The sequence below is a fragment of the Actinoalloteichus caeruleus DSM 43889 genome, from assembly GCF_000429185.2.
Taxonomy (GTDB): domain Bacteria; phylum Actinomycetota; class Actinomycetes; order Mycobacteriales; family Pseudonocardiaceae; genus Actinoalloteichus_B; species Actinoalloteichus_B caeruleus.
Genome location: NZ_AUBJ02000001.1, coordinates 2,306,014 through 2,421,090, shown reverse-complemented (window position 1 = coordinate 2,421,090; position 115,077 = coordinate 2,306,014). Strand labels below are relative to the sequence as shown.

Annotated in this window: 107 protein-coding genes, 1 pseudogene, 1 CRISPR repeat array and 1 riboswitch (2 of these 110 cut by a window edge); of the genes and pseudogenes, 59 read left to right on the top strand and 49 right to left on the bottom strand. The window is 72.5% G+C overall.

What is annotated here, in order from left to right:
* Positions 1–705: the 5' portion of a PTS transporter subunit EIIC gene (locus G443_RS08680; protein WP_081715438.1), read on the bottom strand. Its footprint begins 663 nt before the window's first position; the window shows 705 of its 1,368 coding nt (coding positions 1–705); the start codon lies at positions 703–705; the stop codon falls past the left edge of the window.
* 282 nt (positions 706–987) lie between these two features.
* Here G443_RS08680 and G443_RS08675 point away from each other — a divergent pair, with 282 nt between their 5' ends.
* From G443_RS08675 to G443_RS08655, 5 genes are all read left to right on the top strand, one after another.
* Positions 988–1,224, top strand: coding sequence for a PTS sugar transporter subunit IIB (locus G443_RS08675; protein WP_026418888.1), 237 nt, complete (start codon positions 988–990; stop codon positions 1,222–1,224).
* Positions 1,221–1,676 (top strand): PTS sugar transporter subunit IIA, encoded by a 456-nt coding sequence (locus G443_RS08670; protein WP_026418887.1) that lies wholly within the window; start codon positions 1,221–1,223, stop codon positions 1,674–1,676. Before G443_RS08675 ends, G443_RS08670 begins: the two co-directional genes overlap by 4 nt.
* Positions 1,677–1,732: 56 nt before the next feature.
* Positions 1,733–2,374 carry a prepilin peptidase gene (locus G443_RS08665; protein WP_035292120.1) on the top strand — a complete coding sequence of 214 codons (642 nt, stop codon included), beginning with the start codon at positions 1,733–1,735 and terminating at the stop codon, positions 2,372–2,374.
* A gap of 63 nt (positions 2,375–2,437) precedes the next feature.
* Positions 2,438–3,622: a chorismate synthase gene (aroC, locus tag G443_RS08660; protein ID WP_026418885.1), complete on the top strand. Its 1,185-nt coding sequence runs from the start codon at positions 2,438–2,440 to the stop codon at positions 3,620–3,622.
* A 1-nt stretch (position 3,623) separates the two neighbouring features.
* A complete protein-coding gene (locus G443_RS08655) occupies positions 3,624–4,145 on the top strand; it encodes a shikimate kinase (protein WP_030106317.1) in 522 nt (173 codons plus the stop codon).
* Positions 4,146–4,163: 18 nt separating this feature from the next.
* Here G443_RS08655 and G443_RS08650 read toward each other — a convergent pair whose 3' ends face one another.
* Positions 4,164–5,108 carry an N-acetylmuramoyl-L-alanine amidase gene (locus G443_RS08650; RefSeq protein ID WP_051313962.1) on the bottom strand — a complete coding sequence of 315 codons (945 nt, stop codon included), beginning with the start codon at positions 5,106–5,108 and terminating at the stop codon, positions 4,164–4,166.
* Positions 5,109–5,612: 504 nt separating this feature from the next.
* Here G443_RS08650 and aroB point away from each other — a divergent pair.
* On the top strand, positions 5,613–6,719 hold the full coding sequence (gene aroB / locus G443_RS08645; protein WP_026418883.1) for a 3-dehydroquinate synthase: 1,107 nt from the start codon (positions 5,613–5,615) through the stop codon (positions 6,717–6,719).
* Positions 6,716–7,156, top strand: coding sequence for a type II 3-dehydroquinate dehydratase (gene aroQ, locus G443_RS08640; protein WP_026418882.1), 441 nt, complete (start codon positions 6,716–6,718; stop codon positions 7,154–7,156). Before aroB ends, aroQ begins: the two co-directional genes overlap by 4 nt.
* Positions 7,157–7,218: 62 nt before the next feature.
* On the opposite strand, the gene G443_RS08635 is transcribed toward aroQ, so the two are convergent.
* Together G443_RS08635 and G443_RS08630 are read right to left on the bottom strand one after the other, a co-directional pair.
* Positions 7,219–7,590: a GntR family transcriptional regulator gene (locus G443_RS08635; protein WP_026418881.1), complete on the bottom strand. Its 372-nt coding sequence runs from the start codon at positions 7,588–7,590 to the stop codon at positions 7,219–7,221.
* The gene (locus tag G443_RS08630) at positions 7,587–8,414 is read right to left on the bottom strand and encodes a hypothetical protein (protein WP_026418880.1); all 828 of its coding nucleotides are present in this window, start codon (positions 8,412–8,414) and stop codon (positions 7,587–7,589) included. Before G443_RS08630 ends, G443_RS08635 begins: the two co-directional genes overlap by 4 nt.
* A 74-nt stretch (positions 8,415–8,488) precedes the next feature.
* Here G443_RS08630 and G443_RS08625 point away from each other — a divergent pair, with 74 nt between their 5' ends.
* From G443_RS08625 to nusB, 8 genes are all read left to right on the top strand, one after another.
* Positions 8,489–8,935: a hypothetical protein gene (locus tag G443_RS08625; RefSeq protein ID WP_026418879.1), complete on the top strand. Its 447-nt coding sequence runs from the start codon at positions 8,489–8,491 to the stop codon at positions 8,933–8,935.
* 200 nt (positions 8,936–9,135) lie between these two features.
* Positions 9,136–10,695: a glycoside hydrolase family protein gene (locus G443_RS08620; protein ID WP_245588802.1), complete on the top strand. Its 1,560-nt coding sequence runs from the start codon at positions 9,136–9,138 to the stop codon at positions 10,693–10,695.
* 266 nt (positions 10,696–10,961) lie between these two features.
* Positions 10,962–11,045: riboswitch (ZMP/ZTP riboswitch) on the top strand.
* A gap of 28 nt (positions 11,046–11,073) precedes the next feature.
* Positions 11,074–12,342 (top strand): serine hydroxymethyltransferase, encoded by a 1,269-nt coding sequence (gene glyA, locus G443_RS08615; RefSeq protein ID WP_211237534.1) that lies wholly within the window; start codon positions 11,074–11,076, stop codon positions 12,340–12,342.
* Positions 12,343–13,011: 669 nt separating this feature from the next.
* Positions 13,012–14,058 carry a cytochrome P450 gene (locus G443_RS25420; RefSeq protein ID WP_051313961.1) on the top strand — a complete coding sequence of 349 codons (1,047 nt, stop codon included), beginning with the start codon at positions 13,012–13,014 and terminating at the stop codon, positions 14,056–14,058.
* Positions 14,055–14,417 carry a ferredoxin gene (locus tag G443_RS25415; RefSeq protein ID WP_081715435.1) on the top strand — a complete coding sequence of 121 codons (363 nt, stop codon included), beginning with the start codon at positions 14,055–14,057 and terminating at the stop codon, positions 14,415–14,417. The genes G443_RS25420 and G443_RS25415 overlap by 4 nt, the downstream gene beginning before the upstream one ends.
* 10 nt (positions 14,418–14,427) lie before the next feature.
* Positions 14,428–15,537, top strand: a complete 1,110-nt coding sequence (locus G443_RS08600) for a M24 family metallopeptidase (RefSeq protein ID WP_026418875.1) — start codon at positions 14,428–14,430, stop codon at positions 15,535–15,537.
* 108 nt (positions 15,538–15,645) lie between these two features.
* Positions 15,646–16,209 carry an elongation factor P gene (gene efp, locus G443_RS08595; RefSeq protein ID WP_026418874.1) on the top strand — a complete coding sequence of 188 codons (564 nt, stop codon included), beginning with the start codon at positions 15,646–15,648 and terminating at the stop codon, positions 16,207–16,209.
* Positions 16,209–16,628, top strand: coding sequence for a transcription antitermination factor NusB (nusB, locus tag G443_RS08590; RefSeq protein WP_026418873.1), 420 nt, complete (start codon positions 16,209–16,211; stop codon positions 16,626–16,628). The genes efp and nusB overlap by 1 nt, the downstream gene beginning before the upstream one ends.
* A 45-nt stretch (positions 16,629–16,673) precedes the next feature.
* Here nusB and bldD read toward each other — a convergent pair whose 3' ends face one another.
* Positions 16,674–17,162, bottom strand: coding sequence for a transcriptional regulator BldD (bldD, locus tag G443_RS08585; RefSeq protein WP_016698573.1), 489 nt, complete (start codon positions 17,160–17,162; stop codon positions 16,674–16,676).
* Between the two features lie 257 nt (positions 17,163–17,419).
* Between bldD and pyrR the strand changes: the two genes are divergently transcribed.
* The 12 genes from pyrR (at position 17,420) to metK (ending at position 31,003) form a co-directional block, all read left to right on the top strand.
* Complete coding sequence (gene pyrR, locus G443_RS08580; RefSeq protein WP_026418872.1) at positions 17,420–18,019, top strand: bifunctional pyr operon transcriptional regulator/uracil phosphoribosyltransferase PyrR; 600 nt, start codon at positions 17,420–17,422, stop codon at positions 18,017–18,019.
* A complete protein-coding gene (locus G443_RS08575) occupies positions 18,016–18,948 on the top strand; it encodes an aspartate carbamoyltransferase catalytic subunit (protein WP_026418871.1) in 933 nt (310 codons plus the stop codon). Before pyrR ends, G443_RS08575 begins: the two co-directional genes overlap by 4 nt.
* Positions 18,945–20,252 (top strand): dihydroorotase, encoded by a 1,308-nt coding sequence (locus G443_RS08570; RefSeq protein ID WP_026418870.1) that lies wholly within the window; start codon positions 18,945–18,947, stop codon positions 20,250–20,252. Before G443_RS08575 ends, G443_RS08570 begins: the two co-directional genes overlap by 4 nt.
* Complete coding sequence (locus G443_RS08565; RefSeq protein ID WP_026418869.1) at positions 20,249–20,773, top strand: PH-like domain-containing protein; 525 nt, start codon at positions 20,249–20,251, stop codon at positions 20,771–20,773. The genes G443_RS08570 and G443_RS08565 overlap by 4 nt, the downstream gene beginning before the upstream one ends.
* Positions 20,774–20,837: 64 nt before the next feature.
* A complete protein-coding gene (carA, locus tag G443_RS08560) occupies positions 20,838–21,962 on the top strand; it encodes a glutamine-hydrolyzing carbamoyl-phosphate synthase small subunit (protein WP_026418868.1) in 1,125 nt (374 codons plus the stop codon).
* 86 nt (positions 21,963–22,048) lie between these two features.
* The gene (carB, locus tag G443_RS08555) at positions 22,049–25,354 is read left to right on the top strand and encodes a carbamoyl-phosphate synthase large subunit (protein ID WP_026418867.1); all 3,306 of its coding nucleotides are present in this window, start codon (positions 22,049–22,051) and stop codon (positions 25,352–25,354) included.
* Positions 25,351–26,202, top strand: a complete 852-nt coding sequence (gene pyrF / locus G443_RS08550) for an orotidine-5'-phosphate decarboxylase (protein ID WP_026418866.1) — start codon at positions 25,351–25,353, stop codon at positions 26,200–26,202. Before carB ends, pyrF begins: the two co-directional genes overlap by 4 nt.
* Before the next feature lie 904 nt (positions 26,203–27,106).
* Entirely contained in the window at positions 27,107–27,424 is a 318-nt protein-coding gene (gene mihF, locus G443_RS08545) for an integration host factor, actinobacterial type (protein WP_026418865.1), read from the top strand.
* The gene (gmk, locus tag G443_RS08540) at positions 27,421–28,044 is read left to right on the top strand and encodes a guanylate kinase (RefSeq protein ID WP_081715434.1); all 624 of its coding nucleotides are present in this window, start codon (positions 27,421–27,423) and stop codon (positions 28,042–28,044) included. Before mihF ends, gmk begins: the two co-directional genes overlap by 4 nt.
* Before the next feature lie 118 nt (positions 28,045–28,162).
* Positions 28,163–28,453, top strand: coding sequence for a DNA-directed RNA polymerase subunit omega (rpoZ, locus tag G443_RS08535; protein ID WP_051313960.1), 291 nt, complete (start codon positions 28,163–28,165; stop codon positions 28,451–28,453).
* Positions 28,450–29,712: a bifunctional phosphopantothenoylcysteine decarboxylase/phosphopantothenate--cysteine ligase CoaBC gene (gene coaBC / locus G443_RS08530; protein WP_026418862.1), complete on the top strand. Its 1,263-nt coding sequence runs from the start codon at positions 28,450–28,452 to the stop codon at positions 29,710–29,712. The genes rpoZ and coaBC overlap by 4 nt, the downstream gene beginning before the upstream one ends.
* 88 nt (positions 29,713–29,800) lie before the next feature.
* Positions 29,801–31,003, top strand: a complete 1,203-nt coding sequence (gene metK / locus G443_RS08525) for a methionine adenosyltransferase (RefSeq protein WP_026418861.1) — start codon at positions 29,801–29,803, stop codon at positions 31,001–31,003.
* Positions 31,004–31,144: 141 nt separating this feature from the next.
* Here metK and ctaD read toward each other — a convergent pair whose 3' ends face one another.
* On the bottom strand, positions 31,145–32,923 hold the full coding sequence (ctaD, locus tag G443_RS08520; protein ID WP_081715433.1) for an aa3-type cytochrome oxidase subunit I: 1,779 nt from the start codon (positions 32,921–32,923) through the stop codon (positions 31,145–31,147).
* Positions 32,924–33,260: 337 nt separating this feature from the next.
* On the opposite strand from ctaD, the gene G443_RS08515 reads away from it, so the two are divergent.
* Positions 33,261–35,300 (top strand): primosomal protein N', encoded by a 2,040-nt coding sequence (locus G443_RS08515; RefSeq protein ID WP_026418860.1) that lies wholly within the window; start codon positions 33,261–33,263, stop codon positions 35,298–35,300.
* 230 nt (positions 35,301–35,530) lie between these two features.
* Here G443_RS08515 and G443_RS08510 read toward each other — a convergent pair whose 3' ends face one another.
* From G443_RS08510 to G443_RS08495, 4 genes are all read right to left on the bottom strand, one after another.
* A complete protein-coding gene (locus tag G443_RS08510; RefSeq protein WP_026418859.1) occupies positions 35,531–36,967 on the bottom strand; it encodes an RsmB/NOP family class I SAM-dependent RNA methyltransferase in 1,437 nt (478 codons plus the stop codon).
* The gene (gene fmt / locus G443_RS08505) at positions 36,964–37,893 is read right to left on the bottom strand and encodes a methionyl-tRNA formyltransferase (protein WP_026418858.1); all 930 of its coding nucleotides are present in this window, start codon (positions 37,891–37,893) and stop codon (positions 36,964–36,966) included. Before fmt ends, G443_RS08510 begins: the two co-directional genes overlap by 4 nt.
* 3 nt (positions 37,894–37,896) lie before the next feature.
* Positions 37,897–38,445, bottom strand: coding sequence for a peptide deformylase (gene def / locus G443_RS08500; protein WP_026418857.1), 549 nt, complete (start codon positions 38,443–38,445; stop codon positions 37,897–37,899).
* A 135-nt stretch (positions 38,446–38,580) separates the two neighbouring features.
* Positions 38,581–39,447: a siderophore-interacting protein gene (locus tag G443_RS08495; RefSeq protein WP_245588801.1), complete on the bottom strand. Its 867-nt coding sequence runs from the start codon at positions 39,445–39,447 to the stop codon at positions 38,581–38,583.
* A 650-nt stretch (positions 39,448–40,097) separates the two neighbouring features.
* Between G443_RS08495 and mmuM the strand changes: the two genes are divergently transcribed.
* The 6 genes from mmuM to G443_RS08460 all read left to right on the top strand — a co-directional run bounded on the left by mmuM (position 40,098) and on the right by G443_RS08460 (position 45,074).
* The gene (mmuM, locus tag G443_RS08485) at positions 40,098–41,024 is read left to right on the top strand and encodes a homocysteine S-methyltransferase (protein WP_035292117.1); all 927 of its coding nucleotides are present in this window, start codon (positions 40,098–40,100) and stop codon (positions 41,022–41,024) included.
* A gap of 186 nt (positions 41,025–41,210) precedes the next feature.
* Positions 41,211–41,891, top strand: a complete 681-nt coding sequence (rpe, locus tag G443_RS08480; protein WP_081715453.1) for a ribulose-phosphate 3-epimerase — start codon at positions 41,211–41,213, stop codon at positions 41,889–41,891.
* Between the two features lie 207 nt (positions 41,892–42,098).
* On the top strand, positions 42,099–42,731 hold the full coding sequence (locus G443_RS08475; protein WP_026418854.1) for a riboflavin synthase: 633 nt from the start codon (positions 42,099–42,101) through the stop codon (positions 42,729–42,731).
* Positions 42,728–44,011 carry a bifunctional 3,4-dihydroxy-2-butanone-4-phosphate synthase/GTP cyclohydrolase II gene (locus tag G443_RS08470; protein ID WP_026418853.1) on the top strand — a complete coding sequence of 428 codons (1,284 nt, stop codon included), beginning with the start codon at positions 42,728–42,730 and terminating at the stop codon, positions 44,009–44,011. The genes G443_RS08475 and G443_RS08470 overlap by 4 nt, the downstream gene beginning before the upstream one ends.
* Positions 44,008–44,496 carry a 6,7-dimethyl-8-ribityllumazine synthase gene (ribH, locus tag G443_RS08465; RefSeq protein ID WP_026418852.1) on the top strand — a complete coding sequence of 163 codons (489 nt, stop codon included), beginning with the start codon at positions 44,008–44,010 and terminating at the stop codon, positions 44,494–44,496. The genes G443_RS08470 and ribH overlap by 4 nt, the downstream gene beginning before the upstream one ends.
* A gap of 56 nt (positions 44,497–44,552) precedes the next feature.
* Positions 44,553–45,074 carry a PH domain-containing protein gene (locus G443_RS08460; RefSeq protein ID WP_211237529.1) on the top strand — a complete coding sequence of 174 codons (522 nt, stop codon included), beginning with the start codon at positions 44,553–44,555 and terminating at the stop codon, positions 45,072–45,074.
* A 107-nt stretch (positions 45,075–45,181) separates the two neighbouring features.
* Here G443_RS08460 and G443_RS08455 read toward each other — a convergent pair whose 3' ends face one another.
* Positions 45,182–45,979, bottom strand: a complete 798-nt coding sequence (locus tag G443_RS08455; RefSeq protein ID WP_026418851.1) for an alpha/beta fold hydrolase — start codon at positions 45,977–45,979, stop codon at positions 45,182–45,184.
* A 383-nt stretch (positions 45,980–46,362) separates the two neighbouring features.
* Between G443_RS08455 and G443_RS08450 the strand changes: the two genes are divergently transcribed.
* A complete protein-coding gene (locus G443_RS08450) occupies positions 46,363–48,198 on the top strand; it encodes a glycoside hydrolase family 15 protein (RefSeq protein ID WP_026418850.1) in 1,836 nt (611 codons plus the stop codon).
* 37 nt (positions 48,199–48,235) lie between these two features.
* Here G443_RS08450 and G443_RS08445 read toward each other — a convergent pair whose 3' ends face one another.
* Both G443_RS08445 and G443_RS08440 read right to left on the bottom strand, forming a co-directional pair.
* Positions 48,236–49,105 carry a metallophosphoesterase family protein gene (locus tag G443_RS08445; RefSeq protein ID WP_016701587.1) on the bottom strand — a complete coding sequence of 290 codons (870 nt, stop codon included), beginning with the start codon at positions 49,103–49,105 and terminating at the stop codon, positions 48,236–48,238.
* A gap of 128 nt (positions 49,106–49,233) precedes the next feature.
* Positions 49,234–49,836 (bottom strand): AAA family ATPase, encoded by a 603-nt coding sequence (locus tag G443_RS08440; protein WP_016701586.1) that lies wholly within the window; start codon positions 49,834–49,836, stop codon positions 49,234–49,236.
* A 1,075-nt stretch (positions 49,837–50,911) separates the two neighbouring features.
* Between G443_RS08440 and G443_RS08435 the strand changes: the two genes are divergently transcribed.
* Together G443_RS08435 and G443_RS08430 are read left to right on the top strand one after the other, a co-directional pair.
* Positions 50,912–51,583, top strand: a complete 672-nt coding sequence (locus G443_RS08435) for an O-methyltransferase (protein ID WP_026418848.1) — start codon at positions 50,912–50,914, stop codon at positions 51,581–51,583.
* A gap of 769 nt (positions 51,584–52,352) precedes the next feature.
* Positions 52,353–53,513 (top strand): acyl-CoA dehydrogenase family protein, encoded by a 1,161-nt coding sequence (locus G443_RS08430; protein WP_026418847.1) that lies wholly within the window; start codon positions 52,353–52,355, stop codon positions 53,511–53,513.
* 13 nt (positions 53,514–53,526) lie between these two features.
* On the opposite strand, the gene G443_RS08425 is transcribed toward G443_RS08430, so the two are convergent.
* The 8 genes from G443_RS08425 to G443_RS08390 form a co-directional block, all read right to left on the bottom strand.
* Positions 53,527–53,667 (bottom strand): hypothetical protein, encoded by a 141-nt coding sequence (locus G443_RS08425; RefSeq protein ID WP_253860194.1) that lies wholly within the window; start codon positions 53,665–53,667, stop codon positions 53,527–53,529.
* Entirely contained in the window at positions 53,654–55,102 is a 1,449-nt protein-coding gene (locus G443_RS08420) for a serine/threonine-protein kinase (RefSeq protein WP_253860193.1), read from the bottom strand. The genes G443_RS08425 and G443_RS08420 overlap by 14 nt, the downstream gene beginning before the upstream one ends.
* Positions 55,103–55,483: 381 nt before the next feature.
* Positions 55,484–56,479, bottom strand: coding sequence for a pectate lyase family protein (locus G443_RS08415; RefSeq protein ID WP_026418846.1), 996 nt, complete (start codon positions 56,477–56,479; stop codon positions 55,484–55,486).
* A gap of 551 nt (positions 56,480–57,030) precedes the next feature.
* Entirely contained in the window at positions 57,031–57,666 is a 636-nt protein-coding gene (locus tag G443_RS08410) for a hypothetical protein (RefSeq protein ID WP_245588800.1), read from the bottom strand.
* Between the two features lie 5 nt (positions 57,667–57,671).
* Positions 57,672–58,001, bottom strand: a complete 330-nt coding sequence (locus G443_RS08405; protein WP_253860192.1) for a hypothetical protein — start codon at positions 57,999–58,001, stop codon at positions 57,672–57,674.
* Positions 58,002–58,074: 73 nt separating this feature from the next.
* Positions 58,075–58,428 carry a hypothetical protein gene (locus G443_RS08400; protein WP_253860191.1) on the bottom strand — a complete coding sequence of 118 codons (354 nt, stop codon included), beginning with the start codon at positions 58,426–58,428 and terminating at the stop codon, positions 58,075–58,077.
* A gap of 84 nt (positions 58,429–58,512) precedes the next feature.
* Positions 58,513–58,671: a hypothetical protein gene (locus tag G443_RS08395; protein ID WP_155886131.1), complete on the bottom strand. Its 159-nt coding sequence runs from the start codon at positions 58,669–58,671 to the stop codon at positions 58,513–58,515.
* A gap of 486 nt (positions 58,672–59,157) precedes the next feature.
* Positions 59,158–59,613, bottom strand: coding sequence for a hypothetical protein (locus G443_RS08390; protein WP_026418842.1), 456 nt, complete (start codon positions 59,611–59,613; stop codon positions 59,158–59,160).
* Between the two features lie 279 nt (positions 59,614–59,892).
* Between G443_RS08390 and G443_RS08385 the strand changes: the two genes are divergently transcribed.
* The 3 genes from G443_RS08385 to G443_RS08375 all read left to right on the top strand — a co-directional run bounded on the left by G443_RS08385 (position 59,893) and on the right by G443_RS08375 (position 61,405).
* On the top strand, positions 59,893–60,738 hold the full coding sequence (locus G443_RS08385) for a helix-turn-helix domain-containing protein (protein WP_026418841.1): 846 nt from the start codon (positions 59,893–59,895) through the stop codon (positions 60,736–60,738).
* Positions 60,739–60,741: 3 nt separating this feature from the next.
* Positions 60,742–60,942 carry a DUF397 domain-containing protein gene (locus G443_RS08380; protein ID WP_081715432.1) on the top strand — a complete coding sequence of 67 codons (201 nt, stop codon included), beginning with the start codon at positions 60,742–60,744 and terminating at the stop codon, positions 60,940–60,942.
* 265 nt (positions 60,943–61,207) lie between these two features.
* A complete protein-coding gene (locus tag G443_RS08375) occupies positions 61,208–61,405 on the top strand; it encodes a DUF397 domain-containing protein (protein ID WP_026418840.1) in 198 nt (65 codons plus the stop codon).
* Between the two features lie 882 nt (positions 61,406–62,287).
* Here the strand turns inward: G443_RS08375 and G443_RS08370 are convergent.
* The 3 genes from G443_RS08370 to G443_RS08360 form a co-directional block, all read right to left on the bottom strand.
* Positions 62,288–62,419, bottom strand: a complete 132-nt coding sequence (locus tag G443_RS08370) for a SapB/AmfS family lanthipeptide (RefSeq protein ID WP_026418839.1) — start codon at positions 62,417–62,419, stop codon at positions 62,288–62,290.
* Positions 62,420–62,465: 46 nt separating this feature from the next.
* Positions 62,466–65,105 (bottom strand): class III lanthionine synthetase LanKC, encoded by a 2,640-nt coding sequence (gene lanKC, locus G443_RS08365; protein ID WP_035292115.1) that lies wholly within the window; start codon positions 65,103–65,105, stop codon positions 62,466–62,468.
* 441 nt (positions 65,106–65,546) lie between these two features.
* Complete coding sequence (locus G443_RS08360) at positions 65,547–66,386, bottom strand: M23 family metallopeptidase (RefSeq protein WP_016697701.1); 840 nt, start codon at positions 66,384–66,386, stop codon at positions 65,547–65,549.
* A gap of 380 nt (positions 66,387–66,766) precedes the next feature.
* On the opposite strand from G443_RS08360, the gene G443_RS08355 reads away from it, so the two are divergent.
* The 3 genes from G443_RS08355 to yczE all read left to right on the top strand — a co-directional run bounded on the left by G443_RS08355 (position 66,767) and on the right by yczE (position 69,196).
* Positions 66,767–67,072: a hypothetical protein gene (locus G443_RS08355; protein WP_026418838.1), complete on the top strand. Its 306-nt coding sequence runs from the start codon at positions 66,767–66,769 to the stop codon at positions 67,070–67,072.
* Between the two features lies 1 nt (position 67,073).
* On the top strand, positions 67,074–68,261 hold the full coding sequence (locus tag G443_RS08350) for an LVIVD repeat-containing protein (protein WP_026418837.1): 1,188 nt from the start codon (positions 67,074–67,076) through the stop codon (positions 68,259–68,261).
* A 218-nt stretch (positions 68,262–68,479) separates the two neighbouring features.
* On the top strand, positions 68,480–69,196 hold the full coding sequence (gene yczE / locus G443_RS08345) for a membrane protein YczE (protein WP_035292110.1): 717 nt from the start codon (positions 68,480–68,482) through the stop codon (positions 69,194–69,196).
* Here yczE and G443_RS08340 read toward each other — a convergent pair.
* From G443_RS08340 to G443_RS08300, 9 genes are all read right to left on the bottom strand, one after another.
* On the bottom strand, positions 69,169–69,837 hold the full coding sequence (locus G443_RS08340) for a TetR/AcrR family transcriptional regulator (RefSeq protein WP_026418835.1): 669 nt from the start codon (positions 69,835–69,837) through the stop codon (positions 69,169–69,171). The genes yczE and G443_RS08340 overlap by 28 nt on opposite strands.
* Before the next feature lie 13 nt (positions 69,838–69,850).
* Positions 69,851–71,188, bottom strand: coding sequence for a phenylacetate--CoA ligase family protein (locus G443_RS08335; RefSeq protein ID WP_026418834.1), 1,338 nt, complete (start codon positions 71,186–71,188; stop codon positions 69,851–69,853).
* 962 nt (positions 71,189–72,150) lie between these two features.
* Positions 72,151–72,705 carry a DUF3558 domain-containing protein gene (locus G443_RS08330; protein WP_245588799.1) on the bottom strand — a complete coding sequence of 185 codons (555 nt, stop codon included), beginning with the start codon at positions 72,703–72,705 and terminating at the stop codon, positions 72,151–72,153.
* 383 nt (positions 72,706–73,088) lie between these two features.
* Complete coding sequence (locus G443_RS08325; protein WP_253860190.1) at positions 73,089–73,643, bottom strand: DUF3558 domain-containing protein; 555 nt, start codon at positions 73,641–73,643, stop codon at positions 73,089–73,091.
* A 383-nt stretch (positions 73,644–74,026) separates the two neighbouring features.
* Positions 74,027–74,581 carry a DUF3558 domain-containing protein gene (locus G443_RS08320; RefSeq protein ID WP_253860189.1) on the bottom strand — a complete coding sequence of 185 codons (555 nt, stop codon included), beginning with the start codon at positions 74,579–74,581 and terminating at the stop codon, positions 74,027–74,029.
* 41 nt (positions 74,582–74,622) lie between these two features.
* Entirely contained in the window at positions 74,623–75,051 is a 429-nt protein-coding gene (locus G443_RS08315; protein ID WP_026420702.1) for a hypothetical protein, read from the bottom strand.
* A gap of 381 nt (positions 75,052–75,432) precedes the next feature.
* Positions 75,433–76,683 (bottom strand): hypothetical protein, encoded by a 1,251-nt coding sequence (locus G443_RS08310; RefSeq protein ID WP_026420703.1) that lies wholly within the window; start codon positions 76,681–76,683, stop codon positions 75,433–75,435.
* Positions 76,684–77,402: 719 nt separating this feature from the next.
* Entirely contained in the window at positions 77,403–78,236 is an 834-nt protein-coding gene (locus G443_RS08305) for a helix-turn-helix domain-containing protein (RefSeq protein ID WP_030228442.1), read from the bottom strand.
* Positions 78,237–78,570: 334 nt separating this feature from the next.
* A complete protein-coding gene (locus tag G443_RS08300) occupies positions 78,571–79,368 on the bottom strand; it encodes an enoyl-CoA hydratase/isomerase family protein (protein WP_016701606.1) in 798 nt (265 codons plus the stop codon).
* 65 nt (positions 79,369–79,433) lie between these two features.
* Between G443_RS08300 and paaZ the strand changes: the two genes are divergently transcribed.
* From paaZ to paaE, 6 genes and pseudogenes are all read left to right on the top strand, one after another.
* On the top strand, positions 79,434–81,476 hold the full coding sequence (paaZ, locus tag G443_RS08295) for a phenylacetic acid degradation bifunctional protein PaaZ (protein WP_026420705.1): 2,043 nt from the start codon (positions 79,434–79,436) through the stop codon (positions 81,474–81,476).
* 25 nt (positions 81,477–81,501) lie between these two features.
* Positions 81,502–82,548, top strand: coding sequence for a 1,2-phenylacetyl-CoA epoxidase subunit PaaA (paaA, locus tag G443_RS08290; protein WP_245588989.1), 1,047 nt, complete (start codon positions 81,502–81,504; stop codon positions 82,546–82,548).
* Between the two features lie 146 nt (positions 82,549–82,694).
* Positions 82,695–82,973 (top strand): annotated as a pseudogene (gene paaB / locus G443_RS08285) (1,2-phenylacetyl-CoA epoxidase subunit PaaB); the annotation flags it as partial.
* A 7-nt stretch (positions 82,974–82,980) separates the two neighbouring features.
* On the top strand, positions 82,981–83,907 hold the full coding sequence (gene paaC / locus G443_RS08280) for a 1,2-phenylacetyl-CoA epoxidase subunit PaaC (protein ID WP_026420708.1): 927 nt from the start codon (positions 82,981–82,983) through the stop codon (positions 83,905–83,907).
* Positions 83,901–84,416, top strand: a complete 516-nt coding sequence (gene paaD / locus G443_RS08275) for a 1,2-phenylacetyl-CoA epoxidase subunit PaaD (RefSeq protein ID WP_026420709.1) — start codon at positions 83,901–83,903, stop codon at positions 84,414–84,416. The genes paaC and paaD overlap by 7 nt, the downstream gene beginning before the upstream one ends.
* A gap of 55 nt (positions 84,417–84,471) precedes the next feature.
* Positions 84,472–85,611, top strand: coding sequence for a 1,2-phenylacetyl-CoA epoxidase subunit PaaE (gene paaE / locus G443_RS08270; protein WP_026420710.1), 1,140 nt, complete (start codon positions 84,472–84,474; stop codon positions 85,609–85,611).
* A 549-nt stretch (positions 85,612–86,160) separates the two neighbouring features.
* Here paaE and G443_RS08265 read toward each other — a convergent pair.
* Positions 86,161–86,772, bottom strand: a complete 612-nt coding sequence (locus tag G443_RS08265; RefSeq protein ID WP_026420711.1) for a TetR/AcrR family transcriptional regulator — start codon at positions 86,770–86,772, stop codon at positions 86,161–86,163.
* 52 nt (positions 86,773–86,824) lie between these two features.
* On the opposite strand from G443_RS08265, the gene G443_RS08260 reads away from it, so the two are divergent.
* The gene (locus tag G443_RS08260; RefSeq protein ID WP_026420712.1) at positions 86,825–87,820 is read left to right on the top strand and encodes an alpha/beta fold hydrolase; all 996 of its coding nucleotides are present in this window, start codon (positions 86,825–86,827) and stop codon (positions 87,818–87,820) included.
* A gap of 1,158 nt (positions 87,821–88,978) precedes the next feature.
* On the opposite strand, the gene G443_RS08255 is transcribed toward G443_RS08260, so the two are convergent.
* From G443_RS08255 to G443_RS08240, 4 genes are all read right to left on the bottom strand, one after another.
* Entirely contained in the window at positions 88,979–89,425 is a 447-nt protein-coding gene (locus G443_RS08255; protein ID WP_026420714.1) for a hypothetical protein, read from the bottom strand.
* A 113-nt stretch (positions 89,426–89,538) separates the two neighbouring features.
* Positions 89,539–90,456, bottom strand: coding sequence for a hypothetical protein (locus G443_RS08250; protein ID WP_026420715.1), 918 nt, complete (start codon positions 90,454–90,456; stop codon positions 89,539–89,541).
* A gap of 416 nt (positions 90,457–90,872) precedes the next feature.
* Positions 90,873–92,939 (bottom strand): heparinase II/III domain-containing protein, encoded by a 2,067-nt coding sequence (locus tag G443_RS08245; RefSeq protein ID WP_253860188.1) that lies wholly within the window; start codon positions 92,937–92,939, stop codon positions 90,873–90,875.
* Positions 92,940–93,133: 194 nt separating this feature from the next.
* Positions 93,134–93,925 (bottom strand): family 43 glycosylhydrolase, encoded by a 792-nt coding sequence (locus G443_RS08240; protein WP_081715757.1) that lies wholly within the window; start codon positions 93,923–93,925, stop codon positions 93,134–93,136.
* A 240-nt stretch (positions 93,926–94,165) separates the two neighbouring features.
* On the opposite strand from G443_RS08240, the gene G443_RS08235 reads away from it, so the two are divergent.
* Both G443_RS08235 and G443_RS08230 read left to right on the top strand, forming a co-directional pair.
* Positions 94,166–95,482, top strand: coding sequence for an ROK family protein (locus tag G443_RS08235; RefSeq protein WP_211237631.1), 1,317 nt, complete (start codon positions 94,166–94,168; stop codon positions 95,480–95,482).
* A 1-nt stretch (position 95,483) separates the two neighbouring features.
* Positions 95,484–97,241 (top strand): glycoside hydrolase family 35 protein, encoded by a 1,758-nt coding sequence (locus G443_RS08230; protein ID WP_026420716.1) that lies wholly within the window; start codon positions 95,484–95,486, stop codon positions 97,239–97,241.
* 255 nt (positions 97,242–97,496) lie between these two features.
* Here the strand turns inward: G443_RS08230 and G443_RS08225 are convergent, their stop codons facing one another.
* Positions 97,497–98,117, bottom strand: a complete 621-nt coding sequence (locus G443_RS08225) for a TetR/AcrR family transcriptional regulator (RefSeq protein ID WP_026420717.1) — start codon at positions 98,115–98,117, stop codon at positions 97,497–97,499.
* Positions 98,118–98,237: 120 nt separating this feature from the next.
* Between G443_RS08225 and G443_RS08220 the strand changes: the two genes are divergently transcribed.
* The gene (locus G443_RS08220; RefSeq protein WP_026420718.1) at positions 98,238–99,023 is read left to right on the top strand and encodes an SDR family oxidoreductase; all 786 of its coding nucleotides are present in this window, start codon (positions 98,238–98,240) and stop codon (positions 99,021–99,023) included.
* Positions 99,024–99,067: 44 nt separating this feature from the next.
* Here the strand turns inward: G443_RS08220 and G443_RS08215 are convergent, their stop codons facing one another.
* The 6 genes from G443_RS08215 to G443_RS25405 all read right to left on the bottom strand — a co-directional run bounded on the left by G443_RS08215 (position 99,068) and on the right by G443_RS25405 (position 103,527).
* Positions 99,068–99,790: a DsbA family oxidoreductase gene (locus tag G443_RS08215; RefSeq protein ID WP_026420719.1), complete on the bottom strand. Its 723-nt coding sequence runs from the start codon at positions 99,788–99,790 to the stop codon at positions 99,068–99,070.
* Positions 99,791–99,903: 113 nt separating this feature from the next.
* The gene (locus G443_RS08210; RefSeq protein ID WP_026420720.1) at positions 99,904–100,677 is read right to left on the bottom strand and encodes a GNAT family N-acetyltransferase; all 774 of its coding nucleotides are present in this window, start codon (positions 100,675–100,677) and stop codon (positions 99,904–99,906) included.
* Between the two features lie 98 nt (positions 100,678–100,775).
* Positions 100,776–101,609 carry a nucleotidyltransferase domain-containing protein gene (locus tag G443_RS08205; protein WP_245588990.1) on the bottom strand — a complete coding sequence of 278 codons (834 nt, stop codon included), beginning with the start codon at positions 101,607–101,609 and terminating at the stop codon, positions 100,776–100,778.
* Positions 101,610–101,857: 248 nt separating this feature from the next.
* Positions 101,858–102,601 carry a class I SAM-dependent DNA methyltransferase gene (locus G443_RS08200; RefSeq protein WP_026420722.1) on the bottom strand — a complete coding sequence of 248 codons (744 nt, stop codon included), beginning with the start codon at positions 102,599–102,601 and terminating at the stop codon, positions 101,858–101,860.
* A 360-nt stretch (positions 102,602–102,961) separates the two neighbouring features.
* On the bottom strand, positions 102,962–103,159 hold the full coding sequence (locus G443_RS25410) for a hypothetical protein (RefSeq protein ID WP_308208841.1): 198 nt from the start codon (positions 103,157–103,159) through the stop codon (positions 102,962–102,964).
* A 71-nt stretch (positions 103,160–103,230) separates the two neighbouring features.
* Positions 103,231–103,527 carry a TetR/AcrR family transcriptional regulator gene (locus G443_RS25405; protein WP_308208840.1) on the bottom strand — a complete coding sequence of 99 codons (297 nt, stop codon included), beginning with the start codon at positions 103,525–103,527 and terminating at the stop codon, positions 103,231–103,233.
* Between the two features lie 93 nt (positions 103,528–103,620).
* Here G443_RS25405 and G443_RS08190 point away from each other — a divergent pair, with 93 nt between their 5' ends.
* Entirely contained in the window at positions 103,621–104,082 is a 462-nt protein-coding gene (locus G443_RS08190; RefSeq protein WP_026420723.1) for a nuclear transport factor 2 family protein, read from the top strand.
* Between the two features lie 114 nt (positions 104,083–104,196).
* On the opposite strand, the gene G443_RS08185 is transcribed toward G443_RS08190, so the two are convergent.
* Positions 104,197–105,195, bottom strand: a complete 999-nt coding sequence (locus tag G443_RS08185; protein ID WP_026420724.1) for a helix-turn-helix transcriptional regulator — start codon at positions 105,193–105,195, stop codon at positions 104,197–104,199.
* A gap of 63 nt (positions 105,196–105,258) precedes the next feature.
* Here G443_RS08185 and G443_RS08180 point away from each other — a divergent pair, with 63 nt between their 5' ends.
* A complete protein-coding gene (locus tag G443_RS08180; RefSeq protein ID WP_026420725.1) occupies positions 105,259–106,677 on the top strand; it encodes an FAD-binding oxidoreductase in 1,419 nt (472 codons plus the stop codon).
* 190 nt (positions 106,678–106,867) lie between these two features.
* On the opposite strand, the gene G443_RS08175 is transcribed toward G443_RS08180, so the two are convergent.
* Positions 106,868–108,325 carry an RICIN domain-containing protein gene (locus G443_RS08175; RefSeq protein WP_035293263.1) on the bottom strand — a complete coding sequence of 486 codons (1,458 nt, stop codon included), beginning with the start codon at positions 108,323–108,325 and terminating at the stop codon, positions 106,868–106,870.
* Between the two features lie 410 nt (positions 108,326–108,735).
* On the opposite strand from G443_RS08175, the gene G443_RS08170 reads away from it, so the two are divergent.
* Both G443_RS08170 and G443_RS08165 read left to right on the top strand, forming a co-directional pair.
* Complete coding sequence (locus tag G443_RS08170) at positions 108,736–109,032, top strand: MarR family transcriptional regulator (RefSeq protein WP_253860187.1); 297 nt, start codon at positions 108,736–108,738, stop codon at positions 109,030–109,032.
* Positions 109,017–109,940, top strand: coding sequence for an ROK family protein (locus tag G443_RS08165; RefSeq protein ID WP_253860186.1), 924 nt, complete (start codon positions 109,017–109,019; stop codon positions 109,938–109,940). The genes G443_RS08170 and G443_RS08165 overlap by 16 nt, the downstream gene beginning before the upstream one ends.
* 610 nt (positions 109,941–110,550) lie before the next feature.
* Here the strand turns inward: G443_RS08165 and G443_RS08160 are convergent.
* The gene (locus G443_RS08160) at positions 110,551–111,066 is read right to left on the bottom strand and encodes a pyridoxamine 5'-phosphate oxidase family protein (protein WP_026420728.1); all 516 of its coding nucleotides are present in this window, start codon (positions 111,064–111,066) and stop codon (positions 110,551–110,553) included.
* 398 nt (positions 111,067–111,464) lie between these two features.
* On the opposite strand from G443_RS08160, the gene G443_RS08155 reads away from it, so the two are divergent.
* The gene (locus G443_RS08155) at positions 111,465–112,208 is read left to right on the top strand and encodes a Type 1 glutamine amidotransferase-like domain-containing protein (protein ID WP_026420729.1); all 744 of its coding nucleotides are present in this window, start codon (positions 111,465–111,467) and stop codon (positions 112,206–112,208) included.
* A gap of 15 nt (positions 112,209–112,223) precedes the next feature.
* Here G443_RS08155 and G443_RS08150 read toward each other — a convergent pair whose 3' ends face one another.
* The gene (locus G443_RS08150) at positions 112,224–112,688 is read right to left on the bottom strand and encodes a hypothetical protein (protein ID WP_026420730.1); all 465 of its coding nucleotides are present in this window, start codon (positions 112,686–112,688) and stop codon (positions 112,224–112,226) included.
* Between the two features lie 90 nt (positions 112,689–112,778).
* A CRISPR array of direct repeats spans positions 112,779–113,920; the repeat unit is 37 nt; unit sequence GTTGCGATCCTCACCGGCCCCGGAGGGCCGGTGCAAC.
* Positions 113,921–114,515: 595 nt separating this feature from the next.
* Here G443_RS08150 and G443_RS08145 point away from each other — a divergent pair.
* Positions 114,516–115,077, top strand: the 5' portion of a protein-coding gene (locus tag G443_RS08145) for an HSP90 family protein (RefSeq protein WP_026420731.1). 1,211 nt of this gene lie beyond the right edge of the window; only the first 562 of its 1,773 coding nucleotides appear in the window; it begins with the start codon at positions 114,516–114,518; the stop codon falls past the right edge of the window.

Here is a 115,077-nt window from a genome sequence, read left to right as displayed (position 1 = left end):
GTTGCCGATGTGGTGTAGGCCGAACGGGAGCAGGAACCGGTTCAGCACACCGTAGGCGCCCGCACCCACCACCGTGGACCCGGCGACCGCCTCGCCCACCCAGGTCAGACCCGCGTTGAACCCGGTGAAGATCAGCGCCATCAGCACGCCGACCAGCACCATGGTGAAGGCCGTGATGATGGGTACGAACCGGCGGCCGCCGAAGAAGGCCAGGTAGGTCGGCAGCTTGATGCGGTGGAAGCGTTGCCAGAGCCCGGCCGCGATCAGCCCGGAGACGATGCCGCCGAGCACGCCGTACGGCCCGTTGTTGAAACTCTTGCCGTCGGTGAGCTCGGGGTCCAGCAGGGCCCAGAGCACGTTGTGCAGGACCAGGTAGCCCACGACGGCCGAGAGCGCGGTGGAGCCGTCCGACTTCTTCGCGAAGCCGATGGCCACCCCCAGCGCGAACAGCAGGGGCAGGTAGTCGAACAGCGAGTTCCCGGCCGCCCCCATGACAGCCGCCACCCGGTCGAAGAACTCCCCGGGTATCGCGGCGACCAGTTCACCCTGGCCCTGCCCCGAGCCGTCCTGGTAACCCAGCCGCGCCAGCAGTGCCGCCGCCGGCAGCACCGCGATCGGCAGCATCAGGCTGCGCCCCAGCCGCTGGGCGACCCCGAACGCCTTCGTTCGGAAGTCAGCGGTCCTGGTGTCGGACGTGGTGCTCATCCCCTACCTCCCACAGTCCCTACCTTCCACACGGTCGTCACTGACCTTGCGCCGAGCCTTGACCCTCGCGGGGCACCCGGCCACCGACTCACCCGTGTGAGTGAGGGTTGTCCGCCCGCGCCAGCTTGCTACCGTCTGGTCCAGACCACTCGGTGGAGTGAGAATCCTCTCACCGTGATCGGGTGTCAACCATCAAAGTGATCGGTCCGTCACGGGTCGTCATGGCGTTCACGCGGCACGCGTGATCTCCTGACGGCAGGCACTGGCACGAGGAGGCAACAGGTGTCCCAGGACAAGGCGAGCGCGATCCTCACGGCGATCGGCGGCGCGGACAACGTGGTTGAGATCGAACCCTGCATCACCCGGTTGCGGTGCGAGGTGCGGGACGCGGCCCTGATCGACGAGCCCGCGTTGCGCGCGCTCGGCGTGCACGGCGTGCTCCGCGCTGGTGGCGCGGTGCAGATCGTCGTCGGCCCGGACGCCGACACCATCGCCAGCGACATCGAGGACCTGCTGTGACCCTCCAGGTGGCCGCCCCCCTCGCCGGGGAGGTCGTGCCGCTCTCCGCCGTCCCGGACCCGGTCTTCGCCGGAGCGATGGTGGGCCCGGGGGTGGCCATCGAGCCCCACCCCGAGTCCACCGAGGTGCGCGCCCCGATCGGCGGCACCGTCGCCACCCTGCACCCCCACGCCTTCGTCATCGCCGGTGACGACGGCCTGGGCGTGTTGGTGCACCTCGGGATCGACACGGTGAAACTTCGAGGTGAGGGCTTCACCCTGCGCGTCGTCAAGGGGGAGAAGGTGCGAGCCGGTCAGCCGATCGTCGAGTGGGAACCGGACGCGGTCCGGGAGGCCGGTTACTCCTCGACCTGCCCGGTGATCGCGTTGGACGCGACGGCGGAGGACCTGTCCGACCTCGTCGTGCCCCGCACCGTCGAGAGCGGTGCGGCCCTGTTCACCTGGAATCGCTGAGGAATCACCCCTCCGTGGGATAGCCCCGGGACGCCGGGACCGGCGAGGCTGCGCCGGTGCTCCTCGCCGTCCACCTCGCGCTGGGGGCGGCCCTGGGCGGGGGAGCCGCCACCCTCGGCCGGCGGCTCCTCCGCCGGCCACCCCGGGGGATCCGGGTGCCAGCGCCGTGGTGCGAGCTCGCGCTCGCCGCGTTGTGGGCGGCGGCCCTGCTCCGGTCGGCCACTGGCGACCTGCCCTGGTGGTGGTTGCCCGTCCCACTCGCCCTCGGCTGGCTCGCCGTGCTCCTCGCCGCCACCGACCTCACCGACCGGCGGCTGCCCGACGCGCTGACCCTGCCCGCGGTGCCCGCCGCCCTGGTCGTCGTCTGGTTCGCCGGTGCCCTCGCCCCGGATCCCGACATGCTCGCCCGCGCGGCGCTGGGGGGAATCCTGCTCACCGGTCTCTACCTGGTGGCGCACCGGTGCGCACCCGGGGCACTGGGCCTTGGGGACGTCAAGCTCGCAGCCAGCACCGGCACCGTGCTGGCTGCGGTGTCCTGGCCGGCGTTGCTGCTCGGGGCGCTCGGCGCGGTGCTGGTGACCGGGCTGGCGGGGGTGCTGGCCCTGCTCGTCGGGTGCGGCCCGCGAGCCACCCTGCCGCACGGGCTGCCGATGCTCGGGTGCGCGTGGCTGGTGACGGCCTGGCCGGTGTTCGGTTGAGCCCGTACCGCCCACCCGCCGCCCGGAAGGGGTGAGCGAGGCCGGACATGGCAGGATCGGCGCGTGTTGCGCTGGATGACCGCTGGTGAGTCGCATGGTCCCGCCCTGGTCGGGGTGCTCGAGGGCATGGTGGCGGGGGTGGGCGTCACCACCACCGACCTGAACGAGCAGCTCGCCCGACGTCGGCTCGGCTTCGGCCGCAGTCCGAGGATGTCCTTCGAGGCCGACGACATCGAGATCATCGGCGGGGTGCGGCACGGTCTGACCCAGGGCGGCCCGGTCGCGGTGCGCATCGGCAACACCGAGTGGCCGAAGTGGGAACAGGTGATGTCCCCCGACCCGGTCGACGAGGACGTGTTGGCCGGGCTCGCCCGCAACAAGCCGCTGACCCGGCCCCGCCCCGGTCACGCCGACCTGGCCGGGATGCAGAAGTACGGCTTCGACGAGGCCCGTCCCGTCCTGGAACGGGCGAGCGCACGGGAGACCGCCGCCAGGACCGTGCTCGGCACGGTGTGCCGGCAGTTCCTCCGCCAGGCGCTGGGCGTCGAGATCGTCAGCCACGTGCTGTCCATCGGCCCCGCCGAGTCCACCAGCGATCTGCTGCCCGGCCCGGAGGACCTCGCCGCCATCGACGAGAACCCGGTGCGTTGCTTCGACGCCGACGCGACCGAGGCGATGATGGCCGAGGTGGAGGCCGCGAAGAAGGACGGGGACACCCTCGGTGGCGTCATCGAGGTCATCGCCTACGGCCTGCCGGCCGGTCTCGGGTCCCATGTGCACGCCGACCGGCGGCTCGACGCCAGGCTCGCCGGCGCGTTGATGGGGATCCAGGCGATGAAGGGCGTGGAGATCGGTGACGGCTTCGCCACGGCCCGCCGCCGGGGCAGCCAGGCCCACGACGAGATCGACCCGGTGCCCACCGGGACCGGCGTGCGTCGCCGCAGCAACCGGGCCGGCGGCGTCGAGGGGGGCATCAGCAACGGGGAACCGCTGCGGGCGAGGGTGGCGATGAAACCCATCTCCTCGGTCCCCCGGCCCCTGGCCACCCTGGACGTGACCACGGGCGAGCCGGCGCAGGCGATCCACCAACGGTCGGACATCTGCGCGGTGCCGAGGGCGGGTGTCGTCGCCGAGTCGATGGTGGCGCTGGTGTTGGCCGACGCGGCGCTCGAGAAGTTCGGCGGCGACTCGCTGGCCGAGACGACCCGCAACGCGCGCGCCTACCTCGTCGAACTGGAGCGTGGCTGAGATGACCGGCGTCCAACCCGTCCTGGTGGTCGTCGGCCCTCCCGGCGCGGGGAAGACCACCGTCGGTCGACTCGCCGCCGAGCGGCTGGGGGTGCCCTTCCGTGATGTCGACGAGGACATCGTCGCGGCCACCGGCAAGGCCATCGGCGACATCTTCACCGAGGACGGCGAACCCGCCTTCCGGAAGTTGGAGGAGGAGGCCGTCCGCCGGGCCCTCGTCGAGCACGACGGGGTGCTGGCGCTCGGCGGCGGTGCGGTGCTCGCTCCCGGCACGAGGGCGCTGCTCGCCGACCACCGCGTCGTGTTCCTCAACGTCGGCCTCGCCGAGGGAGCCCGGCGCACCGGGCTGTCCACCGCCCGCCCGCTGCTGGCCGGTCTGAACCCCCGGGCCACCTTCCGCGCGCTGCTGGAAGCGCGGCTGCCGCTGTACCGGGAGGTCGCCACCATCGAGATCAGCACGGACGGGATCGAGCCGACGCGGGTCGTCGACCTCGTCGTGGCGGAGCTGACGGGCACCGGCTGAGGAGCCGGTCCACTCCGGTTACTCGGCCAGTCTCCTGGCGAGCGCTTCGACGATCGCGTTGGCCTGTTCCTCGTTGTCCTGGCCGAGCGCGTCGGTGACGGCCGAGGTGATCAGCGGTGCGAGGGCGTTCGCGATGGCCTCCGGGGTGGCCGGCTCGGTCTGCTGGCCGTCCAACAGGCTGGCCACCGACCGCACCACGCCGTTGATGATGCGCTGTTCCGCGTAACCGATGGCGGTCCGCGCCTTCTCGGTGGTGTTCACCACGGGGTTGCTCACCGTCGAGTCGAGACCGGCGTTGGCGATCGCGCCGCTCAGCCTTTTGACGATGCGGTCCTCCATGTACCGGAGGGTCACCGACGCCGGTTCGGTGGTTCCGGTGACGGGATTGGTCCAGGTCTGCGACCAGTTCACGGTGTCTCCTTCGAGAATGCGGGCTACCGAGTCCCGGAAACCGGGAATGTCCCCTGGCCAGTGCGCGGGGTCGATCTTCCGCGTCGGCGCCCATTCCTTGTGGGCGACGACCCGGTCGGCGCCCATCCGCAGGTGCGCCAGCAGCGCGGCCACCCCGCGGGGGTAGGAGTCCAGCTGGGCCTCGGTCCAGTCGTTCCTGGTGCCCACGCTCTCCGCCTCGATCCCCAACAGGTGCTGGTTGCCCGCGTTGGCGGCGACATCGCGCCAGGGACCACCCGCGCCCGCGTGGTAGGCGAGTCCGGCGGCGATGACGAACCAGGTGCCGTCGCGGGCGAGGCCCAGGTTGGCCAGCGGACCGGCCAGGGAGCCGGTGCCGTCGCGCACCACCCCGAGCGAGGGGAAGTTGCCGGTCGCGGCGCCGGCGGTGTGGTGCAGCATGACGCCTCTGATCGCGCTGAGCTGCCCGTGTCCTCGGCTGGTCCAGCCGCCCTCCTCGTGCACCCGCAGTCCCTGGGCGCGCAGGGCGTCGGCCAGCCAGGTCGCGTACGCCATCGGATCACCTCGAGTCGGGGACGGGGGCTGGACGGACGTGGCACGTCGTGGCCCTGAGGCAGCGCTGGCGCGCCCGATCGCCCTGATTGGTGGGACCCGTGCGGAAATGCGGGAACGGCGGCGACGCCCTCCCCCGTCCGGTTGGTTGTCGGTGTCGACGTTCCCGGTTGACCGGCTGCGGATGGTTGCCGTTGTCAGTCTGCCAAAAATCGATCACGGTGTCCTCTCCCTTTCAGGTCAATTTCCTCCCCTTTCCTCTGACTCTGTGCAGCGGCTGTCCGAAAATGACGTACGGGTTGCGATGAACGCGCGAATTGTTGTCCCCCGATGGGCGGTATCCGCCCGGTCGGGAGACCGAGTCTGGTCCGCCGTGCGGGTGCCGGCAGGGGCCCGGGCGGCGCGGGGCCGGCCGGCGGGCGCCCCGCACCGGGTGAAATGCTGGTTCGGGAGAGACGGGTGGCGCGCACGGGGGCCCGGCCGCGCCCCGGACCACGAGGGAGCGTGATGACGGAACCGGTACGGGTGCGGGTGGCCACGGCCGCCCCCTACGACGTGGTGATCGGTCGTGGACTGTTGGGTGAGCTGGTCGAGGCCGTGCGCGACGCGCCCGTCGCGGCGATCGTGCACCAGCCGAGCCTGGCCGCGACCGCCGAGGCCGTTCGGGAGGACCTCGTCGCCGCTGGCGTCGACGCGCACCGGGTGGAGACCCCCGACGCCGAGGACGGCAAGAGCCTCGCGGTGGCGGGGTTCTGCTGGGACGTGCTCGGCAGGATCGGCCTGCCCCGGGACGGCGTGGTCGTGAGCCTGGGTGGCGGCGCGGCGACCGACCTCGCCGGGTTCGTCGCCGCGACCTGGATGCGGGGCGTTCGCGTCGTGCACGTGCCGACCACGCTGCTCGGCATGGTGGACGCCGCCGTGGGCGGCAAGACGGGCATCAACACCGACGCGGGCAAGAACCTGGTGGGCGCGATCCACGAACCCGGTGAGGTGCTCGTCGACCTGACCACGCTGGACAGCCTGCCGAGGAACGAACTGTTGGCGGGCATGGCCGAGGTGGTCAAGGCCGGCTTCATCGCCGATCCCGAGATCCTGCGCCTCATCGAGGCGGACCCGGCCGCCGCCACCGACCCCCAGGGGGACGTGCTCGGTGAGCTGGTGCGCCGGTCGGTCCAGGTGAAGGCCGACGTGGTCGCCGCCGACCTCCGGGAGTCCCACCACCGGGAGGTCCTGAACTACGGGCACACCCTCGGCCACGCCATCGAGCGCCGTGAGCGCTACCGCTGGCGGCACGGCGCCGCCGTCAGCGTCGGCCTGGTCTTCGCCGCCGAACTGGCCAGGCTCGCCGGCCGGCTGGACGACGAGACAGTGGAGCGGCACCGGTCGGTGCTCACCGCGCTGGGCCTGCCCATCTCCTACGACCCGGACGCCTTCCCCCAGCTGCTGGAGTCGATGCGGGGCGACAAGAAGGCCCGGTCGCGGGTGCTGCGCTTCGTGGTGCTCGACGGCCTGGCCCGTCCCGGTCGGCTGGAGGGGCCGGACCCGACGTTGCTGGCCGCCGCCTACGCCGAGATCAGCGGTGGCGGGAAGAGGGGCGGGGGGATCCTGCTGTGAGGGTCCTCGTGCTCAACGGCCCCAACCTCGGCAGGCTGGGACGCCGCGAACCCGCCGTGTACGGCAGCACCACCCATGCCGAGCTGGTCGAGCGGTGTCGCGGCCGTGGCGCCGAGCGCGGCCTGGAGGTGGAGGTCCGGCAGACAGACCACGAGGGCGAACTCCTCGGTTGGCTGCACGAGGCCGCCGACGCGGGGACGCCGGTGGTGCTCAACGCGGGGGCGTGGACGCACACCTCCGTCGCGGTCCGGGACGCCTGCGCCCAGCTCACTGCCCCCCTGATCGAGCTGCACATCTCCAACACGCACCGCAGGGAGTCGTTCCGGCACCACAGCTACCTCTCGGCGGTCGCCACCGGGGTGATCGCCGGCCTCGGCGTGCGCGGGTACCTGCTCGCCCTGGACTGGTTGGCCGAGGAGCTCACCGCCGGCGCGTAGCCGGCCACGGCCCTCGACCGAGGGCGGGTGCCCGGGGCTCGGGCACCCGCCGCCCGGCGTTCTCAGTGCCGGTCCAGTTCCTCGTCGAGCACGGCGCGCACCCGGTCGGGGGGAACGCCCCACCGCCGGGCGGCGGCGACCAGGTCCCGCGCCGCCGCCCGCACCAGCTCCTCGCGTTCCTCCTCACCGAGCTGGAGGCGGTCGAGGACGACGGTGCCCCTCCCGACCCGGCTGGACAGGTAGCCCGCCCCCTCCAGTTCGCGGTAGGCGCGCGCCACGGTCCCGGTCGCGATCCCCAGGTCCTGGGCCAGTTGCCGGATGCTCGGCAGACGCGAACCGGCGGGCAGCGCGCCGGTGTCGATCACCGTGGCGAGCTGTGCCCTGACCTGTTCGTACGGGGGAACCGGCGCCTTCGGGTCGATCTCGAGGATCACGCCGCCATCCTGCCCCGCACCGGCGGTGCCTCGCGGCCGTGCAGCCAGCAGGCCAGCGCGAGCCCGGCCAGCGCGGTGCCCGTCGCGAGCAGCGTCCACCCGGCCCAGGGTGGGAGCGCCGCCGCCGGCGGCATCGCCGCGCCCGCCAGCAGGCACAGCAGGGCTCCGGCGGTCGCGGTGAGGCGCTGCGCGTCGTGGGACCGGATCGACTCCCCCACGGCGCGGTCCTCGTCCTCGCCGTCGAGAGCGGGGCTTTCCAGCAGCCGGCGTCGGGCGAGCAGGCTGGCCAGGCCCACGGTCATGGTGAGGCAGGCGATCGCGAACGAGGCCCAGGGTGAGTACCCCTCGGGCGTCGGCAGCGCCACGGCGAGGACGAGGAACACCGCCGTGCAGCTCAGGGCGATCACGGGCACGGCCCGAACCCACGAGCTGACGTAGTGCTCCGCCAGGCGGGGGGCCAGCAGGGCGGCCCGGGGCTGGTCGTCGGGTGGGCGTCGGGCGAGGCGCCGCTGCCGCAGCGCGCTGGCCAGCACGATCCCGCCGAGGGAGCCCGCCAGCCCCAACAGGACGGCCCGGGTGCCCGGCGCCTGGGTCAGGGGAGCGGTCAGCCAGCCCAGGCCACCGCCGACCAGTGCGTACCTACGGCTCCGACCGAGGGCGCTGACCAGCGCGGGGGCCTCCGCCGCCGTCGCGGGCAGGTTGTGCCACGCGGCGAACGTGCGCAGGGAGCGGCGGGCGATGGGCTGGGTGGCGGCGACGAAGGTCCACAGCGGCACCAGCAGGGTGAGGCCCAGCAGGAGCGCGATCGAGTTGGCGTCGGGCACGGTGTTCCTCCCTCGGTGTATCATCGAGTTGATACATTAGCTCACATGGGCGGTGGACGGTGAGGAGCTCCGAGGTGGAGACGAACTGGGGCGCGCGGCGCAGGGTGCTCGGCGCGCTGGGCGCGGTGCTGGGAACCGGGGCCGTGGGCGTGCTGTTCTGGTGGGCCGGCGTGTTCTGGCCCCACCTGTCGGTGGAGGTGGTGGGAGTCAGCGGCACGGACGCCCCAGCCCTCGAACTCGAGGTCGCCAACGGTGGACCCCTGGAGACCGTCGTACGCCGGGTGACGTGGGCGGGGGCGGAACCGAGGGCCGAGGAACCCCCATCCGAGGTCGGGGTGATCGCCGCCGGGGGAGCCGCGCGCGTCGCACTGCCGCTGACGGGCTGCCCGCCCTCGGAGGGGGGAGGGGTGGAGGTCCTCGCCAGCGCGCCCGCGCTCGGCATGAACGTGCTGGAGTTCCCCCTCGTGGTGCCCGAGGCGGTGCTGGCCGAGGTCGACCCCGCCGGTCCCTGCGCAGAGTGAGCCACGGCCGGTCGTCCTGGGCCGCGCCGGCTCCCTGCGAACCGGGCCTGGTCAGGTCGAACGGATCGGACTCGCCCACAAGTCGGTGAAGGTGTCCCGGCGCGCCTCGGGCCCTCTCTAGACTGACGCTGCCCGGGTCGTCCGTTCCGGGGGCCCGGTCTGGTTCCTCCGGGTCGCGGCGAGCGCGAAGGGGTTTGGCGTTGCCCGGTTGGTTGACCGAGAAGCGCGGGCCGTCGGTGGGACGCCGGACGGGGGCCGTCCACCTGGGCCGGCTGTGCGCCGGGTTCGCCGCCGTCACGCTGCTCGTCGGGTGCACCGGTGCCGAGGGCTCCCCATCGGTCCACGTCGACGCCGTCGAACCCCTCGTGGTGCCCGCCGAGGGGGACGAGCCGCCGGCCGAACCGGTGCCGCTGGCCACCGACGCCCACCGGTCGAGCCCCGGCGTCGTCGCCTCGGGAGGGGCCAGCGCCCCCTACAACTACGGCCCCACCGTGTTGCGCGACGGCGGGCGGTACCGGGCCTGGTGGTGCAGCCAGGTGCCGTACTCCCCGCCGCCGGGGGACGACATCCTCCACGCGGAGGCCACCGAACCGGGCGGTCAGTACCGCGCCGCCGACGGGAGCCCGGCGGTCGCCGTCTTCTCGGGCAACCCCGGCGGTTTCGACGGGATGCACACCTGCGATCCGTCCGTCATCAAGGTCGACGGCGTCTACTACCTCTACTACACGGGCGCGCCGGGTGACCACGCCGACGGCAACGCGATCGGGGTGGCCAGCAGCCACGACGGTCTGAGCTGGACGCGGCTCGCCGAGGGGCAGCCGGTGGTGACCGCGGCCGAGGACGAGATCCGGGACAACGCCTACGGCGCGGGCCAGCCCGCCGTCCTCCACCTCGACGGCTGGTTCCACGTGATGTTCACCGACACCACGGCCGCCGCCGCCGGCTGGAACGGGGCCGGCCAGTTCGTCCTCCGGGCGCGCGACCCCGAGTTCCGCACCGATCTCCAGGCCCTGACCGAGGACGGTTTCCGCCCGGTGGCCTCCGCCGCCGAGCCCCGCACCTTCTCCGTGGTGGACGCCTTCAGCGCCGACTGGATGTGGGTGGAGGCGTTGGACGCCTTCGCCATCGCCCACCAGACCGAGACCGGCACCTCGATCACCTTCTGGGACCGGGAGTTCCGGTACCACCCCTACCAACGCATCCTCGTCGAGGGGCCCTGGCGGGAGGGACCGGGCCTGGTGCGCGACCCGCTCGGCCACGCTCCCACCAGCGTCACCGATCCCTGCGGTCGGGTTCCGATCGACCTGCTCCGGGCGACGACGGAGGAGACCGCGCCCACCGGCATCGCCCACTTCGGCCTCGACATCCACGGCATCGACGGGTGTCGCGATCAGGACCGCGCCGCCGCCGTCCTCGACGGGTTCGCCGTGCCCTCCCCCGAACGGACCGTCGACCTGGTGGTCGACGGGGCGCTCGTCCGGGTCGAACGCCGGTCGGTGGCCGAGCGGCTGGCGGTGCGGGTGCTGGACGAGCGGGTGCCGGCGCTGGAAGGGCTCCCCGTGATCGCGCGGGTGAACCCCGGTGCGACGGTGGTCAACGCGCCCGACCGCCCGCTGGCCCTGCTGCTCGAGGACGACCGGCTGTGGCCGGTGGTCGATCCGGAGGTGGCGGAGCTGAACGACTCCACCATCGTCGACACCTCCGTCGAGCGTTGGGAACGGCACGAGCTGGGAGCGGTGCTGCACGCCGGTAGCCGCTGAGGCGGCGGGTTCCGCCGCCGTCGACCCCTCCCGGTCGAGCGGCCGCCCCGGCCGGGATCCCGGTCGGGGCTCCTCGCGCGGCCGGGTGCCTCGCCGGGTCCTGCCGCCGTCCCGCCGCCCCGAGGGTGTCCCCGGCTTCCCGCCCTCGGCCGGTCGGGTCCGCGCGCGGGCCGGTGAGGAGCACGGGCCTCGGCTCGCGGCATGCTTCCCGGCCAGCGGGAACGGGCTGGACTGACCGCCGGCGGCCACCGCGCGGTGCGTTATCCTCGCGCCGTCGCGACTGGCGTGTACGAGGTGGAAACGACCACCGTGGAGCGAAGATCCCGGCGCCGCGCGCCTGGGTGCCGGGGCCAGGTACGAACGAACCCCCCAGGAGCCCTGATGCACCAGCCGCCACTGCCCAGCCTGGCCGCCACCGATCCGGAGATCGCCCACCTCGTGGAGGGGGAGGCCCAGCGCCAGTTCGACAAGCTCCGCCTGATCGCCTCCGAGAACTACGTCTCCCAGGCGGTGCTGGAGGCCTCCAGCACCGTGCTGACCAACAAGTACTCCGAGGGCTACGTCGGTCGCCGCTACTACGAGGGCCAGCAGTTCATCGACCCCGTCGAGACGCTCGCCGTCGACCGGGCGAAGGAGCTGTTCGGCGTCGAGCACGCCAACGTCCAGCCCTACTCGGGTTCGCCGGCCAACCTGGCCGTGTACCTCGCCTTCGCCAAGCCCGGCGACACGGTGATGGGCATGGGGCTGCCCTTCGGGGGTCACCTGACCCACGGGTGGAGCGTGTCGGCCACCGGCAAGTGGTTCAGCAGCGTGCGCTACGGGGTCCGTGCCGACACCGGCCGGGTCGACATGGACGAGGTGCGCGACCTCGCCAGGGAACACCGCCCCAAGCTGATCTTCTGCGGCGGCACCGCCATCCCCCGCACCATCGACTACCCGGCGTTCGCCGAGATCGCCAGGGAGGTCGGCGCGGTGCTGGTCGCCGACATCGCGCACATCGCCGGCCTGATCGCCGGTGGGGCGCACCCGTCCCCGGTGGGGCACGCCGACGTGATCTCCACGACGACGCACAAGACGCTGCGGGGTCCGCGTGGCGCGATGCTGATGTCGACGGCGGAGCACGCCAAGGCACTCGACAAGGCGGTGTTCCCCGGTCTCCAGGGCGGGCCGCACAACCACACCACCGCGGCGATCGCCGTGGCGTTGCGGGAGGCCTCGGCGCCCGCCTTCGGTGAGTACGCCCACACGGTGGTCGCCAACGCCAGGGCGCTGGCGGAGGCGCTCGTCGAGCGCGGCTTCGACCTGGTGTCCGGCGGCACGGACAACCACCTGATCCTGGTGGACCTCACCAGCAAGGGCGTGGCGGGCAAGCCCACCGCCAAGGCGCTCGACGAGGCGGGGATCGAGCTCAACTACAACACCGTGCCCTTCGACCCCCGCAAGCCCTTCGACCCGTCCGGGGTCCGGCTCGGGACCGCCGCGATCACCACGAGGGGCCTGCGGCCCGAGCAGATGCCCCGGGTCGCGGAGTGGATCGACACCGTGGTGACGGCGACCGCCAAGGGCGAGCAGGGCGAGGTGCTGCCCACCGTGTCCGCCGAGATCTCCGAACTGCTGTCCGGCTACCCGATGCCCGGCTGGGCGTGAACCCTCCCGGTCGGCCCCCGCGTGGCGGGGGCCGACCGCGCCGCTCCTCCTCGGGCGTTCCCCTCCGGTGCTCCGCGTCCTCCCCGCGCGCCGGCGGCCCATTCGGTACCGTCCTGACGCGGAAAACGGCACCGGCAATCGTCGAACTGTTTGCTCACTCAGACAACAATTCCGAGTGTTTTTTCGATTCGCGGTTTTCGTTCCCGAGAGCGCGTCTCCCGGTCGGGGGACCGGGCGGGAATTTAACCCGATAGGTGGTAGTGGTCGAATTGGTTTTCGCGGTGGTCGGGCCCTAAGCTGTCCCCGTCGCCAGGTGCCGAGCGGGGAGTCGACCACTACCCGGCGGACCGGCGCGGCGGCGGTACCGCGTCGACGCGACCTGGGGGACAACCTCGACGACGCTGGGCGGACCACGTCATCGCTGGCGGGGCGCTCCGGCACGTGCCCGGCCCGGTGTTCTCCGTTCCGGCGGCCGATTCCTCCGTCCCACCGTCCGATTGCGAACAGTCGATGACAACCGTCCTGCCCGAGGAACCCCGTTTTCCGGTCCCCCGTGGATGCCCGCTCCACCCGCCCCCGTGCTATTCGAATCAGCGGCGTCGTGGACCCGTTTCGCGGGTCACGCTCTGGAATGGGGCGCGGGCGTGGGTCGTTTCCCGGTACGAGGAGGTGAGGTCGGTCCTGCGGGACGAGCGGTTCAGCGCGGATCCGACCCGCCCCGGTTTCCCCGAGGTGGCTCCGGCCGTTCCGGTCGCCAGGGGGCTGAGCCTGGTGAACCTCGATCCGCCTGAGCACCGGCACTACCGGCTGACGCTGAGCCGCGGGTTCCTCCCCCGGGCGATGGAGGCACAGCGACCCGCGGTGCGCGCCGACGTGGGGCGGCTCCTCGACCGGGTGTGCGGGGACGGTCGTCCCTCGGACCTGGTGGCCAGGCTGGCCGTCCCCCTGCCGGCCCTGACCATCTCCCGCGTGCTGGGGCTCCCCAGCGGCGTCCGCCTCTTCTTCGAGCGGCACTCCGCTCTCATCCAGGCGACCGAACCGGACCCGGCGTTGCTGGCCGGGGTGCTCGGCGAGTTGCGGATGGCGATGACGGCGCTCGTGTGCGACCGCCGCGAGCAGCCGGCGGACGACGTGATCAGCCGGCTCGCCGTCGAGCACTGGGGTGCGGACCGGCTGAGCCGGGACGAGGTGGTCGCGCTGGCCACGATGGTCCTGCTGGCGGGGCACGAGACGACCTCCAACACGGTGGCGCTGAGCCTGCTCGCGCTGCTCCGCCACCCGGACCAGCTGGCCTGGCTCGCCGAGGATCCCAGTGAGGCCAGGGTGGCGGTCGCCGTCGAGGAACTCCTCCGGTACACCACGGCCGCCCAGTTCTTCCCCCGCCGGGTGGCCGTGGCGGACGTCGAGGTCGGCGGCGTGCGGATCCGGGCGGGGGAGGGGGTCCTGGTGCTGCTCGGGCCGGCCAACCGGGACGAGGACGTGTTCCCCGATCCCGACACCCTGGACCTGACCAGGAACTCCCGCCGCCACCTCGCCTTCGGTCACGGGGTGCACCAGTGCCTCGGCCACGCCCTCGCCAGGGTCGAGCTCCAGGAGGTGGTCGGTGCGGTGGCGCGTCGGCTGCCCGCGCTCCGGCTGGCCACCGAGGTCGGCGAGCTCGACTTCAAGGACGACGGCTTCGTCTACGGCATCCGCGCCCTGCCGGTGACGTGGTGAGCGCCGGACACCCGGGACGCGGCGGAACGGCCGGCGGCGCCGCGGCGGAGGGCCCGCTCCGGGTCGCGGTGGCCGTCGAGCGCTGCGTCGCCTCCGGCCAGTGCGCCCAGCTCGCCCCGGCGGTCTTCGACCAGGGGGAGTCCGACGGGGTCGTGGTCCTCCTCGACCCCGCTCCGCCGGCCGGCGAGGGGGCGGCGGTCCGGATGGCCGAGGAGATGTGCCCGGTCGGTGCCATCCGGGTTGGACCGCTCGCCGGACCGGGTGCGGACCACACGAAGGCGACCGAGCGGCGGCCGGCGGACGGCGCGGACCCTGCCCCGAGGAGGAACGGGGTCGGCGGTGGGCCCAGGGTTAACTAGGCTGCCCGACATGCCAGAAACACACCTTCGCCGCCGTGGGGCGCTGCGCGAGCTGCTGCGGGAGCGGGAGATCGACGCCCTGCTCGTCACCGACCTGCTCAACGTGCGGTACCTCAGCGGTTTCACCGGGTCCAACGCCGCCCTGCTCGTCCACGCCGGGGACTCGGCCGGGGACGAGTCCCGCACCATCTTCTGCACCGACGGCCGGTACCTGACCCAGGCCGGCGTCGAGGTCCCCGACCTCGAACGGATCATCGAGCGCCGCAGCGGGGCGGCCCTGGCGGAGCGGGCGTCGCGGGGCGGGTCGGGCGTCAGCCGGGCCGGGTTCGAGTCGCAGCACGTGACCGTCGACGGGTTGGACACCCTGGCCGAGGCGGCGGGGGCCGTCGAACTGGTCCGGGCACCCCAGTTGGTCGAGCGACTGCGCGCGATCAAGGACGAGGGCGAGGTCGAGGCGCTGCGGATGGCGTGCGCGGCCGCCGACCGGGCACTGGCCGAGCTGATCGCCGAAGGCGAGCTGCGGCCGGGCCGGACCGAGCTGGAGGTGGCCCGCGACCTGGAGCGCCGGATGGTCGCCAACGGTGCCGCCGGTCCGTCCTTCGACACCATCGTGGCGGCCGGGCCGAACTCGGCCGTGCCCCACCACCGCCCCACCGAGACGGTCCTGGCCGCCGGTGACTTCGTCAAGATGGACTTCGGCGCACTGGTCGACGGCTACCACTCCGACATGACCAGGACGGTCGTGCTCGGGGAGCCCGCCGACTGGCAGCGGGAGCTCTACGAGGTGGTGGCCCGCTCGCAGGCCGCCGGCAGGGAGGCGTTGGCGCCGGGGGTCCCACTGCGGGACGTCGACACGGCCTCCCGGTCGGTCATCGAGGATGCGGGCCACGGGGAGCGGTTCCTGCACGGTCTGGGCCACGGCGTCGGCCTGGAGGTGCACGAGGCACCAACGCTCTCGCAGCTGGGCAAAGGTACACTCGAGGAAGGTATGGCGGTCACCGTCGAGCCCGGCGTGTACCTCGCTGGCCGGGGCGGTGTGCGCATCGAGGACACGCTGGTCGTGCGCGAGGGCGGCCCCGAGCTCCTCACCCTGACCACGAAGGATCTCGTGGTCGTCTGACGCGACAGGCTAAGACCCGTATCGCCGCGGCCGTGCGCACCGCAGGGCCGCGGCACGCCCATGTACCGGCCCATGCTGGGGCCATGTATCACAGGAGAGACCACCACAGTGGCCAGCACTAACGACCTCAAGAACGGACTGGTGCTCAACCTCGACGGACAGTTGTGGTCCGTGGTGTCGTTCCAGCACGTCAAGCCCGGCAAGGGTGGTGCGTTCGTCCGCACCACCCTGAAGAACGTGCTGTCCGGCAAGGTTGTCGACAAGACCTTCAACGCCGGCGTGAAGGTGGAGACCGCCAACGTCGACAAGCGGGAGATGACCTACCTCTACCCCGACGGCGGCGACTTCGTGTTCATGGACGCGGAGACCTACGACCAGCTCCCGGTGCCGGCCGAGACCGTCGGGGACGCCGCCAAGTTCATGCTGGAGAACCAGACCGCCATCGTGGCGGTGCACGAGGGCACGCCGCTCTACGTCGAACTGCCGGCCTCGGTCGAGCTCGTCGTGAAGCACACCGACCCCGGGCTCCAGGGCGACCGCTCCACCGGGGGCAACAAGCCGGCGACCCTCGAGACCGGCGCGGAGATCCAGGTGCCCCTGTTCCTCAACACCGGGGACAAGGTCAAGGTCGACACTCGCGACGGTCGTTACCTGGGGCGCGTGAACTCGTAATGGGTGCCCGCAGCAAGGCCCGCAAACGCGCGGTCGACATCCTGTTCGAGGCCGACGTGCGTGGCGAGGACGCGGTGACCATGCTGACCGAGCGGATGGGCCACCCGGACCTGCCCCCCGTCCGGGAGTACACCGTGACGTTGGTCGAGGGGATCACGGCGAACCGGGCCAGGATCGACGAGCTGATCTCCCAGTACGCCGAGGGGTGGACCCTGGCCAGGATGCCGGCCGTGGACCGGGCCGTGCTCCGCCTCGGCCTCTACGAGCTGCTCTGGGCGGACGACGTCGACGACGCCGTCGCCATCGACGAGGCGGTCGAGCTGGCCAGGACCCTGTCGACGGACAACTCGCCGAGGTTCGTCAACGGAGTCCTGGACCGGATCGGGCGGATAGCCCACCGGTTGCGGGCCACCCGCTGACGGGAGCGGTGACCGGGCCCGCGAGGGGTGCGGGCCCGGTTCGGCTCAGTCCTCCTTGGCGGGCCGGGCCTCCGGCGGCAGCACACCCCAGTCGATGAGCTGCTCGGTGAGTTCGCCCGGCGACATGTCGTAGATGATGGCCAGCGAGCGCAGGTCCTCGGTGCGGATGGACAGCACCTTGCCGTTGTAGTCGCCACGCTGGCTCTGGATGGTGGCCGCGTAGCGGGCCAACGGACCCACCTTCTCCGCGGGGAGCTGTTGCAGCCGTTCCAGATTGATCACAATCTTGGTGGCTGGCTCCGCCCCGGACGGAACCCGCCCCTCAGGCAGCAGCTCCGCCACGGGGACGCCGTAGAAGTCGGCCAGCTCCGCGAGCTTCTGGACGGTGACGGCCCGGTCACCACGCTCGTACGACCCGACGACGACGGCCTTCCACCGCCCGCCGGACTTCTGCTCGACACCATGCAGCGACAGGCCCTGCTGCTGGCGGATCGCGCGGAGCTTGGCGCCCAGCGCCTTGGCGTAGTCGCCCATGTAGCGGTTCTCCGTTTCATTCGCCCCGTCAGCCGCTAGACAGGGCTGCGGGAAGACCTAAATCAATACGCAGAGTAATGGTCGCTCGGCAACGTCACTAGGTCAAGCTGATGACGCTGCGACGGCCGGGCGAGTTTGTGACACCACCCGGAAGATTGACACATCGCAGCCTGCTACTGTCCGGGGTGTCCGGCCCAGCCGGAGACCAGACGTCCTTTAATGACCCGTCCAGCGAGGCGGGGAAGGGGGTCCACTTCGTGGCGCCACGCACCCGCGCGGGCGCGGCGGACCAGGGCGAACAGCGCCAGCTGCTCGCCGCCGCCGACGTCGCGCGCACCATCGCCAGGATCGCGCACCAGATCATCGAGCGCACCACTCCCGACGCGGAGGACGCCGACCGGGTGCTGCTGTTGGGCATCCCCAGCCGGGGTGCCCCGCTGGCCCGCAGGCTGGCCGCGAAGATCGCGGAATTCAGCGGTGTGACTATTCCCACCGGCACCCTCGACGTGACCCTCTACCGGGACGACCTCCGCCGCCGGCCCACCCGGGCGCTCGAATCGACCAGCCTTCCGGTTGACGGCATCGACGACGCGCTGGTGGTCCTGGTCGACGACGTCCTCTTCTCCGGTCGCACCGTGCGGGCCGCGCTGGACGCCCTGCGCGACCACGGGCGACCACGCGCCGTGCAGCTGGCCGTCCTCATCGACCGGGGCCACCGCGAGCTGCCGATCCGCGCCGACTACGTGGGCAAGAACGTGCCGACCGCGCGGGACGAGGGCGTCTCCGTCCAGCTGCGCGAAACCGACGGGACAGACGCCGTCCTGCTGCGGAGAAGGGGAACGGAGACCAGCCGATGAGGCATCTGCTGTCCGCCAGCGACCTGGGGGGCGAGGACGTCGCCGCCATCCTGGACACCGCGGACAAGCTCAAACAGACCCTGCTCGGCCGGGAGGTGCGCAAGCTGCCCACGCTGCGGGGCCGCACCGTCGTCACCGCCTTCTACGAGAACTCCACCCGGACCAGGGTGTCGTTCGAGGTCGCCGGCAAGTGGATGAGCGCCGACGTCATCAACGTCTCGGCGACCGGGTCCTCCGTCGGCAAGGGGGAGTCGCTGCGTGACACCGCTCTCACCCTGGCCGCGGCCGGCGCCGACTGCGTGGTCCTGCGGCACCCGGCGTCCGGCGCCGCCCGCCGGGTCGCGGACTGGCTCGCAGACCACGGCACCTCCGTGGTCAACGCGGGCGACGGCACCCACGAGCACCCCACCCAGGCGCTGCTGGACGCCCAGACCCTGCGGGAGAGCCTCGGCGAGCTGACCGGCCGGCGGATCGTCATCGTCGGCGACGTCCTGCACAGCAGGGTGGCCCGGTCCAACGTGCGCCTGCTCCACCGCCTCGGCGCCGAGGTCGTCCTCGTGGCCCCGCCCACCCTGCTCCCGACCGGGGTGCGGGACTGGCCGGTGCGGGTGACCCACGACCTCGACGAGTCCCTCGAGGGCGCCGACGCGGTGATGGTGCTGCGCGTGCAGGCGGAACGGATGCACGGCAGCTTCTTCCCGTCGGCCCGCGAGTACGCCATCGCCTACGGCCTGAACGAGCGCCGGCTCGCGCGGCTGCCCGAGCACGCGCCGGTGCTGCACCCGGGCCCGATGATCCGGGGCATGGAGATCAGCCACGCCGTCGCGGACTCGCCCCGGTCGCTCGTCACCGACCAGGTCCGCAACGGCGTGCACGTGCGGATGGCGGTGCTCTACCACCTGCTGGCCGGAGAGGAGACCGCGGTATGAGCGGGACCGACGCGGGAACGACCCTGTTCCGGGGCGTCCTGCCCTACGGCGAGGGGGAGCCGGTCGACGTGCTCGTCGCCGACGGCCGGATCGCCGAGATCGGGCGGGTCACCCAGCGGGCCGACCGGGTGGTCGACGCCCAGGGGCTGGTGGCCCTGCCCGGGTTCGTCGACCTGCACACCCACCTGCGGGAACCGGGGCGGGAGGACACCGAGACCGTCCAGACCGCCTCGGAGGCGGCGGCCCTGGGCGGGTACACCGCCGTGTTCGCGATGGCCAACACCGACCCGGTCGCCGACAACCCCGTCATCGTCGAGTACGTCTGGCAGCGCGGCCGGGACGTCGGCCTCGTCGACGTCCACCCGATCGGGGCCGTCAGTGTGGGCCTGCGCGGCGAACGGCTCGCCGAACTCGGCGCGATGGCCCGGTCCCGGGCCGGGGTCCGGCTGTTCTCCGACGACGGCCACTGCGTGTCCGACCCGTTGCTGATGCGTCGCGCGCTGGAGTACACCCGGGCGCTCGGCGGGGTCGTCGCCCAGCACGCCGAGGACCCGAGGCTCACCGGTGGCGCCCAGGCGCACGAGGGGCCGGCGGCCGCCGAGCGGGGGCTGGCGGGCTGGCCGGCCCCCGCGGAGGAGTCGGTCGTCGCCCGGGACTGCCTGCTGGCCCACCACACGGGTGGGCGGCTGCACGTCTGCCACGTCTCCACCGCCGGCACCGCCGACGTGCTCCGGTGGGCCCGGGGCCGGGGTGAGGGCACGATCACGGCCGAGGTCACCCCCCACCACCTGCTGCTCACCGACGAGCGGCTGGCCACCTACGACCCGGTGAACAAGGTCAACCCGCCGCTGCGCACCGCCGCCGACACCGAGGCGCTGCGCACCGCCCTGGCCGAGGGGGTGGTGGACTGCGTGGCCACCGACCACGCGCCGCACGCCCCCCAGGAGAAGGACACGGAGTGGGCCTGCGCACGTCCGGGGATGCTCGGGCTCCAGACCGCGTTGTCCGTGGTGGTGCTGACGATGGTGGAGACCGGTCTGCTGGACTGGCGCGGGGTCGCCCGTGTGATGAGCGAGCGCCCGGCGGAGATCGCCGGGCTCGCGGACCAGGGGCGACCCCTCCGCGTCGGCGAGCCGGCGAACCTGACCCTGGTCGACCCCGAGGCCCGCTGGGTCGTGCGGGGTGGTGAGCTGGCCAGCATCGCCGACAACACGCCCTTCGAGGGCATGGAGTTGCCGGCCACCGTGGCCGCGACGATGCTCCGCGGCCGGTTGACCTCGCTAGACGGGAAGGTTCTCTCGTGATCCGACTGCTTCTCACCCTGCTGGTGCTCGCGGTGTTCGCGCTGTGCGTGTACGGCATGTGGCGCGGCTGGCAGCGCCGGGCCACTCGGCAGGAAGCCCTGCTCGGCGACTTCCCCGCCCCGCCAGCCGGCGCCCTCACCGACCCCGCGCTGCTGCCCGAGCTGACCGGCGTCTACGTCGGCGCCACCAGCGGTGGCAACTGGCAGGACCGCATCGTGGTCGGTGACCTGGGACACCGCTCGGTGGCCACCCTCCGGCTGCTGCCGGCGGGGCTGCTGGTCGACCGGGTCGCCGCCAGCCCGATCTGGATCGCCGCGGCCGACCTCGTCGACGCCCGGCTGGACAGCAAGCTCGCCGGCAAGGTCATGCCGGGTGACGGCCTGCTCGTGGTGTCATGGCAGCACGGCGAGTACGTCCTCGACCTCGCGTTCCGGGCCGACGACCGCGCCGACGACGAGACCTGGGTCGAGCGGATCCGCGCGGTGGCCGAGGAGAGCACCACCACCAGGACCACGCCGTGACGCCGCGCGCGAGCAGCGCCGCGGCGGCGGCCCCCCACACGACCACATCGGAGGTCCAGGCGCGATGATCGACCGTTCCGCAGCGGCGCTGGTACTCGAGGACGGCAGGGTGTTCCGGGGCGAGGCGTACGGAGCCGTGGGGCAGTCCCTCGGCGAGGTCGTCTTCTCCACCGGGATGACCGGCTACCAGGAGACGCTGACCGACCCCTCCTACCACCGCCAGATCGTGGTGCAGACCGCCCCGCAGATCGGCAACACCGGGTGGAACGACGAGGACGACGAGTCCCACCGGATCTGGGTCTCCGGCTACGTCGTCCGCGACCCCGCCAGGGTCCCCTCCAACTGGCGGTCCACCCGCTCGCTGGAGGACGCGCTGCGCGAGCAGGGCGTCGTCGGCATCGCCGGCGTCGACACCCGCACGCTGACCCGCCACCTCCGGGAGCGGGGGGCCATGCGGGCCGGGGTCTTCTCCGGCGACGCGGTGGCCGGTGACGAGGAACTGCTCACCCGGGTCCTGGGCTCCGAGGGCATGGTGGGAGCCGACCTCGCCGGCGACGTCACCACGAGCGAGCCGTACGTGGTCCCCGCCGTCGGCGAACGCCGGTACACCGTCGCCGCCCTGGACCTGGGCATCAAGTCGAACACGCCGCGCATGATGGCGGCCAGGGGCATGGAGGTCCACGTCCTCCCCCTGGGCACGTCGGCCGAGGAGCTGCTCGCCGCCGCGCCCGACGGGGTGTTCCTCTCCAACGGCCCCGGCGACCCCGCCACCGCCGACACCGCCGTCGCCCTGGCCAGGGCCGTGCTGGCCGCCCGGGTGCCGCTGTTCGGCATCTGCTTCGGCAACCAGATCCTCGGCCGCGCCCTGGGGCGGGGCACCTACAAGATGCGGTACGGCCACCGGGGCATCAACATCCCGGTCATCGACGTGGAGACCGGGCAGGTCGCGATCACCGCGCAGAACCACGGCTTCGCCGTCGAGGGCGAGCCGGGCGAGGTGTTCGACACCGACTTCGGCCCGGCCAAGGTCAGCCACTACTGCCCGAACGACGGCACGGTCGAGGGGCTGCGGTGCCTGGAGGCCCCCGCCTTCAGCGTGCAGTACCACCCGGAGGCCGCCGCCGGACCCCACGACGCGGCGCCGCTGTTCGACCGCTTCGCCGGGCTGATGGACCGCTCCGGGCGCTGACGCCCACACCTGACCACTGCACACCGACGGTGAGCCGGCTTCCGGTGACCGCGAGCTGACGACGAAAGAGGGGCGGGGCGAACCCGATGCCCAAGCGCGACGACATCTCCCATGTCCTGGTGATCGGCTCCGGACCGATCGTGATCGGCCAGGCGTGTGAGTTCGACTACTCCGGCACCCAGGCCTGCCGGGTGCTGCGGGAGGAAGGGCTGCGGGTCAGCCTGGTCAACTCCAACCCGGCGACGATCATGACGGACCCCGAGTTCGCGGACGCCACCTACGTGGAGCCGATCACCCCCGAGTTCGTGGAGAAGGTCATCGCCGCGGAGCGGCCGGACGCGATCCTGGCCACCCTGGGCGGCCAGACCGCGTTGAACACGGCGGTCGCCCTGGCCGAGCGGGGTGTGCTGGAGCGGTACGGGGTCGAGCTGATCGGCGCCGACATCGAGGCGATCCAGCGGGGCGAGGACCGGCAGCGGTTCAAGGACATCGTCCGGGACGTCGGCGGTGAGGTCCCCGGGAGCCGGGTGTGCCGCTCGATGGACGAGGTCCGCGAGTGCGTCGCCGAACTCGGGCTGCCGGTGGTGATCCGCCCCAGCTTCACCATGGGCGGTCTCGGCTCGGGCATGGCCCACACCGAGGAGGAGCTGGAGCGGCTCGCCACCATCGGCCTCACCGAGAGCCCGGTGCACGAGGTGCTCATCGAGGAGAGCGTGCTCGGCTGGAAGGAGTACGAGCTCGAGCTGATGCGGGACCGCGCGGACAACGTCGTGGTCGTCTGCTCCATCGAGAACGTCGACCCGATGGGCGTGCACACCGGGGACTCGGTCACCGTGGCGCCCGCGATGACGCTGACCGACCGCGAGTACCAGCGGATGCGCGACGTGGGCATCGCGGTGCTCCGCGAGGTCGGCGTCGACACCGGCGGCTGCAACATCCAGTTCGCGGTGAACCCGGCGAACGGCAGGCTGGTGGTGATCGAGATGAACCCCCGGGTGTCGCGGTCCTCCGCGCTGGCATCCAAGGCGACCGGGTTCCCGATCGCCAAGATCGCCGCGAAGCTCGCCATCGGCTACACCCTGGACGAGATCCAGAACGACATCACCGGCGAGACGCCGGCGAGCTTCGAACCGACCCTCGACTACGTCGTGGTCAAGATCCCCCGCTTCGCCTTCGAGAAGTTCCCGGGCGCCGACCCGACCCTGACCACCACCATGAAGAGCGTCGGCGAGGCGATGTCCCTCGGCCGCAGCTTCGTGGAGGCGCTGGGCAAGGCGCTGCGTTCGATGGAGACCAAGGCGGTCGGGTTCTGGACCAGGCAGGACCCGGCGGGCACCAGCCTGGAGGACACCCTCGCCGCGCTGGCCACCGGCCACGACGGCCGCCTCTACACCGTGGAGCGCGCGCTGCGGCTGGGGGCCACCGTCGACCAGGTGGCCGAGGCCTCCGGGATCGACCCGTGGTTCGTCGACCAGATCGCCTCGCTCGTCGAGCTGCGGGCCACGGTCATCGGGGCCCCGGTGGTCGACGAGGCCCTGCTGCGGCGGGCCAAGCGGTGCGGCTTCTCCGACCGCCAGATCGCCGCCCTGCGCCCCGAACTGGCCGGGGAGGACGGGGTGCGCGCGCTGCGCCACCGGCTCGGTGTCCGCCCGGTGTACAAGACGGTGGACACCTGCGCGGCCGAGTTCGCCGCGCGCACGCCCTACCACTACTCGGCCTACGAGGCCGACCCCGCCGCGGAGTCCGAGGTCACCGAGCAGCGGGAACGCCCGAAGGTCATCATCCTGGGTTCGGGCCCGAACCGCATCGGTCAGGGCATCGAGTTCGACTACTCCTGCGTGCACGCCGCGATGGCGCTGCGGGAGGCCGGCTTCGAGACCGTCATGGTCAACTGCAACCCGGAGACCGTCTCCACCGACTACGACACCTCCGACCGGCTGTACTTCGAGCCGTTGACCCTGGAGGACGTCCTGGAGGTCGTCCACTCCGAGCAGCGGTCGGGGACGGTGGCGGGCGTCGTCGTCCAGCTCGGCGGTCAGACCCCCCTCGGTCTGGCCCGGCGGCTCGCGGAGGCCGGGGTGCCGGTCGTGGGCACGCCGCCCGAGGCGATCCACCTGGCCGAGGACAGGGGCGCCTTCGGGGAGGTGCTCCGCGAGGCGGGGCTCACCGCTCCCCGGTACGGCACCGCCACCTCCTTCGAGGGCGCCAGGCGCATCGCCGACGAGATCGGGTACCCGGTGCTCGTCCGGCCCTCCTACGTGCTCGGCGGTCGGGGCATGGAGATCGTCTACGGCGAGGAGTCCCTGGCCAGCTACATCGAGCGGGCCACCGAGGTCACCCCGGAGCACCCGGTGCTGGTGGACCGGTTCCTCGACGACGCCGTCGAGATCGACGTCGACGCCCTGTGCGACGGCGACGACGTGTTCCTGGGCGGCGTGATGGAGCACATCGAGGAGGCCGGTGTCCACTCCGGCGACTCCTCCTGCGCGCTCCCCCCGATCACCCTCGGCCAGACCGACCTGGAGGAGGTGCGGCGCTGCACGGAACGGCTCGCCAGGGGCCTCGGGGTCCGTGGCCTGCTCAACGTGCAGTTCGCCCTGAAGGAGGACGTGCTCTACGTCCTGGAGGCCAACCCCCGGGCCAGCCGGACCGTGCCGTTCGTCTCGAAGGCCACCAGCGTCCCCCTGGCCAAGGCGGCCGCCCGGATCATGCTCGGCGCGACGATCGCCGAGCTGCGCGGGGAGGGGCTCCTCCCGGCCACCGGTGACGGGCTCGACCTGCCGGCCGACAGCCCGGTCGCCGTCAAGGAGGCGGTCCTGCCCTTCCACCGCTTCCGCACCCCGGAGGGGCACGGGGTGGACTCGCTGCTGGGGCCGGAGATGAAGTCCACCGGTGAGGTGATGGGGATCGACGTGGCCTTCGGCCCGGCCTTCGCCAAGTCGCAGGCCGCGTCCTACGGGTCGCTGCCCACCTCGGGCCGGGTGTTCGTCTCCGTGGCCAACCGGGACAAGCGCTCGCTGGTCTTCCCGGTCAAGCGGCTGGTCGACCTGGGCTTCGAGATCCTGGCGACCTCGGGCACCGCCGAGGTGCTGCGCCGGAACGGCATCGCCTCCACCGTGGTGCGCAAGCACTACGAGGGCAGCGGGAACATCGTCGACCAGATCAGGGCCGGTGAGGTCCAGATGGTCATCAACACCCCCTACGGCAACCACGGCCCCCGCGTGGACGGCTACGAGATCCGCACGGCGGCGGTCGCCAGGGACATCCCCTGCATCACCACCGTGCAGGGCGCCGCAGCGGCCGTGCAGGGCATCGAGGCCGCCATCAGGGACGACATCGGGGTCCGCTCGTTGCAGGACCTGCAGGCGGCGCTGCGGAAGGGACGCGCGTGACGGATCAGGACTCCGGCCGGCGGGAACCCTTCGGCCGTCGGCTCGCCGCGCTGCGCGCCGAGCGTGGCCCGCTGTGCGTCGGGATCGACCCGCACCCGGCGCTGCTCGCGGACTGGGGGCTGCCCGCCACCGCCGACGGGTTGGAGACGTTCGCGCGGAGCTGCGTGGAGGCCTTCGCCTCGGAGGTCGCGGTCGTGAAACCGCAGTCGGCGTTCTTCGAGGCGTACGGCGCGCGGGGCGTGGCCGTGCTGGAACGGGTGCTGGCCGACGTGCGCGCCGCGGGGGCGCTGGTCCTGCTCGACGCCAAACGCGGCGACATCGGCTCCACGATGGCCGCCTACGCGGCCGCGTACCTCGCGGAGGGCGCCCCGCTGGCCGCCGACGCGCTGACGGTCTCGCCCTACCTGGGGTTCGGGTCGCTCGACCCGGCACTGGCGGCGGCGAGGGAGACGGGCCGGGGGCTGTTCGTCCTCGCCGCGACCTCGAACCTGGAGGGCCCCGAGGTGCAACGGGCGGACGCCGGGTCGGGGACCGTCGCCCAGGGGATCGTGGACGCCGCCGGCCGGCACAACCCCGAAGGGGAGGGGCCGGGCGCGGTCGGCGTCGTGATCGGCGCGAACCTACCCCGGCTCGACCTGGACCTGTCGCGGCTCAACGGCCCGGTGCTGGCACCGGGTTTCGGGGCGCAGGGCGGCACCGTGGCGGACCTGCGGCGCAACTTCGGCGGGGTGCTCCGGCACGTGCTGCCGACCTCGTCCCGGGACGTCCTGCGGCACGGACCCGACGTGGCCGCCCTGCGGGACGCCGCACGGCGGACCAGGGACGCGGTGGCCGACCTGGCCGGCTGACCGCTGTCCCCCCGGCCCGGGGTGCGGGAGCGGGCCGGTACGGGCCGACCGGTGGTGGGAGCGCCCGGGCGAGCCCGCGCGCCCGGGGCACCGGGACCACCCCGTGGCGCGGGACACGCCGCCGGACGGGTGCCGCCGGGATGCGGGCGAGTGGGCCGGAGGTGGCCGGGTTCGGACCGGTTGTCGGCGGCGGATCGGTCGGTGGTCGGGAGGCGAACCGGACCATGTCCCGCTTTCGGCTGTGAGCGTGGCCACTTTCAACGGTGCCCAGGCCGCTCCTCGGGTTCGGGGTCGGGGAGTTCACCCCCGGCCACCGCTCCGCCGCTGGTGAGGCCGTGGGCGCGTCCCGGCCGGGTTGGCGGCGGGCGGCGGTAGCCTTCCGCGCCGCTCCTCGGGTCGGGCGCGGAGGGTGTACCAGCGGACGCCGCCGCCGGGGTCGAGGGCGCCCCGCCCCCCTTCCCGCCGGGGCCCGGCTGGGGCCGGATCAGGGCGGCGGGGAGCACGACAGCGCTCTGACCAGTCGAGACGTCCCGTGGCGTGTGTCGGGGCCTCCTGCCTCGTCCACCTGGTGGTCCCCTCCTCGGTGATGGCGGTGATCCGGTGCCCGGCGGTGGGCGCCGGACCGTGCCGCACCGCCGCGCCGGGCAGGTGCGTCACCCTTCCCTGATTCAAGATCATCTCATTTGGTGCCCGGGCCGCCGTCCGGCGGGATCCCCTTCGGACAAGATCCGTACCCTGGGTAACAACCGTCCGGAGGCGAGCGGTACGTTGTGCCGCCACGCCAGTTTGTTGGCGGTGTCCGGGCCAAATCGCCTGGATATGCCGTACCCGTGTTGTGCCGCGTCACGCGCGGTCGGTACGGTCGCGGCACCGATTCAGAGGAACCCACACCACGGAGGAGATCGTGGCCCTTCCCCAGCTGACCGAGGAGCAGCGGGCCGCAGCGTTGGAGAAAGCGGCTGCTGCCCGCCGTGCCCGGGCGGAGCTCAAGGAGCGCCTCAAGCGCGGTGGCACCAACCTGAAGGAGGTGCTGACCGCCGCGGACGAGAACGAGGTCCTGGGCAAGATGAAGGTGTCCGCCCTGCTGGAAGCCCTGCCCGGTGTCGGCAAGGTCCGGGCGCAGCAGATCATGGAACGCTTGGAAATCGCCCCCAGTCGTCGTCTCCGCGGACTTGGCGACCGTCAGCGCAAGGCGCTGCTCGCCGAGTTCAGCGCGGAGTGAGAAGTCCTGATCAGAGGGGTCGGCTGGTCGTCCTGGCCGGCCCCTCGGGCGTAGGCAAGAGCAGTGTGGTCGGCAGGCTTCGTGAGCTGCTGCCCGACCTGTGGTTCAGCGTCTCGGCCACCACCCGCCAGCCCAGGCCGGGCGAGGTGGACGGCCGGGACTACCACTTCGTCGGCCCCGACAGGTTCGACGAGATGATCGAGCACGGCGACCTGCTCGAGTGGGCCGAGATCCACGGCGGTACCCACCGCTCCGGCACCCCCAGGCAACCGGTCGAGGACCGGGTGGCCAGCGGCCGGCCGGCGCTCGTGGAGCTCGACCTCCAGGGCGCCAGGAGTCTGCGCGCGGTGCTCCCCGAGGCCCTGCTGGTCTTCGTCGCGCCGCCCAGCTGGGAGGTCCTGGTGGAACGGCTCGTCGGCCGGGGCACCGAGAGCCCGGAGGTCGTGGAGCGCCGGCTGGCGACGGCCCGCGCCGAGCTCGCGGCCCGTTCCGAGTTCGACGTGGTCGTGGTGAACGAGGACGTGAACAGCGCCGCCGAGCGGTTGCTAGCCTTGTTGACCGGGCCTGACCCGAGAGCAGGACACCGGAACACGGCGGACGCCTCGGACCACGGCCCCTGACAGACGTCCGCGCACCGGCCGCCACGGGCGACCGGCCGGCCCCGCGACCGTGGCACCGGCCCGGAGCACGCATGGCCGTCTAGAATCGGACCACACCGTCGACAGCAGGAGCGCACACGTGATCACCCCCACCGAACTGGGCACTCTCGGTGCCCCGTCGAGCACCAACCTGGAGGGCATCACCAACCCTCCGATCGACGACCTGCTCGGCCAGGTCAGCTCGAAGTACGCCCTGGTGATCTACTCCGCCAAGCGCGCGCGCCAGATCAACGACTACTACGCCCAGCTCGGCGAGGGCCTGCTGGAGTACGTCGGTCCGCTGGTGGAGCCCGGCCCCAGGGAGAAGCCCCTGTCGATCGCCCTGCGCGAGATCCACAGCGGCCTGCTCGAGCACACCGAAGGCGAGTGACCCCGAACCCGGCAGCCGCCCACGACATCGTTCTCGGTGTGGGCGGCGGTATCGCCGCGTACAAGGCCTGCGAGGTCTCCCGGCGGCTCACCGAGGCGGGGAACCGGGTTCGGATCGTGCCCACCGCCTCGGCGCTGCGGTTCGTGGGAGCGGCCACCTTCGAGGCCCTGTCCGGGCAACCCGTCCGGTCCGACGTCTTCGCGGACGTGCCCGAGGTGCCGCACGTGCGGCTGGGCCGTCAGGCTGAGCTGGTGCTGGTGGCCCCCGCCACGGCTGACCTGTTGGCCAGGGCCGCGCACGGTCTCGCGGACGACCTGTTGACCAACACCCTGCTGACGGCCCGGTGCCCGGTGCTGATGGCGCCCGCCATGCACACCGAGATGTGGGAGCACCCGGCGACCAGGGACAACGTGGCCCTCCTCCGCCGCAGGGGCGTCGTCGTCCTGGAACCCGCCTCCGGGCGGCTCACGGGCTCCGACACCGGCAAGGGGCGCCTGCCCGACCCCGAGGAGATCGTCGAGCTCGCGGAGCTGCTGCTCGACCGCGCGGACGCGCTGCCCCGCGACCTGGTCGGTCGTCGGGTCGTGGTCTCCGCCGGCGGCACCCGCGAGCCCCTCGACCCGGTGCGGTTCCTCGGCAACCGGTCCTCCGGTCGGCAGGGGCACGCCCTGGCCAGGGTCGCCGCGCAGCGGGGCGCCGACGTCACGCTGGTGGCGGCGAACACCACGGACCTCCCCGTGCCCTCGGGGGTGCGCGTCGTGCGGGTGCGCACCGCCGCCGAGCTCCGCGAGGCCATGCACGAGGCAGCGCCGGAGGCCGACATCCTGGTGATGGCCGCCGCCGTCGCAGACTTCCGGCCCGAGTCGACCGCGCCGTCCAAGATCAAGAAGGCGGGGAGCGACCCGGAACCGGTCCGCCTCGTCCGCAACCCCGACATCCTCACCGAGCTGGTGGAGCGGCGGCGCCCCGGTCAGCTGGTGGTGGGCTTCGCCGCGGAGACCGGTGACGGGACCGGTGACCCGCTGCACCACGGGCGGGCGAAGCTGGCTAGGAAGGGCGTCGACTTCCTGCTCGTCAACGTCGTCGGGGACGGGCTGGCCTTCGAGGTCCCGGTCAACTCCGGCTGGTTGTTGGGCGGCGACGGCTCCGAACGGCGGATCCCCGTGGGCAGTAAGAACCTGCTGGCGTCCACACTCTGGGACGCGGTGGCACGTGCCACCGCCGGACGAGATCGAGGCGAGGGCTCAACGCTAGCCTGAATCCACGTGCGTTCCCGTGTCGGTTACGGACAGGATCAGCATGCGGCGCCTCGGACGGTCCGGGCAGGGAGAACAGATGGAGAGTCACGTGAGCGAGCAAGGGCGCAGATTGTTCACCTCGGAGTCGGTGACCGAGGGACATCCGGACAAGATCTGCGATGCGATCAGCGACTCGGTGTTGGACGCCCTGCTCTCCAAGGACCCGCGCTCGCGGGTCGCGGTGGAGACGCTGGTGACGACCGGCCAGGTCCACGTGGCCGGTGAGGTCACGACCGAGGCCTACGCCGACATCCCCACCATCGTCCGTGACGTCATCCTCGACATCGGGTACGACTCCTCCGCGAAGGGCTTCGACGGGAACTCCTGCGGGGTGAACGTCGCGATCGGAGCGCAGTCCCCCGACATCGCGCAGGGCGTGGACACCGCGTTCGAGTCCCGGGTCGGCGGGGCCGAGGACGAGATCGACCGCCAGGGCGCCGGCGACCAGGGGTTGATGTTCGGCTTCGCCTGCACCGACACCCCCGAGCTGATGCCGCTGCCGATCGCCCTGGCCCACCGGCTGTCGCGCCGGCTCACCAGGGTCCGCAAGGACGGCGTGCTGCCCTACCTGCGGCCGGACGGCAAGACGCAGGTCACCATCGAGTACGCCGGCGACCAGCCGGTGCGGTTGGACACCGTCGTGGTCTCCTCGCAGCACGCGGCGGACATCGACCTGGAGCGGATGCTCGCCGTCGACATCCGCGAGCAGGTGATGGCCCCGGAGATCGCCGACATCGGCCTGGACACCAGCGACGTCCGCCTGCTGGTCAACCCGACCGGCCGTTTCGTGCTGGGCGGCCCGATGGGCGACGCCGGGCTGACCGGACGCAAGATCATCGTCGACACCTACGGCGGGATGGCCCGGCACGGCGGTGGCGCCTTCTCCGGCAAGGACCCGTCGAAGGTCGACCGGTCCGCGGCCTACGCGATGCGGTGGGTGGCGAAGAACGTCGTCGCCGCCGGGCTCGCGACCCGCGTCGAGGTGCAGGTCGCCTACGCGATCGGCAAGGCGGCCCCGGTGGGCCTGTTCGTGGAGACCTTCGGCACCGAGACGGTGGACCCGCTGAAGATCCAGGCTGCCATCAACGAGGTCTTCGACCTGCGACCGGCGGCGATCATCCGGGACCTGAACCTGCTGCGCCCGATCTACGCGCCGACCGCCGCCTACGGGCACTTCGGGCGGGCCGACCTCGACCTGCCCTGGGAGCGCGCGGACCGGGTGGACGCGCTGCGGGCCAGCGCGGGCGCCTGACCCGCACCCACCCCCATCCCCCGTCGGGGCGTCGCCATCCCCGGTACCGGCCGCCGGACCGGGCCGCCCCCGGCCCCGTGGCGCACCTCGGGCGGCGGGTCTCCACCCGCCGCCCGCTCGCCCCTGCCGGAAGCTCCCCGATCAGTGCTCCCGGGGGTCGGAGGGCCGCTCCTCCGGCGGCTGGAGGGCGTGGGCGGCCCGTTCGGACGGTGCCGGCGCGTCCTCCGCCGGGCCGTGACCGCCGCCGGTGTGCGCCTCCAGGCGCATCCGCTCGATCATGTGCGGGTAGTGCAGCTCGAACGCCGGCCGTTCCGAACGGATCCTGGGCAGTTCCAGGAAGTTGTGCCGGGGCGGGGGAGAGCTCGTCGCCCATTCCAGCGAGTTGCCGAAGCCCCAGGGGTCGTCCACGGTCACCGGCTGCCCGAAGCGGTAGCTCTTCACCGCGTTCCACAGGAACGCCAACGTCGACGCGCCCAGCAGGAACGAGAACACGGTGGACAGGGTGTTCAGCGTGGTGAACCCGTCACTGGGCAGGTAGTCCGCGTAGCGGCGGGGCATCCCCTCCACCCCGAGCCAGTGCTGGACGAGGAAGGTCCCGTGGAAGCCGATGAAGGTCGTCCAGAAGTGGAGCTTGGCCAGCCGTTCGTCCAGCATCCGGCCGGTCATCTTGGGGAACCAGAAGTAGATGCCGGCGAAGACCGCGAACACGATGGTGCCGAACAGCACGTAGTGGAAGTGGGCGACCACGAAGTACGTGTCCGAGACGTGGAAGTCGACCGGCGGTGAGGCGAGCAGCACCCCGGACAGGCCGCCCAGCAGGAAGGTCACCAGGAAGCCCACGCTGAAGAGCATCGGGGACTCGAAGGTCAGTTGACCCCGCCACATCGTGCCGATCCAGTTGAAGAACTTCACCCCCGTCGGCACCGCGATGAGGAACGAGGTGAAGGCGAAGAACGGCAGCAGCACCGCCCCGGTGGCGAACATGTGGTGCGCCCACACGGTGACCGAGAGCCCGGTGATGGCCAGGGTGGCGAAGACGAGGCCCTTGTAGCCGAAGAGCGGTTTCCGGCTGAACACCGGGATGACCTCGCTGACGATGCCGAAGAACGGCAGCGCCACGATGTAGACCTCGGGGTGGCCGAAGAACCAGAACAGGTGTTGCCAGAGGATCGCGCCCCCGGTGGCGGGGTCGAAGACGTTTCCGCCGAGGTGCCGGTCGACCATCATGCCGAACAGCGCCGCCGTCAGGATCGGGAACGCCATCAGGACCAGGACGCTGGTCAACAACATGTTCCAGGTGAAGATGGGCATCCGGAACATCGTCATCCCCGGGCCGCGCAGGCAGATGATCGTGGTGATCACGTTCATCGCGGCCAGGATGGTGCCGAGGCCGGAGACGATCAGGCCGCTCACCCACAGGTCCCCGCCCAGCCCTGGCGAGTGCTCGGCGTTGTGCAGCGGGGCGTAGGCGAACCAGCCGAAGTCGGCGGCCCCGCCGGGGGTGAGGAACCCGGCGGTCGCGATCGCGCCGCCGAAGAGGAAAAGCCAGTACGAGAAGGCGTTCAGCCGGGGGAACGCGACGTCCGGGGCGCCGATCTGGAGCGGCATGACGTAGTTGGCGAAACCGAAGGCGATGGGGGTGGCGAACAGCAGCAGCATGATCGTGCCGTGCATGGTGAAGAGCTGGTTGTACTGTTCGTTGGAGAGGAACTGGAGCCCCGGCTGGGCGAGTTCGGCGCGCATCAGCAGCGCCAGGACACCACCCACCAGGAAGAACATCATCGCCGTGACCAGGTAGAGCAGCCCGATCCGTTTGTGGTCGGTGGTGCGCAGGTAGACGGTGAAGGACGAACCCCTCGGCTGCGGCGGGTGGCTTACCTCAATGATCGTGGGCGTGGGCCGAGTCGCCGAGGTCGTCATCGCGCGTTGTCCACCTGTCTGTCCGGCGGTAGGTGTCACGTTCCGGGGCAGCGTAGAAGCGGGTATTCGGCAGGCAAAATCAATGTCGCCCGTCAGAGTTATTTTCTGTTGGAGTGGGTGAACCAACTTGACGGAAGTCGCGGGAGGAATGACAAATAAGGGTTTGGCATCGTTCGGCGGGGTGGGGGCTCAGGGCCGGTCCGCCGTCGGCCGCGCCGGTCCCCTCCCGGCCCGGCGGCGGTTGACCACCACCCGGGCCGGACCGGCCCGCTCCCCCGGGTGGCCCCGGCGGCACCACCGGCACCCCGGGTCGGTGAGGTCTGGTAAACCCGGCGGTATGGCAGGGAGGGACCCGGGTCGACGGGGTGAGCGGAGGCCGGCGGAACGCCTGCCGATCGCCAGGGTCTGCGTCGACCTGTCCAACCCGCACCTGAACCACGCCTTCGACTACCTCGTGCCGGCCGACCTCGACGAGGACGCCGCACCGGGCGTCCGGGTCCGCGTGCGGTTCGCCGGGCAGCACCTCGACGGTTTCCTGCTGGAGCGGGTCGAGCGCAGCGAGGTCCCCCCGGCCAGGCTGGTGTGGCTGGAGCGGGTGGTGTCCCCCGAACCGGTGTTCGACCGGGAGATGGCGGAGCTCACCAGGACGTTGGCCGACCGCTACGCCGGATCGCACTACGACCTGCTCCGGCTGGCGGTGCCTCCCCGTCACGCCAGGGTGGAGCGGGAACCGGTCGGGGAGCCGGCCCCCGACCCCGCACCGCCACCGGGGGAGGCATGGGACCGCTACCCCCTGGGTGGCGCGTTCCTGGAGGCGGTGCGCGGGGGGCGCCCGGCGCGCGCGGTCTGGCAGGCCATGCCGGGGGAGGACTGGCCCGCGCGTCTCGCCGAACTCGCCGCGGCCGCCGCGTCCACCGGTCGAGGGGCCCTGCTGGTGGTCCCCGACTACCGCGACCTGCGCCGGGTGGGGCAGGCCTGCGCCTCGTTGATGGGGCCGGACGTGGTGGCGACCCTGTCCGCTGACCTCGGGCCGGCCAAGCGCTACCGGCAGTGGCTCCGGGTGTCGCGCGGTCAGGCCCGGGTCGTGGTGGGCACCAGGGCGGCGGCGCTCGCCCCGGTGCGTGATCCGGGGCTGGTGGCGATCTGGGACGACGGGGACGAGGAGCACGCCTTCCCCCGGGTCCCCTACCCCCACGTGCGGGAGATCCTCACGACGCGGGCGCGGGTCGCCGGGTCGTCCCTGCTCGTCGGTGCCTTCACCCGCTCCGTGGAGGCCCAGCTGTTCGTCGAGAGCGGGTGGGCGCGGGAGATCGCGCCCACCCGGGAGCAGGTCCGGGTGGCCGCGCCCAGGGTGGACGCGGCCGGGGACGAGACGCAGCTGGCCCGGGACCCGGCTGCCAGGTCGGCGCGGCTGCCGGGGATCGCCTTCGAGGCGGCGCGGGCGGCGCTGTCCTCGGGAGCACCTGTCCTGGTGCAGGTGCCGAGGCGCGGTTACGTGCCGGCGTTGGCCTGCGCGAGCTGCCGGGCCCCGGCCCGGTGCCGGCGGTGCGCCGGGCCGTTGGCGCTGCCGGCGGGGGATGACGGCACGCCGCTGCCCCCGGCCTGCCGGTGGTGCGGCAGCCCGGAGGCGGGTTTCCGGTGCGTCCAGTGCGGCTCCCGCCGCCTGCGGGCCACCGTCGTCGGCGCGCGGCGGACGGCGGAGGAGCTCGGCCGGGCCTTCCCGGGGGCGGTGGTGCGCACCTCCGGGGGGGAGGAGGTGCTGCACGACGTCCCCGCCGGACCCGCGCTGGTGGTGTGCACCCCGGGCGCCGAACCCGTCGTTCCCGGTGGGTACGGCGCCGCGCTGCTGCTGGACGGGTGGGCGCTCCTGGGACGGCCGAACCTCCGGGCGGCCGAGGAGGCGTTGCGCCGCTGGTTCACCGCCGCGGCCCTGGTGCGACCGGCCGGCGAGGGCGGTCGGGTGGTGGTGGTCGCGGACCCCGGGTTGTCCCCGGTGCGGGCGTTGGTCCGGTGGGCGCCCGCCTGGCACGCCTCACGGGAGCTGGCGGAGCGGCGGGAACTCGGCTTCCCCCCGACGGTGCGGATGTGCGCGTTGGACGGTGGTCCCGCCGCGCTCGCCGAGATGCTCGACACCCTCACCCTCCCCCCGACGGCCGAGGTGCTCGGCCCGGTCCCCGTGGAGCCCCGGGGCGCGCCGGGGCCGGGAGCCGGTGGTGGCGACGACGCGGGCGGGCCGAGGGAGCGGGTGTTGCTGCGGGTGCCGGTCGAGCACGGACGGGAGCTGGTGGCGGCGGTGGCGGCGGCGACGGCCGTGCGGTCCGCCCGGAAGGACACCGAGGTGGTCCGGGTGCGGGTGGATCCGCCCGACCCGCTCTGAAGGGCGGCGCGGCCGAACGGCGGGCGACGTCGGCCCGGGTCGGGGCCGCGAACCCCGGGAGGCGCGGGCGGGACGGCGTGCGCGCGCCCCGCCGACCCGACCGGTCGGCGGGGCGGCAGCCGCCAACTGACCCACCGCCCGGGCGATCCGAGCGCCACCAGGCCGGCCACGGCTCCCCACCAGAGGCCGACGGACCGCGTCCGGCGCCGGCCCGCGCGCGACCTCGTGGGTCAGAGCTTCCGGAGGAGGGCGCAGAACATCGCGTCCGTGCCGTGCCGGTGCGGCCACAGCTGGACGTGCGGCCCGTCGCCCAGCTGGTCGACCCCGGGGAACGCGGGACGGGCGTCGAGCTGTTCCACCCCGCCGCCGCGCAGCACGTCGTCCACCGTCTCCACGGTCTCCCGCAGGTGGGGCGAGCAGACGACGTAGGCGACCACCCCGCCCGGTCGGACCAGGCCCAGGGCGGAGGCCAGCAGTTCCCGTTGGAGCCGGGCCAACGCCGCGAGGTCCGAGGGTTGGCGACGCCACCGGGCCTCCGGGCGGCGGCGGAGCGCTCCCAGCCCGGTGCACGGCGCGTCGACCAGGACCCGGTCGTAGGAGCCGGCCGGCAGCTCCGGCGCGCGACCGTCGGCCTCGTGGACCGTGACCGGCAGGTCGCCCGTCACCCCGCGTACCAGGGCGGCGCGGTGCGCGGACGGTTCCACGGCGTCCAGGGTGCCCCCGTCCAGCCCGACCAACGCGCCCAACAGGGTCGCCTTGCCGCCCGGCCCGGCGCACAGGTCCAGCCACCGCTGGTCCGACCCGGTCAGCGGGGCCCTGGTCAGCGCCAGTGCCGCGAGCTGGCTGCCCTCGTCCTGCACCGCCGCGAGCTGTTCCCGCAGCGGCTCCAGGTCGGCCGGGTCCCCGGCACCGGGGTCGAGCCGCACCGCGTAGGGCGAGTAGGGGGCGACGTCGCCGCCGGTCATCGCGGCGAGTTCGTCGGCGCTGACCTCACCGGGGCGGGCGACCAGGTGCACGGCCGGCCGGGCGTCGTCGGCAGCCAGGGCCTCCCGCAGTTCCTCGCCGGTGTCGCCGAGCGCGTCGGCGAAGGCCTGCGCGATCCACCGGGGGTGGGCGTGGCGGAAGGCCAGGTTCCCCACCGCGTCGCGAGCGGGGTCCGGAGCCAACCGGTCCACCCAGCCCGCCTCGTCGTGCTCCAGCACCCGCCGCAGCACCGCGTTGACGAACCCGGCTGCGAAGGACCCGACGGCGGCCCTGGCCAGATCCACGGTGGTCGACACCGCGGCGTGCTCGGGAACCCGGGTGCGCAACAGCTGGTACGCGCCCAGCCGCAGGACGTCCTGGAGCGGGCCGTCGACCTTGTCGAAGGGCCGGTCGCTGCACTCGTCGAGGATGGCGTCGAGCAGGCCCCTGGCCCGGCAGGTGCCGTAGGCGAGTTCGGTGGCCAGGGCCGCGTCCCGGCCGGAGATCCGCCGTTCCCGCAGCAGCCCGGGCAGCACCAGGTTGGCGTAGGCGTCGCGTTCGCGGACCGCCGCCACCGTGTCCAGGGCGGCCTGCCTGGCGGCGTCCTCCACCGGGGGTCGGGCCGGTCCCTTCCTGCCCCGGGGCGGCCGGGACCTGTCGTTCGGTCGGGGCCTGCGTCGGCCGTGTCGGTCGGGGTTGCTCACGCCAGTTCCTCTCCTGCCTCGACTCGGGCGCCGCGCGCCCAGTCGACGGCGGCCATCCGCTTCTTCCCCGGTGCCTGGACCTCGCCGAGGACCACCGGGTCGGTCGCCGTGCCCACCAGCACCCGCCGGCGTTCCACGACGATCCGGCCCGGGGGCGGTCGGTCGTCGACCACGACCGGCAGCACCGGGCCCAGTTTCAACCGTTCGCCCCGGAACTCCGCCCAGGCACCGGGGTCCGGTGTGACGGCCCGCACCAGGCGGTCGACCGCGAGGGCCGGCCTGGTCAGGTCGACCCTGGCGTCGGCCACCTCGATCTTGGGGGCGTAGCTGACGCCCTCCGCCGGCTGGTCCCGGGCCCGCAGCGAGCCGTCCTCGATGCCGTCGAGCGTGGCGAGGAGCAGGTCGGCCCCGGACACCGCGAGCCTGTCCAGCAGGTCCCCCGCCGTGTCCCGCCGGTCGATCCGTTCGGTCACCACCCCGTACACCGGGCCGGCGTCGAGCTCACGCACCAGGCGGAACGTGGACGCACCGGTGTGGTCCTCCCCGGCCCGCACCGCGGCGGGCACCGGGGCGGCACCACGGTACGCGGGCAGCAGCGAGAAGTGCAGGTTCACCCAGCCGTGGCGGGGGATGTCGAGCGTGGCCTGCGGGAGCAGCGCCCCGTAGGCGACGACCGGGCAGCAGTCCGGCGCCAGGTCGGTGAGGGTGGCCCGGAACTCGGGGTCGCCGGCCCTGGCGGGGGAGAGGACCTCCACGCCGTGGTCGGCCGCGAGTTCCGCGACCGGGGAGCGCAGCACGCGGCGGCCCCGGCCGGCGCGGGCGTCGGGGCGGGTGACGACCGCCGCCACCTCGTGCCGTGGGGAGGCGAGCAGCGCGCGCAGCGAGGGCAGCGCGACCTCCGGGGTTCCGGCGAAGACGAGTCGCACGAGTCAGCGGCCCCTTCCGGGAGACGGGTTCGGGTTGTCGTCGGGGGTGGAGCGGCCGTGACCGAACCAGTCGGCCGTCCGGATCCGCTCCAGGGCGTCCTGCCGGGTGTCGGAGGAGACCCGGTCGAGGTAGAGCACCCCGTTGAGGTGGTCGGTCTCGTGTTGCAGGCAGCGGGACAGCAGTTCACCGCCCCGCACCTCCACGGGCTCCCCGCGCATGTTCCAGCCACGGGCCACGACGGAGCGGTGGCGGCGGCAGGAGGTGGTCAGGTCGGGGATGGATAGGCACCCCTCCCCGGCCTCCCGGACCTCGTCGCCCAGCACCTCCAGGGTGGGGTTGACGAGGTGACCGGCGGCGCCGTCGCAGTGGTAGGTGAACACCCGTAGGCCCACCCCGATCTGGGGTGCGGCCAGGCCGGCGCCCCGGTGGGCCTCCATCGTGTCCCACAGGGCGCGCACCAGTCGGCGGAGGTCGTCGTCGAACGCCGTGACCTCGACGGCGGGTGCGCGGAGCACGGGGTCCCCGAAGAGCCGGAGGGGCTGGGCGGTCACGGGTTGCTCCTCCCCTCACGGGCGCGGGTCGCCTCCTGACGGGGACGGGCCCGAGAGTCTAGCGAGGCACCGGCGTCACCCGTGGTGTCGGGAGCGGTGGCCCGGCGTCGGGGCGCGGGGAGCGGTGGCCGGTGCTCAGGCGCGCGCCACCCGGTCCTCCGCGTCGGTGGGGTCCTCCTCGGGGGCGGGGTCGTCCTGGCTGCGGTCGACGCGCCAGTAGCCGGTGAAGGCGATGGACCGCCGGTCGACACCGCGTTCGCCGACCAGGTGGCGGCGCACCGCCCGGACGGTCGACGCCTCGCCGGCGATCCAGGGAGCCACCCGACCGGGCGGGAACGTGGCCGCGCGCACGGCGTCGAGCAACGCCGCGCCGTGCGCCCCGGGGCGGCGGCCGATCCAGCGCAGGTCGACGTCTCCGGCGCTGTCGATGACCTGGCGCTCGGCCGGGTCGGCGAGCTCGACGAAGGCGACCGCCCGGTCGCCGGGCGACAGCCTCTCCAGGATCGCCGCGATGGCGGGCAGCGCGGTCTCGTCCCCCACGAGGAGCTGCCAGTCGTGCTCCACCGCCGTCCGGCGGTGGCTGGGCGCGGGGCCCACCATCCCCACCAGGTCACCGATCCGGGCGGACGCCGCCCAGGTGCCGGCCGGGCCGTCGTGGTCGTGGAGCACGAAGTCGATGTCGATGCGGCCGGCACGCGGGTCGTGGCGGCGGACCGTGTAGGCGCGCATCCACGGTCGTTCCGCGTCCGGCATCGCCAGGTACGCCTGGTACCAGCGCAGGGCGTCGCCGTCCTCCGGCATCGGCGGCGGGGCGGGGACGGCCTGGCCGGGCTTGGCGAAGAAGAGCTTCACCTGCTGGTCGGGAGCGACATCGCGGAAACCGTCGAGGTCCCCGCCGAAGCTGATGCGCGCCAGGCGGGGGGTGATCCGCCGGACGGCGGTGACGCGCAGCAAGGAGAACCCCATCGGCAGGCTCATCTCGGCCCCCTGTGACCAGTCCACCGCGAGCGGGACGAGATCACCCTATGCGCTGGCGGGACCGCCGGTCCACGCCTCGTGACCACCGTGATCCTCCCGTCATGCGGGGTTTCTCCCCGCCCCCACCGGCGCCACCGCTGCCGCCACCGCTGGCGGTTCCGCGATCCGCGCCGCCGGCCGGTCGTCCGGGGGGAGGCGGGGCCAGCCGCTCCGACCCCCTCGGTCCGCCGGCCGGGTTCGGGGCGGATGGCGCTGGTGCGTGCCGTGCGGCCCGCCGGTCGTGCTCAGCGGGTCGCCTCGGGAGTGCGGTGGGGCGGCGACCAGCGGTGAGCGAGGTCGCGCCGTGACACGGTGCCGCCGCGCGCCTGGTGTCAGCGCACGCCGCGCGGACGGTGTCCCGCCCCATGCCACTCGTCGCCGGCGTCGCGGGCGGCGTGGTGTCGTGCTCCCCAGGGGAGTCCCGGGAGCGGGTTGGCATGGGCGGGCGCGTCCGGCGGGAGCCCGGTGGCGGGGGACACCGCCGGGCCGGCGGTGGGTGGGGCGGCTCGTGCGCGGCCGAGCGCTCCGCTGGCGGGCCAGCCCAGGCCGGGACGCTTCGGTCCCACCTCGATACGGTGGGGGTCCAGGGCGGTGCGGACGGGTCGACGGCCGCGAGGCCGTGGCACAGTGGCGCGATGACGCCCGCCGCGCCCGACCTGACCACCCCCCTGCCCCTCGACGGCGGGCTGGCCACCGAACTGGAACGTGCCGGTCTCGACCTGTCCGGTGGGCTGTGGTCGGCGCGGGTGCTGGCCGAACGCCCCGAGGCCGTGGCCCGTGCCCACCTCGCCTTCTACCTGGCGGGCGCGCGGGTCGCCACGACGGCCACCTACCAGGCGAGCTTCCCGGGCCTGGCCGCCTGCGGCGTGGACCGCCGCGACGCCGAAGGGGTGCTCCGGCGTGGGGTGGCGGTAGCCAGGGACGCGGCCGACCGGGCGGTGGGCCGGGGGGTCCCCCCGGGACTGCTGGTGGCGGCCTCGGTCGGCCCGTACGGGGCCTACCTGGCCGACGGGTCCGAGTACCGGGGGCGGTACGGCGTCAGCCGCGCGTCGCTCCGCGAGTTCCACCGGCCCCGGCTGGCCGTTCTCGCCGAGGCGGGAGCCGACCTCCTGGCCTGCGAGACGGTGCCAGACGTCGAGGAGGCCGAGGTGCTCCTCGACGAGCTGGCCGCCCTCGGCGGACCGCCGGCCTGGCTCTCCTACACCGTCCGGGACGGCCGCACCTCGGCTGGTCAGGACCTCCACGAGGCCTTCGCGTTGGTGCGGGAGCGGCCCGAGGTGCTGGCGGTGGGGGTGAACTGCGTCTCGCCCGTGGGGCTCGCCGAGGTCGTGCGGCTGGCCGCGAGCGCCAGCGGCAAGCCGGTGGTGGCCTACCCGAACAGCGGCGAGGAGTGGGACGCGGGGTCGGCGAGCTGGCGTGGTCCCGCCGTGTTCGACGCCGGCGAGGTGCGGTCCTGGGTGGCGGCCGGTGCCCGCCTCGTCGGGGGGTGTTGTCGGGTGGGGCCGGCCGGTGTCGCGAAGGTGGCGGCGGCACTGGCCGGCCCGGCGGGCCACCGGCCCTGAGCCGGGGGCGTCGGAGGCGTTCCGCCGCGTGGTCCACCCCGTGAAGCGCCGTGCCCGGCGGCTCCTTCCCGTCGGTCCGGGGTCGTCGGAGCGCCGTGGCCGGCGGCCTCCCACCGTTGCCCTGGGCGCCTGGGCGCGCCCCGCCGGTCGGCCCGCTCCTAGACTGCCCCCGTGTCCTCCGAGCTCATGATCGCGCCCTCCATCCTCTCCGCCGACTTCGCCCGCCTCGCCGAGGAGGCCGCCGCCGTGGCTCCGAGCGCCGACCGGCGAGGCGCGGACTGGCTGCACGTGGACGTGATGGACGCGCACTTCGTGCCCAATCTGACCCTCGGCCTGCCGGTCGTCACCTCGCTGCGCGCGGCCACGGACATCCCGCTGGACTGCCACCTGATGATCTCCGACCCGGACCGCTGGGCGGTCGGCTACGCGGAGGCCGGTGCGCACAACGTCACGGTGCACGTGGAGGCGGCCACCGACCCGATCGGCGTGGCCAGGGACATCCGGGCCGCCGGCGCCCTCGCCGGCCTGTCCCTCAAGCCGGGAACCCCGCTGGAGCCGTACCTGGACGTGCTGCGGCACTACGACACGCTGTTGGTGATGTCGGTCGAGCCCGGTTTCGGCGGGCAGGCGTTCATGCCGGAGGTCCTGGACAAGGTGCGCCAGGTCCGCCGGCTGGTGGACACCGGGCACCTCAACGTGCTGGTCGAGATCGACGGCGGCATCAGCGCCGACACCATCGAGGCGGCGGCCGAGGCCGGGGTGGACTGCTTCGTGGCGGGGTCGGCCGTGTACGGGGCGGAGGACCCCGGGGCGGCGGTGGAGGCGCTGCGGGACCGGGCCCGCTCGGCGGCCCCCGACCGGGGCTGAGCGGCCGGGAACCCTGGGTCGACGCTGGTCAACCGGTCGGCCGGCCAGGCTCACCCCCACCGATCACGCCTGGTCAGCGGCCGGTGCCGTGTGTGAGGCCCGTCAACTGGTCAACCCGATCCTGTCCGCGCGCCGTGTCCAGTGGGAGAGTAGAGGTGTCGGACGGGGTGAGCCCTCGGTCGGGCTCGTGAGGAGGCAGCACGCATCGTGTTCACCGGAATAGTCGAGGAGCTGGGTGAGGTGCGGTCGTTCGACGCGCTGCCCGACGCCTCCCGACTCACGATCCACGGCCCGCTGGTGGCCTCCGACGCGCGGCACGGTGACTCGATCGCCGTCAACGGGGTGTGCCTGACGGTGGTGGAGACCGACGGTGCCCACTTCACCGCCGACGTGATGGCCGAGACCCTGCGCCGGAGCAACCTGGCGAAGGTCACCGCCGGTGATCCGGTGAACCTGGAGCGCGCCGTCGCCGTCGGCGCCCGGATGGGCGGCCACATCGTGCAGGGCCACGTCGACGGCACCGGGCGGGTGACCTCCCGGGAGCGTTCCGCACACTGGGAGGTGGTCCACGTCGCCCTGGACGCGGACCTGGGGCGCTACCTCGTGGAGAAGGGCTCGATCACCGTCGACGGGGTGTCCCTCACCGTGATGGGCGTCGACGAGCGGGGTTTCACGGTCAGCCTCATCCCGACGACCCTCGAACTCACGACCCTCGGCCGACGGCAGCCGGGTGACGTGGTGAACCTGGAGGTGGACGTCCTGGCCAAGTACGTGGAGAAGCTGGCGGCCAGCCACCTCGGCGTGACCCCCGCTCCGACGACGACCGAGGTGAGCCGATGACGACGGTGGAGAGCAGGACGGAACTGGAGGCGACCGTCGAGCGGGCGCTCCGCGACATCGCCGACGGCCGCCCCGTCGTGGTGGTCGACGACGAGGACCGGGAGAACGAGGGCGACCTGATCTTCGCCGCCGAGCGGGCCACGCCCGAGCTGATGGCGTTCATGGTCCGGCACACCTCGGGCTACGTGTGCGTCGGCCTGCCCGCCGAGGAGTGCGACCGGCTCGACCTCCCGCCGATGTACCACGTCAACCAGGACCGGCGCGGCACCGCGTACACGGTCACAGTGGACGCCAGGGAGGGGGTCGGCACCGGGATCTCGGCCGCGGACCGGGCGCTGACGGTCCGGTTGCTGGCCGACCCGGACACCGGGCCGGCGGATCTCAGCCGCCCCGGTCACGTCGTGCCGCTGCGCGCCAAGGACGGGGGCGTGCTCCGCCGCCCCGGCCACACCGAGGCGGCCGTGGACCTGGCGAGGATGGCGGGCGCCCGTCCCGCCGGCGTGCTGTGCGAGATCGTCTCCAGCGAGGTCGACGGGGAGATGGCCCGGCGTCCCGAGCTGGAGCGCTTCGCGGCCGAACACGACCTGGTGCTGCTGTCCATCGCCCAGCTCGTCGCCTACCGCCGCCGCTTCGAGAAGCAGGTGGAGCGGGTGGCCGAGGCCAGGATCCCCACCGCCCACGGCAACTTCCGCGCCTACGGCTACGACAGCGTCATCGACGGTGTCGAGCACATCGCCCTGGTCTACGGCGAGATCGGGGACGGCGAGGACCTGCTGGTGCGGGTGCACTCGGAGTGCCTGACCGGGGACGTCTTCGGGTCCCTGCGCTGCGACTGCGGTCCGCAGCTCGACGCCGCGCTGGCCACCGTGGCCGAGGAGGGCCGAGGCGTGGTCCTCTACATGCGCGGCCACGAGGGCCGGGGCATCGGCCTGATCCACAAGCTCCAGGCCTACCAGCTCCAGGACGACGGTGCCGACACCGTCGACGCCAACCTCGCGCTGGGGATGCCGGCCGACGCCCGCGACTACGGCACCGGCGCCCAGATCCTGTGCGACCTCGGCATCCGGTCGATGCGCCTGCTGACGAACAACCCGGCGAAGCGGGTGGGCCTGGAGGGCTACGGGCTGCGCATCAACGGCAAGGTCGGGCTGCCGGTCCGGCCGAACCCGGAGAACCTGCGGTACCTGCGGACCAAGCGGGACCGGATGGGGCACGAGTTGGACGGGCTCGGCGGCGACGCGGACGCCACCGGCGACGGGGGAACGGGAGTGACGGCATGAGCGGCGAGGGATCGCCCGGCCTGCGTCCGGGCGACGCCGCCGGACTGCGGGTCGGCGTCGCGGCCACCCGGTGGCACGCCGAGCTGACCGACACCATGCTGTCGAGGGCGCTCGCGGCGATCGGTGAGTCCGGTGCTCCCGAACCCACCGTGGTCCGTGTCGCCGGCTCGGTGGAGCTGCCGGTGGTGTGCCAGCAGTTGGCCAGGACGCACGACGCGGTGGTCGCCCTCGGGGTGGTCGTGCGGGGCGGGACCCCGCACTTCGAGTACGTGTGCGACGCGGTCACCGCCGGGCTCACCCGGGTGGCGTTGGACGAGGCGACACCGGTGGGCAACGGGGTCCTCACCTGCGACACCGAGGAGCAGGCTGTGGCGCGGGCCGGGTTGCCCGGGTCGTCGGAGGACAAGGGGTACGAGGCGGCGGTGGCGGCGGTGGAGACCGCGTTGACCCTGCGCGCGTTGCGCGGCGGGTCGCCGTCCGCCTGAGGCGTGTCGGTCCTGTCGGTCCGGCGAGCGGCCGGAGTGAGTGTGAGGAGCGGGTGTTGACTGAGGACCAGACCGGGCCGGAGGGCGGCGACGGGACGCTGGTGGTCCGTCCCTGGCGGGTGCGGCTGGTGGCCGTCGGCGCGGCAGTGTCCCTCGTCTCGGTGTTCACGGTGGTGGCCGTGCTGCTGAAGGAGACCCCCACCGGGGCGTTCTTCGGCACCTCGGACCAGGTGGCGATGGTGCTGTTGGGCTGTCTGCTCGCCGGGGCCGCCCTGCTGTTGGCGCGCCCCCGGTTGCGGGTCGGGCCCCAGGGTGTCGAGGTGCGGAACATCCTCGTCAGCCGGACGGTGGAGTGGCCGCTGGTGCGGGCCGTGACCTTCCCCGAGGGCGTGCCGTGGGCGCGGATCGAACTGCCGGACGACGAGTACATCGCCGTGATGGCGATCCAGGCCGCCGACCGGCACCGGGCGGTGCGGGCGATGCGCGAGGTCCGTCGTCTGCACCGGCGGCACACCGGCGTCGAGGTCGTGGAACCGGCGGTCGAGGGGGCGGAACCCTCGGCGCCCACCGCGAGGTGACCCAGCCGGTGCCCGGTGGCCCCGCCGAGGTGAGGTCGCCGGGTCCCGGCCCCCGCTGGCGGCGGGGGCCGGGGAGGGGCTGACGTCCGCGGCACCACTGGCGGGCGTCAGCGGCCGAGGAACTCCCGGACGGTGTCGGCGAAGCGCACGGGGTCGTCCTCGTACAGCCAGTGGCCGCAGCCGGGGAACTCCACCAGGGAGGTGGGCGCGGTCCTCCTGCGCACCATGTCCCGGGCGTGGTCGGCTGACAGCAGGTGGCTGTGCTCCCCCCGCAGCAGCAGCGCCGGGCACGACGATCCCAGCCAGTCCCGCCACCAGTCGCCCACCCCGGCCCGTTGCACGGCCATCATGTCGTCGAGGTCGAAGCAGTACCGCCAGCCGCCGCCCGGGGCGGGCTCCGCGCTGGCGAGGAAGTAGTCGGCCACCGGGATCCCCGCTTCGGCGAGGTGGTCGGCGAGGGCCTGCCTGCTGGGCGCGAGCCGGGGCCAGTCGCGGACGTCGAGGATCGGGGTGGGCACCTCGGGCGGGCCGGTGACGGCCCCGTTGTCGACGACGACCAGCGCGCGCACCAGGTCGGGGTGGTGGGCGGCCAGCTGGTAGGCGTTCAGCCCCCCGAGGGAGTGACCGAGGACGGCCACCGGGCCGGTGGCGAGCGAGGCGGCGAGGGCGGCGGCGTCGTCGACGAAGGCCCGCCGGGAGAAGTCCCCACCCCGGGGTGAGCGGCCGTGCCCGCGCTGGTCGGGGGCGATGACGCGCCAGTCGGGGGCGAGGTCGGCGGCCAGCCTGGCGAAGATGTCCGACCGCCCGAAGGTGCCGTGCAGGGCCAGCAGCGGCGGTCCGTCGCCGCCGGAGTCGAGGACGGAGTGGGCACGACCGTTCAGGGTGACGGAACGACGAGTGATCACCCTGGCGACGGTAGGGGGCGTGTCCACCGGATTCTTCCGCGCGCCCACTCCCGCCGGCCCGATCCGCCCCTCCCCTCCCCGGAGCGGCGGCGGCCGTCCCCGCCCAGGCCGGTCGGCTCACCGGTGCCGGCGCGCGCCCATCCTGCCCGCGGCCCACCCTTCCGCGAGGTCGCCTCCCCCGTGGGGTTCGTCCGCCCTGTCCCATCAGTCATGAATGAAATTCACCTCCCTGGTGCTCCTGGTGCCTTCCCCCGGCGATCTCGTCATCAGCGACGACCAGCCAGTCGCGTTACGGTCGATCGGAGGAAGGGAAGGGCGCGTCCGGTCGTGGCACCGACGAGTCGGGGTCGGGCCGCCTGGCGGACGAGCGTGAGGGATGTGGGATGCGCCCCGACGATGCCGAGCGGACCGACGACAGCCGTTATCCCCCCATCGCCGACCACGGCCTGATCGGGGACCTGCGCACCGCCGCCCTCGTGGGCACCGACGGCACCGTCTCCTGGTTCTGCTGCCCGCGTTTCGACTCCCCGAGCGTGTTCGGGAGCCTGCTGGACGCGGAGCGCGGCGGGTACTGGCGGATCAGCCCGGACTGCCGGGTCGCCGGCACCCAGCAGTTCTACTTCCCGGACACCAACGTCCTCATCACCCGCTTCCTCACCGAGGAGGGCATGGTCGAGGTCCACGACTTCATGCCGGTGCTGCGGGAACGGGACCCCGACCACCACCAGCGGCTGGTGCGGCGGGTGTTGGGGCTCCGGGGGTCCATGCGGATGCGGGTCACCCTCGCCCCCCGGCTCGACTACGGCCGTGACCCCCACGAGGTGCGCCGCGACCGCGACGGGTTGTGCTTCGTCGGCCGCGACACCGTGCTGGGCGTCGGGGCGACGGTCGATCTCGACGTGGACCGGAACGGCGACGCGCACGGCGAGTTCGTGGTCAGCGCGGGGGAGACCGAGCTCTTCGTGCTGGAGGCCCTGGAGAGCGGCCAGCGGGCCAACCACCACCACGCCGAGGACGCCGAGGAGCTGTTCCGGCGGACCGTCGACTTCTGGCGGGGCTGGTTGGCCAGGTCCACCTACCGCGGCCGCTGGCGGGAGAAGGTCCACCGGTCGGCCCTGACGCTCAAGCTCCTGACGCACGAGCCCAGCGGCGCCGTCATCGCGTCGCCGACGGCCAGCCTCCCCGAGGACCTGGGTGGTGAACGCAACTGGGACTACCGGTACGTGTGGATGCGGGACGCGGCCTTCTCGCTCTACGCCCTGCTCCGGCTCGGCTTCACCTCGGAGGCGGACGCCTTCATGGAGTGGCTGACGCGGCGGTTCCGCCGGCCCCGGGAGGGCCAGGCCGGTCCGCTGCGGGTGATGTACTCGATCGACGGGGACCCCGAGCTCCCCGAGCGCACCCTGGACCACCTGGAGGGATACCGGGGGGCCCGGCCGGTGCGGATCGGCAACGACGCGTCCGACCAGCTCCAGCTCGACATCTACGGCGAGATCATCGACTCCGTCTACCTCTACAACAAGTACGGGACCGGCATCTCCTACGACAGCTGGCAGGACCTCATCGGCGTGCTGGACTGGCTGGGTGAGCACTGGGACCAGCCGGACGAGAGCATCTGGGAGGTGCGGTCTGGTCCGAGGGACCACACCTTCTCCCGGCTGATGACCTGGGTGGCGTTCGAGCGCATGATCCGGATGGCGCGGCAGCGCGGCCTCCCCGGGCCGTTGGACTCGTGGATGCGGACCCGCGACCGGGTGTACCGGCAGATCATGGAGCGGGGGTGGAGCGAACGCCGGCAGGCGTTCGTGCAGAACTACGACGACGACGTGCTCGACTCGTCGCTGCTGCTGATGCCGATGGTCAAGTTCTGCTCACCCACCGACCCGCGTTTCCTGTCCACCCTGGACGCCATCCGCGAGGGCCTCGTCGTCGACAGCCTCGTCTTCCGCTACGACCCGGAACAGGCGCCGGACGGCCTGTGGGGTTCGGAGGGGACGTTCTCCATCTGTTCGTTCTGGTACGTGGAGGCGCTGACCAGGGCGGGTCGGCTGTCGGAGGCGCGGGTCGCCCTGGAGAAGACGTTCACCTACGCCAACCACCTCGGTCTCTACGCCGAGCAGATCGGCCTCACCGGGGAGCAGCTCGGCAACTTCCCGCAGGCCTTCACCCACCTCGCGTTGATCAGCGCGGCGGTCAACCTCGACCGGGCGATGGGCTGAGCGAGCCGGGGCGGGCCGGGGTCCTCGGCCTGGCGGCTCACCGGTGACCGGGCAGCAGGTGGTTCGAGGTCGTGCGGCTCGGGTCGGCCGGCAGGATGCGGCGGATCGGGTAGGGCGTGGGGGTGCGCCGCCGCCACTCGCGGGGGTAGCCCAGGGAGACCTCCTCGAACCGGACTCCGTCGAAGTCGAAGGTCAGCGGGATGTGCAGGTGCCCGTACACCGCCACGGCCGCCCGGTAGCGCAGGTGCCAGTCGCCGGTGGCGGTGGTGCCGCACCACATCGCGAACCTCGGGTACCACAGCATGGTGGTGGGGCCGCGGTGCAGCGGCCAGTGCGACACGAGGATGGTGCGGCGGTCCGGGGCCACGGCGTCGAGCCGGCTCTCGGAGTAGCGGATGCGTTCCGCGCACCACGCCTGCCGGGTGGGGTGCGGGTCCGGGTGCAGCAGCATGTCGTCGGTGCCGACGACGCCGGTCTCGTGGGCGTCCCTCATGGCGGCCTCGAAGGAGAGCCCGGGTTCGCGGAAGCTGTAGTCGAAGAGGGTGAACAGTGGGGCGATGGTGAAGGTCTCGTCCTCGGTCTCCCAGTCGGGGAAGGGGTCCTCCGGGGTCAGGACGCCGAGTTCGCGGCAGACGTCGACCAGGATGCGGTAGCGCTCCTCGCCGCGTGCCTTGACCGTGTCACGCGAGGTCGTCCACAGTTCGTGGTTGCCCGGCACCCAGATGACCTTGGCGAACCGCCGCGCCAGCAGGTCGAGCGTCCAGGTGATCTCGGTGACGGTGTCCCCGACGTCGCCGGCGACGATGAGCCAGTCCTCGGGCGTGTAGGGGCGGAGCCGCTCCACCACCTCGCTGTTGCCCTCGTGTGACACGTGCAGATCGCTGGTGGCGAGCAGGGACCGGGCCATCCCGGCAGGCTACCCGAGCGCGCCCGGTGGTCGGGTCCCCGTCGCGGTGGCCCGGGTCCTTCGAGGTGGCGGCGTGGCGGTGCGGGGTGCTGGTCCGAGGTGGACGCCCGAGGTGGGGCCGGGGCCGGTCAGTCGTCCCGCCGGTCCGGGGTCACCAGTGCCTCGTCCGCGCGGGCCAGGATGTCCTCGACGGTGGCGGCGGGCGTCTGGTCGGAGGTGTCCAACCAGAGCCCCTGGCGGGGGGTGTCCGCGCGGAGCAGGCCGTCGAGGGTGGCGACGTCCCAGGTCAGGTAGCCGTCCTTGGTGCGCTCGCGTTCGCGGTCGGCGATGGCCCGAGGGGTGGGGGCGAGGACGACGAGGCGCAGGGGTCGGGTGCGGAGCGTGGCCAGGAACCGGGTCAGGTCGGGTCCGATCAGGATGTCCTCGACGACGACGGTGAAGCCCTCCTCGGCGAGGAGGTCGGCGGTGTGCGCGGTCAGGCGGTGTCGGAGGCGCAGCTGTCGTCGGGCCTCCTGGGTGGGGTGGGGGGTCATGTCCTCGCGGCCGCCGCGCACCATGCGGAGGAAGGCGTCGCCGCCGACGTGGGCCGAGCGCGGGAGGCGGTCGGCGAGGGTCCGCGCGACGGTGGTCTTGCCGGCGGCCATCACTCCGGTGAGGACGAGCACGCCGGTGAGCGGGGGTGGGGTGTCGCTGGTGGAGGTGTTCGGGGGTTCGGTCACGGGCAGCAGCATCGCGCGGGGGTACCGGGGCGACAACGGGATTTCCGGTGGTGTGTCGGCGGGTGGGTGGTCCCGGTCCTGGGCGGCGAGGTTCCCGGGGTGGGGGTTCCGTCCGCCGTCCGCCGTCCGCCGTCCGCCGTCCGCCAGCCAGCCGGGCGGTCTGGGGTGAGTGGTGTTCCGGTCCGGTGGGAATCCGCCGGACCGTTGGTTCCGGCTGATTGTTTCGAGGTGTCGGGAGTGGTCGTGGAAAGTTGACGGTGATTGCCTCGGAGCGTCTTTCCGAGGGCAATTCGCTCGCATTGCGTGGCGTGTGGCGCCCCGCTCGTGGTGCGCGCGAGAAGATGATCTTGATTTGAGCGAGCGCGTTAGTGCGCTGCGTGCACGCGGGACTCCGCAGCGTATCCCCCACATCGCGGTTATCGTTACTCCGATAGAAGGAAATTCACTGTCGACGGTCGACACCCTCCGAGGCTGGCCCTATTCGCCGTGGAGGGAAGAATGCGTGTGTGACCAGCGTGGATGCCGCATCCCGCGCTTGGCGGTCGCGGCGCGGCCGAGGTGGGACCCGCTCGTTCGGGGGATTGGGGAACCCGGAGTCGATTGCGGTTCCGTCGGTCATCCGTGTTAGAAATTCAGCTGGTGACTGACCGACCGTCGGTCACCGGGCATGGGGGTGTCCGCGCAATGCTGGGGGAGCATCCGGATCCCGTTCGCGAGTGTTCTCGTGAACGGGAACGGCTGAATCAGGTGAAGCGCGGACAGCACGACGGAGGAGACCACGTTGGTGGTACCGGCGCGGTTCGCCTCCATTCGGACAGCGTCCCATCGCGGGGGTTCCGTTTCACCGGAGGGGGGAACGGGGCGGAGGGAACGCGTCCTCGGGGGAGGAAGGTGCCTCGTGCGTGGACGGCGCCAGCCATGGGGGTGGCTGGCTGCGGCCTCGCACGGGGCACGGGCCCGGCCTCGGGTTGGGGGCCCGAGGCCATCCGCCCGGTCGGGGGTGCCGTGCGACCTCCTCATCGCGCGCGGCCCGCCGTCGGCCTCCCGTGGCAGTAGAGTCGGACGGGCCGTTCGGGAGGAGGCGCTGATGCCGTCGCAGGACCGCTGGGCCGAGGTCGACGACTACCTGACCGGGCTGCTGGTGCCCGAGGACCCGGTGCTCGACCACGTCCTGTCCGCCAGCGCGGCGGCCGGGCTCCCCCCGATCAACGTCGCCCCCAACCAGGGGAAGCTGCTCCACCTCCTCGCGGTGATCACCCGGGCCCACACGATCCTGGAGGTGGGAACGCTCGGCGGGTACAGCACCGTGTGGTTGGGTCGTGCCCTCCCCGAACACGGGCGGCTCGTCACCTTGGAGGGGGACCCGAGGCACGCCGAGGTCGCGCGGTCGAACCTGGAGGCGGCCGGGCTGCTCGGGAAGGTGGACATCCACATCGGCCCGGCCCAGCAGACGATGGCGCAGCTCGTCACGGCGGGGATGGGCCCGTTCGACCTGATCTTCCTCGACGCGGACAAGCAGGGGTACCCGGCCTACCTGGACTACTCGCTGAGCCTGTCCCGCCCGGGAACCGTGCTGATCGCCGACAACGTCGTGCGGGGCGGGCGGGTCGCGGACCCGGACAGCGGTGACGGGGCCGTGGAGGGCGTCCGGTCCTTCCTGGAGCTCGTGGCGGACGAGCCGCGCCTGTCGGCGACCGCCGTGCAGACCGTGGGCGCCAAGGGCTACGACGGTTTCGCGTTGGCCGTCGTCGGCTCCTAGCCGGCGGCACGGGGTCGTCAGCGCCCCGGCGGCGGGCTGGCCGCGCTGATGCCGGGTCAGCCGCGGTTCGTGCCGTACCGGGTGTCCTCCGAACCGTTGTGGTACCCGCCCCAGTCCACGCGGGTGCCGGCGGCGGCCGGTGCACCGGCCCCGCGTAGGTGGTGAGGAAACCGCGGTCGTGCCGCCAGTCGGCGGGGGTCTCGGGCGACCGCTTCAGCCAGACGTTCGTCAACAGCCGGTCGCCGGGGGTGTTCCCGACGGCCACGCGGTTGTTCCCGTTGCCCGCGTTGTAGGTGAGGAAGACGGTGGCCTCGACGAGGTCCAGGGAGTTCACCACCGAGTACCCGGAGCCGCGCTGCCCGCCGTAGGAGGCGGCCGCCGCGGCGCCGGGCGGGACCACGGAGGCGACGAGCATGAGGAACAGCGCGGCCAGGGCGGTGCGGCTCCGACGTGCGGACGTCCTCATTCGCGGCTCCTCGCCTGGCGGTGCGCACGCGCCGCCGAGGCCAGGACGCGGTCGACGTCCCTCCCCGGCCGACCGACCGGAACCGGCACCGTCGCCGCGCCCTACCGCCCTTCGGCGTGAACGCCACCCGACCCCGGTGGGGTGCTCCACGCGGAGGCGTCCCCGGTGGGCCCGGAGCGCCGCCGGCGAGCGGCGGCGAGGGCCGACGTCGCCGACGCGGGAGCCCCGAGTTGTGGCAGGCTCTGCCGCGGAAGGCCCTGAACCGCCGACGAAGGCGAGGTCGACACCGTGGCACGTCCCCCGATGCCGGATCCGCTGGCGCTACTGGACATCGACTCGTTGCTGACCGAGGAGGAACGGGAGATCCAACGTGGTCTCGCCGACTTCCTCGACGCGCGGGCGCGGCCCGGCGTCGCCGACCGCTTCGAGCGAGGGGTGTTCGACCGCGACCTCGCGCGGGAGCTGGGCGCGTTCGGGGTGCTGGGCATGCACCTGACGGGGTACGGCTGCGCCGGGCTCGGCCCCGTCGCCTACGGGTTGGCGTGCCTGGAGCTGGAGTCGGTGGACAGCGGCCTGCGGAGCTTCGTGTCGGTGCAGGGGTCGCTGTCGATGTTCTCGATCTGGCGGTACGGGTCGGAGGAGCAGAAGCGGGAGTGGCTGCCCCGGCTGGCGGCGGGGGAGGCTGTCGGCTGTTTCGCGCTGACCGAACCCGACGCGGGCAGCGACCCGGCCGCGATGCGGACGCGCGCGGTGCGTGACGGCTCCGACTGGGTGCTCACCGGCACGAAGACGTGGATCACCAACGGCGGGATCGCCGACGTCGCCACGGTGTGGGCCCGCACCGAGGATGGGGTGCGCGGCTTCCTCGTGCCCACCACGGCCAGGGGCTTCCGTGCCGTGGACGTCCCCGCGAAGTTGTCGTTGCGGGCCTCGGTCACCTCCGAACTGGTCCTGGAGGACGTCCGCCTCCCGGACACGGCCCGGCTCCCCCACGCCGAGGGTCTCGGCGCTCCCCTGTCCTGCCTGAACGAGGCCCGGTTCGGCATCGTCTTCGGGGCGGTGGGCGCGGCGCGGGACTGCCTGCGCACGACCCTGGACTACGCGTCGACGCGGGAGCAGTTCGGACGGCCGATCGCCGGTTTCCAGCTGACGCAGGCCAAGTTGGCGGACATGGCGGTCAGCCTCGGCGGGTGCGCGCTGCTCGCCGTCCACCTGGGACGGTTGAAGGAACGGGACCGGCTGCGGCCGGAGCAGGTGAGCGCGGGCAAGCTCAACAACGTGCGCGAGGCGATCGGCATCGCCCGGGAGTGCCGCACGGTACTGGGCGCGAACGGGGTGACCCTGGACTACTCGCCGCTGCGGCACGCCAACAACCTGGAGTCGGTGCTCACCTACGAGGGCACGGCCGAGGTGCACACCCTCACCATCGGCCGTGCGTTGACGGGCATCGCCGCGTTCCGGTGAGGAGCGCGCGCCGTCACGGCGTGTTGTGGGTGTTCTCCGGGTTGCCCTGGCCGGGGGGTGGTTCGTCCCCGCCGGGCGGGTTGCCGGTGTCGGGCGGGTCGGCGGGCTCGGTGTCGTCGTCGTCCGGTGGGTCGACGGGGTCATCGTCGGTCACCTCGGGGGCCGAGGGCTGGTCGATGGTGTCGCTGCCCTGGTCGGGTGCCGGCTGGTAGTCGTTGGCGGGTGGTGGGGCGGGTTGCTGCCACCCGGGGTCGGCCCCTTCGTCGACCGGTCCCTGTTCCTCGGTGGTCGGGATCTCGGAGGGTGTGGTGGGGCGGGTGTCGTGGTGGTGGTGTCGGTGTCGGGGCCACGGACGGGGTCTCGTTGTCGTCCCCCAGGGACAGCGCGGTGACGATGACGACGATGACCACCACGACGGCGGCCGCGCCGGCGCCGGCCAGCACCGCAGGGCGCCGCCACCACTCCTCCTCGGCGGGGGCGGGCTCGGCTTGACGTGCCGGGGCGGCGGCGGCCGTGGGCCGGTTGACCCGGGTGGGGTTCCCGGGTGCCTTGGCGGCCGGCACGGTCTTGGCGGGCACCGTCTCGGCGCTCGGTCCGCCGCCGACCGCGGTCATCGGGCCGGTCATCGGGCCCGTCATGGGGCCGGTCATCGGGCCGGTGTCGGCCAGGCCGCGGGTGGGGGGCGCGGGCATGGCGCGGGTCGCGGTCGGCTCCGCCGGGGTGCTGGGGGTCAGGCCGGGGACGGCCAGGACGGTCGGCGGGAGCGGGGAGCCCTCGGCGACGGCCTGCAGCGCCTCCCGGACCTCGGCCATCGTCGGCCGGTCCTGGGGCTCGGCCCGCAGCATGTGCACCAGGACGGGCGCGAGGGGCCCGGACTGCTGCGGGGGGTTGATGCGGCCCTTGGCGACGGTCTGGAGGAGGGCGAGGCTGTTGCCCTCGGTGCCGAAGGGCGGGTCGCCCTCCACGGAGGCGTAGAGGGTCGCACCCAGGGAGAACACGTCGGAGGCGGAGACCGAGTCGTTGCCCCGGGCGATCTCCGGGGCGAGGTAGGCGGGGGTGCCGGCGAACATGCCCGTCTTGGTGACCGTGACGTCGCCGGTCGCCCGGGAGATCCCGAAGTCGGTGATCTTGACGACCTCGTCCTCCCCGAGCAGGACGTTGGCCGGTTTGACGTCGCGGTGGACGATGCCGGCCGCGTGCGCGACGCTGAGCGCCGTGGCGATCTGCGCTCCGATCGCCGCCGCCCGTTCGGGGGTGAGCGTGCCCTCCTCGGCCAGCACGGTGGCCAGGCTCCGCGAGGGCAGGTACTCCATGATCAGGCAGGGCTGGCCCTCGTGCTCGGTCACGTCGTACACGCCGATGGCGTTCGCGTGCTGCAGCCGTGCCGCGATCCGGCCCTCGCGCAGCGCGCGTTGCCGGGCCTCCTCGGCCTCCTCCGGAGTCAGTCCGGGCTGCTGGAGCAGCTGTTTGACGGCGACGGTGCGGTTCAACCGCTCATCATGGGCTCGCCAGACAATGCCCATGGCTCCGCTGCCGATCCGCTCATCCAGCCGGTAGCGGTCGGCGACCCTCCGTTGCTCCTGGCTCACCCGAGTCTCCCCGTCGGTTCCACCGCGACAGGTTAGAGGGCCGGCGCGAAGCCCGAACAGCCAACCCGCGTACCGGGCCCGGGGAGGCCGTCCGGATCGGGTGGGAGGGCGCGGCGTCCAGCGGGGACACCCGGGGTGGCTGGTCGGCGGCGCTGCGTGCCCGCCGCCCGCGTGGCGGTCGGCGGCTGGGCGGGCAGGGAGGGCGGGGGAGGGGAGGGGAGGGGAGGGGAGGCGGCCGCTCCTCGGCCCGTGCGGCCGCGACCGTCCCGGACGGCGACGATGCCCCTGGCCGAGGGCCAGGGGCATCGGGGAGCGCGGGTCACCTGTCGGGGTGGTGGACCTCGCCTGGGCGGGTCGACGCGCTCGGCCGCCGGGGCGGGGTCAGAGGTTGCCGTACCCGGCGCCGCCGCCGACCAGCGACGGGATGTTCTGCGGGTTGTCGACGGTGTAGGAGTAGGGCGGGTCGTCGACGCTGCCCGCCGTCGCGATCTCACCCGAGTTGTCGAGGACGTTGTTCCTGGCGACGATGCGGCCGTCGCTGGAGCTGCCGTAGCCGACCTCGGTGGGGGTGTCGACGTCCTCGAAGTAGTTGCCCTCGACGATGACGCCCGCGTTCATCGTGGAGGCGACCCCGTACTCCTTGTTGGCCCGGTAGTAGTTGTTGAACACGTGGACCTGGTCACCGAACCGCACACGCGGGTGCCGGGTGTCGCTGCCGTCGAAGTAGTTGTGGTGGTAGGTGACGCGCAGGTGCCCGATGTCGGCGGTGTGGTTGTCGGAGTGGCCCAGGATCATGCTCTTGTCGTGCTCGTAGACCCGGTTCCACGAGACGGTGATGAAGTCGGACTCACGCTTGATGTCGACGGCGCCGTCGTTGGCGTTGGTGAAGCTGTTGTGGTCGACCCAGACGTGGTGGGTGCCCTCCTCCATGTCGATCGAGTCGTCGTTGGCGTCGGAGAAGTGCAGGTTGCGGATGATGATGTTGCTCACCGAGCGCAGCTTGAGCCCGCCGCCGGTGATGTGGCCGTTGGTGCCGACGCCGATGATCGTCTTGTCCGAGCTGACCCGTTCCATCCCGGACAGCTGGATCGTGCCGTCGACCTCGATGACCAGCGGTTCGTCCCGCGAGATGTAGTCGAGGAACTGGTCGGCGTTGGAAGCGGTCACCGTGTCGCCGCCGGCCCCGCCGGTGGTGCCGTTCTGGCCGTTCTCGTCAACGCTGGCCCAGCCGATCGGCCGGTCGTCCTGGTACGGCGCTGACCAGGGCTCGGAGGGTTCGGCGGCCGCCAGCACCGAGCCGCCCAGGACCGAGCCCACGGCGAGCGCGGACAGCGCGCCGGCGGCGACGAGCCGGCGTCCGACGAGTCGTTTCCTCATGTCAGCCTCTCTCTTCTTCCGTTGTCGGAGTGAGGGCGCGGCGACCGGTGGAGGGGGTGGAATTCGGCTCGCGGCAGGGTGCGCGCGGACCGGTTCTTTCCGTTCCGCTGGGTTTCCCGTCCGGCGTGTCCGCCGCTCGGGACCTAGGGGGTTGCGCGACCTGGACTCCGTTGTCCTCAAGGTCTCTACCAGGAGGAAAGCGTTTCCCTGTGGGATGGAGGCTACGACTCGTGTTTCCACCCTGTCAACACTCTGTTGGCAAATGATTAACCACCTCGGTGCCCTTGTCCGACATTCGGTCGACGGTACGTTCGATACCTGTCGACCGTTTTCCCTCCGCCGATTCCGCCGGGTGGATCCGTCAGCTGCGAACGCGGTGGTAGCAATGGCTGCGCCATTCGGAACACACGTGGAATGGCGTCGCACGTCATCGGTCGCGGCCGCCGGCGCCCCGCCCGGTGACGACCCATCGACGGCCCCCGCGTGGAGGAGGAACCGGTGTGGCGATCGCGGGAGGATCGGCGGTATCCCGCAGGTCGTGCCCGGCGGGGTCACGTCGGGTAGCTGCGGTCCTCCCCACTGCTGTCCGCGATGGGGAGGACGCTGGACGGATGTGGGCCGATGCGGGCCCAGTCGCCGTGTTTGAAACTGACCCGACCCGCGTAGCTGATGCCCAGCTCGACCTCGGGCTCCCAGGACCAGAACCGCACCCGCGCCCACGCCGGGACGCGTCGGCGGCGGCGTTTCATCGTGGTCGGTGGCGGCAGGAACTCCCCCAGCCGCCACCGCCGGGCCAGGTCCCGCATCTCGGCGATCGTGGCCGTGGTGAGCTCGTCGAACTCGGCGCAGTGCCGCACCACCGCCCCGCACAGCACGAGGCGACGGTGGTCGAAGGTCCCTACCAGGTAACGCAGGCCCGGTCCGACAGGAGGCCCGTGGCCGGTGTTCACATCGACATGCCCGTAGAGCCGGCCCACGATCGGGGTGCGCACCGCGCATCGGGTGAGCCAGGCTCCGGTGATGTCGTCCCCGTCGCGCACCCCGGCACTGCCCGCCCCGGTCGTTGCCTCGGCGGGCGAGGTCGGTTCCTCAGCGAGGGGTGTCCGCGCCGGGTAGGGCCCAGCCGGTGGGGCGGCCCCCGCCAACGACAGAGCGGCGTGACCGGTGGGTTCTGGTGTCTGGTTCATGGTGGTCACGCGCCGCTGAGCACGGGGTCGGGCAGCAACTGGGACGCGAGGAGGAACCCCTCACCGGCCTGGGCCTCGGCGGTGTACCGACACCGCAGCGGCCCCCGTGCCAGCTCGGGAACACCGGTGGGACCAGGACTGGGGTCACGGGGCAGCAGGTAGTACAGGCGGCCCGCCGTGCTGACCTCCGAACGCATCGCGGCGGTGCCCAGGGCGGCCAGGACGACCTGGCCCCGGAACCCCCAGGCCCGCAACGCCTGCGGGTAGCGGGGGAACGGGCCGAGATAGGAGCGGGCGTTGATCGGCTCCAGACAGCGGTTGATGACGTAGTACACGGAGTTCTTCCTGTCCGCAGGAGAAGGAGAAGGAGAAGGAGAAGGAAAAGGAAAAGGAATTGGGGGAGGGTGGTTACCGCAGGCGCAGTGCGCCGGGTGGTCGCCACCGGCGTCCTGTCAGCAGGCGCGGCGCACCTGGGGCGTGCGGTGGGGGAAGGTCCCGCAGCTCAGCGGCGACCACGCCGACCGATCCGCAGCGCTGCCAGACCAGCCCGTCGCCGTCGCGGACCCGGACGGCCTCGACCTCCCCGTAGCCCCGGATCACGCACCAGTCCACGAACGGCCCGCCAGACCAGGCGAACCAGCCGACCAGCGTCCCGGTGCCCGGGGACAACGAGGTCCACTGCCAGCCTCGGCGGGTCAACGCGTAGATCCCGGCCAGTTCCGGCACCGCTCGTAGCGCGGTCCGGGTCGCGGTGTCGGTCATGGTCGTCCTCCGGCAGGTAGGGGCGGACCCGCCGCGACCGGACCACCAGCGGCGACACCGTCTCGGTGTCCTCGGGAGCCGGGGTCACGGGGTGGGTCCGGGGAACAGGGTGGTCAGCGACCGGGACAGCGGGTGGTCCTCGACGGCCGAGCGGAACGAGGCGACCAGGCCCACCACGACGCTCAGGGCTAAGCAGCCGGTGAGGACCGAGACGACGACGGCGACGAGGACGAGGACGATCACGAGTGAGGGGTCCTTCGGTCAGCAGGGGTGCGCCGCGCGGGCGGTGCGCGACAGGGATGGGGTGGTCGCCCGGTGGGAACCGGGAACAACAGGGGGGCCGGGGTGTCCCGGTTCGACCCACCGGGCGACCGGGCAGCCACCACCCCCGACAGGCCGCGCGATTCCACACACGGGGAGGCGGGAGGACACGGCCCGAAGGGGAGGCACCGGGGGTGAGCGGCTGCGATCAGGAGTCGGTGGGGACGTCATCCCTCGGGATGACGACCGCACCGACCGGTCTCGGCCGAGGCGCGGAGGGTGGCCTGCGGCGGGGGCGACGAGGGCGGGGCCAGGGATGCCCGGCGGCGACCAGAGCCTGACGGGTGGTGCGCCGGACCCGACGCAGCCGGATGGTTCCGCGGAGCGGGGGAAGCAGGACACGGTCGGCCCATTCCACGGCCCACAGCAGGGTCAGGGCGGCCCAGGCTCCGAGGGCTGCGGACAGGATCACGCGACCCGCCCCCGGGGGTGTCGGGATGGGGCCGGGAGGGGGAGGTGTCCGGTGAGGACGGTGACCCACCCCGGGTCGGGATTCCCGACCGCAGGCGGGAGGGTGGTGGGGGTGGGGCGCCAGTGATGGCGGCCGGTGTCCTGCTCGTCGCCGCCCCACTCGGCGTCGGTGCTGGGGTGGGTGCTGGCGTGGGCGGTCGCGGGTCCCGGCCGGGTTCGGGTGGTGTGCCAGGAACCAGCGGGACTCGGGGGTGACGGGGTCGACCACGGGGTGTCCGAGGTGGACCGGGGGATGCCATCGCCGGGGGGTGGGCCGCTGAGGAAGACCACGCCGCTGACGGTGACCACGGCACGGAGTGGCTGGTCAGGGCGCCCTCGGTGCCGGCGGTACACCTCGGCGAGCAGGACGGCTACGGCCAGTAGCATGGCTACCGGGATGGGATCGACGGTCATAGCGTCGGTTCCTCTCTTCAAGGAGGGGCCGGGCGGCCTGGACAGTTGGCCCGGCCCCTCTGTTTCTTCTCCGGCTGACGAGGGAGGACACACCGCAGCAAGACCTAGTAACCACGCCGCGAGCGTCACTGTGACTCGACTTACTATGAGAGTACGGTTCTCGCTCGACGCGTACAAGGTCAAACCCGTTGCGGAGCGTAGCCCAACCGGGTGAAACTGGGTCTTCCGCGCCCGCCGTCGCAGGTACCACCGCTCCAAAGGAATGGAGAAGATACGGGGATGCGCAACAACCCGCCGCCCCTCGCGTACAGGTTGCTGTTGGGTCAGGCTCTCCGCGCCCACCGTGAGCGGGCGGGGCTGGAGCCGAACGATGTCGCCAAGGCGCTCGGCTGGTACCAACGCAAGGTCGGCTTCGTCGAGTCAGGGCACCGCAAGATCGCAATGGCCGAGGCAGAACGCCTGTCAGAGCTGTTCCAGCTGTCGCCGGCTGAGCGGGAACGTGTCCTGAACCTGGCCTCCGAAGCCCGTAGGCGAGACATGGTCACCCCGCCCGTCGCAGGCTGGGCGCTCGAGTACGTAGCTGTCGAAGCAGCAGCAACGCAGGTACGTGTGTTCCAGGAAGAGTTGATACCAGGCTTCATCCAAACTGCCAGCTATGCGCGAGCGATCTTGTCCACAGCGCTGGTACCCGCACGCGACGGAGTAGAGGCTGCGGTAACGGCTCGGCTGACGCGTCAACAGCGCATCACAGGACCAGACGCACCGAACGTGCATCTCCTTCTAGGAGAGGCGGCACTTCGCCGGTTGGTCGGCGGACCGAAGGTAATGCGGGAACAATTGCGTACTCTCAGCGAGTTCGCCGAGGCGGACCACGTCACGCTACAGGTCCTTCCCTTCGTAGCCGGTGAGTACGCAGCGCTTGGCACCTCCTTCATGTTGCTGGACGTAGGGGAACCGTGTGCCACCTTTGCGCTGACGGAGACGCTGGTGGACGGCGAGTGGTACGACGGCCCGCCGTATCTGGAGAGATTCACCGCAGCCTTCGAACGTGTTGCCAGCGCCTCACTGGACGTCGAGGACAGCCACGCACTGCTGCTTCAGGTCCGGGACGAGATCAAGGAGTAAGAGATGAGCGAGCTAGCCACCATCCTCCGCAGGTGGAGGAAGCCAAGAAGAAGCAGCAACGGCGCGAACAACTGCGTGGAGATTGGTAGCGCACCTGGTCTCGTTGGCATCCGCGACACGAAGAATCGTGCCGGTGGCACTCTTGTCGTCACCCGCCATGCCTTCAGCAGCTTCGTCACGGCGATCAAGGCAGATCGCCTCTGACCAGGAGCCCGCCGGCACCCCATCGGGCGGCGGGCAACTATCTCAGACCCCATAGTCAGCCGCATCTGCGACACCACCACACCGACGAACCTGACCACCGCACTACGTCGAACAGGGGTAGAGAAGTACCAGTCGACGGATACCACATCCATCCAGTAGCCGGCAGGCTAGGAGCACCTCCCTCTCTCCGGCCAAGCGGGAAGTCGGTGGGGTCCACCTCAAGTTCCCCAGCCAGAACGGTTTCCACTCCTCGAGGAGGTAGCAGATGGACGCGAGTACCACTCTGACCAACTGGCGGAAGTCCACCCGGAGCACCAACGGCATGAACAGCTGCGTCGAGGTCGGTGGCGCACCTGGTCTCGCCGGTATCCGGGACACGAAGAACCGCGCCGGTGGCACTCTTGTCGTCAGCCGGCAGGCCTTCGACAGCTTCATCACCGCCGTCAAGGCAGACCGCCTCTGACCTGTCAGCCCGCCGGCCGATGGGGTGGCCGGCGGGCACCTCCCGCCCACCCCCACTGCCGCACGGCATGGCGCAACACGTCCCACCAGGAGGAGCCCCACCAGAACCGCCCGAGCTCAACGCCGGTGATCCACCTTCACCGAGGAGTTCATGCCCGGCGATCAGCCAGGCGCTCAGCCGGTGAGGGTGAGGGGCGTGGGGCTGAATCGGCGGCCAACAGGCGGCGCGAGCCTGTGCCCCGACGAGGCGTGAGGTTCGTCGACACCTGCCGGGAGGACGATGACATCATCGGCCGCCTCGCAGCCGAGCAGGGCCGCTTAGCTCACGGGTGAGTCCTGACGGTCTCGTGCTGCGCTGAAGGCACCCTGCGCAGCGCAGCAGCAAGACCGCTCGGCCCGATGGATGAGCGACAAGCCGCCCTGCCCAGTCGTCTCCGTTGCCCGCTCGCCACTGAAGGACCCCGAGGACTTCCGACGTCCCGGCTCGCGCGTTCTCCCGCGAGCCGGAACTCGTTCGTCCGCGCTGACCGCTCACCTACACGACGTATCCCCGTGACGGGCGTCTCGGCGAGCTCCTCGCGCAGGTACTCGGTCATCCACTTGAGGCCGAGCAACGGTTCATCACCGGCCTCGCCGACCGGGCACAGGACGATGACGGCATGCGTGCCCGCGCGCCTCACCACGGTTCGCGGATGGCTACCTGGTCGGTTCGGCACGGCCGCCCACTCCAGTGCCCACGCGCCTCCGGCGCCGGTGGGACCGGGTTCCGCGCGGGTGGGTGATGGTCGAGGATGGGACTGGGAGCGGCACAGGACGAGTGTGCCGCTCCCATCCTCCGTTCTCGATCGTTCCCGGTCGCGTGGCCCTCAGGCCACGTGCCGGCTCAGCGGCAGGTGAGGACGCTCAGGCCGCTGTCACCGCAGAGCAGCAGGCTGGCCTGGCTGCCACCGGGGCTGGCGAACTCGGCGGCGTCCTCGGTGGCCTCCATCGCCTGAAGGTCGAGAACCGACTCCATAGCGCACTTCCTTTCCTGGATGATTCCCTGGTTGCCCGCCCGTGTGTCACGGGCGGGGGTTCTGGGTGGCCGCCGCCGAGTCCTGGCGGCCGGTGGGCTCACCGCTCCCGCTGGAGGACGCCCCCGGGTGCAGCAACGGCAGGTGGAGGTCCCCCTCGACGGCGGCGAGGGCCAGCAGGACACCGGCGCCGCCGGTGGCCAGGTCCATCGACAGCCGCAGCAGCTGGTTGCCGGGGAACGCGACCTCCCCTTCGTGGGGGATCGCGTGCAGGGCGAGGCGGGCGCGGTGCCGGCGCAGCGCGGCCACCAGTTCCGGGTCCTGGTCGCGGCGGACCCCGGCGGCCAGCGCCACCATCAGACCCGCCCGGCCCAGGAACAGCCCCGGTTGGATCGCGAACTCGCCGAGCAACGCGCGGCGCAGCCCGGGCAGCTGGCCGGCGGTGGGGCTGTCCGGGGCGTGTCCGGCCAGCTGTTCCAGCACGACGACGATCCCGGCGCTGCCCACCTCCAGGTAGGGCAACATGCGGGTGGAGCCGTCGCGGACGAGCAGCGCTCCGTGCTCGGTCTCCCCGCACTCGGCGATGTCGGCGGCCAGGGCGTCGTCGGCGGCCGTCAGCCACCGCCGTTCCCCGGTGAGTTCGAACAGCCGCAGGAACAGCAGGGCGGGTCCCGACCAGCCGTGCAGCAGCCCGGCGCGCCCCTTGCCCCTGGGTCCGGCGGCGGCCGGTGGTGGAACGGCGGCGAGGAGCCGTTCGCCGAGGACGAGCGCCTGGTCGGTGCGCCCAGGATCGGCTCGGCGGGCGCCGAAGTGCAGGAGGTTCAGGGCGATGCCGGCCAGTCCCGAGCCGAGGCCGTGCCGGGTCAGGTGGGGGAGCAGCGGGTCGAACTCGGTGAGGAGTTCGTCGGCCAGCTCGTGCCGTCCCAGTTCCTCCAGGACGTGGGCGATGCCGTGCGCGCCGTCGTAGAGGCCGGGGCGGCGCGGCGGGTCCCGGCGGACCGAGTCCGCCAACCAGGTCTCGTGGTGGGGATGCCGGCCGTGGCCGGTGGCGGCGAGGGCGTGGAGCACACCGGCCGCGCCGTGGGCGAGGGTGGCGCCGCCGCCCCGGAACTGTTCGATGTCGCCGGGGAACAGCCGGTCCCGGCGGTGCGGGGTGGCGCTGCGCAGGACCGCCGTGGCCACCGACTCGCGCACCGAGGCCCAGTCCGGGCGGTCGGTGGCCAGCGCCCGCAGGCCCGCCGAGGGCGGCGGCGCGTCGGCGGGGGTGGTGGCCGGGGTGCGGGGGCGCAACTGGCCGAGGACGGCGTCGCCGAAGTCGGCGCTGGACAGGGGGAACGCCCGGATCGCGAAGCGGACGAAGGTCTCGGCCTTGCCCGGGTCCAGTGCGGTGAGCGCCGTCATGGGCAGGAACATCCACAGCCGGAGGACGGCCGCGGCGTAGAGGTCGGCGTCGACGCCGACCCGGTCGGGGGGTGCGGCGAAGCCGGGGGCGCCCAGCGCGGAGCGGGTGGCTTCGGCCGAGGGGCGGGCCAGCTCGAAGTCGACGAGGGAGACCTGGTCGTTCTCGTCGACGAGGATGTTGCGGTCGTGCAGGTCCCCGTAGACGTAGCCGAGGTCGTGGACCCGGTGGAGCAGCGCCTCCACCTGGTCGAGGATGCGGAAGGCCCGTTCGGTGAAGTCGGCGCGTTCGCCGGGGGTGGAGCGTGGCCGGCTGAGCGGGTAGTGCCGGGCCAGCCACTGCCCGAGGGGGATCCCCGGTTGGACGGACAGGGCGAGGAACTCGTGTTCCCAGTACCGGAAGCGGCCCAGGACGGCCGGGATGCCGGTCACTCCGTCGAGGGCGCTGAGCGCCTGGTGTTCCTGGTCGAGGCGGGCGACGGCGTCCCGGCGGTCGCGGTCGAGGCCGGCGTGCGGGCGGGCTTCCTTGAGGATCGCGGGGCGGCCGTCGCTGACCCGGACCGCCCGGTACACGCCGCCGCCGTTGGAGAAGTGCAGGGGGCGTTCGATGATGAAGGGCTGCTCGCCGCCGGCCCGGGCCTTCCGCGCGGCGAGCTGGGGCCGAAGGAACGGGGGCACCTCCACCCAGTCCGGGGTGTGGAATACCGGGCGCCGCAGGTCGGGGACGAGGGTCCCGTCGGGCCGGGCGATGGCGGTCACGGGTTCCCCGTCGTCCCCGGTGACCCACTGTTCGAGGAATCCGCCGTAGCGGAGGTAGAGGGGGCCCGCCTCGTACCGGAGGTCGCTGAGGACGAACGGGCCGGCCTGACCGCGCAGGAGGTCGTTGAGCGTGGTGACGGTGTCGCGCAGGGACCGTTCGTCCGGCGGGTACACGGTGACGAACTTCCCGCTGGACTCCCGGGCGGCGTACTTGGAGTTCCGCGCGAGGAGGATGTCCTCGGTGCGCAGGAACTTCAGGGGTGTGCCGGTGGTCAGGCAGTGCTGGTAGACGACGGCGAGGACGTGCCGGGCGTTGGCCAGGGTCGCCGAGACGTGGATCTTCCAGCCCTGCGCGGCCATCGACGTGCCCGAGGGGCGGAGGACCTGCCAGACGTCGCGGGTGGTGACGTCCCAGTCATCCGGTGGTGATGGCAGTTCCGCCAGGAAACCGGCCGCTTCCGGGCCGTCCTGGGAGGGGACGTCGTAGAAGAACGGATTCGCGAAGCAGTACGCCTCGTACCGTGAATCCATCTGTGGTGTCCCTCCCGTGACCGGTGCCAGGACATTTCCCCACGACGGGGAGCACCGGCCAAGACGCCGAAGATGTGAATCGACTGCTCCATCAGTGCCGGACTGTGACGGGAATTTGACGGCATTGAGTCATAGCGGGCGGTGGGGTGCACCCGGTTGTGGGATTCAGCCGAGTGAAGTGCGGTGGGGTGATTTTCCCACCGGGAAACCCCGGAGTCCGTCCGATATGACGGGTACCGGTGGTGGCGACTGTGACGTTGAGTAGTCGAATGTGGCGCTCGGTGGGCGAAGTGATCACGGTCGAGGAGGAGAGCTGCGGCGGTGTGCCGTGGGGACGGTCGGTCCGGGGCGGTGCCGGGAGACGCGGAGGCCGGCCCGGGTGCCCTGGGGCACGCGGACCGGCCAGTGGTGGGGCGGTGGCTCAGCTGGTGGGGCGGTGGCTCAGCCGCAGTGTTGGAAGGGGCTCTCCCAGGACTGGCCGCCCGCCGAGCCGCCCCACTTGACGCAGGTGGCGGGGGCGGCGTCGCGAACCGGCCCGGCGTAGTAGGAGAACGAGCCGGAATCGGTCTTGCGCGACTTGCCCTGGACCTCCAGGAACGCCGAGGTCGCGGTGGGCGTGCCGATGGAGCTCTGCTTCATCGTCACCACGCAGTTGTGCGCGTTCGAGGCGTTGTACAGCAGGTAGACAGTGGCCGCCGAGCCCAGGGCGCGCTGGTTGATCACGCCGTACCCGGTGCCGCAGGCCTGCTGCGGGGTGTAGGGGTTACCGCCGCCGCAGGCGGTGACGGTGGTGTTGCCGTAGTAGGTGATCCGCTGCCCGTCGATGGTGTTGATCCGCACCGGGGACCCGTTCTGCAGGTGCTCGTAGTGCAGGTGCGGCCCGGTCGATCCGCCGGTCGAACCCACGTTGCCGATCCGCTGGCCCTGCGTCACCCGCTGTCCCACCGAGACCGCCTGCGAGGACAGGTGCGCGTAGCGGGACCTCCACCCGTCGCCGTGGTTGATCTCGATCCACCGGCCGTAGCTGGTGTTCCCGGTGTTCTCCACCCGGGAGACCGTGCCGGCGGCCGAGGCGACGACGGGCAGCCCGTTGATGTTGCCCCGCTGGAAATCGATCGCCTGTGCTGGGCTGTGGTTGGCGCGGGTGTTCGCGGTGACGGTCTCACCGCACTCGAAGGGCAGCCGGAAGTTGGGTGCTGCCTGGGCCTCGCCCTGGTTGATGACCAGGCCGACGGCGGAGATGGCCACTGCGGCGACGAGCGCCGCCAGACGTCTGTACATCAGCGTCCTCCCGACGGGTTCACCAGCGGAGACCTCGCCGCTGGCAGGGAGTGGTCATGTGATCACAGGGGGCGCGAATCCGACAGCCCCTCGCTCGGACGCCGGCGGAGGCGAACGGCGTAGGGCGCCCGGCGGGCAGCCGCCGCCGGTGGTCGGCCACCCCGATTGTGCTGCGGCGTTGCGGCCGGGTGGCTCGCCGCGCGGGAAGTGGATCTTTGTCGGGGCTTTAGCTGGACGCAGCCCCGTTTTTGGCCCGGGGAGCGCCGGTGTGGACGTGTCGGGTCGGTGCGGGGCACCACACCGGACGGTGGAGGGTTCGGGGCGGGTCCTCGGGTGGACGGTGGAGGCGGCGACCCCGGTCATCCCCCGGACTGTGGTGAATGACTTCCGCGATCAGACCCCAGCTGGTTACCCTCTGGCTGCGCGCGCAGATCGAGCAACGCCCGCCGCCCGGCGTGCCCGATCTCGGTCCGACCGCCACGACCAGCGGGAACACCGGTGTCGTGGTGGTGGTACGGCGGCGGGATGATCCCAGGTCCACATCCACCCTCGACGACCAACCCGTGCGCTGGCCCGTTCCCAGCACAGCCCCCGGTGGGCCCGACGAGGCACGGGCCGCCGAACCGACCGGTGGCGGAGCGTGGGACGTGACCGGGTGCGGGCCGACCAGTGATGGGACGGACTGACGTGACGAGACTGATCGGACTGCTCACCGCCGCCACCGTGGCGGGAGCATCACTCGTGGCCGGCGCCGAGCCTGGCGAGGCCGTCACCCCGGCGCAGACGACGCTGACGACCATCCCCAGCGACCCCTACCGGCTCTCCGACAACGGCACCTTCGACACCTACGGCGAACGCATCGCCGGGCTCGAGACCCGGGTGACCCAGGCCAGCGCCGCCGAGGTGTTCGCCGACGCCAACCGGGAGGCACGGGGCCTGTGCCACGCCACGGGGGTCACCGGGGCCACCGGGTTCTGCTGGAACAGCGGTGACGACGGCACGCCGGAGTGGTACCCGCAGGGCATCACCGCGTCCTGGGACGCCACCGGGGACGGGTCCTACGCCGGCCACCGCGCCATCCTCGTGAGCTGGTACAACACCGACGACAAGGGGGTGCGGGTGTCGTTCGTGGACTACGACGACCCGGCCGCGCCCCGCTACCGGCACGTCCTGTTGGTCGAACCGACGAGCACCGACGACTTCCGGGCGGTGAACATCCACGCCGGGGGCCTCGCCTGGTACGGCGACCACCTGTACGTCGTGGACACCTCCCGGGGAATCCGGGTGTTCGACCTGCGCACGGTCTGGCGCACCGAGGGTGATGCCTCGAAGGACCGCATCGGCCTGGGGTCCGACGGCCGGTACTACGCCCACGACTACCGGTACGTCGTTCCCCAGGTGGGGGCGTACACGCAGACCGGGGGTTGCGTGCGGCCGCCGGACTCGTTGGACCAGCCGCTGTGCTACTCGTACCTGGCGGTGGACCGGTCGACCTCGCCGCCCTCGCTGCTGACGGGGGAGTACTACGACGGGGTGCCCGGTGCGCGCCTCGTGCGGTGGCTGCTGGACACCGACACCGGGCTGTTGACGGTCGACTCGGCCGGCACGGTCGCCGCCGACGCGGCCTACCGCTCGCCGCACACCAACCTGCAGGGTGCCGTGTCGCACGACGACACCTTCCTGATGGTCCGGAGCCGGGGGCGGAACACCGGTGGGTTGCTCTACCGGGGTCAGGTCGGGGTCGCCAGCAGTTCCTCCGCGTTGCCGATCGGACCGGAGGACATCTCCTACGAGGCCGACAGTGGGCGGGCCTGGACCCACACCGAGTACCCGGGCAGTCGCGTCGTCTTCTCCGTGCCTGACGCCATGGGGTGACGAACGGCGGTGCGCCGACCCCGCCCGCCCCGGGCTCCCCGGGGCGGGACCAGCCCTTTCGCGCCTCGGAAATCCACAAAGGACCATTTCTCGGCGGGGTGTCGTCACGGAGGGTCAGTTGTGGACGGAAGAGAGTGGACAAACCCGGTCGCGAGGCTGTCTCCCCTGCCTATACAGTGTGATAACAGGGACTTGACATGCCATGCAGGGGGATGTAAATGGCTGGGCGGACCGGCACGCGGCTGCGTCGTGTGCTGAACCTCTACCTCGGACTGCTGTTGTTCGGTGGCGGACTCGGACTGATGTTCCAGGCCGAACTCGGCCTCAATCCGTGGGATGTGCTGCACCAGGGGCTGGCGGGCAGCACCGGCCTCCCGCTCGCGTGGGTGGTGATCGGTGTGTCCACCATCGTCCTCGCGTTGTGGATCCCGCTGCGGCAACGTCCAGGGTTCGGCACCGTGCACAACGTGCTCCTGATCGGCCCCATCATGGCCACCGTGATCGAGTGGGTCCCAGCCCCCGAACAGCTGCCGGTCCGGGTGGGGTTCCTACTCGCCGGGCTGGTGATCAACGCCGTGGGAACGGCGATGTACCTGGGGGCCGGTCTCGGACCGGGTCCCCGGGACGGCCTGATGACCGGGCTGGCGGCGCGGGGCGTTCCCGTGCGGCGGGCCCGAACGCTCATCGAGGTCGCCGCGCTCGCCGTCGGCTGGTCCCTGGGCGGCACCGTCGGGGTGGGCACCGTGGTCTTCGCCCTGGCGATCGGGCCGCTGGTGCACTTCTTCGTCCCCCGGCTCCGGGTCCCGCCGGCGACGCCCGCCCCCAACCCGGCGCCCGAGCGGACGCCGTCCCGCCTGCCGGGGTGGCTCACCCGAGGCGCCGTCGGTGAGCCGAGCGGACCCGTGCGTCACGCACCCGCGGGCGAACCGGTCTGACCAGGGTCCGGTGCCGGGGACAGCGGGGCGTCCGGGCGGCTCCGAAGGCCGTCGAAGGCGATCTTCACGAAGGCGTCGGCCAGGTCGACGGCGGTCAGGCCCCGCCGGGGCCGGTACCACTCGATGATCGAGTTGAGCATGCCGAAGAGCAGCCGACTGGTCAGCGCGGGGTCCACGTCCCGGCGGATGCTGCCCTCGCTCTCGGCGCGCTCCACCAGGTCACTGACGAGCCGGTCGAACTCGCGGCGGCGGGCCAGCGCCCGCCGCTCGGCCGCCGTGTTGCCCCGCACCCGCAGGAGCAGGGTCACGAACGGGAGTTCGTCCACCAGCACGGCGATGCTGCGGCGCACCACGTACTCGAGCCGGTCGATCGCCGGCCCCCGCTGTGCCTCGGGTTCGTTGACCACGGCGAAGAGCTGGTCCAGCGCCCGGTCCACGCTGAGCCGGAGCAACTCCTCCTTCCCGGCCACGTGGTGGTAGATCGCCGACTTCGTGATGCCCAGCCGACTGGCCAGGTCCTCCATGCTCGTGCCGTCGTAACCGCGCTCGTTGAAGACCCTCACCGCGACGGTGAGCAGCGAGTCGAGGTCGTAGCCGGGGCGTCCCCGGCGGCTGGCGCGTTCGGCGGGCCCGTCGGTCATGGCGGTCAGTGTCTCAGGCCGGCCCCGTGGTCTCACGGTTGTCGAGCACGCGTCGTGCCTTCCCCGAGGACCGTTCCAGCGTGCCCGGTGCCACCACCTCCACCCCGACCCGCAGGCCCAGTTCGCCGCGAACCAGGTCGGACAGCTCCCCGCCCACGGCTGGCCAGCGGTCCGCGGCGAGACCGGACACCGCCTCGGCCCGGATCGTCAGCTGGTCCAACCTGGCCTCCCGGGTGAGTTCCAGCACGAAGTGCGGGGAGAGCCCCCGGGTTCGGAGCACGAGTTCCTCGACCTGCGTGGGGTAGAGGTTCACCCCTCGCAGGATGAGGAGGTCGTCGGTCCTACCGGTGATCCGCGCCATGCGCCGGAACGGGACGCCGGCGCCGGGCGTCAGGGCGGACAGGTCACCGGTCCGGTAACGGATGAGGGGCATGGCCTCCCTGGTCAGGGTCGTGATGGCCAGTTCCCCCCGCTCGCCCGGGGCGACCGGCGTCCCGCCCGGGTCGAGGACCTCGGGGTAGAAGTGGTCCTCCCAGACGTGCAACGCGCCGACGGCCTCCGGGAACTCCTGGGCGACCCCGGGACCGATGATCTCCGACAGCCCGTAGATGTCGACGGCGGTCAACCCCGACCTGCCCTCGATCTCCGCGCGCATCCCCTCAGTCCAGGGTTCGGCGCCCAGCACGCCCGTCAGGAGCCCGGCGTCCCGCGGGTCCACGCCCTGCCGGTCGAACTCGTCGAGCAGGGTCAACAGGTAGGACGGGGTCGCCAGGACGATCTCCGGTCGCAGGTCCCGGATGAGCCGCACCTGGCGGGCCGACATCCCACCCGAGGCGGGGATGACGGTGCAACCGAGGAGTTCCGCGCCGTGGTGCGCGCCGAGGCCACCGGTGAACAGGCCGTAGCCGTAGGCGATGTGCGCGCGCTGCCCCGGCCGTGCCCCCGCGGCGCGCAGCGACCGCGCCACCACCTCGGCCCACATGTCGAGGTCCCGCCGGGTGTAGCCGATGACAGTGGGAACGCCGGTGGTCCCGCTGGAGGCGTGGATGCGGCGCAGGTCGGTGGGAGGGACGGCAAGCATCCCGTACGGGTGGTTCCGGCGGAGGTCGTCCTTGGTGGTGTGGGGGAACCCGGCGAGATCCGACAGCGACCGGCAGTCCTCCGGACGCACCCCGGCCTCGTCGAAGCGGCGCCGGTAGAAGGGCACGTTGTCGTAGGCGTGCCGCAGCGTCCACCGCAGCCGGACCAGCTGGAGCGCCGCCAGTTCGTCGGCGGAGAGCCGGGGACGTTCCCCCGGTGCCCCGCGCCCGGTGCGGGACGGCGAATCGGAGTGGATGGGCTGGTCGGTCATGCGTGCGCTCCTGTCCCGGTGGCTCGTCCGGTGCAGTCGGTTCGGCGGCGTGGGACGGTCCGGCGGCGAGGGGTGGTGTCGAGGGGTGGCGTCGCATTCGTCGCGGCGGAACCCGGTCTCCGCCCCAGAGGTGGGCCGGTGGTGGTCCCCGGTGGGCCGGTGGTGGTCCGCCGGGATCCGTTCGGGACCGCCTGCTGGGAAGCTCGTGCCAGCGCCCGGGAAGTGGCCGACCCGCCACGGTGTGCGCGCGTCCCGCCGCCCGCCGTCCCGGGCCGGCCCCGGTGCCCTCGGAACAGTGGGCGAGGCGGAAGACCTGGTCGGGGCGCCGAGTGCCTCGGCGCGGAACCGGGTTCGACACCGAGCCCTCCCGCCCTGTACCCGACCGAATGGTCGGTGGGGAACCTCGGTCCAGTAACGCAGCGGTAGGGCGCGGTGTCAAGGATCAGCAGAGGTTGAGCGCACTGTTGACAAGGGTGTCGGTGGATGCTGCCGCGCTCCCTGGGGCGAATTCTCAGTGCTGGCCGAATCGGTGACGTTGCGAACTCAGAGGGCGCGGTCAGTGGTGTAGGCGGCCAGCCGGTCACGTATGGCGGCTACGAGCCTGTTCTCGCTCTCAGCAGTGTTGACGCTGGAACCCTCACCAGCGGAGCCGCAGCGGAGCTCGACCGCACGGGCCTGACCCGCTCAGACCTGGCCGTCGCCAACCCCGTCAACGTCTCGATGTGGGCAGGATGGTCCTTGGGATAGCGGGCCAACCAGGCTTAACGACGCTGGCCCTTCCAGTCCATTGCGTGACAGCGTGGAGGCGAACTGCCCACCGTCACCCCCACCACGGGCATTGCGGATGGCATTGCCCACCGCCCACACCGTGGGAGAATGAGGACAGTGTCCTCGGCACGCCAGCGATGTGAGCGTGCCCGATTCGGAACGTTCGGGACCCGGGGACACCATGGTCGGCCTGATCAGTCCGCAGACCGAGGCAACGACGGCTCCACCGCCGCTGCGGTGTCCTCCGCTATGGCGCACGCCTGCTCGAGGGTTCCCGCGTAATCCACAGCGATTGACACGTGGGCCTGCTCGCTCAAGTCTATCGAAATCTGACAATGTTCCGTTGCGGGTTTGTCAAGGATGCGGAGCGCGCGCAACGGTCCTACGTTGATTTCTTCGACCGTGTAGTTCGTCAGATTCAGCTGATCAACGCTAAGATTCCAGGCAAACTGAACTGACATGAGCGGGTTGCCTCCACCCGGCGGACGGTAGACGCAGTCGTAGGCCAGGCCGACGTCATCGAATCTGGCGGTCTCTGGGTCGAAGCCTAGGGCGGTTACTTCTTCGTCGCTGAGGATGTCGCAGGGCGACATTTCTGACAGCTCTGCTTCCACATCCACCCCTGGCTGTTCGCCGCGGCTTCCAGGCGCCGACGGAGTGGCGCTGCCTGGAAGGGAGGAGTCCACTGTCGGTTTCACGGCGACTGCGGTTCCTTGTTCCGTGCTGGTGCAGGCAGACAGCAGCGTCACCAGTCCCAGGGCTGTTCCCCACGTCCTGGCGCCCCCATGCCTCATGTCTCATTCCTTCCCAGCCGCTTGCACCCGGCTGTGTTCTGAATCCTCGGAGCTGCGAGTGCGCCGGGCAGGTCCGGCTGGTCGCTGCCCACTCTGTCAATGCCTCGCTGTGGGCAGGACCGTCCTTGGGGTAGAGGGCCAACCAGGCTTAACGATGCTGGTCCTTCCAGTCCATTGCGTGACAGCGTGGAGGCGAACTTCACGCCGCCGTGCCACCACGGGCATCGAACCTGGCGTTGCCCGCTGCTCACACTGAGGGAGGAATAAGGTCATTTCAAGGATGCGGGCATGCGTCGATTCGTGTCAGCCGGACCCGGTGAGCTCCACCGTCAGCCTGGTCAATCCGAAGACCGAGGCAATGAAGGCTCCAACGCCGCTGCGGTGCCCTCCGCTATGGCGCACGCCTGCTCGAGTGTCCCCGCGTAATCCACAAAAACTGACGCGTGAGCCTGTTCGCTCAAATGCATGGAGATCTGACAATGTTCCGATGCGGGTTTTTCAATGATGCGGAGTGCGCGCAGCGGCCCTACGCTGATCTCCTCAACCGTGTAGTTTGTCAGATTCAGCTGATCGACGCTATAGATCCAGTCCAACTGAATCGTCATGACCGGACGCTCCCCACCCGGCAAACGGTAGCGACAGTCGTAGGACACGCCGACGTCATCGAACGTGGCGGTCTCCGGGTCGAAGCCCAGGGTGGTTAGTTCCTCGTCGCTGAGGATTTCGCAGGGCAACATCTCCGATAGCTCCGCCACCACATCCACTCCTGGCTGTTCGCCGGGGCTTCCAGGCGCCGGCGGATTGGCGCTGCCTGGAAGGGAGGAGTCCACTGTCGGGTTCACGGCGACTGCGGTTCCGTGTTCCGTGCTGGTGCAGGCAGACAGCAGTGTCACCAGTCCCAGGGCTGTTCCCCACGTCCTGGCGCCCCCGTGCCTCATGTCTCATTCCTTCCCAGCCGGTTGCACCCGGCTGTGTTCTGAATCCTCGGAGCTGCGAGTGCGCCGGGCAGGTCCGGCTGGTCGCTGCCCACTCTGTCAATGCCTCGATGTGGGCAGGGCCGTCCTTGGGGTAGAGGGCCAACCAGGCTTAACGATGCTGGTCCTTCCAGTCCATTGCGTGACAGCGTGGAGGCGAACTTCACGCCGCCGTGCCAGCACGGGCATCGCACATGGCGTTGCCCACCGCCCACACTGAGGGAGGAATAAGGTCATTTCAAAAATGCGGGCATGCGTCGATTCGTGTCAGCCGGACCCGGTGAGCTCCACCGTCAGCCTGGTCAGTCCGAAGACCGAGGCAATGAAGGCTCCAACGCCGCTGCGGTGCCCTCCGCTATGGCGCATGCCTGCTCGAGGGTTCCCGCGTAATGTACGAAAACTGACACATGGGCATCTTCGCTCAGGTGCAAGGAAATCTGGCAATGTTCTGACGCGGTTTTGCCAATGATGCGGAGTGCGCGTAACGGCCCTACGCTGATCTCCTCAATCGTGTAGTTTGTCAGATTCAGCTGATCGACGCTGTAATTCCAGTCCAACTGAATTGTCATGACCGGACGCTCCCCGCCCGGGAAACGGTAGCGACAGTCGTAGGACACGCCGACGTCATCGAACGTGGCGGTCTCCGGGTCGAAGCCCAGGGTGGTTAGTTCCTCGTCGCTGAGGATTTCGCAGGGCAACAGCTCCGATAGCTCCGCCACCACATCCACCCCTGGCTGTTCGCCGGGGTTCCCAGTCGCCGACGGAGTGGCGCTGCCTGGAAGGGAGGAGTCCACTGTCGGGTTCACGACGACTGCGGTTCCTTGTTCCGTGCTGGTGCAGGCAGACAGCAGTGTCACCAGTCCCAGGGCTGTTCCCCACACGCCCACACCCCTGTGCCTCATGCCTGGTCCTCTCCTAGCCGGTTGAGCTCGGCTGCGGTCTGTTCATCCGTAGCCTGAGTGCTCCGAGCACTGGCTCGGATGGCCGCCGCCAGCTCCGTCAACGCCTCGATGTAGAGCTCGAGATTCTCCGCAGCGGACTGCGGGGTCCCGGCCGCGCTGAGCCTGGTCTGCTCCGACATCAGCAGGGCGACCGGACTCGAACCGAGGGGAACTCGCTGATCCAGTTGCTCGACCCGACCCCGCCGATCTACTGCTCTCTCGGCTATGGCGTCGATCTTTCTTGCCATCGCCTCGGCGCTGTCTGGATCGATGGTGACCTTGCCGGCAGCTGCTGCGGCACGGAAGTGTCCAATGGTGCCCATCATCTTGCCGGTATCGGGCATGGAGGTCGGCTGCCCGCCCTCAGCGCCACTCTCGATGTGCATGAGTCCTCCCACCCACACGTTCGCCTCGGGTGAAACTACCAACACTGGCAGCGACAGTCTGGCGGTTCGGTCCGTGCTACCCACCGATGGCCCAACCCCGGGTGCAGCCCGCGCCGGCTGGCCTCGTCCGCGCGCTGGTGGGGTGGCCGTGGGGAGGAGTCAGCCGGGACGTGGTGACGGGGCTCGCCGCTCGGCGTCGCCGGCGGGTGCTCCGGTTCCGTCCGGGGTGGGGTGTGGGCGAGGCGGGGGCCTGGTCGGGGAGCCGGGTGTCTCGGAGTGGATCAGGGGTCGGCACCGAGCCCTCCCACCGTGGTCCCCGACCGGGTGATCGGTGGGGGACCACGGTCCCAGTAACTCAGCGGGAGGGCGCGGGGTCGAGGGTCAACAGATGTTCAGCGCGCTGTTGACCAGGGTGTTGTTCTGGATGGTGATGTTCTCGCCGCACGGGTTCTCGGTGATGGCCGAGTCGGTGACGGTCAGGTTCTGGAGCGTGATGTCGGAGGTGTTGGCGAAGTCGGTCCTGGCGGCGATGCGGATGTCGCCGCCACCGGTGACGCTGCCGCCGTCGGGGGCGATGTCGATGTTGTGGCAGTTCTCGATGAGGATCGCGTTGTTGCCGGTGTCGGCGATGTCGACGCGGTCGATGACCGCTCCGCCGCTCTCGGAGACGCAGAACACGCCCCGTCCGCCGCCGCGGGCGATGACCTCGCCGACGTGGATGTTCGTGGGGTAGCCGTCGCCGATCCGCCCGTTGCGGTTGGCCATGCGGAACGCGGCGTACCCGGTGCCGGTGCCCGCGTTGACGGCGTCCACGGTGCCGACGGTGGCGTTGATCGTGTCGTTGAGCAGCAGCCCCGAGTAGGCGACGTCCCGGGCGACGACGGTGCCGACGGTCAGCCCGTCGACGCCGTAGGTCTCCACGCCGTGGTTGTTGGTGCCCGACACCCGCACGTCGTCGATCCGCACGCCGGTGGTGCGCACGGCGCGGTCGGCGTGGTTGTCGATGCGGATCCCCAGCCCTCCGGAGAGCTGGAGGTCGATCTGGCCGAGGTGGATGTCGCTGCCGTTGCGGAAGAACAGGCCGAACCAGGGCGCCCCGGTCACGCTCAGGTGGGGGATCTCCACGTTCGTGACGCCGCGTCCCCGGACGACGGCGTTGTCCCCGGTGGGGGTGCCGGTCACGTTGACCGTGCCGCACACCTCGAGGGTCGTGTGGCTGGGCAGGTCGAGGGACTGGTTGGCGGGCATGTCGCCCGACCCGTGCACGACGACCCGTTCCGTGCTGGTCCGGCCGGGGGTGAGGCTGCCGACTGCGGCGCGCATCGCCTCCAGCATGCTCGGTCCGGTGTAGACGGTCTGGCCGCCGTTGGTGGCCCGCCACGTTCCGGCGTCGAGCACGGCGGCGGCGTCGGTGTCCCCCGCCCCGCAGTCCTGCCGGGGAGCGGGTTCGGTGGCTGGTGCCGCGTGCCGGGCGAGTTCCGTTCCGGCTGAGGTGCCGGTGGGGGATGGGTGGGGGGTGTCGGCGGACGCCGGGGCGGCCAGCGTCGCGGTCGCGGTGGCCAGGACGAGGAGCGCGGTGGTCACCGAGCTGGCTCGTCGGCCGAGGACGGGGGGTGCGCCGTTGCGGCCCATCTCTCACTCCTGGTGGTCGGGGCGCTTACCGGGTGGTGTGCGGTCGGGTCGCCTCGGGGCGGAACCACCACCCCGAGAAAGCTTCGGAACCGACGGCGTTCGGCTCGTGTTCGACACGTATTCGATCGCGTTCGACGGCCTTCGACCGGCCGGCTCCGGAACGCGCGCCCGTTCCCTCGCCGGCGTGGATGATCACGTAGCGGTAAGCGTTTGCCAAGTCGACTTGACCATTTCAACAACCAGCCACAGTGGTGTCAAGACAACAAACTGTCGGTATTTCTCGACAACTATTCCCCGTATCCGCTCGACGGGAGCCGGGATGAGCCCCGCCCCGGGGGACGCGGGTCGGTGGGCGCCGTCCCCCTGCCTGGGGCGGGGTCGTCGGAGGGGGACCCCGTCGCCGACGTCCGGTGTTGGCCGCTCGGCGCCGAGCTCCGTCGCGGTCGGTCCTGGTCGCGCCGTCCCCCGCTCCTCGGTGCTCTGGCGGGGACGCGGCCGCCGGGCCGGCCCGTCCACCCGGGCCTCCCGCACGGAGGGCGCGTGGAGACCCCGTCGGCGCCGCCTCTTCCGCCACGCCAGGACCGCCCCCCGGTCTCGGGGAGGTCGAGGAGGGGCCGCCCACGGCCGCCCGATCCCGGTCACGTCCGCCTGTCCGAACCCGACCGGGAACGCCTGCCGCGCGGCCGGCGCGGGAATTCCCGACGGTCTTCCTTTGTGCGCTATCCGTTCGCCCGCAGAATGTCCAGAATCGCGTCGCGGCTGCTCTCGGGATCGAGCGCGGCCGCGCGCAGATCCTCGAATGCGGACTGAAATCGCCGGACTTCCGGCTCGTCCTCCAGAAAGAGGGAGCCGCCGACGTTGTCGAGTAGGACGGCCTGGTCCACACCGGTGGCGCCGACGGCGGTCAGCAGGCTGAACGACCCGCTGTGCGAGGCGTGGGCTCCCCCGGAGAAAGGCAGGACCCGCAGGGTCACCGTCTCCGGGAGCCGGGTCAGGCTCGCCAACTGCTCGCGCCAGACGCGGTCGCCGCCCACCCGCCGCCGCAGGGCTCCCTCGTCGACGACCACCGACAGCCTCAGCCGCCCCATCCGTTCCCGCCGGGCCATCCGCAGCCGCAGCCGCTGTTCGGCCAGGTCGGGTCCGGGTCGGGGGATCCACGACTCGATCACGGCCCGCGCGTAGTCGGGTGTCTGGAGCAGGCCGGGCACGAGGTCGATCTCCCAGGCGTGCAGGTCGGTGGCGGTTTCCTCCAACTCCAGGTAGTCCAGGAAGGTGTCCGGCACGGCGGCCCCGAAGGGCTGCCACCAGCATCGCTCCCGCTGTCGCCCCGCGAGGTCGAGCAACCAGCCGCGCTCGTCGTCGGTGCTGTCGTAGAGGCGGCTGAGCCGTTCGATGTCGGCGAGTGAGCTCTCGGTCCGGCCGGACTCCCGGCCGCTCGTGTCCGATCTGGTCCAACCCATCGAGGCTGCCACGGTATCGATGTCAATTCCCGCGCGGTCGCGCAGCCGGGCGAGTGCGGAACCGAGTCGGCGCTGCCTGAGGGTGGGTCTCATGCGCCCGACGATAGCGGTGGCCTCGGGGCGTCAAACTAGATCGAACGGGCGTACCGACACCTCGTTAACCCGTCAGATTTCCCTTATCCGGAATCGGTAGGAGCTCGCCTGGTTCGGTGACGGCGTGACGGCTGAATGCGCGCTGTTACGGGCAGGTTACCGCCGCGGCTCCCGATTTCCCTCGGTCACGGTGGGTCGGCGTTCCGCGTCCTCCCTCGGCAGGGCGGGCGGTGGTCCGGGAGTGTGGAGGGGACGGGTCACGCGGCGGCGGTGGGACCCCGCCCTCGGGTCGCTCGATTGACCGGAACCGGTGCCGGCCGGTCCCGGCCGCGTCTCACTGGCCGGTGAACGTGGTCGGCTGGCGGCGGGTGAAGCTGTCGGTGGCGCGGCGGTGGTCCTCGGTGGCGCCGGCTCGCGCCTGCGCCTCGGCCTCGCGGTGCAGCGTCTCGTCCAGGGTGGAACCCCAGGACGCGGCGATGGCGAGCTTCGCCTCGGCGAAGGCGCGCGTCGGGCCCTGCGCTAATCGTCCGGCCAGCGCCTCCGTCGTCTCGGCGAGCTGCTCCGGGGCCACGACCTGGGCGAGCATGCCCCAGTCGGCGGCCTGTTCGGCGGTGAACGGCTCTCCGAGCAGCACGAGCTGGCTGGCCCTCGCCGACCCGATGGCCCGGGCGAGGCTGGCGCTGACCCCGGAGTCACAGGTCAGGCCGATGCCGGTGAAGGCGGTGCGGAAGCGGGCGTCGGACACGGCGATCCGCAGGTCGCAGGCGAGGGCGAAGCCCAGGCCGGCTCCGGCGCAACTGCCGTTGATCGAGGCGAGCACGGGTTTGGGCATCGTCGCGAGCCCGTGGACGATCGGGTTGTAGTGCGCGGAGACGGTGTCGAACGCCTCGTCGGGGCGCGTCCGCAGGGTCTCCGCGTGCTCGGCGAGGTCCTGCCCCACGCAGAACGCCGGACCGTTGCCCGTGAGCACGACGGCACGCACCGCCTCGTCGGAACCCACCCTCCTGACCGCCGCCACCAGCTCCCGCTTCAGCTCGGTGGTCAGTGCGTTTCCCCGTTCTGGCCTGTTCAGGGTGATCGTGGCGACCGATTCCCTGATGTGGACGAGTACTTGCGTCCCACGGTCAGTCATGCTGCCATACAGTACTAAACGAATGGTCGGTAAGTTAAGGGTGAAAATCGGGAGGGCGGTGTCGGATGCGTCCGCTGCGCAGCCACGTCAACGGCGACTGGTTCACTCCGACGGATGAGGGAAAACCGCTGCTCGACGCCGTCACCGGTGAGCGGATCGCGACCATCACCTCCGCCGGTGTCGACATGGGCTCGGCCCTGTCCTACGGGCGACGCGTCGGCGGTCCCGCCCTGCGGGAGCTGACCTTCCACCAGCGCGCCGCCCTGCTCAAGGCCCTCGCCGGGCACCTGCGGGAACACCGCTCCGAGCTCCACGCGCTGTCCGCCCGCACCGGCGCCACCCGGTTCGACGCCCGCTTCGACGTCGACGGCGGGATCGGCGTGCTCTTCACCTACGGCAGCAAGGGGCGGCGGGAACTGCCCAACGACACCGTCTACGTGGACGGGGCGCCGGAACGCCTCAGCCGGGACGGCGGGTTCCTGGGACAACACCTGTGCACCCCCCTGCACGGGGTGGCCGTGCAGATCAACGCCTTCAACTTCCCCGTGTGGGGGCCGCTGGAGAAACTGGCCCCCGCCTTCCTCGCCGGCGTGCCCACCCTCGTCAAACCCGCCAGCCAGACCGCCTACCTCACCGAACGCCTGGTCGAACTGGTCCTGGACTCCGGTCTGCTGCCGCCAGGGTCGCTCCAACTGGTGTGCGGCGGGGCCGGCGACCTCCTCGACCACCTCACCGAACAGGACCTGTTGGCCTTCACCGGATCGGCGGCCACCGCCCGCCGGCTGCGGTCCCACCCGGCGGTGGTCGGGCGCGCCGTCCGGTTCAGCGCGGAGGCGGACTCGCTGAACTGCTCGGTCCTCGGACCCGACGCCGACGAGGACACCCCCGAGTTCGCCGTCTTCGTCGACCAACTGGTCACGGAGATGACCGTCAAGGCCGGCCAGAAGTGCACCGCCATCCGCCGCGCCCTGGTGCCCGCCCACCGGATGGACCAGGTCGCCGCCGCCGTTGCGGCGCGGCTCGCCGAGGTCACCGTCGGCAACCCCGCCCACCAGGACACCCGGATGGGCGCGCTGGCCAGCCTGGAACAGCGGGAGGAGGTCCGCCGCTCCCTCAAGGCGTTGCTGGCCACCGCCACCCCCGTCTTCGGTGACCCCGAGCGGGTGGACCCGCTCGACGCCGACCCGCTGCGGGGCGCGTTCCTCTCCCCGGTCCTGCTGCGCGCCGACGACCCCGACGCCGCCCCGGTCCACGAGGTGGAGGCCTTCGGTCCGGTCAGCACCCTGCTGCCGTACCGCGACGCCGACCACGCCATCGACCTCGCCGCCCGGGGCCTGGGCAGCCTGGCCGGTTCCGTGGTCACCGCGGACACCGACTTCGCCCGCCGGGTGGTGCTGGGCCTGGCCCCCTGGCACGGCCGGCTGCTGGTGGTCGACGGGAACACCGCCACCGAGTCCACCGGCCACGGGTCGCCGATGCCGGCCCTGGTGCACGGCGGCCCGGGCCGCGCCGGCGGCGGTGAGGAACTGGGGGGCATCCGCAGCGTGCTGCACCACATGCAGCGCACCGCCGTGCAGGGCGGCCCGGGGGTGCTCACCGCCGTGGCCAACCGCTGGATGCCCGGTGCGCCCCGCACCGTCGACGACGTCCACCCGTTCCGCCGGCACCTGGAGGACCTGCGGGTGGGCGACAGCGTCGTCGCCGGGCCCCGCACGGTCACCCTCGAGGACGTCGAGCACTTCGCCGAGTTCACCGGCGACACGTTCTACGCCCACACCGACGAGGAAGCGGCCAGCGCCAACCCGTTCTTCGAGGGGCGGGTCGCACACGGCTACCTGGTGGTGTCGCTGGCGGCGGGCCTGTTCGTCGACCCGGCGCCCGGGCCCGTCCTGGCCAACTACGGCCTGGAGGGCCTGCGGTTCCTCACCCCCACCTACCCCGGCGACGCCCTCACCGTGACGCTCACCGCCAAGCAGATCACGCCCCGGGTGGACGCCGACCACGGCGAGGTGCGGTGGGACGCCGACGTCACCAACCAGCACGGCGAGTCGGTGGCCCGGTACGACGTGCTCACCCTCGTGGCGAAGAAGCCGGGCGAGGCGGGCTGACCGCCACCCGGGAGGACCAACGGCCGTGCCCTCGGCCGAGGAGGTGATGACGGTGACGGACCGGAGGACCGGGCACGGCCCGGACGGGGCGCGCCGCCCACCCGAAGCGACCCTGGCCGACGAGACCGAGGCCCAGGCCCGGTTCGAACGCCTGATCGCCGAGGACCAACGCATCGAACCCCGGGACTGGATGCCCGAGGCCTACCGCGCCACCCTGATCAGACAGGTGGCCCAGCACGCGCACTCCGAGATCATCGGCATGCAACCGGAGGGGGCCTGGCTGACCCGCGCCCCCTCGCTCCGGCGCAAGGCCATCCTGCTGGCCAAGGTCCAGGACGAGGCCGGGCACGGCCTGTACCTGTACTCGGCCTGCGAGACGCTGGGCGCGGACCGCGCCGACCTGACCGAGAAACTGGTGACCGGCCGGCAGAAGTACTCGTCGATCTTCAACTACCCGACGTTGTCCTTCGCCGACGTCGGAGTCATCGGCTGGCTGGTCGACGGCGCCGCGATCTGCAACCAGGTGCCGTTGTGCCGCAGCTCCTACGGCCCCTACGCCCGCGCCATGATCCGCATCTGCAAGGAGGAGTCCTTCCACCAACGGCAGGGCTACGAGTTGCTGATGACCATGATGGGCGGTACCGAGGAGCAACGCGCCCAGGTGCGGGACGCCGTGGACCGCTGGTGGTGGCCCAGCCTGATGATGTTCGGGCCGCCCGACGCCGAGTCGCCCAACACGGCCCGCTCGATGGCCTGGCGGATCAAGCGGCACACCAACGACGAGCTGCGGCAGCGGTTCGTCGACATCACGGTGCCCCAGGCCGAGGCGCTGGGTGTCAGCCTCCCCGACCCGGACCTGCGGTGGAACGCCGAGCGCGGGCACTACGACCACGGGCCGATCGACTGGGACGAGCTCTCCCGCGTCATCCGGGGTGACGGGCCGTGCAACGCCGAACGGATCGCCACGCGACGGGCCGCCCACCGCGACGGCGAGTGGGTGCGGCGGGCGGCGTCCGCGCACGCGGCGAAGCGGGCGGCCCGGGACGCGGTCGGGGCGGGGGTGGCCGGGTGACCACCACCGGAGGCGCACCCGACGCCGGGTCCGGCCCCTCGACCGGACCGGACCGGTCGGCGAGCCCGACCGGGGACGACCACGCCCGGACCCCGGGAGTTGGCACCGCCGGCGCCGACAGTGCACGAGCCGCGCGGGATCCCCGCGCCGAATGGCCGCTCTACGAGGTGTTCCTGCGCGGTCGGCGCGGCCTGAACCACGTCCACGTCGGGTCGCTGCGCGCGGCCGAGGACACGATGGCCCTCCGCAACGCCCGCGACCTCTACACCCGCCGCAACGAGGGGGTGAGCATCTGGGTGGTCCGGTCGGACGCCATCGCCGCGTCCAGCCCGGACGAACGGGACCCGTTCTTCGCGCCCAGCGCCGACAAGGTGTACCGGCACCCCACGTTCTACGCGATCCCCGACGACGTCCCCCACCTGTGAGGTCCCGATGGCCTTCGACAACGCCTACGAGGCGCTCACCGAGGACGCCGGGGGACTGGGGGACCGGTGGGCCCACGGCACCGGCTTCCAGGACGCGCTGTCCGGAGTGGACGACACCGTTCCCGCCGGTGTGGACCTGACCGCCGCCGCCCGCCACGTCCTCGGTCTCGCCGACGACGCCCTGGTGATGGCGCACCGGCTCAGCGAGTGGTGCACCCACGCGCCGGAACTGGAGGAGGAGGTCGCGCTGGCCAACATCGCCCTCGACCTGCTCGGGCAGGCCCGGTCGTTGCTGGCCAGGGCCGCCCAGCTCGACCCGGGACTGCGGCCGGCCGGGGTGCCCGGCCACGTACCGGACGAGGACGCCCTGGCGTTCTTCCGGGCCGCCGAGGACTACCGCAACGTGCGCCTGGTCGAGGCCCCCCACGGGGACTTCGGGCACCTGGTGGCCCGCCTGCTGGTCTTCTCGACCTGGCGGTTGGCCCTGTTGGACCGGCTCAGCGGTTCCCGCGACCCGGTCGTGGCGGCGGTGGCGGCCAAGGCCGTGCCCGAGGTCGCCTACCACCGGGACCACGCGGCGGGGTGGGCCGTGCGGCTCGGGGACGGCACCGACGAGTCCCATCGCAGGGTGGCCGAGGGGCTGGCCGAGGTGTGGCCGTTGGTCGAGGAACTGTTCGCCACCACCGACGCGGAGCGGACCGCCGTCGCCGACGGGACGGGGGTCGACCCCGCCACCACCCGCGCGGAGTTCGCGGACGTGCTCAGCCGGGTGTGCGACCAGGCGACCCTGGACCCGCCCGGCATGGACGACCGGGGGGCCGGGGACGCCCCGGCCGTCCCCCGGGGCCGGACGGGGCAGCACACGGCGGCGTTGCGGGACCTGCTGGCGGAGATGCAGAGCGTGGCCCGCGCGCACCCCGAGGGGCGGTGGTGACGGTGCCCAGCCCGGAACTCGACCGGGCCCGCGCGGCCGCCGGGGCGGTCGTCGACCCGGAGCTGCCCATGCTGACCCTCGTCGACCTGGGGGTGCTGCGCTCGGTCGAGATCGAGCCGCCCACCCGGGTGGTGGTGACGGTGACCCCCACCTACTCGGGCTGTCCGGCGCTGGTCGAGATGCGCGCCGACCTGGTGGCCGCGCTGCACCGGGCGGGTTTCCCCGACGTCGACATCCGCACCGCCCTCGCCCCGCCCTGGTCGAGCGACTGGATCACGCCGGAGGGCCGGGCCGCGCTCCGCGAACACGGCATCGCGCCACCGGGCCCGGCGCCCCGCCGGGGGAGGGGTCCGGTACCGCTGCGCCTGGACCCCCCGCCGGCAGCGCGCTGCCCGCGCTGCGACTCGCCCGACACCGACCAGCTGGCAGCCTTCGGAGCGACGGCGTGCCGGGCGTTGCGCCGCTGCCGGGGGTGCGGGGAGCCCTTCGAGCAGGTGAGGGAACTGTGACCGCGCGGAGGGCGACGAGTGCCGGACCGCGCCGCACCGCCCTGGGAGGACCGCGATGACACCCCGTGCTCCGAACGCGACCAGCGACCCCGCCGGGGCCGGGGCCGGCGCCGCCGGGAGGGGTGGCCGGCCGCGACCCACCTTCCGCCCGCTGCGGGTTGCCTCGGTGCGGCGGCTGTGCTCCGACGCGGTGGAGATCGGTTTCGAGGTGCCGCCCGAGTACGCCGCCGAGTTCCGGTTCCGCCCGGGCCAGGCGCTCACCCTGCGGCGGCGGGAGGGCGAGCTCGACGAGCGGCGCAGCTACTCGCTGTGCGGCCCGGCCGGCAGCGCGCCGCGCATCGGCGTGCGCGAGGTGCCAGACGGCCTGGTCTCGCGGTGGCTGAACCGGGAGGTCGCCGTCGGGGACGTGGTGGAGGCGCTGCCGCCGACGGGACGGTTCGCGTTGGGCGAGGACGTCTCCGGCCACCACGTGCTCGTCGCCGCCGGGTCCGGCATCACCCCGCTGCTGTCCATCGCGGCCACCGTCCTCTCCGGCGACCCGACGTCCCGGGTGACCCTCGTCTACGGGAACCGGCACACCGGGTCGGTGATGTTCGCCGAGGACCTGGCCGACCTGAAGGACCGGTACCCGGCCAGGACGCAGCTGCTGCACGTGCTCTCCCGGGAACCCCGGGAGGCGGAGCTGACCTCGGGACGGGTCGACGGCGCGAAGGTGGAGCTGCTGTTGTCCGAGGTGGTGCCCCCGGAGACGGTGGACCACTGGTGGCTGTGCGGGCCGTGGGACCTGGTCGAGGTGGTGCGCACGGCGCTGGCCGACCACGGGGTGCCGGCGGCCCGGGTGCACCGGGAGCTGTTCCACGTCGAGGACGAGGCCCCGCCGGTGCGGCGCCACCAGGACGGCTCCGCGCCGACGGGCCCGGTCACCCGGGTCCGCCTGCTGCTCGACGGTCGGACCACCAGCCTCACGGTGCCCCGGGACGTGCCAGTCCTCGACGCGGCGCAGCCGGCCCGACCGGACCTGCCCTTCGCCTGCAGGGGAGGGGTGTGCGGCACCTGCCGGGCCAGGGTCGTCTCCGGGGAGGTGCGGATGCGCCGGAACTTCGCCCTCGAACCGTCCGAGGTGGACGCCGGGTTCGTGCTCACCTGCCAGTCCCTGCCGACGACGGAGGAGCTGGAGATCGACTACGACGGGTGATCCGGGGCTCGACCGGGTGTCCCCGGCCCCCAACCGCTTCCCGCCGGAGCCGAGGCCTGATCGCGGCCAGGAGTCGTGTCTCGGGAGCGGCCCCTGCCGCCTCGCCCGGGAGCCGCCCCAGGGGCCTCGCCCCGGCTGCCGACGGCGGTCCGGAGCGACGAGCGGACCGTCATCCGGTCGGGCCGCCCGCCCCGGCTCACGACACCCGGAGCCACCTCGGCACCACGCGGCGGGTCGCGCAGTCCGCCGCGTCCCCTTCCGCCCGGCGAGGGAGTCCCCAGGAGGTCGACCATGCCGGCCGCATGCTCCGCGCGGCGGCCGGTTCGATGAGCCGACGGCCGTGGGTGGCCCGCCGCCGTGTCCCTGGGCCCGCGATTCCGCCGTGCCCACCTCGGCCGTGACCATCCCCGCGCGCCCTGCCCCTTCGGTCGTCCACCGGGACCGGTGGGCCCGCCTGGGGCGCGGTCGGGTGGGGAGGCGGGGGCGGCTCGGAGCGCCTCCGCGGTGTCCGCTGGTGCGGAGCCCGTCGCCGGTGCGTCCCCCTTCCTGTCACGCGAACAGCGTGCGGTCCACCATCGCGACCAGCAGGTCAGCCGCCGCTCCGGTGTCGTAGCCGTCGTCGGCGAGTCGTTCGGCGACGATGGCGTCGACGGCGCCCCCGATGGTGATCGCCAGTGTGCGCAGGTCCAGCTCCGAGGTGACGCCGCGTGCCTGCCGCGCGGCCGCCAGCAGCGACGCGAGCGGCCGCCACCGGAGGCTGGGGTCGTAGTCCCCGTCCCCGCCGCCCTGGGTCATCGCTTCGACGATCATCCGGGTGTGCCGGGGGTGTTCCCGGAGGTGGCCGATCATCGCCCGCACGTAGGCGGCGGGGCCGCCCTCGGGGGGAACGGCCTCGACGGCCTCGGCGACGTGGCCGGTCAGCGCGGTCAGCACGTGTTCGTGAGCGGCGCTCACCACGGCGTCCTTCGACGGGAAGTGGTAGAGCACGGCGGCCTTGGTGATGCCCGCGCCCTCGGCGATCCGGGACAGCGAGGTCCCGGCGTACCCCCGCTCGGCCACCAGGCCGATGGTGACCTCGACCAACTGGGTGCGGCGGGCCTGCTCGGTGAGGGTGAGCTGACGGGGTCGGGACGTGTCCTGGTCACGGGGTGATTTGGCCATGCCCTCAGCTTACCGTACGGTAGAAGAATCTACCGATCGGTTAGGAGGCCTTGTGGACGACACCACACCGACCCCATCCCCCACCCGAACCCGGCGCCGCCGCTGGCCCATCGTGCTCGGCGTGATCGCGGCGTTGTTCCTGGTCATCGGGTTCGTCTCCCGCACGCCCTCCCCCGTCGGGCACTGGACCAGCGCCGAGGGCCGGGACGAGTTCCACGACACGTACCGGACCGCGATGGCCGACCTGCCCGTCCCGGACGCCACCCTCGACGTCCGCACCGACTACGGGATCGTGCGGGCGTACCGGTTCGAGGGGGAGGCCGACCGCGCCGAGCCCCTCGTGCTCCTGCCCGGGAGGGCCTCCGCGTCCCCGGTGTGGGCGGACAACCTGCCCCACCTGCTGCGGGTCGGCGACGTCTACACCCTCGACCTGCTCGGCGAACCGGGCATGAGCGTGCAGGACCGCCCGATCGTCGATGACGACGACCAGGCTGACTGGCTGCACCAGACCCTCGACGGGCTCCCGGAGAGCGAGTTCCACCTGGTCGGCCTCTCCATCGGCGGCTGGACCGCGGCGAACCTCGCCACCCGCCAGCCCGAGGGGATCGCCAGCCTCACCCTCGTCGAGCCGGTGTTCGTCTTCGACGACATGCCCCTGGGCACCATCGTGCGGTCCCTGCCCGCCTCGTTGCCCTGGCTGCCCAAGTCCTGGCGGGACGGCTTCAACTCGTACACGGCCGGCGGCGCGCCCGTCGAGGACGTGCCGGTCGCCCGGATGATCGAGGCCGGGATGGCGCACTACAGCCTGCGGCTGCCGCAGCCCAGCCGGATCAGCGAGGAGGCGTTGTCCGGCCTGGACATGCCCGTGCTGGCCGTCATCGCCGGGGAGTCGGTCATGCTCGACTCCGCCGCTGCCGTCGAGGTCGCCGAACGCGCGCTGCCGGAGGGCACCGTCCGCCTCTACCCGGACGCCTCGCACGCCATCAACGGTGAACACCCCGACGAGCTCGCCGAGGACATCGCCGGGTTCCTCGACGCGCAGGAGTAGCCACCGTGCGGGGCGTCCTCGACGCGGTTCGCAGCCGCCGTCGTGGCCCCCGCCCGGGAAGCGGCGCCAGCGGGCGGGGCGGCGGAGCGAGAACGCCATTGCCAGGGACTCCATCGCCAGGGACGCCGGGCGAGCGTCACCCGCCAGGGCGCATCGACCCTCCGGGCACCGGAGGGCCCCTGGGTGGCGGAGGCCCGGTGCCGGCGCGCGGGACGAACCCCGACGTCGAGCCAAGAGGCGCTCGGCGCGGGTGGATCCCCTCGCGCTCGACGGCCTGCCCACCCGGCGGCCGCGCACCGGAGACGCTTCTCCACGCGCGGGATGACTTCCCGTCCCGGTCCGTGACCGGATGCCAGCGTTGGTCACGGTATGTGGGAGTTCGAGGTCGTGGAGGTGGTCGCCGGCGCCCGTCGCCGGGGTGGTGGCCCAGTGCGGGCGGCCCTGGGGGGCGTTGAGGAAGCCAGGCGGGGCCTGGCGGCGGCCGTTGGCCCCGCGCCGACGCAGCCGGCGCGCCGTGAGGCCGCGGGGAGCGGAGCGCGGAATTCGACGCGGTGATGCTGGCCGAGTTCGTTCCGGCGCTGAACGAGCACGGCGTCCCCGCGAGCGGGACCACGGAGAACGCCGGGAAGCTGGCGGCGCGCCTCGTGCGTACGGCACGGTTGATCCCGGGGACTCTTGGAAGGGAGTCCGAGGAGAACGGGCGCGGAGTCGACGTCGGCGATATCGCGTGGTCCGCGTGAGCTGATGTGGACGACGCACCGGCCAGGTGCGGCGCTGGCCGGGGTTCGTTGGCTGCTGATCGCGGGCGGCCGGAGCTCACAGCCGTGACGAACGCCGCGAACCTGTCGCGGTCGTCGACCAGCGTGCCGCCCTCTCGGTCCGGTCACACGCCGTGCGCGGCTGATCCACGTCGGCTGGCCACCCACGCGGGCGGGCGACCTCCACCGGAGCGGCCACCCCGGCGTCGAGCGGGTGCGGGCGGGCGAGGGTGCGGGGTGACGTTGTCGTTCGGGTCCGACTGGTAGGCGCGGCACGCCCCGCTCGCGGGCCGCGACGAGGAGCGGACGGCCAAGGGAACCGGCGAGCGCGCTCGGTCATGCTGCCCGGTCCACGAGCCACTTCGCCATCGCGAGCGCATCCCAGCCGGACGTGGGCCGCTCATCGCGGGAAGTCGGAGCCAGGATCCTCCTCGCTGGCGAGGCTCCCTTCGACGAGTCGGATCTCCTGCTCGGTCAGCGCGCGCGTGCTCCGCTCGGCGAGCCAGCGTTCGAGTTCCCGGCCGGGATCGAGTGACACCCGGACCCCGCCGTCGGCGCCCCGCGCGACGACGAGGCCCCCGCCGACCGCGTACTCCACGATGGACGAGCCGGCCAGCGTGGGCTCGTCTCCCGCGTCCCCGACCTCCCACGCCCCGGCGTCCGAGGATCCGTCGCTGCTGGCCGGGCGCAACCGGAACCCCTGGTAGCCCAGCCCGCCGGGGGGCGCCGACCGGTCGGGAACCGCGACCAGGGCCCCGAGCCGCCGGCTCGCCTCCTCCCGCTCGGCGCCGCGCAACCGGAAGACCGGGTTGGGACGGCCGCTGTAGAGGGCCACCTCCACGTCCATGCCCGTCATCCTCCCGCTCGGTGACACCGGAACGGGCGGGGCGGGTGCCCACCTCGACGGTGCGTCAGTGCCCGCCCCGCCCGCCGTGTGACGCGGTCAGGCGCGGTCGGTGGTCAGCGGATGCGCTGCCGCTGGGTGTGGCAGCCGTAGAAGTAGCCGCAGAACTGGGTGTACGGGCCCCGGTCGCAGGTCTCGGGGTTGTTGATCACCCGGTTGCTGTTGTCCACGTTCCTGGCCGCGGTGCTGCCTGGCTTGTGCGCCCAGTACCCCTCCGACTGGAGGCGGTACCAGTGGAAGTCGGTGTTGGGCCAGATCACCAGGGCGACCAGGTGGCGCGGCCACTCGCTGTCCGGGAAGCAGTCGTAGCGGCGGTGCATGCCGTCGCACAACGCGCCTCGGCCGACCTCGGCGCAGGTCAGGGCCGTGTACTGGTTCCCGCACCCGCGTCCGGGTTGCGCGAAGGTGTTGTTGCGCCAGTTGCTGGCGTAGTTGTAGCAGTTGTTGTGCAGGCGGGTGTTCTGGTCGTCGTTCCAGAAGCCCGGGTTGAACGGGGTGACGTCGTAGTAGCAGGTGGCGGCGGCGGTGAACGATTCGCTCGTCTCCTGCCCGCCCTCCTGGATGCTCGCCCCGCTGCGGGAGCCTTCCTCGGTCGCCGTGGTCAACTGCGTGGTCAGGAACGGCCGCAGCGGTTCGGGCAGGCTGACGCCCTCCTCGGTGTCCAGGCTGGTGTCCACCCGGTCCAACAGGCCGATCAACCGCTCGGCCAGTTCGGCGGCACGAGGGCCCCTGGCCTCCCGGCCCACGGGGAGATAGGTGGTCGAGCCGAGACGGAGGTCCGGGGCGGCCTCGTCGCTGAGTGACTCGACCAGCAGGCCACGGAACCCGACACCGGCGCGGGCCGGCGCGTCCTCCGTGAGCAGTTCGGAGCCCTCCGAGAGGGCGCGCAACGTGTTCCGTGCCGTCCGTTCCTCACCGACCGTCCACACCGGGTTCTGACGTCCGGAGAAGACGTCCGCGGTAATGCGCAACATGGGATGCCACTCCTTGTCCGTGTGGTTTCCCCAGCCCGGCGGTGATGTGCGGTGGTGCGCGGCGCATGCGGGAATCCAGTTCGGCGGTCGCCATCGCCGGGAACGTCGCCGTGCCTCTCGGGCGCGACCAGTTCCGGGACTACTCGGATCCTCGGGGCGGCGGTGCCGCATCCGACAGGGGCCGCGGCATCCGCCGCGTCGTCCCCGTGCGCGTCCACGCACGGTTCCTCCGGACGCTGTCCAGCGTTCGGGCCGCTGGTCGAGGAATTGCTCGTGCGCCTCGTTTCGGGTGATCGCGGTGCCCCGTGAACCGCTTCCCGGGCGGCGTGCTCCTGCTCGTGGGCCGGGTGTTCTGTTCTCCTCGCTCGTGACGTCGACCCGCGCGTGCTGTGAAATGGGGGACGTCACAATCGAGCCTACGAGCGCGTTCCGTGTCGCGCAGTGTCGATCAGGCCGGCGGGGACACGTATTTCTGGTGCCGATTTCACCGTTCTGACCACGCGACAACCGGGACGACCGCGCGTCGTTCTCGTCGTCCCGAGGCCCTGCCTGGCGGTCCCGCCGTCAGCGGGGGTTCCTGCCCGGTCGACAACGACGGTGAATTCCACCGGCAGGTCGTGGATTCCCGGGGGCAGCGTCGTCGTCAGGTGGAGTCGGCGCGCCACTCCGGGAGATCCGTCGTGTTCGACGGTCCGCACCTCGTCGTCGTCGACGGTCCACGACCGGCCCGGGGGCACCCGCAACCCGACACGCCCGTGCCGGCCTCGCCAGTGGGCCGGCTCGGTGGGATCCGTCCCCGTGCGCACCCGGTGCCTGCTGACGAAGGTCTCCGTCACCGCGCAGTCGCCGGCCACCTCGACGGTGTCGGTGAGCAGCAGCCGCCCGCCGTCCTCGGTGTGCCGCCAGTCGAGGTCCCGGTGCAGGGCCAGCAGCGCCGGGTGGTCGTAGGCGCTGGTCAGGTCGAGGGTGAGGCGCACGCCGTCCCGGCGTTGCTCGTGGTGGAGGACCACCGCGCGTCGTTCGGCTCCCGGTAGCTGCCCGGTGCCGTCGAGGAGAGGCACCGAGTGGCCCTCGGAGGAGGCGTGCAGCACCCGGTAACGGCCGGGGCCGAAGTAGTCCCGCGTGTACTCGGGGGAGCCGAGGTCGGCCAGCAGCGACTCGCCCCCGACGTGCAGCAGGAAGTGGCCGAGGTCGTTGTGGTTGTGCGGCTCGTCGTTGTGACCGCCCTTCGCGGCGAAGGCCACCGGGACGCCCAGCACCGGGCGCCGGTCGGTGATCCACTGCGCGGCCGGCAGGAACCAGGTGCCCGCCTCCGTCACGACCGGTCCCGGCGCGCCGGTGGTCTCCCCGGTGGCCCGGCCCGGTACCTCGCCCGCGTCGCCGCGCCCACCGCCCTCCCGGCCGGTCTCCGTCGTCCTCTCGGGCGGGTCCCCGCAGGCGTCGGGCACCACCGCGCCGTCGGTGGTGGGGCCGCTGGTCGCCGCGGCGGGGCCACCTCCCCGGGTGGTCGCCGGGTGGCCGGCCGGACCGGCGAAGGCCTCGTCGGTCGCCCAGCACAGCGTTCGGGTCAGGGGGGCCCACCGGTAGCAGGGGTCGTCCTCGAGTCGTGGCGGCGTGGTCAGGGGCGGCAACGACCGCGCCACTCGCCGCTGGCGGAGCCGGCAGAGCAGGCCGGCCGGCAGCGCCGGTTCCTCCGGGCTGTCGGCGAAGTTGGCGAAGTGCCCGCCGCCGAGCCAGGCGGCCGCCGGGAACTCGGCGATCCGGCGGACGTGGTCGCCGTGGGCACCGGTGAGCAGGTCCTGGCCGGTGTGGTCCCGCAGCGTCTCCGCGAAGTACACGAAGTAGCCGAACCCGTAGGACCAGTAGCCCACCCCCTCGGTGCACGCCCCGTCGGCACCGAAGCCGGACAGGAACACCTCCTGGGCGCGGGTCGCTCGGGCCAGCAGGGCGGCCCGTTCCCGCTCGTCGTCCAGGAGCGCAAGGGCGGTCATGCCGACCGCGCCCCCGCAGACGGCCGACCAGTTGTGGCGCCAGGACTCCCACGGTTGGGACCGGGGTTCCAACATCGGTTCCACGACGCGGCGGCGGATCTCGGCGTGGGCGCGGGCGGTGACCTCCGGGTGCAGGGCGGGGGACAGCAGCCTGGTGACCTCGGCCAGCGCGTGCGCGGTCTCCGCCGCGAAGAGGTCGACGCACCGGGTGTGGGCGGCGGGGCCGTCGTCCGGGGCGAGGTGGGCGGGCAGCGCCCAGGTGTGCTCGTCGCACACCGCCCACACCAGGTCGTTGAGGGCGGTGGCCTGCTCGGGGCGTTCGTCGACGAGCACGGTCAGTGCCAGCGCGGCGAGCTGGCGGCGGCGGGCGAAGTAGGGCCGTTCGTACCCCAGGCGGTCGCCGCGTTCCCGGAAGGCGGCGAACTCCCGGAACCGCAGCGGCGGGGGCCGTCGCGGACCGCGTCCTCGGCGGCGGCGCGGAGGTCCGCCCACAGCGGGGCGAACCGGTCGGCGGTGGCCGAGGCGCGCACCGCCGCGCGGGTCCGTCGCGGCCAGCGGCTCCTCCGTCGTCCGCCACGGTCACCCTGGTGTGCCATCTCGTCGCCCTTCCCGTGGCCCCCAGCCTGTCCGTCCCGGTCAACCCCCGTTTCCGCGACCGGGGAGTCTCGGCCCTCCCCGGTCGTCGCTCATTCCTCGCGGAACACCGATCCGTGCCGCACGGAGCCCGAGAGCCCGCCGGGCAGCTCCCGGGGCGGTGACCAGGTCCGCAGGTCCGCGCTGTCGCTGTAGACGTAGCGGGAGGTGGTGTAGCCGTCCAGGTAGATGCGGTGGCGGCCGTCGGGGAGCACGGTCAGCGCGGGACCCTCCACCCGTCCCCACCCGGCGAAGTCGCCGGTGTCCACGAAGCGGTAGGGCCCGGTGAGCGCGGGTGCCACGGCGTGTTCGACGACCTTGTCGGTCTCGTTCTTGGCGAAGGCGTGGTATTCGCCGCCGTGGTGCACGAGGAAGGTGTCGATGTGGTTGGGGCCGATGCCGGCCAGCTCCACCGGCCCCGACCAGCGGGTCAGTTCGTCGTCCTCGGCGGTGAACAGGTGCGGGCGGAAGGGGCCGTAGGAGCCGGTGGAGAGGGAGACGACGACGTGCTGCCGCCCGGTGGCCGGGTCGCGGAAGAACTCCGGAGCCCAGGTGTTGCGCACCCACCCCACGCCGACCTCCACCGTGGTGTGGTGCCGCCACTGGATGAGGTCGTCGCTGACGGCCAGCGCGAAGTTCCCGGTCTCCCAGCCCGTGGTGTGGGCGACGAACCAGCGGCCGCCGTGCCGGGTGACGGAGGGGTCCCGCACCAGTCCGGTCGGGGGTTCGTAGGCGGGGCCGTGGAGCAGGGTGAAGTCGGTGGCGTCCGCCGACTCGTAGACGTACATGTTGCTCTCGCTGCCGTTGGTGAACGCGGTGAAGACGTAGCGCACCCTGCTCCTCATCCCTCCCACTGCCGTGGCGGCGAGGCCAGGCCGTTCGCCGTGGGGTGATCCTGCGTGCGGTGCGGCCGGTGGACAAGGCCGTCCCCGCCCGTGGGCGGGGTTTGACCGAAGTCAGCCCATCTGGGCCGCGTCCCCGGGATCCGGGGAAGCGGGGACGGCCGTTTCCGGCCGGGGCCGCCGCGGGGCCGTCGGGCGGCTGGCCCTCGCGGTCCGAGCGGGACTAGGGTCAAAATCCGACCCTTGGAAAAAGTCCCCGGCCCGCCGGTGGACTCGCTGGCACCGGAGGAGGAGGGTGTCGTGCGTCCTCGTTCCTCGCGGGACATCCGCAGGGAGAACCGCTTCGACCTGCTGCGACGCGTGTACTCGGCCGAGCGGGCGGTCACCCGCCAGTGGCTGGCGGCCGAGACGGGGCTCTCCCCCGCCACCGTCGCCACCCTGACCACCGAACTGCTCGCCCTCGGGGTGCTCGTCGAGGTCGGCAGGGAGGACTCCGGTGGCGGTCGTCCCCGGGCGCGGCTCGCGGTGAACGGGGACCACGGCGTCCTCGTCGGCGTGGACGTCGCCGAGACCTACGTCCGCGCCGACCTGTTCGACCTCGCGCTGCGCGGCCTCGACTCGGGGCACCGGGAGATCGGACCGGAGGACCACCAGCCCGACGTGGTGGCCCGGCACGTCGTCGACCTGGTGCGCGGCATCTTCGACCGTGGTCGGCTGACCCGGGACCGCCTGCTCGGGATCGGGGTGAGCCTGCCGGGGCAGCGGCACACCGACAGCGGGGTGTCCCTGTTCCCCGCCGCCACCGGGGCCTACGAGGACGGTGACCCGGAGGGGAGGTTCCGGGGGCTCCTGGCGGACGCCTTCGGGAGCGAACCCTTCCTGGAGAACCCGCTGAAGGCGAGCACGGTGGCCGAGCTGTGGTTCGGCGGGGGACGCGCCGCCCACGACCTGGCGGTGGTGACCCTCGGAACCGGGGTCGGCGTGGGGATCGCCGTCGACCAGCGCCTGTACCGGGGAGCCACCGACGCGGCGGGGGAGTGGGGGCACACCCTGCTGGTCCCCGGCGGACGGACCTGCCGGTGTGGCAGGACCGGCTGCGTCGAGGCCTATGTGGGCGCTCCCGGCATCGTGGCGACGCTGCGCGAACGCGACCCGCGCGACCCGCTGCTCCACGCCGACGAGTCCGCCACCGTCGACGCGTTGGCCTCGGCCGCCGGCCGGGACGATCCGCGTGCCCTCGCCGTGCTCGACGAGGTGGGCGCCACCCTCGGTGTCGCCCTCGCCAACCTGGTCAACGTCCTCAACCCCGACACCGTGGTGCTCGGCAGCTGGGTGGCGACCCGCCTGGGCCGCTGGTTGCTGCCCGCCGCCCGCGACGGCGCCGCCACCCACGCCCTGCCCCGCAACCTCGCGGCCGTCGACTGGCGGCTGTCCGGGGTGGAGGGGCACGCCGTGAGCCTGGGCGTCGCCGCACTGGCCCTCGAAGGACTCGTCGCGGGCGGCCCGTCGGCCGCGCCGCGTCGCGACCCCGTTCCGACGACCGCCCACCGGGAGCGCTGACATGCCCGAATTCGCCATTGGTGACGACGACTTCCTGTTGGACGGGAAGCCGACGCGCATCATCTCCGGCGCACTGCACTACTTCCGGGTCCACCCCGACCAGTGGGAGGACAGGCTTCGCAAGGCCCGGCTGATGGGGCTGAACACCGTGGAGACCTACGTCCCGTGGAACCTGCACCAACCGACGCCGGACGACCTCACCGCCGAGGACGGGCTCGACCTCCCCCGGTTCCTGCGGCTGGCCGGGGCGGAGGGGCTGCACGTGCTGCTGCGCCCCGGCCCCTACATCTGCGCGGAGTGGGAGTTCGGGGGGCTGCCCGCCTGGTTGCTGGCGGAACCCGGGGTGCGGCTCCGCTCCACCGACCCCACCTACCTGGCGGCGGTGGAGCGCTTCCTGGCCCGGCTGTTGCCGTTGGTGGTCCCCCACCTGGTGACCCGGGGCGGGCCGGTGCTGGCCGTGCAGGTGGAGAACGAGTTCGGCGCCTACGGCCGGGACCAGGAGTACCTGGAGCGGGTGGCGGAGTTCCTGCGGGCCGGCGGGGTGGACGTCCCGTTGTTCACCAGCGACCAGCCCTCCGAGGAGATGCTGGCCGCCGGAGGCCTGCCCGGGGTGCTGCGCACCGGCAACTTCGGCTCGCGGGCGGCGGAGAACCTGGCCCGCTTGCGGGAGGGGCAGCCCACGGGGCCGTTGATGTGCATGGAGTTCTGGCACGGCTGGTTCGACCGGTGGGGTGGGCCGCACCACGTGCGCGAGCCCGAGGACGCGGCGTCCACCCTGGACGAGCTGCTGGCCGCCGGTGCCTCGGTGAACTTCTACATGTTCCACGGCGGGACCAGTTTCGGCTTCCTCAACGGCGCCAACGACAACGGCCGGTACCTGCCCACCGTGAACTCCTACGACTACGACGCCCCGCTGTCGGAGAGCGGTGATCCCACCCCGAAGTTCGCGGCGTTCCGCGAGGTCATCGCCCGGTACGCCCCCGTCCCCGACGAGCCGGTGCCCGCTCGGGGGCCCCGCCTTCCGGAGACGGCGGTCAGCCTGGACGAGTCGGCGGCGTTGCTCCCTGCCGTGGACCTCCTCGCCGAGGGGGTCGCCGCCGACCGGCCGCTCACGATGGAGGAGTTGGGCCAGGCCTACGGTTTCGTGCTCTACCGGACCACCCTGCCGGCGGCGGTGGACGGGGTGCTCGTCGTCGAGGACGTGCACGACCGCGCCCAGGTCTTCGTGGACGGCGCGCCGGTGGGGGTGCTGGAGCGGGAGCACCGCGAGCGGGCGCTGGCGCTGCGGGCACCGGCCGGTGCCCGGCTCGACCTGCTGGTGGAGAACCAGGGGCGGGTGAACTACGGGGAGGGGCTGGCCGACCGCAAGGGCGTCCTCGGCGGGGTGTTCGTCGACGGGACCGAGGTGACCGGCTGGAGCTGCCACCCGCTGCCGCTGTCGGCGGAGCAACTGGCCGCCGCCCCGTACTCGCCGGCCACCGGGCTGCCAGCCGGACCGGGACTGCACCGGGGGACCGTCCGGATCGAGCAGCCGGCGGACACCTTCGTCTCCCTGCCGGACTGGACCAAGGGCGTGGTCTGGATCAACGGCTTCGCCCTCGGGCGGTACTGGCGGCGCGGTCCGCAGCGGACCCTCTACGTCCCCGGGCCCGTGCTGCGCCCCGGGGGCAACGAGATCGTCGTTCTCGAGTTGGAGGCCGCGACGTCGCGCACGCTGATGTTGGTGCCCGAACCCGACCTGGGTCATACCCAGGAGTGACGGTTCGGGCCCCTTGTCGTGGGATGGCCCCTCGGGCCGCGTGTTCGTGGGTTGGGGTCGACACGGCGACCCCGGTCTCCCCGAGGTCGTCCCCTCCCCGATCCCGTCCGGGCGTCGCCGCCGCGCACGTCCCGGCTCGGCCGGGTGGGAGTCGCGACGGGTGGCGGTCCCACCCCAGCCACCCCACCGGGGACCGGGTCCTCCGCCGGGTGGCGGGCGCGGGGCGGCCGGGCTCCCACGTGTTCGTGGCCGGGCTCAGCCCGACCGGTGGGGCGTGCCGCCGCCGGCTCCGACTCCCGTGAACAGCGTGTCGACCACTCGCGCGGCGGCTGCGTCCAGTTCGGCCGGTGTCGGCTCCTCGGCCAGGTCCTCGGCCGCGGCCTGGATGAGCCCGTAGTACACCCGGCTGGCCCAGTCGGGGTCGACGTCCGAGCGCACCGCACCGGCGTCGCGGGCCCGGCGGAACAGGGCGACGCACCGGGCGCGGGTGTCGGTGTGGACGCGCATCACCTCGGGGTGTTCGGAGTGGACGCCCATCGCGAAGCTCCAGGTCCGTTTGATGCGCAGCACGTTGGCCGTCACCTCGTGCAGGGCGACCAGGGGTGGGGCGCTCTCGGGGCGGCCGGCCAGGACCGCCGCCTCCAACTGCTGGGCCGCCAGGACCGTCAGCGAGGAGACGAGGTCCTCCCTGGTGGCGAAGCGCCGGTGCACCGTCGTCCGCGCGACCCCCGCCTCGGCGGCGATGCGTTCCATCGTGGCCCCGGGCTCCTGGCTGAGCACCCGTTCGGCGGCGGCGAGGATGGCGCGCACGGTGCGTTCGGCGTCCGCGCGTCGGGCGCGTCCCGGCCCCGGGGTCCGTTCCGTGTCGTCCCGCATCACCGTGCCCTCCCCGCCGGGAGCGTACCGCCGTGCCACCCCTTCCCTCGAAGTTGCTACATTCGTGTAGCAACTAACTCAGTAGTGGCATCAACGAAGTAGTGGTTGAAGGGAGTTCTGGTGGATCTTCGCCTGAGCGGGAAGACAGCGGTGGTCACCGGCGGAAGTCGGGGCATCGGCCGCGCCATCGCGGCCGTCCTCGCCGAACAGGGAGTCCGGGTGGTGGTCGGCGCCCGCCGCGCCCCCGATCCGCCAGTGCCCGGCACGACGGCCGTCACCGCCGACCTCGGCACCGAGCAGGGCGCGCGGGACCTCGCCGGCGCGGCCCTCGCGGAACTCGGCGCGGTCGACGTCCTGGTGAACAACGTCGGAGGCGGCGACGGTGGTGACGGCCAGACCAGCGGGTTCCTGGGGACCTCCGACGCCCTGTGGCACGCCACCTTCGAGCTCAACCTGTTCAGCGCGGTCCGCGTCACCCGGCACCTGCTGCCCAGCCTGCTCGACCAGCGCGGCAGCATCGTCACCGTGTCCTCCAACGCGGCGCGGACGCCCGGCGCCGGCCCGTTGCCCTACGCGGTGGCCAAGGCCGCGCTCACCGCGTTCGCCAAGGGCCTCGACGCCGAGTACGGGCCCCGGGGCGTCCGGGTCAACACCGTCTCCCCGGGACCGGTGCGCACCGATCTGTGGGAACACCCAGAGGGGTACGGCGCCGCCCTCGCCCGCTCGCTGGGCATCCCCCTCGACGACCTGCTCGCCGGCCTGCCCGACGCCTCGGGCATGACCACCGGTCGGCTCGTCGAACCCCTCGAGGTCGCGCACCTCGTCGCCTACCTGGCCTCACCGCTGGCCGCCAGCGTCGCGGGCGCGGACCTGCTCATCGACGGCGGCGCCACCCGAACCCTCTGAGCCGGCGGCGCGGTGGGGCGGCCCACCGAACGCCCGGGACGGGATCAGCCGGTCGACCCGGACCCCGCCGCGCCGTCCGGGACCGCACACGCCGCCCCACCCTCGCCCCTCGTCGGGTCGGCGGCCCGCTCGTCCACCCCGGCGGCCGTGGCCAGGGCACGTGCCAGCACCTCGACCGGTTGCGCGCCCGACACCCCGTACCTGCCGTCGAGCACGAAGAACGGCACCCCGCTCACCCCGAGCCGGCGAGCCAGGTCGAGATCGGCGCGCACCGCGTCGGCGTGCGCGTCCCCGTCGTCGAGCACCCGGCCGGCCGTCGCCTCGTCCACCCCGGCCTCGGTGGCGAGCAGCACGAGGGAGTCCCGGTCGAACAGCGACCGCTGCTCGGAGAAGTGCGCGCGGAACAGCCGCTCGACCATGCGCGGGCCGGTCCCCAGCCCAGCGGCGCACTGGACCAGGCGGTGGGCGTCGAAGGTGTTGCCGTACCGCAGCTCGCCCATCCGGAACTCCAGCCCGTCCCCGGCCGCCGTGCGCTCCATGTCCGTCGCCATCCGGGCCGCCTCCTCCCGGGAGGTGCCGAACTTCGCGGCCAGCACCTCGGCCTGGTCGCGGGTCTCACCCCGGGGGAAGCCGGGGTCGAGCTGGAAGGACCGGTACACCACCTCGACGCGGTCACCGAGGCCGGCGGCGTCGAGCGCCCGCTCGAACCGCTTCTTGCCCAGGTAGCACCAGGGGCAGACCAGATCGGACCAGATGTCGACCCGCACCAGCGGCTCCTTCCTCGCGCCTCGACTCCCCGGAACGGACCGTGAGCCTCCGCCACGGTAGTCGACCGGCCCGGCCGCCCGTCGTGGCGGACGAGGACGCCGCCCGGCACCGCTCAGGGGGCGGTGCGGTAGTGGTAGGCGGCGAGCTCGGTGAACCCGGCGCGGGTGTAGAGCCCGTGCGCGGCGGTGTTGTCCTCGTCCACCTGGAGGTAGAGCTGGTGGGCCCCGCGTCGCCCCGCCCACCCGGCCAACGCGCCCAACACCAGCCGGGCGGCGCCCCGGCCCCGGGCGTGCCGCCTTGTCGCCATGCCGAAGATCCCCGCCCAGCCGTCGTCGAGGACCACCCGGCCCACGCTCACCACCTCCCCGTCCAGGGCCACGGAGGCGTACCCGCAGGGGCGGTCCAGCCGGTCGAGCACCCGACGTTCGGCCTCCCGGTCGAGGCCCGCGCCGTGCACGGCGAACCAGGTGTCGAACCAGGTCGGGTCGGCGTGGTCTCGCACCGACACCGGGAGGTGGGCGCCGACCGCCCCGACGCGCGCCCCGTCCAGCGGAGCGGTCCGCAACGACATCGGACTCTCCCGGCGATAGCCCCGCCCGGCCAGCAGCGCGTCCAACTGGCCCGGTGAGGCCGGGCTGATCTGGAAGCGGGCGGTCCCGCCGTACCCGGCGTGGAAGCGTTCCGCCCGTCCCACCCGCTCCGCCAGCGGTTCCGCCGCCAGCTCCTCGTGCGCCAGCACGGCCGCCGACCACCACGCGCAGCCGGGGGAGTGCCGCAGCCACCAGCCTCCGAGGTGGACGACGTGTTCGGCGGGCAGTGCCCGCGCGGTCCGTTCCTGGAGCGCGGCGACGAGGGCGGCGGTGCTGGTCGAGGACGTGGTCGGCATCCTCGCCTCCCTTCCGGCGGGCCAGCCACGGGGCGCGGGCGTGGCACGGCGTTCGTGATCGGCCACCCCCTCGCGCGGGACGTTCGGCGGGCGCGTGGTCAGCGCGGCCCGGGGACCCCGTGCACGGCGGCGTACTCCTCGGCCAGCCAGGGGCCGAGGTCGTCGAGGACCATCGGGAGGACGTCCGTGTTCGCCGTCGGAGCCGACGCGGCCTCGGCGACGGCCCGCATCCGCTCGGCCTGGTCCGGGTAGTACCGCCCGAAGATGTCGGCCGACCGGGTGAGGTCGCTGGTCCACCCGCCCCAGCGGGGCATGACCAGCGTGAACCCGGTGCGGACCACCCGCCTGGTGACCCCGCGCACGAGGGAACGCCGCTCGGCGTCCGTGGTGGCGGCGGCGTTCCTGTCCCGCCACCGGGGAAGCAGGGAACCGAGGTCGCCGTTCGTCTCCCGCGCGAGCACCGAGTCCGGCCGGTAACGGGGCAGCAGCTCGGCGAGGTCCTGCCCGAGCAGCGGGGTGCACAGGCAGGCGACGAAGAACCCGCCGTCGTACCGCTCCCCGTCGCTGAGGAGGGACGTCATGCTCGACAGGAGGATGCCGGCGCCGTCGATCTCCGGGAAGGCGTCGTCCAACTCGGACTCGATGGTCCTGACCTCGGCCCGGTCGGTGGCCGATGGCTCCGCTCGCAGGGCCACCAGGACGTCCAGGTCGGACGTGCCAGGGACGGCGGTGCCCCGGGGGATGCTGCCGTAGAGGTAGGCGCTGTGCAGGCGGTCGGCGTCGAAGGTCGCCGCGAGGCGCGCCCGGGTCGCCTCGACCACCGGCGCGAACGCCGCGCCCACCCGGTCGAGGGCCCCCTCGCGGACGATCGCTCCCGTGCCGTCCACCCCGCGTTCGTCCACCTCGCGTTCGTCCACCTCGCGTTCGGCCATTCGCGCAGGATGACCGATCGGCGCGAACCGATCCACCCGATTTCCCGAGCTCCCCTCCGTGGCACCGGCACGACCGCCCCGGGTGCCACCCGCTCGCACACCAGCCCCGGGCTCCCGACCGGGACCGAGGGCGGACCCGGCCCGTGCCGTCGCGGTGACCGGGGGCGGCGCGGCCGGCCGCGACGGGGAGCCGCTCGCGGGTCGTCCCACGGTCCCGCCGCGCGCCGGGCCTCGTGTCCACCGCGGGCTCACGGGGCCGGTGGTAGCCGATAGACGGAGACGTGGGACCGGGAGTCGGAGGTGAACTCGGCTCCGGACCAGTCGGCCCACCTGTTCTCCAGGTCGAACCCGGCCAGCTGCCCCATCAGGTCGAGCTCGGCCGGCCAGACGTAGCGGTGCGGACTGCGCGCCAGCCGCGCCTGCCTGCCCTCGCCGAACGTGAAGTGGTGGGACACCAGGTGCTGGCGCACCGTGTCGTAGGTGTCCAGGCCGACGTACCCGGGCTCGGCGTGGTAGACCAGCGCCTCCTGCCCCGGTGGGAGCCGGCGCAGCTCGGGCACCTCCAGCTCGATCACGAACCGCCCGCCGGGCACCAGGTGGCGTGCGGCGTTGCGGAAGCAGGACACCTGCTCGGCCTGGGTGAGCAGGTTCGAGATCGTGTTGTAGACCAGGTACACCAGCGAGTACTCGCCCGGCGCGGTGGCCGTGGCCATGTCCCCGATGACCACGGGCACGGCCCGATCGTCCACCTTCGTCCGGAGCCGCTCGACCATGGGACGGGACAGGTCGATCCCGGTGACGCGGACCCCCCGTTCGGCGAGTGGCACGGCCACCCGACCGGTGCCGATCGCGAACTCCAGCGCCTCCCCGTCACCGGCCAACGCGGCCAGGCGGTCGACGGTCGGTTCCAGGACCTCACGGGCGAACCTGCCCCGGCCCGGCGTGTCATAGCGTTGGGCGGTCTCCGCGTCCCAGATCTCCTCCTGGCGCATGGTCGTGACGATTCCCGGCGACGGCCCGCGATGTCCACCGAATTCGGTGCGACGGCGACCAGGCCCTGCCCGAGCCACCACCGGCGGACGGGCGCGTCCCGGGGCCACGAGGGCCGACCGGCCCGCCACTCGTGCGGCTTGTCCCGGGGCGGGGGCCGGGATCGGTGATGCCCCGAGGCGACCCGCGTGATGCGTCGAGCGGTCCTCCCCCTCACCACCGCGCACCCCGACCGCGAACGGCGGCGCGGCGGGGTCGGAGCTGCTCGGTTCACCCCCCTACGCGCGGGTGGCGCTGCCCGGTCCCGCCGCCCGTCGAAGCCCAGCGGCCGCGGTCGGCGGGGCGGGGACGAGCGGGGGTGCTCACACCATCCCGAGCATCCGCGCGACGGCTCGCCGCGCGTGGCGGGCAGCTGCCGGATCGCCGCTGACACCGGCCGTCACGATGGCGCCCTCGGCGAGCAGGACGACGGGTTCGACCACCGAGGACCCGGCGGTCCGCACCCACTCGGCGATCTGGTCGTGGAACGCCTGCTTGTGGGAACGGATCTCGGCCAACACCCGCCGCGAGGACGAGCCGAGCTCGCCGTGCGCGTTGATCCAGGCGCAGCCCCGGAAGCCGGGTTTCCGAATTATTTCTCCAGCCAGTCGAACAGCGCCAGGACCCGTTCGCGGGGCTCGGGAACCCGCTCCACGCGGTCGGCCAGCTCGCCTCGCCACCGCTGGTCGTGGTGGCGCAACACCGCCACCACGAGGTCCTCCTTGGCGCTGAACAACCGGTAGGTCCGTTTGAGCGGCAGACCGGAGGCGGCACGGACCTCGTCCATCCCCACCGCGCGGATGCCGCGCTCGTAGAAGAGCCGCTCCGCCGCGTCGAGGAGCACCACGCGATCGAGATGGTTCCGTTCCTCCGACGTCGGGGCTGGCACTGGGAGACTCCTTGACGTTGAGAACGGTGGTTCTCTAGTGCAGGTCACCGGTGGAGAACGATCGTTCTCCCATGGGAGTGAGGAGACCAGGAGATGCCCGAGGACCGTCCGCCCTACCCGCCGTTCACCCAGGAGACAGCGCTGCTGAAGGTCCAGGCGGCGGAGGACGCGTGGAACACCCGCGACCCCCACCGCGTGGCGACCGCCTACACCCCGGACTCGGTCTGGCGGAACCGCGACACGGTCCTCCGGGGCAGGGCGGAGATCATCGACTTCCTGACCGGCAAGTGGGAGCGTGAACTGGACTACGCGCTGCGCAAATCCCTGTGGACGTGGCGAGGGAACCGGATCGCGGTCCGCTTCCAGTACGAGTGCCGCGACCGGACGGGGCAGTGGTGGCGCTGTTACGGCAACGAGCTGTGGGAGTTCGACGACCGCGGCCTGATGTCGCGCCGGGAGGCGAGCATCAACGACGTCGCGATCAGCGACGCCCAACGACGCATCCACGGTCCCCGACTCCCGGAGGAACACGGAACCGAGATCCCGCTGTGGTGACCGGGGTAGGCGCGACGGCGGTCAGCTGCCGGCAAGGTCGACGCAGCCCGGTCGGCGGGTAGCCGTGGGCGGCACGGCCGCCACGCACCCCGTGACCGGGTACCGCGCACTCACTCACCCCGCGCCATCCGACGCCGGGCCGCCGTCGGCCACCTCCGAGAGGCGGGCGGACAACGCGCGCAGCCGCTCCCGCAGCACGTCCGACGCCGTCATCGTCACCGGTTCCCCGAGAGCCACGACCGCGAGGACCTCCCGCAGCAGGCCGTCCACCGTGTCCGAGCCCAGCGCCACCACGCACCCGCCGTCCTCGATGTCCCGAACCCGGCCCGGCAGCGGGTCGGTCAACACCCGTGACACCCGGGTCGCCGACGCGGCCACCCACAGTTCCGCCCGGTGCGGGAACGGGGTCGACAACAGGACACCCCGCAGGTACTCGGCCGGGTCCCCACCCGGGACCTCCCCGCGCTGGAAGCGCCGCCCGGTCGGGGCCACCTCGGAGATCCGGTCCACCCGGAACGTCCGCCACCCGCCGCGGCGCAGGTCGTGGGCGATCAGGTACCAGAGCTGGTGACCGGTCACCAGGTGGTGGGGTTCGACCCGTCGTTCGGTCACCACCCCGTCCCGGTCGCGGTAGGAGCAGGTCACCACCTCGTGGTCCCGGCAGGCGACGGCGAGCACCGACAGCACCTCCGGGCACACCTGGTTCGGTGCCGGCCGCACGAGCGGGACCGTCGCCCGGGACACCGCCGCCGCCCGGTGCCGCAGCCGTGCCGGCAACACCTGCTCCAACTTCGCCAACGCCCGCACCGAGGTGTCCTCGATCCCCGTGACCGTGCCCCCGGCCGCGGTGAGCAGCGCCGTGGCCACCGCCACCGCCTCCTCGTCGTCCAGCAGCAGCGGAGGAAGATCCCGCCCGGCCACCATCCGGTACCCGCCGGCGGTGCCGGTCGTACCCCGCACCGGGTAGCCCAGGGCACGCAGCCGCCCGACGTCGCGTCGGACGGTCCGGTCGGTCACCTCCAGCCGGCGCGCCAACTCGGCCCCCGACCACTCGCGGCGGCTCTGCAACAGCGACAGGAGGGTCAACAGCCGCGCCGGCAGGCTCGCGTTCACTCTTTCAGGATGTCATCTCTTTGCGGACACCTCCGGTCCGCAACGCGCTCTAGCTTCGACCGCATGACCACGTCGACCTCCGCGATCACCCCTGTCGTCGCCACCCTGCGCGCCGAGGTGGCAGGTCCGGTCCTCCTCCCCGAGGACCCGGGATTCGCCACCGCCACCGTCGGTTTCCAGACCTACGGCCCGCATCGACCCGACGTCGCCGTCCTCGCCACCACCACGGCCGACGTCCGCGCCGCCGTCCGCGTGGCCGCCGACCACGACCTGCCCGTCGCCGTGCTGAACTCCGGGCACGGTGTTCCTCCCCGGTACACCGGGGGGCTGCTCGTGGCGACCCGGGACCTCGCCGGGGTCCGCGTCGACCCGGGTCGACGCGTGGCGTGGATCGAGGCGGGCGCGCCGTGGTCCGCCGTGATCGAGGCGGCCGGCGCCCACGGCCTCGCCCCGCTCTCCGGTAGCACCCCCCACGTCGGTGCCGTCGGCTACACCCTTGGCGGCGGCCTGGGCCTGCTCGCCCGCCGGTTCGGCTACGCCGCCGACCACGTGCGCGAGATCGAACTCGTCACGGCGGACGGGACGACCCGCTCGGTGACCGCCCGGACACACCCGGACCTGTTCTGGGCGTCGCGCGGGGGCGGCGGGAACTTCGGGGTGGTCACCGGGATGGAGGTCGACCTCTTCCCCGTCCCCACCCTCTACGGCGGGGGGCTCTTCTACGACGCCCCGCTGGTCGGCGAGGCGCTGCGGGCGTGGCGGGACTGGACGTCGGCGGCACCCGAGGAGATCACCACCTCGGTCGCCCTCGTCCCCTTCCCCGACGTCGACGGCGTGCCGGACCCCCTGCGGGGTCGGCACGTGCTGCACGTGCGGATCGCCGCGACCCTCGACGTGGCCACCGGCGACGAGGTGATCGCACCGCTGCGGGCGGTGGGTCCCCGGCTGCTGGACGCGGTCGGCGAACTCCCCTACACCGACTCGGCCACCATCTGCTCGGACCCCACCGAGCCGATGGGCTACCAGACGACCAACCTGTTCCTCGACGGTCTCCCCGACCAGGCCCTGAGCGGTGTCCTGGACCGCGTCGGCCCAGGAGCGCCGTCGCCCCAGGTCCTGGAGATCCGCCACCTGGGCGGAGCGCTCCGACGCCCACCCGCCGAGGCGAACTGCGTCAGCCACCGGGACGCCGAGTACCTCCTCGGCCTCACCCGCCGCACACCCCCCGACGCGACCCCCGAGCAGGCGGCCGCGCTCCGCGCCCCGCACGCCGAGGTCCGCGCGGCACTGCGCCCCTGGTCGACCGGCGCCAGCTACCTGAACTTCCTGGACGGGGACGGAGCGGACACCGAGCGGGTCCGCTCCGCCTACACGCCGGAGAACTACCGCCGGCTCGCCGACACGAAGGCGCGGTGGGACCCGAGGAACCTGTTCCGCCACAACCGCAACGTCCCCCCGACCGCCCCCACCTCCCCGAACTGAGCGATCGCCCGGCGCCCACCCGGTGGATCGGGCGGGTGGCGCCGGGCCCGGTGCACGACCGGGTCGGCGCATCCATCGCGCCCGCGGGTCCACGCGACTGGACGAACGCGACGAGCGGACGCGTCCGGCTCCTGGCCACGATCCGGTTCGGACATGTCGTCACCGGTGCCGGATGGCTGTCACCGGGCGGTCAGCCCCGGGACCACTGCTGGTGGGGTCCGGTGCCGCAGCTCCACTGGTGGACGGTGGCGTTGTTCGCCGTGGACTCGTCGGCCACGTCCAGGCACAGCCCGCTGTGCCGTGCCACGTAGCGGACGTGGCCGGCATCCGCGTCCTCGGCACGCCACTGCTGGTGGGGCTCACCGGTGCAGGCCCGTTGCGTCACGGCTCCGCCGTCGCTAGTGGAGCCGCCCTCCACCGTCAGGCACCGTCCGCTGTGCCAGGCGACGAGTTCCACGTGCCCGCCGCCGACATCCCGCGACACCCACCGCTGGTTGTTCCCTCCCGTGCACTCCCACTGGATCACCCGGTGCCCCTCGGCGGTGGACTCGTCGGCCACGTCCAGGCACTTGGAACTGTGCCTGGCCACCACCGGGCGCGCCTGTCCGCCGTCGAGCCCACTGATCCGCCCGGTGGCCGTGTCGATCTCCAGCTCGGGTGTCCAGTCCATGGTGAGGGAGGTCGGGGTGGGGAACTCCAACGGCAGCCACACGTACTCGGAGTCGTTCGGGGTGCCGCCCTGCGCCGGGCCCCACCGGTCGCCCATGTAGAGGTAGCCGGTGGTCTCGCTGCCCTCCACCGGGAGCACGAAGGCCGTCTGCGAGCCGAAAGCCGTCGAGTTCCCCAGGTTCGTCGGCTCCGTCCACGGGCACTCCACGCACTCGGCGGTGGCGTACTTCTGCTGGTTGGGATTCCACCCCGTGGCGCCGGAGGTGACGAGGAAGTACACGCCGTCGCGTTCGAACATCGCCGGGGCCTCCCGGTGGCCGCCGGGCCACAGCACGTGGACGAGTTCCTCGACCTGCGTGTAGTCGGGCGTCAGCCGGTACACGTGCAGGTCGTAGTTCTCCCTGGCGGAGGAGATCATGTATCCGGTGCCGTCCCCGTCGACGAAGGCGGTGATGTCCCGGGACATGTGTTCGTCGAAGGGCCGGAAGCTGCCTCGCCACTCGTAGTCGCCGTCGACGGTGTCCGACACGGCCACGGCGGCCCGGGCCTCCCCGTAGTCCCGGCCGTTCTCCTTGTGCATCCACATGACGAACTGCCCGGTGGACTCGTTGTAGATCACCTTCGGGCGCTCGATGTTCGCGACCGCGAGTTCCGGGTCGCTGTCCTGGGTCAGCACGTGGTTGCGGAACTCCCAGTTCCGCAGATCGGTCGACCGGTACGCCGAGACGTGGCGGAAGGTGAAGTCCGGGTTGCGGTTCTCCCCGAACCAGTAGTAGTAGTCGCCAACCTTGAGCACACCGCCACCGTGGGCGTGCAGCGGGTTTCCGTCGGTGTCGGTGAACTGCGTTCCGTTGGGAATCCGAACCGGTTCGGCCGACGCCGTACCGGTGAGGACACCGGTCATCAGCAGTGCCACGGTGCCGACCACCGCGGCCAGCACGGCGCCGGGGCGCCGTCTCGTCCATCGTGTCCGGGACATGCAAACTCCCTTGTTCGCTGTCGACGGGTGTGAACACGCGATCTCGGGACGCGGCTGGTTGCGGGGACCGTCGGGACCGGTGACGGGACTGGCATCGGTCCCGAGGGTCGGGGACGCGCACCACCTCGCGACCGGCCCCGGGGTCCGGACCAGGAGCGGGCGTGCACCGGTAGCTCCTTCTGCGGCGGAGGTCAGCCGGGACGAACGCGTGATCTCGATCACCGTAACCGTTGACGTGCGAGGACTTCAATTCCCAGTGCATGGAAGTCGGTGGCGGTAGTTTTCGAAAGCTCCGCGTCAGCGGGAGTTCCGAGGCGTGCGCTTGGCGGAGACCGCCTGGTTGGTCAGGCGTTGACGAGGGCGTATCCCGATTCTTGACCCGTGGAACGCGGCGGCGGTACTTTCCGGGGATGCCCCGTCCCGCGCAGGGTCGCGGACCGATCGCCACGACGCGTGCGAGTGCGCGGGTGTTCCGCCTCGTGTTGACCGACGGCCCGGTGCGGCGGGGAGAACTGGTCCGGCGCACGGGCCTGTCCCAACCCAGCATCACCAAGATCACCCGTGCCTTCCTCGACCGGGGCTACCTCGCCGAGGTCTCCCCGGGCCACGGCCGGAACGGCGTCGGGGGCGCGACGTCCGGATCGGCCGGCCCTCCGTCCCGCTGGACGTGCGTGCGGACCGGGAGTTCGTGGTGGGTGTCAAGGTGACGGCCAACGAACTCATCGGCGTCGTCACGGACCTGAGGGCACATGTCCGCCACGCCGCCCGAAACCACCTGTCGGGCCATGACGTCGCGGACGTCGTCCGGTCGGTGGCGGGACTGGTCGACGAGCTGCGCCGCCTCGAACCCCGCTTCCGTGTCCGCACCCACGCGCTGGGCGTGTCGGTGGCCGGTGCCGTCGACCGGGACCGGGGTATCGCCCGCTACGAGCCGTTCCACGGCTGGCGGGACCTGCGTCTCGCCGATCTGATCAGCGCCGAGACCGGGCTCCCGACCGTCGTCGACAACGACGTCCGTGCCCTCACCGAGGCGGAGAACTGGTTCGGCGTGGGAGCCCGCGCCGACTCGTTCCTACTGGTCACCGTCGGCGCGGGCGTGACGGGCGGCCTCGTCGTCGACGGTCGGGTCCGCACCGGGGCCTTCGGCGTCGCCGGCGAACTCGGCCACGTCCCCGTCGACCCGCGCGGCCCCCGGTGCTACTGCGGGGCCACCGGCTGCCTGGAGGCCGTCGCCTCGGAACCGGCGATCGTGCGACGAGCCGCCGAACTCCTGGGAGAACCCGATCTGGCACTGCCCGACCTGGTCCGCCGCGCCCAGGGCGGCGACGCCCGGGTCCGAGGGGTGTTCGAGGAGGCGGGGAGGGCCGTGGGACGGGCCGCCGCCGGAGTCGTCAACCTCCTCGGCCCCGAAGTGGTCGTGGTGTCCGCCGACCACCAGGCGGGTCTCGCCCTGCTCGAACCCCACCTGCGCGCCGCACTCCACGAGGCCTCCTACGGCGCGGCCGGCCGCGCCGAGGTCGTGGTCCGCCTGGCACCGTTCGAGGAGTGGGCGCGGGGTGCGGCGGCGGTCGCCATCGCCCGGCGGATCGGCGACTTCACGTCGCCTCCCGGCTGACCCTGGGCTTCGGCCCACCTGGGTTCGCCGGATGATGGTGGAGAGCGAGCGAGAACGGCGGAGGCCGAGCACCCGTTCGAACGGCCGGCCCAGCCCTGGCACAAGTGCGGCTCCGGGGATGCCGGGGGAAGCGTGCCCCGACGCCTCCGGAAGACGCGTCGGCGGGGACATCACCCCGCCCGGCTCCCGAGTACCCGAGTCACCTCCAGCGGGTGGGGACCGGAACTCGGACCCGGGAGCACCACCGTGGGGGACGGGGATCCAACACCACCGCGGCGGTCCGAGGAGTGCGCTGACCGGGTTCGCGTGGACAGCGGGCCTCCGGTGCGCCGCTCGGTCACCGCATCACCGGACCCCGTCGGGGCAGCAGTCGGCCGGCGTTCCTCGCGCGGAGCGGTCATGATGGGCGGACCCTGGGTGGCGCTGGGGGTCGGGCCGGCGGCGACACGCCGCCGGCCCGTCCCTGGCGGACTCGGAGGATGCGCGAGAACCGTTCGATGGCGTCCACCACCCGGGCACTCCGTCCGCGAAGGATTGGGTCCGCACCCTGACGACGGCCAACACGCCGCGCCCCTGCCGGTGCGGCCCAGGCCCCCACCTCGGCGGACGGTCAGAACCGCCACCGGGTCTGGCTGGAACCGCCCTTGTCGAACGCCAGGATCTTGGCCGGCCGGATCCGGTAGACCACGGCCACGTTCCCACCACCACCGGTGCCGTGGAAACGGCCGTCGCGGACCTCGAACCGCCAGGCCTCCCCGTACTTGTCCAGGTAGGAATCGGCGATCTCCCGGAGGACGGACTCCTCCGAGATCTGCTCGGCCGTCCCCTCCACGACGACGTCAAGACCCTCGTTGAGCAGGTTCGAGCCGGTGGTCAGCGCGCACAGCGGGCTACGCTGGATGTTGCGGGCCTTCTGCTCGTCCTCACCGGTGCAGAAGTAGGCCGCGCCGTCCAGCCACACCGCGAGCAGGGTGCTCACGTGCGGACGGCCGTCGCCGCGCACGCTGGACAACCAGTAGGTCTCCGCGCCCCGCAGCGCCTTCTCCATCCGCAACCAGCTGGTCGGCAGTGCGTCCGGAGCGCTGAACCTCGGGTCCAGCTCCGCGACTGGCTCGTCGATCGCCATCGTTGTTCCCCTCTCGTGGTTGAGGCTTCCGCTTGGGTTGACTCCCGTGGCCGGGCGAACTGGTCGCTCCGCCCTGGGTGCGAAGCGTGCGGCCGGCCACGCGGGGTCCCTGCCGTCCGGCTCGGGATGAGCCTTGCTGGCGACGGGAGGGGATGCGCGGCAGGACACGGTCACCCAGGCCGGCCGGATGCCGCCAGCCCCACGGATGGGGGACATGGAGGGTCAGGCAGGGAAGCCGGGTCGTCCCACCGCCGCGCTGGGGCTGCCGGCCGCCGTCCACGGTGTCCTGTTGGCATCGACGTCCGGGCCTGGCGATCGTGTCGCGGGACCGTGTGCGACGGCGGATCGAGGCTGCCGAACGGTCGCAGTGTGATCCAGCACGGTGCCACACTGAGCGGGTGGCGGCCGACGCACCGACGATCCTGGCGACCTCGATGGGGTTCAACCGTGCCCGGGACCCGTGGCGGCCCGGCCCGGTGTTCTCCTACGCCTTCGACCTGGCCGGCGGGCCGCCCCGCCCGCGGTTGTGCTTCGTATCGACCGGCACGGGTGATCGGCAGGCCAGCATCGACGCCTTCTACGCGGCGTTCGCCGACACCGAGGTGCGCACCTCCCACCTAGCGCTGTTCGAGCAACCCAATGTGCCGGACGTAGCCGCTCACCTGCACGAGCAGGACGTCGTCTGGGTGGACAGGGGGAGCGTGGTCAACCTGCTGGCGGTGTGGCACGCCCACGACCTGCCGGCAATCCTGGCCGACTGTTGGCAGGCGGGGGTCGTGCTGGCCGGTGAGTCGGCCGGGTCGCTGTGCTGGCACACGTGGACGGTCACCGATTCCTACGGCGGCGTTCGCGGCAGCGGCGAGGGACTGGGATTGCTGCCTCATGCCAACGCGGTGCACTACGGCGAAGGCGAGCGGCGGGCGGCTTTCCACCACCTGCTCGCCACCGAAGGCGCTGCGGGCGGTCTGGTCGGCTACGCCACCGACACCGGTGCCGGACTGCATTACGAGCACGACCGGTTGGTGGCCGCGATCGCCGACCGGCCGAACGCGGGCGTCTACCGTGTCACCCGGTCCTCGGACGGCGAGGTGCGGGAGGAACCGCTCGACGCGCTCCGGCTGAAACGGGGCAAGGGCGCATAACCGGCTGGCCGATGGTCAGCCGGACAGCCGGTGGGCGAGGTCGGCTATCTCCCCGCGCACGTCCGCACGAACCTCCCACTGGCGCAGCACGCGCGATGTGCGCCGGACCTCGGTCAAGGCGGAGTGCGAGCCGACCTGGTCGTGGGCGTCCAGCGTTTCCCAGGCCAGTCGGACGGCGTCGGCGGGTTGGCCGGCGTTGGCATACGCGTGAGCCAGCTTCGCGCGGCTGATCATGGCCGTGCGGGGCGAGGAGCGGGCCAGTCCATCCAACCGGGGTTGTAGCGCGTCGATCACGTCGGTACCGAGACCGAGGTAGATGTCGCAGGTGGTTTGGTAGACCGCGTACAGGTCGTCGCCGACGACGCTGCGCTGCCCCAAGCGGACTTCGTCGTCCCGGCTGGGCTGGGAGAGCAGGCGCATCGCTTCGTCCAGCACCCGCGCACTGGCGTCGGCCTGGCCAGCCAGGGCGTAGCTGATCACCTTCAGCCCTGTGGCCCGGCGTTGCGATCCTCACCGGCCCGGAGGGCTGGCGCAACCTGCCTACCCAGCGTGCGATCTCTGCGACGCACGGTTGCGATCCTCACCGGCCCCCGAGGGCTGGTGCAACTCGGCAATGCCCTTGTACTGACGCAGGATTGCTGCGGTTGCGATCCTCACCGGCCCCGGAGGGCCGGTGCAACTGCGCCCGGCCGGCGTGCACCAGGTCACGGTGGGGCAAGTTGCGATCCTCACCGGCCCCGGAGGGCCGGTGCAACATCCGCCAGCGCCCAGGGCGTCATCGGCCGCCCCGACGTTGCGATCCTCACCGGCCCCGGAGGGCCGGTGCAACGGTCGCCCGGCCCTGTCCGGCCGGGCGACCCTTACCGTTGCGATCCTCACCGGCCCCGGAGGGCCGGTGCAACCTGGTCCCCGGCAAGCAGTCACCCAAGACCGTGCTCGAGTTGCGATCCTCACCGGCCCCGGAGGGCCGGTGCAACGCCGCGCTGCTCGGAGGGCTGGTGGGTACCGACCGGGTTGCGATCCTCACCGGCCCCGGAGGGCCGGTGCAACACCACCTTGATCGTGGCCGCTGACCACAGCGAGTCGTTGCGATCCTCACCGGCCCCGGAGGGCCGGTGCAACAGGACACCGCTACCACGATCATGTGGCGGGGCCAGGTTGCGATCCTCACCGGCCCCGGAGGGCCGGTGCAACAACGACTACACCGCCGAGGCGCCCCGGCACAAAGGCGTTGCGATCCTCACCGGCCCCGGAGGGCCGGTGCAACCTCGTACGGCGTGCGGCCCGACTTCCGACCGGTCTTGTTGCGATCCTCACCGGCCCCGGAGGGCCGGTGCAACCACCGTGCACGCGTACGAGACGATCGCGGCAGGACTCCGCGTTGCGATCCTCACCGGCCCCGGAGGGCCGGTGCAACCCCTCCATCCAGGAAGGCATTCGCCGCGCCCGGACGGGTTGCGATCCTCACCGGCCCCGGAGGGCCGGTGCAACCGTCCGGGCTCTACACCGAACGCCAGCCCTCCATCCAGGTTGCGATCCTCACCGGCCCCGGAGGGCCGGTGCAACAAGAGGCGGTTCGGGACGTCGGCCGTGACAAGACTGTTGCGATCCTCACCGGCCCCGGAGGGCCGGTGCAACCGCCGGGCCACCGCCCGCAGGGGTGGTGAGGACCGGTGTTGCGATCCTCACCGGCCCCGGAGGGCCGGTGCAACGCTGCGCGAGCAGCGGTTTTCCAGGTTACGCGCTCCACGAAGCGCGCAGGAACCAGGCAAAACAGTCGACACGCCCGGGAATTGGTTGGGAGAGGTCAGGCGTGTCGCGTGACGCTTCCGATTCCCAAGCAGGATCATGACCCTCCGACCGAACCCGAATGACCGATCTCGGGCTGTCCTCACGGCACTGGCGCCTCACGGTACCGGCCACCCCACGGCATCCGGAACCGCGCTTCCGTCGGCGATCCGCGGCTTCGACCTCCCCCGTGCCAGCTACCGCGCATCCCCTCCCGCCTTCGGTCGACGCGCACCGCCCCGCGTCCGTGGCACGCGCTCCTCTCTCGGGGCTCGTCCGCTCCACGCCACGCCTGCGGCGTGTCCGCTGACGGTCCGGCGACAGCCGGTCCCCACGTCCGGGGAGGGCGAGGGACCGTACGTCCGAAAAGGACCCTTCGGAGTGCGCACTGGACGGCGGCTCCGGCCAGCCTGAGGGCGGTTGTGCCGCCACCGTGCCCGTCGGCCGTGCTGAATAGGATGAGCTAGATCATCATTTCGAGTCCCGACCACACGTTGGGGTGAACTGGGGATTGGGACAGTGAACCAGAAATTCCAGGTGGATCTTCGCGGAGTCGTCGATCTGCTCAGCCACCACCTGTACTCCAGCCCACGCGTCTACCTGCGGGAACTGTTGCAGAACGCCGTGGACGCCGTGACGGCCCGCCGCGTCGGAAATCCCGACGCCCCCGCCGCCATCGGGATCGAACTCACCGACCGCGCTCTCACCATCAGTGACACCGGGGTGGGCCTGACCGAGTCGCAGGTCCACGAACTCCTCGCCACCATCGGTCGCAGCTCCAAGCGGGACGAACTCGGTTTCGCCCGCCACGAGTTCCTCGGCCAGTTCGGCATCGGGCTGCTCTCCGCGTTCCTCGTGGCCGATGAGGTCCGCGTCGTGACCCGTTCGGTGAGCGGTGGTCCGGCGGTGGAGTGGCTCGGCCGGTCCGACGGGACGTACGCCATCGGCCCGGCGGAGCGGGACGAACCGGGCACCACCGTCTCCCTCCGCGCCCGACGCGGCGCGGAGCAGTGGTTCGAACCGGAGACGGTGCGGGACCTCTGCCGGCTCTACGGTTCCCTGCTGCCCTTCCGGGTCACCG

Coding starts and splice junctions, on each gene's coding strand:
- G443_RS08655 (WP_030106317.1), top strand. CDS start 3,624: ATGACCGGCGTCCAACCCGTCCTGGTGGTCGTCGGCCCTCCCGGCGCG.
- G443_RS08650 (WP_051313962.1), bottom strand. CDS start 5,108: ATGGCGTACGCGACCTGGCTGGCCGACGCCCTGCGCGCCCAGGGACTG.
- aroB (WP_026418883.1), top strand. CDS start 5,613: ATGACGGAACCGGTACGGGTGCGGGTGGCCACGGCCGCCCCCTACGAC.
- G443_RS08600 (WP_026418875.1), top strand. CDS start 14,428: ATGCCAGAAACACACCTTCGCCGCCGTGGGGCGCTGCGCGAGCTGCTG.
- nusB (WP_026418873.1), top strand. CDS start 16,209: ATGGGTGCCCGCAGCAAGGCCCGCAAACGCGCGGTCGACATCCTGTTC.
- bldD (WP_016698573.1), bottom strand. CDS start 17,162: ATGGGCGACTACGCCAAGGCGCTGGGCGCCAAGCTCCGCGCGATCCGC.
- G443_RS08575 (WP_026418871.1), top strand. CDS start 18,016: ATGAGGCATCTGCTGTCCGCCAGCGACCTGGGGGGCGAGGACGTCGCC.
- G443_RS08570 (WP_026418870.1), top strand. CDS start 18,945: ATGAGCGGGACCGACGCGGGAACGACCCTGTTCCGGGGCGTCCTGCCC.
- carA (WP_026418868.1), top strand. CDS start 20,838: ATGATCGACCGTTCCGCAGCGGCGCTGGTACTCGAGGACGGCAGGGTG.
- carB (WP_026418867.1), top strand. CDS start 22,049: ATGCCCAAGCGCGACGACATCTCCCATGTCCTGGTGATCGGCTCCGGA.
- ctaD (WP_081715433.1), bottom strand. CDS start 32,923: ATGACGACCTCGGCGACTCGGCCCACGCCCACGATCATTGAGGTAAGC.
- G443_RS08515 (WP_026418860.1), top strand. CDS start 33,261: ATGGCAGGGAGGGACCCGGGTCGACGGGGTGAGCGGAGGCCGGCGGAA.
- mmuM (WP_035292117.1), top strand. CDS start 40,098: ATGACGCCCGCCGCGCCCGACCTGACCACCCCCCTGCCCCTCGACGGC.
- rpe (WP_081715453.1), top strand. CDS start 41,211: ATGATCGCGCCCTCCATCCTCTCCGCCGACTTCGCCCGCCTCGCCGAG.
- G443_RS08470 (WP_026418853.1), top strand. CDS start 42,728: ATGACGACGGTGGAGAGCAGGACGGAACTGGAGGCGACCGTCGAGCGG.
- ribH (WP_026418852.1), top strand. CDS start 44,008: ATGAGCGGCGAGGGATCGCCCGGCCTGCGTCCGGGCGACGCCGCCGGA.
- G443_RS08450 (WP_026418850.1), top strand. CDS start 46,363: ATGCGCCCCGACGATGCCGAGCGGACCGACGACAGCCGTTATCCCCCC.
- G443_RS08445 (WP_016701587.1), bottom strand. CDS start 49,105: ATGGCCCGGTCCCTGCTCGCCACCAGCGATCTGCACGTGTCACACGAG.
- G443_RS08440 (WP_016701586.1), bottom strand. CDS start 49,836: ATGCTGCTGCCCGTGACCGAACCCCCGAACACCTCCACCAGCGACACC.
- G443_RS08435 (WP_026418848.1), top strand. CDS start 50,912: ATGCCGTCGCAGGACCGCTGGGCCGAGGTCGACGACTACCTGACCGGG.
- G443_RS08430 (WP_026418847.1), top strand. CDS start 52,353: ATGCCGGATCCGCTGGCGCTACTGGACATCGACTCGTTGCTGACCGAG.
- G443_RS08415 (WP_026418846.1), bottom strand. CDS start 56,479: ATGAGGAAACGACTCGTCGGACGCCGGCTCGTCGCCGCCGGCGCGCTG.
- G443_RS08410 (WP_245588800.1), bottom strand. CDS start 57,666: ATGAACCAGACACCAGAACCCACCGGTCACGCCGCTCTGTCGTTGGCG.
- G443_RS08400 (WP_253860191.1), bottom strand. CDS start 58,428: ATGACCGACACCGCGACCCGGACCGCGCTACGAGCGGTGCCGGAACTG.
- G443_RS08390 (WP_026418842.1), bottom strand. CDS start 59,613: ATGACCGTCGATCCCATCCCGGTAGCCATGCTACTGGCCGTAGCCGTC.
- G443_RS08385 (WP_026418841.1), top strand. CDS start 59,893: ATGCGCAACAACCCGCCGCCCCTCGCGTACAGGTTGCTGTTGGGTCAG.
- G443_RS08380 (WP_081715432.1), top strand. CDS start 60,742: ATGAGCGAGCTAGCCACCATCCTCCGCAGGTGGAGGAAGCCAAGAAGA.
- G443_RS08375 (WP_026418840.1), top strand. CDS start 61,208: ATGGACGCGAGTACCACTCTGACCAACTGGCGGAAGTCCACCCGGAGC.
- G443_RS08370 (WP_026418839.1), bottom strand. CDS start 62,419: ATGGAGTCGGTTCTCGACCTTCAGGCGATGGAGGCCACCGAGGACGCC.
- lanKC (WP_035292115.1), bottom strand. CDS start 65,105: ATGGATTCACGGTACGAGGCGTACTGCTTCGCGAATCCGTTCTTCTAC.
- G443_RS08360 (WP_016697701.1), bottom strand. CDS start 66,386: ATGTACAGACGTCTGGCGGCGCTCGTCGCCGCAGTGGCCATCTCCGCC.
- G443_RS08355 (WP_026418838.1), top strand. CDS start 66,767: ATGACTTCCGCGATCAGACCCCAGCTGGTTACCCTCTGGCTGCGCGCG.
- yczE (WP_035292110.1), top strand. CDS start 68,480: ATGGCTGGGCGGACCGGCACGCGGCTGCGTCGTGTGCTGAACCTCTAC.
- G443_RS08340 (WP_026418835.1), bottom strand. CDS start 69,837: ATGACCGACGGGCCCGCCGAACGCGCCAGCCGCCGGGGACGCCCCGGC.
- G443_RS08335 (WP_026418834.1), bottom strand. CDS start 71,188: ATGACCGACCAGCCCATCCACTCCGATTCGCCGTCCCGCACCGGGCGC.
- G443_RS08315 (WP_026420702.1), bottom strand. CDS start 75,051: ATGCACATCGAGAGTGGCGCTGAGGGCGGGCAGCCGACCTCCATGCCC.
- G443_RS08310 (WP_026420703.1), bottom strand. CDS start 76,683: ATGGGCCGCAACGGCGCACCCCCCGTCCTCGGCCGACGAGCCAGCTCG.
- G443_RS08305 (WP_030228442.1), bottom strand. CDS start 78,236: ATGAGACCCACCCTCAGGCAGCGCCGACTCGGTTCCGCACTCGCCCGG.
- G443_RS08300 (WP_016701606.1), bottom strand. CDS start 79,368: ATGACTGACCGTGGGACGCAAGTACTCGTCCACATCAGGGAATCGGTC.
- paaZ (WP_026420705.1), top strand. CDS start 79,434: ATGCGTCCGCTGCGCAGCCACGTCAACGGCGACTGGTTCACTCCGACG.
- paaC (WP_026420708.1), top strand. CDS start 82,981: ATGGCCTTCGACAACGCCTACGAGGCGCTCACCGAGGACGCCGGGGGA.
- paaE (WP_026420710.1), top strand. CDS start 84,472: ATGACACCCCGTGCTCCGAACGCGACCAGCGACCCCGCCGGGGCCGGG.
- G443_RS08265 (WP_026420711.1), bottom strand. CDS start 86,772: ATGGCCAAATCACCCCGTGACCAGGACACGTCCCGACCCCGTCAGCTC.
- G443_RS08255 (WP_026420714.1), bottom strand. CDS start 89,425: ATGGACGTGGAGGTGGCCCTCTACAGCGGCCGTCCCAACCCGGTCTTC.
- G443_RS08250 (WP_026420715.1), bottom strand. CDS start 90,456: ATGTTGCGCATTACCGCGGACGTCTTCTCCGGACGTCAGAACCCGGTG.
- G443_RS08240 (WP_081715757.1), bottom strand. CDS start 93,925: ATGAGGAGCAGGGTGCGCTACGTCTTCACCGCGTTCACCAACGGCAGC.
- G443_RS08230 (WP_026420716.1), top strand. CDS start 95,484: ATGCCCGAATTCGCCATTGGTGACGACGACTTCCTGTTGGACGGGAAG.
- G443_RS08225 (WP_026420717.1), bottom strand. CDS start 98,117: ATGCGGGACGACACGGAACGGACCCCGGGGCCGGGACGCGCCCGACGC.
- G443_RS08210 (WP_026420720.1), bottom strand. CDS start 100,677: ATGCCGACCACGTCCTCGACCAGCACCGCCGCCCTCGTCGCCGCGCTC.
- G443_RS08205 (WP_245588990.1), bottom strand. CDS start 101,609: ATGGCCGAACGCGAGGTGGACGAACGCGAGGTGGACGAACGCGGGGTG.
- G443_RS08200 (WP_026420722.1), bottom strand. CDS start 102,601: ATGCGCCAGGAGGAGATCTGGGACGCGGAGACCGCCCAACGCTATGAC.
- G443_RS08190 (WP_026420723.1), top strand. CDS start 103,621: ATGCCCGAGGACCGTCCGCCCTACCCGCCGTTCACCCAGGAGACAGCG.
- G443_RS08180 (WP_026420725.1), top strand. CDS start 105,259: ATGACCACGTCGACCTCCGCGATCACCCCTGTCGTCGCCACCCTGCGC.
- G443_RS08175 (WP_035293263.1), bottom strand. CDS start 108,325: ATGTCCCGGACACGATGGACGAGACGGCGCCCCGGCGCCGTGCTGGCC.
- G443_RS08170 (WP_253860187.1), top strand. CDS start 108,736: ATGCCCCGTCCCGCGCAGGGTCGCGGACCGATCGCCACGACGCGTGCG.
- G443_RS08160 (WP_026420728.1), bottom strand. CDS start 111,066: ATGGCGATCGACGAGCCAGTCGCGGAGCTGGACCCGAGGTTCAGCGCT.